At 71.2% G+C, this 114,585-nt stretch carries 102 protein-coding genes and 1 tRNA gene (2 of these 103 only partly in view); 60 read left to right on the forward strand and 43 right to left on the reverse strand.

Translation table 11 applies throughout. The features are described 5' to 3' along the window. Nucleotides 1-547 carry the 3' portion of an aspartate-semialdehyde dehydrogenase gene (locus ACZ7MG_RS17230; RefSeq protein ID WP_471379873.1) on the forward strand. The gene continues 473 nt to the left of window position 1, outside the view, so the window shows 547 of its 1,020 coding nt (coding positions 474-1,020); its start codon lies beyond the left edge, outside the window; the stop codon is at nt 545-547. Between the two features lie 78 nt (nt 548-625). Here the strand turns inward: ACZ7MG_RS17230 and ACZ7MG_RS17235 are convergent, their stop codons facing one another. Next, nucleotides 626-1,132 carry a DUF1203 domain-containing protein gene (locus ACZ7MG_RS17235; protein ID WP_471379871.1) on the reverse strand — a complete coding sequence of 169 codons (507 nt, stop codon included), beginning with the start codon at nt 1,130-1,132 and terminating at the stop codon, nt 626-628. Between the two features lie 112 nt (nt 1,133-1,244). Here ACZ7MG_RS17235 and pepN point away from each other — a divergent pair, with 112 nt between their 5' ends. Continuing rightward, nucleotides 1,245-3,824 carry an aminopeptidase N gene (pepN, locus tag ACZ7MG_RS17240; RefSeq protein WP_471379869.1) on the forward strand — a complete coding sequence of 860 codons (2,580 nt, stop codon included), beginning with the start codon at nt 1,245-1,247 and terminating at the stop codon, nt 3,822-3,824. A gap of 61 nt (nt 3,825-3,885) precedes the next feature. Here the strand turns inward: pepN and ACZ7MG_RS17245 are convergent, their stop codons facing one another. Further along, complete coding sequence (locus ACZ7MG_RS17245) at nt 3,886-4,878, reverse strand: EamA family transporter (RefSeq protein WP_471379868.1); 993 nt, start codon at nt 4,876-4,878, stop codon at nt 3,886-3,888. 151 nt (nt 4,879-5,029) lie between these two features. On the opposite strand from ACZ7MG_RS17245, the gene ACZ7MG_RS17250 reads away from it, so the two are divergent. Then, the gene (locus ACZ7MG_RS17250; RefSeq protein ID WP_471379866.1) at nt 5,030-5,548 is read left to right on the forward strand and encodes a MarR family winged helix-turn-helix transcriptional regulator; all 519 of its coding nucleotides are present in this window, start codon (nt 5,030-5,032) and stop codon (nt 5,546-5,548) included. 160 nt (nt 5,549-5,708) lie between these two features. Here the strand turns inward: ACZ7MG_RS17250 and ACZ7MG_RS17255 are convergent, their stop codons facing one another. The 3 genes from ACZ7MG_RS17255 to ACZ7MG_RS17265 form a co-directional block, all read right to left on the reverse strand. Then, the gene (locus ACZ7MG_RS17255) at nt 5,709-5,975 is read right to left on the reverse strand and encodes a hypothetical protein (protein ID WP_471379865.1); all 267 of its coding nucleotides are present in this window, start codon (nt 5,973-5,975) and stop codon (nt 5,709-5,711) included. A gap of 294 nt (nt 5,976-6,269) precedes the next feature. Then, on the reverse strand, nt 6,270-8,456 hold the full coding sequence (gene malQ, locus ACZ7MG_RS17260; RefSeq protein ID WP_471379863.1) for a 4-alpha-glucanotransferase: 2,187 nt from the start codon (nt 8,454-8,456) through the stop codon (nt 6,270-6,272). Next, the gene (locus ACZ7MG_RS17265; protein ID WP_471379862.1) at nt 8,457-8,693 is read right to left on the reverse strand and encodes a hypothetical protein; all 237 of its coding nucleotides are present in this window, start codon (nt 8,691-8,693) and stop codon (nt 8,457-8,459) included. It abuts the gene before it with no gap. Between the two features lie 189 nt (nt 8,694-8,882). On the opposite strand from ACZ7MG_RS17265, the gene ACZ7MG_RS17270 reads away from it, so the two are divergent. Genes ACZ7MG_RS17270 through ACZ7MG_RS17280 form a run of 3 tightly spaced genes read left to right on the forward strand, consistent with a single transcriptional unit; the run spans nt 8,883 to nt 11,481 of the window. Further along, nucleotides 8,883-9,416 (forward strand): PadR family transcriptional regulator, encoded by a 534-nt coding sequence (locus tag ACZ7MG_RS17270; RefSeq protein WP_471379860.1) that lies wholly within the window; start codon nt 8,883-8,885, stop codon nt 9,414-9,416. Beyond that, nucleotides 9,413-10,126 carry an ABC transporter ATP-binding protein gene (locus ACZ7MG_RS17275; protein WP_471379859.1) on the forward strand — a complete coding sequence of 238 codons (714 nt, stop codon included), beginning with the start codon at nt 9,413-9,415 and terminating at the stop codon, nt 10,124-10,126. The genes ACZ7MG_RS17270 and ACZ7MG_RS17275 overlap by 4 nt, the downstream gene beginning before the upstream one ends. Further along, a complete protein-coding gene (locus ACZ7MG_RS17280; protein WP_471379857.1) occupies nt 10,123-11,481 on the forward strand; it encodes an ABC transporter permease in 1,359 nt (452 codons plus the stop codon). Before ACZ7MG_RS17275 ends, ACZ7MG_RS17280 begins: the two co-directional genes overlap by 4 nt. 134 nt (nt 11,482-11,615) lie before the next feature. Here ACZ7MG_RS17280 and ACZ7MG_RS17285 read toward each other — a convergent pair whose 3' ends face one another. After that, nucleotides 11,616-12,719, reverse strand: coding sequence for a mechanosensitive ion channel family protein (locus ACZ7MG_RS17285; RefSeq protein ID WP_471379856.1), 1,104 nt, complete (start codon nt 12,717-12,719; stop codon nt 11,616-11,618). Between the two features lie 315 nt (nt 12,720-13,034). On the opposite strand from ACZ7MG_RS17285, the gene ACZ7MG_RS17290 reads away from it, so the two are divergent. The 15 genes from ACZ7MG_RS17290 to ACZ7MG_RS17360 all read left to right on the forward strand — a co-directional run bounded on the left by ACZ7MG_RS17290 (nt 13,035) and on the right by ACZ7MG_RS17360 (nt 33,337). Further along, nucleotides 13,035-13,571 carry an HNH endonuclease gene (locus tag ACZ7MG_RS17290; protein ID WP_086753161.1) on the forward strand — a complete coding sequence of 179 codons (537 nt, stop codon included), beginning with the start codon at nt 13,035-13,037 and terminating at the stop codon, nt 13,569-13,571. Nucleotides 13,572-13,769: 198 nt separating this feature from the next. Then, on the forward strand, nt 13,770-14,606 hold the full coding sequence (locus ACZ7MG_RS17295) for a hypothetical protein (protein ID WP_471379854.1): 837 nt from the start codon (nt 13,770-13,772) through the stop codon (nt 14,604-14,606). A 152-nt stretch (nt 14,607-14,758) separates the two neighbouring features. Next, nucleotides 14,759-15,991, forward strand: coding sequence for an ROK family transcriptional regulator (locus tag ACZ7MG_RS17300; protein WP_471379853.1), 1,233 nt, complete (start codon nt 14,759-14,761; stop codon nt 15,989-15,991). Nucleotides 15,992-16,127: 136 nt separating this feature from the next. Next, nucleotides 16,128-17,465 carry an ABC transporter substrate-binding protein gene (locus ACZ7MG_RS17305; RefSeq protein WP_471379851.1) on the forward strand — a complete coding sequence of 446 codons (1,338 nt, stop codon included), beginning with the start codon at nt 16,128-16,130 and terminating at the stop codon, nt 17,463-17,465. Nucleotides 17,466-17,498: 33 nt separating this feature from the next. After that, entirely contained in the window at nt 17,499-18,440 is a 942-nt protein-coding gene (locus ACZ7MG_RS17310) for a carbohydrate ABC transporter permease (protein WP_471379850.1), read from the forward strand. Then, nucleotides 18,440-19,345, forward strand: a complete 906-nt coding sequence (locus ACZ7MG_RS17315) for a carbohydrate ABC transporter permease (RefSeq protein ID WP_471379849.1) — start codon at nt 18,440-18,442, stop codon at nt 19,343-19,345. Before ACZ7MG_RS17310 ends, ACZ7MG_RS17315 begins: the two co-directional genes overlap by 1 nt. Before the next feature lie 7 nt (nt 19,346-19,352). Continuing rightward, nucleotides 19,353-20,618, forward strand: a complete 1,266-nt coding sequence (locus tag ACZ7MG_RS17320) for a 6-phospho-beta-glucosidase (protein ID WP_471379848.1) — start codon at nt 19,353-19,355, stop codon at nt 20,616-20,618. 104 nt (nt 20,619-20,722) lie between these two features. Next, entirely contained in the window at nt 20,723-21,679 is a 957-nt protein-coding gene (locus tag ACZ7MG_RS17325) for an N-acetylglucosamine kinase (RefSeq protein WP_471380536.1), read from the forward strand. A 277-nt stretch (nt 21,680-21,956) separates the two neighbouring features. Further along, nucleotides 21,957-23,432: a hypothetical protein gene (locus ACZ7MG_RS17330; protein ID WP_471379847.1), complete on the forward strand. Its 1,476-nt coding sequence runs from the start codon at nt 21,957-21,959 to the stop codon at nt 23,430-23,432. Nucleotides 23,433-23,467: 35 nt separating this feature from the next. Continuing rightward, nucleotides 23,468-24,505, forward strand: coding sequence for a glutamate ABC transporter substrate-binding protein (locus ACZ7MG_RS17335; RefSeq protein WP_471379845.1), 1,038 nt, complete (start codon nt 23,468-23,470; stop codon nt 24,503-24,505). Between the two features lie 79 nt (nt 24,506-24,584). Further along, complete coding sequence (locus ACZ7MG_RS17340) at nt 24,585-25,910, forward strand: hypothetical protein (protein WP_471379844.1); 1,326 nt, start codon at nt 24,585-24,587, stop codon at nt 25,908-25,910. Next, nucleotides 25,907-28,675, forward strand: a complete 2,769-nt coding sequence (locus tag ACZ7MG_RS17345) for a serine/threonine-protein kinase (RefSeq protein ID WP_471379842.1) — start codon at nt 25,907-25,909, stop codon at nt 28,673-28,675. Before ACZ7MG_RS17340 ends, ACZ7MG_RS17345 begins: the two co-directional genes overlap by 4 nt. After that, nucleotides 28,676-29,995 carry a PP2C family serine/threonine-protein phosphatase gene (locus ACZ7MG_RS17350; protein ID WP_471379840.1) on the forward strand — a complete coding sequence of 440 codons (1,320 nt, stop codon included), beginning with the start codon at nt 28,676-28,678 and terminating at the stop codon, nt 29,993-29,995. Between the two features lie 109 nt (nt 29,996-30,104). Continuing rightward, nucleotides 30,105-31,451: a vWA domain-containing protein gene (locus ACZ7MG_RS17355; protein WP_471379838.1), complete on the forward strand. Its 1,347-nt coding sequence runs from the start codon at nt 30,105-30,107 to the stop codon at nt 31,449-31,451. 71 nt (nt 31,452-31,522) lie between these two features. Next, nucleotides 31,523-33,337, forward strand: coding sequence for an FHA domain-containing protein (locus ACZ7MG_RS17360; protein WP_471379837.1), 1,815 nt, complete (start codon nt 31,523-31,525; stop codon nt 33,335-33,337). Nucleotides 33,338-33,450: 113 nt separating this feature from the next. Here ACZ7MG_RS17360 and ACZ7MG_RS17365 read toward each other — a convergent pair whose 3' ends face one another. Continuing rightward, nucleotides 33,451-34,431: a methyltransferase domain-containing protein gene (locus tag ACZ7MG_RS17365; RefSeq protein ID WP_471379836.1), complete on the reverse strand. Its 981-nt coding sequence runs from the start codon at nt 34,429-34,431 to the stop codon at nt 33,451-33,453. Between the two features lie 111 nt (nt 34,432-34,542). Here ACZ7MG_RS17365 and ACZ7MG_RS17370 point away from each other — a divergent pair, with 111 nt between their 5' ends. After that, entirely contained in the window at nt 34,543-34,956 is a 414-nt protein-coding gene (locus ACZ7MG_RS17370; protein WP_471379834.1) for a globin, read from the forward strand. Between the two features lie 53 nt (nt 34,957-35,009). Here the strand turns inward: ACZ7MG_RS17370 and ACZ7MG_RS17375 are convergent, their stop codons facing one another. The 7 genes from ACZ7MG_RS17375 to ACZ7MG_RS17405 form a co-directional block, all read right to left on the reverse strand. Next, nucleotides 35,010-35,702, reverse strand: coding sequence for a DUF8010 domain-containing protein (locus ACZ7MG_RS17375; RefSeq protein ID WP_471379833.1), 693 nt, complete (start codon nt 35,700-35,702; stop codon nt 35,010-35,012). Then, entirely contained in the window at nt 35,699-36,109 is a 411-nt protein-coding gene (locus ACZ7MG_RS17380; RefSeq protein WP_471379832.1) for an acyl-CoA thioesterase, read from the reverse strand. Before ACZ7MG_RS17380 ends, ACZ7MG_RS17375 begins: the two co-directional genes overlap by 4 nt. 6 nt (nt 36,110-36,115) lie before the next feature. Next, a complete protein-coding gene (gene ettA / locus ACZ7MG_RS17385) occupies nt 36,116-37,780 on the reverse strand; it encodes an energy-dependent translational throttle protein EttA (protein WP_471379830.1) in 1,665 nt (554 codons plus the stop codon). A gap of 254 nt (nt 37,781-38,034) precedes the next feature. Next, entirely contained in the window at nt 38,035-39,468 is a 1,434-nt protein-coding gene (locus ACZ7MG_RS17390; protein WP_471379829.1) for a Cys-Gln thioester bond-forming surface protein, read from the reverse strand. Between the two features lie 262 nt (nt 39,469-39,730). After that, a complete protein-coding gene (locus tag ACZ7MG_RS17395) occupies nt 39,731-40,222 on the reverse strand; it encodes a single-stranded DNA-binding protein (RefSeq protein WP_471379828.1) in 492 nt (163 codons plus the stop codon). 308 nt (nt 40,223-40,530) lie between these two features. Next, the gene (locus tag ACZ7MG_RS17400; RefSeq protein ID WP_471379827.1) at nt 40,531-42,615 is read right to left on the reverse strand and encodes a GTPase; all 2,085 of its coding nucleotides are present in this window, start codon (nt 42,613-42,615) and stop codon (nt 40,531-40,533) included. Further along, nucleotides 42,612-44,282 (reverse strand): dynamin family protein, encoded by a 1,671-nt coding sequence (locus ACZ7MG_RS17405; protein ID WP_471379825.1) that lies wholly within the window; start codon nt 44,280-44,282, stop codon nt 42,612-42,614. Before ACZ7MG_RS17405 ends, ACZ7MG_RS17400 begins: the two co-directional genes overlap by 4 nt. Before the next feature lie 272 nt (nt 44,283-44,554). Here ACZ7MG_RS17405 and ACZ7MG_RS17410 point away from each other — a divergent pair. The 14 genes from ACZ7MG_RS17410 to ACZ7MG_RS17475 all read left to right on the forward strand — a co-directional run bounded on the left by ACZ7MG_RS17410 (nt 44,555) and on the right by ACZ7MG_RS17475 (nt 55,232). Continuing rightward, nucleotides 44,555-44,627 (forward strand) — tRNA-Arg (locus tag ACZ7MG_RS17410). Between the two features lie 762 nt (nt 44,628-45,389). Beyond that, nucleotides 45,390-45,926, forward strand: coding sequence for a hypothetical protein (locus ACZ7MG_RS17415; protein WP_471379823.1), 537 nt, complete (start codon nt 45,390-45,392; stop codon nt 45,924-45,926). After that, on the forward strand, nt 45,923-46,609 hold the full coding sequence (locus ACZ7MG_RS17420; RefSeq protein WP_471379822.1) for a hypothetical protein: 687 nt from the start codon (nt 45,923-45,925) through the stop codon (nt 46,607-46,609). The genes ACZ7MG_RS17415 and ACZ7MG_RS17420 overlap by 4 nt, the downstream gene beginning before the upstream one ends. Before the next feature lie 24 nt (nt 46,610-46,633). Beyond that, the gene (locus tag ACZ7MG_RS17425; protein WP_471379821.1) at nt 46,634-47,803 is read left to right on the forward strand and encodes a Fic family protein; all 1,170 of its coding nucleotides are present in this window, start codon (nt 46,634-46,636) and stop codon (nt 47,801-47,803) included. 137 nt (nt 47,804-47,940) lie between these two features. After that, complete coding sequence (locus tag ACZ7MG_RS17430) at nt 47,941-49,413, forward strand: DUF3375 domain-containing protein (protein WP_471379819.1); 1,473 nt, start codon at nt 47,941-47,943, stop codon at nt 49,411-49,413. Further along, nucleotides 49,410-49,700, forward strand: coding sequence for a DUF4194 domain-containing protein (locus ACZ7MG_RS17435; protein ID WP_471380535.1), 291 nt, complete (start codon nt 49,410-49,412; stop codon nt 49,698-49,700). Before ACZ7MG_RS17430 ends, ACZ7MG_RS17435 begins: the two co-directional genes overlap by 4 nt. Further along, nucleotides 49,613-50,032: a DUF4194 domain-containing protein gene (locus ACZ7MG_RS17440; RefSeq protein WP_471380533.1), complete on the forward strand. Its 420-nt coding sequence runs from the start codon at nt 49,613-49,615 to the stop codon at nt 50,030-50,032. Before ACZ7MG_RS17435 ends, ACZ7MG_RS17440 begins: the two co-directional genes overlap by 88 nt. Further along, complete coding sequence (locus ACZ7MG_RS17445) at nt 50,029-50,394, forward strand: ATP-binding protein (RefSeq protein WP_471379818.1); 366 nt, start codon at nt 50,029-50,031, stop codon at nt 50,392-50,394. Before ACZ7MG_RS17440 ends, ACZ7MG_RS17445 begins: the two co-directional genes overlap by 4 nt. Nucleotides 50,395-50,406: 12 nt before the next feature. After that, a complete protein-coding gene (locus tag ACZ7MG_RS17450) occupies nt 50,407-51,192 on the forward strand; it encodes a hypothetical protein (protein ID WP_471379817.1) in 786 nt (261 codons plus the stop codon). 150 nt (nt 51,193-51,342) lie between these two features. Then, the gene (locus tag ACZ7MG_RS17455) at nt 51,343-51,903 is read left to right on the forward strand and encodes a hypothetical protein (RefSeq protein ID WP_471379816.1); all 561 of its coding nucleotides are present in this window, start codon (nt 51,343-51,345) and stop codon (nt 51,901-51,903) included. A 101-nt stretch (nt 51,904-52,004) separates the two neighbouring features. Next, on the forward strand, nt 52,005-53,081 hold the full coding sequence (locus ACZ7MG_RS17460; protein ID WP_471379815.1) for a hypothetical protein: 1,077 nt from the start codon (nt 52,005-52,007) through the stop codon (nt 53,079-53,081). 994 nt (nt 53,082-54,075) lie between these two features. Further along, complete coding sequence (locus ACZ7MG_RS17465; protein WP_471379814.1) at nt 54,076-54,540, forward strand: hypothetical protein; 465 nt, start codon at nt 54,076-54,078, stop codon at nt 54,538-54,540. A 7-nt stretch (nt 54,541-54,547) separates the two neighbouring features. After that, on the forward strand, nt 54,548-54,793 hold the full coding sequence (locus tag ACZ7MG_RS17470) for a hypothetical protein (protein WP_471379813.1): 246 nt from the start codon (nt 54,548-54,550) through the stop codon (nt 54,791-54,793). A 151-nt stretch (nt 54,794-54,944) separates the two neighbouring features. Further along, entirely contained in the window at nt 54,945-55,232 is a 288-nt protein-coding gene (locus ACZ7MG_RS17475) for a chaplin (RefSeq protein WP_471379811.1), read from the forward strand. A 114-nt stretch (nt 55,233-55,346) separates the two neighbouring features. On the opposite strand, the gene ACZ7MG_RS17480 is transcribed toward ACZ7MG_RS17475, so the two are convergent. The 8 genes from ACZ7MG_RS17480 to chpG all read right to left on the reverse strand — a co-directional run bounded on the left by ACZ7MG_RS17480 (nt 55,347) and on the right by chpG (nt 60,525). Then, complete coding sequence (locus tag ACZ7MG_RS17480) at nt 55,347-56,213, reverse strand: tyrosinase family protein (RefSeq protein ID WP_471379810.1); 867 nt, start codon at nt 56,211-56,213, stop codon at nt 55,347-55,349. Beyond that, nucleotides 56,197-56,655, reverse strand: coding sequence for a tyrosinase family oxidase copper chaperone (locus ACZ7MG_RS17485; RefSeq protein ID WP_471379809.1), 459 nt, complete (start codon nt 56,653-56,655; stop codon nt 56,197-56,199). The genes ACZ7MG_RS17480 and ACZ7MG_RS17485 overlap by 17 nt, the downstream gene beginning before the upstream one ends. Before the next feature lie 91 nt (nt 56,656-56,746). Further along, nucleotides 56,747-57,253 carry a hypothetical protein gene (locus ACZ7MG_RS17490; RefSeq protein ID WP_471379808.1) on the reverse strand — a complete coding sequence of 169 codons (507 nt, stop codon included), beginning with the start codon at nt 57,251-57,253 and terminating at the stop codon, nt 56,747-56,749. Nucleotides 57,254-57,401: 148 nt separating this feature from the next. Then, a complete protein-coding gene (locus ACZ7MG_RS17495; RefSeq protein ID WP_471379807.1) occupies nt 57,402-58,004 on the reverse strand; it encodes a vitamin K epoxide reductase family protein in 603 nt (200 codons plus the stop codon). A 62-nt stretch (nt 58,005-58,066) separates the two neighbouring features. Further along, entirely contained in the window at nt 58,067-58,564 is a 498-nt protein-coding gene (locus ACZ7MG_RS17500; protein ID WP_471379806.1) for a DUF5949 family protein, read from the reverse strand. A 176-nt stretch (nt 58,565-58,740) separates the two neighbouring features. Continuing rightward, complete coding sequence (locus ACZ7MG_RS17505) at nt 58,741-59,031, reverse strand: hypothetical protein (protein ID WP_471379805.1); 291 nt, start codon at nt 59,029-59,031, stop codon at nt 58,741-58,743. A gap of 171 nt (nt 59,032-59,202) precedes the next feature. Beyond that, nucleotides 59,203-60,108, reverse strand: coding sequence for a hypothetical protein (locus ACZ7MG_RS17510; protein WP_471379803.1), 906 nt, complete (start codon nt 60,106-60,108; stop codon nt 59,203-59,205). 177 nt (nt 60,109-60,285) lie between these two features. Beyond that, complete coding sequence (gene chpG / locus ACZ7MG_RS17515; RefSeq protein WP_046708543.1) at nt 60,286-60,525, reverse strand: chaplin ChpG; 240 nt, start codon at nt 60,523-60,525, stop codon at nt 60,286-60,288. Between the two features lie 300 nt (nt 60,526-60,825). Here chpG and ACZ7MG_RS17520 point away from each other — a divergent pair, with 300 nt between their 5' ends. The 9 genes from ACZ7MG_RS17520 (at nt 60,826) to ACZ7MG_RS17560 (ending at nt 71,427) form a co-directional block, all read left to right on the forward strand. Continuing rightward, nucleotides 60,826-61,935, forward strand: a complete 1,110-nt coding sequence (locus tag ACZ7MG_RS17520) for a DUF3344 domain-containing protein (protein WP_471379802.1) — start codon at nt 60,826-60,828, stop codon at nt 61,933-61,935. A 39-nt stretch (nt 61,936-61,974) separates the two neighbouring features. Continuing rightward, on the forward strand, nt 61,975-63,156 hold the full coding sequence (locus ACZ7MG_RS17525; RefSeq protein WP_471379801.1) for a glycosyltransferase: 1,182 nt from the start codon (nt 61,975-61,977) through the stop codon (nt 63,154-63,156). Next, nucleotides 63,153-64,607, forward strand: coding sequence for an exopolysaccharide biosynthesis polyprenyl glycosylphosphotransferase (locus ACZ7MG_RS17530; protein ID WP_471379799.1), 1,455 nt, complete (start codon nt 63,153-63,155; stop codon nt 64,605-64,607). Before ACZ7MG_RS17525 ends, ACZ7MG_RS17530 begins: the two co-directional genes overlap by 4 nt. A gap of 2 nt (nt 64,608-64,609) precedes the next feature. Next, nucleotides 64,610-65,965: an O-antigen ligase family protein gene (locus ACZ7MG_RS17535; protein WP_471379798.1), complete on the forward strand. Its 1,356-nt coding sequence runs from the start codon at nt 64,610-64,612 to the stop codon at nt 65,963-65,965. Further along, nucleotides 65,962-67,689 (forward strand): lipid II flippase MurJ, encoded by a 1,728-nt coding sequence (locus tag ACZ7MG_RS17540; protein ID WP_471379796.1) that lies wholly within the window; start codon nt 65,962-65,964, stop codon nt 67,687-67,689. The genes ACZ7MG_RS17535 and ACZ7MG_RS17540 overlap by 4 nt, the downstream gene beginning before the upstream one ends. Nucleotides 67,690-67,777: 88 nt before the next feature. Beyond that, on the forward strand, nt 67,778-68,470 hold the full coding sequence (locus ACZ7MG_RS17545) for a polysaccharide deacetylase family protein (RefSeq protein ID WP_471380532.1): 693 nt from the start codon (nt 67,778-67,780) through the stop codon (nt 68,468-68,470). A 7-nt stretch (nt 68,471-68,477) separates the two neighbouring features. After that, nucleotides 68,478-69,626, forward strand: coding sequence for a glycosyltransferase (locus ACZ7MG_RS17550; protein WP_471379795.1), 1,149 nt, complete (start codon nt 68,478-68,480; stop codon nt 69,624-69,626). Between the two features lie 20 nt (nt 69,627-69,646). Beyond that, on the forward strand, nt 69,647-70,291 hold the full coding sequence (locus ACZ7MG_RS17555) for a YveK family protein (RefSeq protein WP_471379794.1): 645 nt from the start codon (nt 69,647-69,649) through the stop codon (nt 70,289-70,291). Next, entirely contained in the window at nt 70,288-71,427 is a 1,140-nt protein-coding gene (locus tag ACZ7MG_RS17560; protein ID WP_471379793.1) for a GNAT family N-acetyltransferase, read from the forward strand. Before ACZ7MG_RS17555 ends, ACZ7MG_RS17560 begins: the two co-directional genes overlap by 4 nt. Nucleotides 71,428-71,449: 22 nt before the next feature. On the opposite strand, the gene ACZ7MG_RS17565 is transcribed toward ACZ7MG_RS17560, so the two are convergent. Next, nucleotides 71,450-72,868, reverse strand: a complete 1,419-nt coding sequence (locus ACZ7MG_RS17565) for a glycoside hydrolase family 26 protein (protein WP_471379792.1) — start codon at nt 72,866-72,868, stop codon at nt 71,450-71,452. 197 nt (nt 72,869-73,065) lie between these two features. Between ACZ7MG_RS17565 and ACZ7MG_RS17570 the strand changes: the two genes are divergently transcribed. Both ACZ7MG_RS17570 and ACZ7MG_RS17575 read left to right on the forward strand, forming a co-directional pair. Then, nucleotides 73,066-74,349, forward strand: a complete 1,284-nt coding sequence (locus tag ACZ7MG_RS17570; RefSeq protein ID WP_471379790.1) for a carboxylate--amine ligase — start codon at nt 73,066-73,068, stop codon at nt 74,347-74,349. Continuing rightward, the gene (locus ACZ7MG_RS17575; protein ID WP_471380530.1) at nt 74,349-75,608 is read left to right on the forward strand and encodes an NAD(P)-binding domain-containing protein; all 1,260 of its coding nucleotides are present in this window, start codon (nt 74,349-74,351) and stop codon (nt 75,606-75,608) included. The genes ACZ7MG_RS17570 and ACZ7MG_RS17575 overlap by 1 nt, the downstream gene beginning before the upstream one ends. 48 nt (nt 75,609-75,656) lie before the next feature. On the opposite strand, the gene ACZ7MG_RS17580 is transcribed toward ACZ7MG_RS17575, so the two are convergent. From ACZ7MG_RS17580 to ACZ7MG_RS17590, 3 genes are all read right to left on the reverse strand, one after another. Then, entirely contained in the window at nt 75,657-76,748 is a 1,092-nt protein-coding gene (locus ACZ7MG_RS17580; protein WP_471379789.1) for a chaplin, read from the reverse strand. Nucleotides 76,749-76,858: 110 nt separating this feature from the next. Beyond that, complete coding sequence (locus ACZ7MG_RS17585) at nt 76,859-77,116, reverse strand: chaplin (RefSeq protein WP_471379788.1); 258 nt, start codon at nt 77,114-77,116, stop codon at nt 76,859-76,861. Between the two features lie 260 nt (nt 77,117-77,376). After that, entirely contained in the window at nt 77,377-77,787 is a 411-nt protein-coding gene (locus tag ACZ7MG_RS17590) for a rodlin (protein WP_471379787.1), read from the reverse strand. Between the two features lie 255 nt (nt 77,788-78,042). Here ACZ7MG_RS17590 and ACZ7MG_RS17595 point away from each other — a divergent pair, with 255 nt between their 5' ends. Together ACZ7MG_RS17595 and ACZ7MG_RS17600 are read left to right on the forward strand one after the other, a co-directional pair. Further along, nucleotides 78,043-78,453, forward strand: a complete 411-nt coding sequence (locus tag ACZ7MG_RS17595) for a rodlin (RefSeq protein WP_471379786.1) — start codon at nt 78,043-78,045, stop codon at nt 78,451-78,453. Nucleotides 78,454-78,569: 116 nt separating this feature from the next. After that, the gene (locus ACZ7MG_RS17600; RefSeq protein WP_471379784.1) at nt 78,570-78,974 is read left to right on the forward strand and encodes a rodlin; all 405 of its coding nucleotides are present in this window, start codon (nt 78,570-78,572) and stop codon (nt 78,972-78,974) included. 84 nt (nt 78,975-79,058) lie between these two features. On the opposite strand, the gene ACZ7MG_RS17605 is transcribed toward ACZ7MG_RS17600, so the two are convergent. The 9 genes from ACZ7MG_RS17605 to iolC form a co-directional block, all read right to left on the reverse strand. After that, a complete protein-coding gene (locus ACZ7MG_RS17605; protein WP_471379783.1) occupies nt 79,059-80,984 on the reverse strand; it encodes an AMP-dependent synthetase/ligase in 1,926 nt (641 codons plus the stop codon). A gap of 120 nt (nt 80,985-81,104) precedes the next feature. Beyond that, nucleotides 81,105-82,688, reverse strand: a complete 1,584-nt coding sequence (locus ACZ7MG_RS17610) for a vWA domain-containing protein (protein WP_471379782.1) — start codon at nt 82,686-82,688, stop codon at nt 81,105-81,107. A 169-nt stretch (nt 82,689-82,857) separates the two neighbouring features. After that, nucleotides 82,858-83,754, reverse strand: a complete 897-nt coding sequence (locus tag ACZ7MG_RS17615; protein ID WP_471379780.1) for an ABC transporter permease — start codon at nt 83,752-83,754, stop codon at nt 82,858-82,860. After that, nucleotides 83,751-86,408, reverse strand: coding sequence for an alpha/beta fold hydrolase (locus tag ACZ7MG_RS17620; protein ID WP_471379778.1), 2,658 nt, complete (start codon nt 86,406-86,408; stop codon nt 83,751-83,753). The genes ACZ7MG_RS17615 and ACZ7MG_RS17620 overlap by 4 nt, the downstream gene beginning before the upstream one ends. Nucleotides 86,409-86,700: 292 nt before the next feature. Beyond that, nucleotides 86,701-88,203 (reverse strand): CoA-acylating methylmalonate-semialdehyde dehydrogenase, encoded by a 1,503-nt coding sequence (gene mmsA, locus ACZ7MG_RS17625; RefSeq protein ID WP_471379777.1) that lies wholly within the window; start codon nt 88,201-88,203, stop codon nt 86,701-86,703. A 16-nt stretch (nt 88,204-88,219) separates the two neighbouring features. Beyond that, a complete protein-coding gene (gene iolD / locus ACZ7MG_RS17630) occupies nt 88,220-90,133 on the reverse strand; it encodes a 3D-(3,5/4)-trihydroxycyclohexane-1,2-dione acylhydrolase (decyclizing) (protein ID WP_471379775.1) in 1,914 nt (637 codons plus the stop codon). After that, nucleotides 90,130-90,978 carry a 5-deoxy-glucuronate isomerase gene (gene iolB, locus ACZ7MG_RS17635; RefSeq protein WP_471379774.1) on the reverse strand — a complete coding sequence of 283 codons (849 nt, stop codon included), beginning with the start codon at nt 90,976-90,978 and terminating at the stop codon, nt 90,130-90,132. The genes iolD and iolB overlap by 4 nt, the downstream gene beginning before the upstream one ends. Before the next feature lie 7 nt (nt 90,979-90,985). After that, nucleotides 90,986-91,870 carry a Cgl0159 family (beta/alpha)8-fold protein gene (locus ACZ7MG_RS17640; protein ID WP_471379772.1) on the reverse strand — a complete coding sequence of 295 codons (885 nt, stop codon included), beginning with the start codon at nt 91,868-91,870 and terminating at the stop codon, nt 90,986-90,988. After that, nucleotides 91,867-92,817, reverse strand: a complete 951-nt coding sequence (gene iolC, locus ACZ7MG_RS17645; protein WP_471379771.1) for a 5-dehydro-2-deoxygluconokinase — start codon at nt 92,815-92,817, stop codon at nt 91,867-91,869. Before iolC ends, ACZ7MG_RS17640 begins: the two co-directional genes overlap by 4 nt. A 137-nt stretch (nt 92,818-92,954) precedes the next feature. Here iolC and ACZ7MG_RS17650 point away from each other — a divergent pair, with 137 nt between their 5' ends. Together ACZ7MG_RS17650 and ACZ7MG_RS17655 are read left to right on the forward strand one after the other, a co-directional pair. Then, on the forward strand, nt 92,955-93,872 hold the full coding sequence (locus ACZ7MG_RS17650) for a sugar phosphate isomerase/epimerase family protein (RefSeq protein ID WP_045557631.1): 918 nt from the start codon (nt 92,955-92,957) through the stop codon (nt 93,870-93,872). Between the two features lie 318 nt (nt 93,873-94,190). After that, nucleotides 94,191-94,391: a helix-turn-helix transcriptional regulator gene (locus ACZ7MG_RS17655; RefSeq protein ID WP_471379770.1), complete on the forward strand. Its 201-nt coding sequence runs from the start codon at nt 94,191-94,193 to the stop codon at nt 94,389-94,391. 107 nt (nt 94,392-94,498) lie between these two features. Here ACZ7MG_RS17655 and ACZ7MG_RS17660 read toward each other — a convergent pair whose 3' ends face one another. Together ACZ7MG_RS17660 and ACZ7MG_RS17665 are read right to left on the reverse strand one after the other, a co-directional pair. Next, nucleotides 94,499-95,542 (reverse strand): zinc-dependent alcohol dehydrogenase family protein, encoded by a 1,044-nt coding sequence (locus tag ACZ7MG_RS17660; RefSeq protein WP_471379768.1) that lies wholly within the window; start codon nt 95,540-95,542, stop codon nt 94,499-94,501. Between the two features lie 57 nt (nt 95,543-95,599). Then, complete coding sequence (locus ACZ7MG_RS17665; protein ID WP_471379767.1) at nt 95,600-97,912, reverse strand: MMPL family transporter; 2,313 nt, start codon at nt 97,910-97,912, stop codon at nt 95,600-95,602. Between the two features lie 168 nt (nt 97,913-98,080). Here ACZ7MG_RS17665 and ACZ7MG_RS17670 point away from each other — a divergent pair, with 168 nt between their 5' ends. The 3 genes from ACZ7MG_RS17670 to ACZ7MG_RS17680 all read left to right on the forward strand — a co-directional run bounded on the left by ACZ7MG_RS17670 (nt 98,081) and on the right by ACZ7MG_RS17680 (nt 101,519). Continuing rightward, nucleotides 98,081-98,773, forward strand: coding sequence for a TetR/AcrR family transcriptional regulator (locus ACZ7MG_RS17670; protein WP_471379765.1), 693 nt, complete (start codon nt 98,081-98,083; stop codon nt 98,771-98,773). A gap of 150 nt (nt 98,774-98,923) precedes the next feature. Further along, the gene (locus ACZ7MG_RS17675) at nt 98,924-99,163 is read left to right on the forward strand and encodes a heavy-metal-associated domain-containing protein (protein WP_471379764.1); all 240 of its coding nucleotides are present in this window, start codon (nt 98,924-98,926) and stop codon (nt 99,161-99,163) included. A 34-nt stretch (nt 99,164-99,197) separates the two neighbouring features. Next, nucleotides 99,198-101,519, forward strand: a complete 2,322-nt coding sequence (locus ACZ7MG_RS17680; protein WP_471379763.1) for a heavy metal translocating P-type ATPase — start codon at nt 99,198-99,200, stop codon at nt 101,517-101,519. A 606-nt stretch (nt 101,520-102,125) separates the two neighbouring features. On the opposite strand, the gene ACZ7MG_RS17685 is transcribed toward ACZ7MG_RS17680, so the two are convergent. The 6 genes from ACZ7MG_RS17685 to ACZ7MG_RS17710 all read right to left on the reverse strand — a co-directional run bounded on the left by ACZ7MG_RS17685 (nt 102,126) and on the right by ACZ7MG_RS17710 (nt 107,940). Next, on the reverse strand, nt 102,126-103,415 hold the full coding sequence (locus tag ACZ7MG_RS17685; RefSeq protein WP_471379761.1) for a citrate synthase: 1,290 nt from the start codon (nt 103,413-103,415) through the stop codon (nt 102,126-102,128). Nucleotides 103,416-103,677: 262 nt separating this feature from the next. Continuing rightward, complete coding sequence (recD2, locus tag ACZ7MG_RS17690) at nt 103,678-105,936, reverse strand: SF1B family DNA helicase RecD2 (RefSeq protein ID WP_471379759.1); 2,259 nt, start codon at nt 105,934-105,936, stop codon at nt 103,678-103,680. Nucleotides 105,937-106,022: 86 nt separating this feature from the next. Next, nucleotides 106,023-106,346: a helix-turn-helix domain-containing protein gene (locus tag ACZ7MG_RS17695; protein WP_471379757.1), complete on the reverse strand. Its 324-nt coding sequence runs from the start codon at nt 106,344-106,346 to the stop codon at nt 106,023-106,025. Between the two features lie 62 nt (nt 106,347-106,408). Next, on the reverse strand, nt 106,409-106,852 hold the full coding sequence (locus ACZ7MG_RS17700) for a VOC family protein (protein WP_471379755.1): 444 nt from the start codon (nt 106,850-106,852) through the stop codon (nt 106,409-106,411). A gap of 55 nt (nt 106,853-106,907) precedes the next feature. Continuing rightward, nucleotides 106,908-107,096: a DUF397 domain-containing protein gene (locus ACZ7MG_RS17705; protein WP_471379754.1), complete on the reverse strand. Its 189-nt coding sequence runs from the start codon at nt 107,094-107,096 to the stop codon at nt 106,908-106,910. 7 nt (nt 107,097-107,103) lie between these two features. Further along, entirely contained in the window at nt 107,104-107,940 is an 837-nt protein-coding gene (locus ACZ7MG_RS17710) for a helix-turn-helix domain-containing protein (RefSeq protein ID WP_471379753.1), read from the reverse strand. Nucleotides 107,941-108,113: 173 nt separating this feature from the next. On the opposite strand from ACZ7MG_RS17710, the gene ACZ7MG_RS17715 reads away from it, so the two are divergent. The 6 genes from ACZ7MG_RS17715 to rbsK form a co-directional block, all read left to right on the forward strand. Continuing rightward, entirely contained in the window at nt 108,114-108,518 is a 405-nt protein-coding gene (locus tag ACZ7MG_RS17715) for an ATP-binding protein (protein ID WP_471379751.1), read from the forward strand. 47 nt (nt 108,519-108,565) lie between these two features. Then, nucleotides 108,566-109,093, forward strand: coding sequence for a hypothetical protein (locus ACZ7MG_RS17720; RefSeq protein ID WP_471379750.1), 528 nt, complete (start codon nt 108,566-108,568; stop codon nt 109,091-109,093). A gap of 271 nt (nt 109,094-109,364) precedes the next feature. Further along, entirely contained in the window at nt 109,365-110,402 is a 1,038-nt protein-coding gene (locus tag ACZ7MG_RS17725) for a LacI family DNA-binding transcriptional regulator (RefSeq protein ID WP_471379749.1), read from the forward strand. Beyond that, nucleotides 110,399-111,958, forward strand: a complete 1,560-nt coding sequence (locus ACZ7MG_RS17730) for a sugar ABC transporter ATP-binding protein (RefSeq protein ID WP_471379748.1) — start codon at nt 110,399-110,401, stop codon at nt 111,956-111,958. The genes ACZ7MG_RS17725 and ACZ7MG_RS17730 overlap by 4 nt, the downstream gene beginning before the upstream one ends. Further along, the gene (locus tag ACZ7MG_RS17735) at nt 111,948-113,918 is read left to right on the forward strand and encodes an ABC transporter permease/substrate-binding protein (protein ID WP_471379746.1); all 1,971 of its coding nucleotides are present in this window, start codon (nt 111,948-111,950) and stop codon (nt 113,916-113,918) included. The genes ACZ7MG_RS17730 and ACZ7MG_RS17735 overlap by 11 nt, the downstream gene beginning before the upstream one ends. Nucleotides 113,919-113,947: 29 nt before the next feature. Further along, a protein-coding gene (gene rbsK / locus ACZ7MG_RS17740) for a ribokinase (RefSeq protein ID WP_471379745.1) crosses the window boundary here: on the forward strand, nt 113,948-114,585 show its 5' portion. 268 nt of this gene lie beyond the right edge of the window; the window shows 638 of its 906 coding nt (coding positions 1-638); it begins with the start codon at nt 113,948-113,950; the stop codon falls past the right edge of the window.

The following is a 114,585-nucleotide window of genomic DNA, read 5'->3' on the forward strand; positions in this document are numbered from 1 at the left end:
GGGCGTCGCGGAGCTGCACGGCCAGGTCCAGAAGGTCGTGGGCGACGCGGAGAAGCTGACGCACGACGGCTCGGCGGTCGACTTCCCCGAGCCCGGCGTCTACAAGCGGCCCATCGCCTTCAACGTGATCCCGCTGGCCGGTTCGATCGTCGACGACGGTCTGCACGAGACGGACGAGGAGCAGAAGCTCCGCCACGAGTCCCGCAAGATCCTGGAGATCCCCGGGCTGAAGGTCTCCGGCACCTGTGTCCGCGTCCCGGTCTTCTCCGGGCACTCCCTCCAGGTCAACGCCCGGTTCGCCCGGCCGATCTCGGTGGAGCGGGCGACGGAGCTGCTGGGCGGCGCGCCCGGCGTGGCCCTCTCCGACATCCCGACCCCCCTCCAGGCGGCCGGCCAGGACCCCTCCTTCGTCGGCCGCATCCGCGTCGACGAGACCGTGGACAACGGCCTCGCCCTCTTCGTCTCCAACGACAACCTCCGCAAGGGCGCCGCGCTGAACGCGGTCCAGATCGCGGAGCTGGTGGCGGCGGAGCTGAGCGAGAAGTAGGCGGGCCTCGCCTTCTGACGGGGCGTCACCCCAGGTGGGGTGACGCCCCGTCCGCCTGTGCCGGGGCCTCCGGGACCGTCAGGGGCGCCGCACCTCGTAGAGGAAGCAGCCGTACTCGACGGCCCGCACGTGCACCAGCGCGACCTCGGGGTCCGCGAAGGCCTCGGCGAAGGCGGCGTCGAAGCCCTCGGGTCCGGCGGGCTCCTCGACCAGCCGTCCGCCGAGGATGCGTCCGTCGGCGGAGTAGCGGCGGACCGTCCGGGGCTCGTTGTCGAACGGATGAGTGTCGCCGGTCCGGGCGGGTCCCGGGCATGGCTCGGCGTGGACGAAGACGGGACCCTGCTCGCCGTACGGACCTGGATCGGCTCCCGTCTCCGCCGCCCAGCGGCGCAGGGGCGCGTAGGAGAGCAGGACGATCCGCTCGCCCGGCGCGCCGTGCCGCAGGCAGCAGCGCAGCGGCGCGCCGCCCTCCCCGTCAGTGAACGGCTCGCGTGGTCGCCCCGAGTCGTCCGCGGAGCGGAGTTCCGTCAGCGCCTCCGGGCCGATGGGGCGCGCAGTGTACGTCGTTGCCGTCTGCGTGGTCATGTGCCCAGGCTCGCGTGTGTACGGCCTGTTCACCGGCGGGAAACGGACATCGCGCTCTCCGCCGGTGCCATGGAAGGATGGCGCAACCCACACATACCGAGGAGATGACCGCGTGCCTGGCACAAACCTGACCCGCGACGAGGCTCAGCAGCGGGCGGCGCTGCTCAGCGTCGACTCGTACGAGATCGATCTCGACCTCTCCGGCGCGCAGGAGGGCGGCACCTACCGGTCCGTGACCACGGTGCGCTTCGACGTCGCCGAGACCGGCGCGGCGTCCTTCATCGACCTGGTGGCCCCGGCCGTCCACGAGGTGACCCTCAACGGCGACGCGCTGGACCCGGCGGAGGTCTTCGCGGACTCCCGGATCGCGCTCCCGGGCCTGCTGCAGGGCCGCAACATCCTGCGGGTCGTGGCCGACGCCGCGTACACCAACACCGGTGAGGGCCTGCACCGGTTCGTCGACCCGGTCGACGACCAGGCCTATCTGTACACCCAGTTCGAGGTGCCGGACGCCCGCCGGGTCTTCGCGTCCTTCGAACAGCCGGACCTGAAGGCCACCTTCCAGTTCACGGTGAAGGCGCCGACCGGCTGGACCGTCATCTCCAACTCGCCGACGCCGGAGCCCAAGGACGACGTCTGGGTCTTCGAGCCGACGCCCCGGATCTCCACGTACATCACGGCCCTGATCGTCGGCCCGTACCACTCCGTGCACAGTGTGTACGAGAAGGACGGGCAGAGCGTGCCGCTCGGCATCTATTGCCGGCCGTCCCTCGCCGAACACCTGGACTCCGACGCGATCTTCGAGGTCACCCGGCAGGGCTTCGAGTGGTTCCAGGAGAAGTTCGACTACGCGTACCCGTTCAAGAAGTACGACCAGCTGTTCGTGCCGGAGTTCAACGCGGGCGCGATGGAGAACGCGGGTGCGGTGACCATCCGCGACCAGTACGTGTTCCGCTCGAAGGTGACGGACGCCGCGTACGAGGTCCGCGCCGAGACCATCCTCCACGAGCTGGCCCACATGTGGTTCGGCGACCTGGTGACGATGGAGTGGTGGAACGACCTCTGGCTGAACGAGTCGTTCGCCACCTACACCTCGATCGCCTGCCAGGCCGCCGCGCCCGGCTCGCGCTGGCCGCACTCCTGGACGACGTTCGCCAACTCCATGAAGACCTGGGCGTACCGGCAGGACCAACTGCCGTCCACGCACCCGATCATGGCGGAGATCAACGACCTGGACGACGTCCTCGTCAACTTCGACGGCATCACGTACGCGAAGGGGGCGAGCGTGTTGAAGCAGCTCGTCGCGTACGTCGGCCAGGACGAGTTCTTCCGGGGCGTGCAGGCGTACTTCAAGGCGCACGCGTACGGCAACACGCGCCTGTCCGATCTGCTGGGCGCCCTGGAGCAGACCTCGGGCCGCGACCTCAAGTCCTGGTCGAAGGCGTGGCTGGAGACGGCGGGCATCAACGTCCTGCGCCCGGAGATCGAGACGGACGGGGAGGGCGTCATCACGTCCTTCGCGATCCGCCAGGAGGCCCCGGCGCTGCCCACCGGCGCGAAGGGCGAGCCGACGCTCCGCCCGCACCGCATCGCGGTCGGCCTGTACGAACTGGACGACGACAGCGGCAAGCTGGTCCGTGACGAGCGCGTCGAACTGGACGTGGACGGCGAACTGACCGCCGTACCGCAACTGGTGGGCAGGCGCCGCCCGGCGGTCGTCCTCCTCAACGACGACGACCTCTCCTACGCGAAGGTCCGCCTCGACGAGCAGTCCCTCGCCTTCGTCACCGAGCACCTCGGCGACTTCGAGTCCTCCCTCCCCCGCGCGCTGTGCTGGGCCTCGGCCTGGGACATGACACGTGACGCGGAGCTGGCGACCCGCGACTACCTGTCCCTGGTCCTGTCCGGCATCGGCAAGGAGTCCGACATCGGTGTCGTGCAGTCCCTGCACCGCCAGGTGAAGCTGGCGATCGAGCTGTACGCCGACCCGATGACCCGTGAGGCGCTGCTGACCCGCTGGACGGACGCCACGCTCGCGCATCTGCGCGCGGCCGAGGCCGCCTCCGACCACCAGCTGGCCTGGGCCCGCGCGTTCGCCGCGACCGCCCGCACGCCCGAGCAGCTGGACCTCCTGGAGGCCCTGTTGGAGGGTACGCAGACGATCGAGGGCCTCGCCGTCGACACCGAGCTGCGCTGGTCCTTCGTGCAGCGGCTGGCGGCGGTGGGCCGTTACGACGAGGCGGAGATCGCCGGCGAGTACGAGCGGGACCGGACGGCCGCCGGTGAGCGGCACGCGGCCACGGCCCGTGCCTCCCGCCCGACGGCCGAGGCCAAGGCGGAGGCCTGGACCCAGGTCATCGAGTCGGACAAGCTGCCCAACGCGGTCCAGGAGGCCGTCATCGGCGGCTTCGTCCAGACCGATCAGCGGGAACTCCTCGCCGCGTACACGGACAAGTACTTCGAGGTGGTGAAGGAGATCTGGGAGTCCCGCTCCCACGAGATCGCCCAGCAGATCGCCATCGGTCTCTACCCGACCGTGCAGGTCTCGGCCGACACCCTGCACAAGACCGACACCTGGCTGACCACCGCCGAGCCCAACGCGGCCCTCCGCCGCCTGGTCTCGGAGTCCCGCTCCGGCGTGGAACGCGCCCTGAAGGCCCAGGCGGCGGACGCGGCGGCGTCCACGGCGTAACGAGCTCCGCCGATACGTGGGAGGGGGCGCCCGGTGACTTCACCGGGCGCCCCCTCTTTTGTCAGTCGCGGGCCTTGGCGGAAGCGGCGGGGCCGATGAGCGATGCCCCCGGCCGCCGTGTTCCACCGCCGCGTGGCGCACCCGGTGACCGACCGCTCGACGTCGCCGTACGCGGCTGGAGCTGGCCCAGGACCGTCGCGCCGAAGGCGATGGTCATGCCGAGGAGCTGGAGGGGAGTGAGGGACTGGCCGAGGGCCGCCCAGCCGACCACGGCCGCGGTCAGGGGGGAGAGGGGGCCGAGGAAGGTGACCTGGGTGGCGGAGAGGCGGCCGATACCGCGGAACCAGAGCCAGTAGGAGACGGCGGTGTTGGCGAGGGCGAGATAGAGGTAGCCGCCGATCGCACGGGTGTCCAGGGCCGGGGGCGCCCCCTCGATCAGCAGGGCGAGCGGGGCGATCAGGAGGCCGCCGGCGGTCAGCTGCCAGCCGGTGAGCGCGAGCGGGCCGACACCGGCCGGGCGGCCCCAGCGCTTGGTCAGGACCGTGCCGGTGGACATGGAGGCGGTGGAGGCGAGCGCCGCGAGCAGCCCGACCGGGTCCAGCGCGCCCGCCGCCTTCAGGACGACCAGGCTGACGCCGAGGGCCGCCGCGATGCCGGTGAGCAGGGTGCGTACGGTCGGCCGGTCCCCCAGCAGGACGGTCGCCAGGCCCGCCACGAACAGCGGGCCGACCGAGCCGACGACCGCGGCCATACCGCCCGGCAGCCGGTACGCGGAGAGGAAGAGCAGCGGGAAGAAGGCGCCGATGTTCAGCGCGCCCAGCACCGCGGCCTTCCCCCACCAGATCCCGCTGGGCAGTCTGCGCGAGAGCGCCAGGAGCAGCAGTCCCGCCGGCAGGGCCCGCAACAGGCCCGTGAACAGGGGGCGGTCGGCCGGCAGGAACTCCGTGGTCACGGCGTACGTGGTGCCCCAGGAGATCGGGGCGAGCGCGGTCAGGGCGATGAGGGGCAGACGGCTCGCGGTGGGGGTGGTGTGCGCGGGGGCGTGCGCGGTCATGGGAGGCGTCCTTCGCGGCGGGGAGGGCCAGTCGGTCGGCATGGTCGGTCGAGCAGGGCAAATTACCTTGCTCGCAACTAGCTTAGCGCTAAGCAACTTTCCGTCAAGCCACTTTCTTGCGGCCGACCCATCGGCGTCCGATACTCACCCCATGAACGCGCGCCCCGAGCCCGACCGGCCCCTCCGCGACCCCGTCGACGCGATCGTCGACCAGTGGGCGCTCGCCCGGCCCGACCTCGACACCACCGCGATGGAGGTGTTCGGCCGCGTCAACCGCCTCTCCCGGGCGGTCGGCGACCGGATGGACAAGACGTACGCGCGGTTCGGGATCTCGCGCGGCGAGTTCGACGTGCTGGCGACCCTGCGGCGGTCCGGCGAGCCGTACACGCTCTCGCCCCGTGAGCTCTCCGCCACCCTGATGCTCACCACCGGCGGGATGACCGGCCGCCTCGACAAGCTCGAACGCGCGGACCTGCTCCGCCGCTCCCCCGACCCGCACGACCGCCGCGCCCTCCAGGTCACCCTCACGGACGAGGGCCTGCGCCTGATCGACGACGCCGTCGTCGCGGGGCTCGCCGTCCAGACCGAGGCACTCGCCCACCTCAACGCCGAACAGGCCGGCCAACTGGCCGGCCTGCTGAGACTGCTGGTGATGGGCACGGGCTCGTGAACGCCACGCTGTCGCCCGCCGGGCGCTCGTCCAGTGCCCCGGGGCAAGGCAGTCATCCCCGCCGCGTTCCCGGAACGCGTCGAGGGCACCCCCGGCGCACTGGTGTGCGGAGGGTGCCCTCGATGGAACGTTCGGGTGGGAAGGGGTGGGGCGGAGGCGGTCAGGCCTTCGCGGCCTTCGCCTTGCCCTTCGCCTTCGGCTGACGGTCCGTCGACCCGTCCAGGACCATCACGAGGCCGGCGATCACCGCGAACAGGGCGAGCGGCGCGACGACGAAGAGGCCGAGCGTCTCGATCACGCTGAGGCCCGGGCCCGGGTCGTCGCCGTCGTCGGGCGTCAGCGCGAGCGCGGGGGACGACATGAGCAGCATCATCAGCGTCGTACCGGCAGCCAGGGCGCCGGCGCGCAGGGCGTTCTTCTTGTCCACGCGCTAAAGGTAACGAACGTGGGTGAGCCGCGCGCGGGCGGGGGGCGCCTTGCGGCTTCCGGGGGCGCCTAATAGCTCGGGGGTGCGGGTCGTTTTGGCGGGTGCGGGTGCGTCGTGGTTGCTCGCGCAGTTCCCCGCGCCCCTGAAAAGCAGGGGCTGCGCCCCGTGCTTTTCGATCCCGCCCCCGGTCGCCTTTCAGGGGCGCGGGGGCCTGGTCTTTTCAGGGGCGCGGGGAACTGCGCGAGAAGCCCCACCGGGCCCGCACCCGCCAAAACGACCCGCACCCCCGAGCTACTAGGCGCCCCCACCCACCCCCCGCAGCACATCCACCAACGCGTACAGCCGAGGAGACGCCGCCAGTTCCTCCAGCGTCACGGGGCGACCGGTCGCATCCGCGATCGGGAGCCGCCAGTTCGGATACTGATCCCACGTGCCGGGCAGGTTCTGCGGCCGCCGGTCACCGAGGGCGTCGGGGAGCCAGAGCCCGACCATCCGCGCCGGCGTGCGGAGCAGAAAGCGGTGGAAGGCCTGGATCCGGTCCTCCTCGGAGGTCGTGGAGATGCCCCCACCCGCCCCGTCCAGCAGCCCCAGCCGGGCGAGCAGCGCCAACCACTCCCCCGCGTCGGCCGCCGCCTCCGCCCGTTCCTCGTCCAGCGAACGGGTCAGCAGCCCCAGCCCGTGCCGCAGCTCGACGTGGTCGCAGGTGAGCCGGGAGGCGGTGGGCGGGAGGTCGTGGGTGGTGGCGGTGGCGAGACAGTTCGCGCGCCAGCTCTCGGGCGGGAGGGGCCGGCCCGTGCCCTCCCAGTCGCGTTCGAACCACAGTACGGACGTCCCCAGCACACCCCGCGCGTCCAGCGCCTCGCGGACCCCCGGCTCGACCGTGCCGAGGTCCTCGCCGATCACCAGGGCCCCGGCCCGCGACGCCTCCAGGACCAGGATCGCGAGCATGGCGTCGGCGTCGTAGCGGACGTACGTGCCCTCGGTCGGGGCCTGGCCCTGCGGCACCCACCAGAGGCGGAACAGGCCCATGACATGGTCGATGCGCAGGGCGCCCGCATGGCGCAGGAGGGCGCGCAGGAGGTGGCGGTAGGGGGCGTATCCGGACTCGGCGAGGCGGTCGGGGCGCCAGGGCGGCAGGCCCCAGTCCTGGCCGCGGGAGTTGAAGGCGTCGGGGGGCGCGCCGACGGACATGCCGGCCGCGAAGTACGCCTGCTGCGCCCAGGCGTCGGCGCCGCCGGGGTGGACGCCGACGGCCAGGTCGTGGACGAGCCCGATCGGCATGCCCGCGTCGCGCGCGGAGCGCTGCGCGGTGCCGAGCTGGGCGTCGGTCAGCCAGGCCAGCCGGGTGTGGAAGTCGACGCGGTCCATCAGCTCGCCCCGGGCGCGTGCCGTCTCGGCGGAGCGCGGGTCGCGCAGACCGGCCGGCCAGCGCTGCCAGTCGGAGCCGTAGACCTCGGCGAGCGCGCACCAGGTGGCGTGGTCCTCCAGCGCCTCGCCCTCCTCGGCGAGGAAGTCCCAGTAGGCGGCCCGCCGCCCGGGCCCGAGTTCCACGGCACACACCCGTTCGAGGGCCTCGCGCTTGAGGTCCCAGACCGCGTCCCTGTCGATCAGCTCGCCCTTGTCCAGGACGGCTTCGCGCAGCCGCCCGGCCCTCTCCCGCAGGGCGTCCGGGGTGGCGGCGTACGGGTACTCTTGGATGTCCTCCACGCGCAGATGGACCGGGTCCGGATAGCGGCGGGAGGACGGGCGGTAGGGGGAGGGGTCGGTGGGGGTGCCGGGGACGGCCGCGTGCAACGGGTTGACCTGGACGAATCCGGCGCCGAGGGCGCGGCCGGCCCAGGCGGTCAGCTCGGCGAGGTCGCCGAGGTCGCCCATCCCCCAACTGCGCCGCGAGAGGAGGGAGTAGAGCTGGACGAGGAGGCCGTAGGTGCGGCCGGGCGGGGCGGGCAGCCGGGCCGGGGCCACGACGAGGTGGGTGTCGGCGGTACGGCCGTCGGGGGTGGTGGCGCGCAGGGCGTGCACGCCCGGGGGCAGGTCGTCGAGACCGGAGCGGAATACGCCCTGACCGGTCTCGACAGGCGCGCCGTGCCCGGTCTCGACCCGTGCGCCCTGCTCGATCTCGACCCGTGCGCCGTGCTCGATCTCTATGCGTTCGCCCTGCTCGGTATCGATGCGCAGCCGGGTGCCGTCCGGGAGGGCGGTCAGCGCGGCGGGCGGCTCGCCGTCGGCCCAGCGGACCACGGTCGGCGGCAACAGCCGTGCGTCCAGCTGCCGTTCGCGTGCCGCGAGGGCGGCGGTCACGGCCTCCGGGGTGCTCGCGTCGACGTCCAGCGCGGCGAGGGCGGCCACGACCGCGCCGTCCGAGGCCGCGACCGTACGGTCCGGGGAGGGGCTGTAGGAGGTGGCGACGCCGTGGAGTGCGGCGAGCCGGGCCAGCGGGGTGCCGGGCACCGGGCCCGAACCCCCTGGGTCTTCGTGCATCTAGACCCCCGATGCGGCGCCGTGGGACGTGGGTTCGCTGGTGAGCGGGGCCGCGTCGGTGAGGGGCGGCTCGCTGGTGAGGGGCTCGGCGTCCGGGAGCGGGGGCTCACTGGTCAGGGGGACGTCGGCGCAGGGTCCCTCGGCGCTGAAGACGCAGAAGTGGGGCTCGTGGAGCTCGTACGGCTCCGCGGTGCGTTTGGAGCGGGCCGGGGTCGGAAGGTGGGTCTGTACGGCCACGGGGGCCTCCTGGTCGTCGTACGGCGGTGATGCCGGTGGTGGCGATGGGTGCGGGTCCGGGGTACTCCAGCCCTACCCAGCGGGCGGCGCCGCAGACGTGGGCGGGCGGACATCGTGGCGCGGGTCACTCGGAAGTGACCCCGACTCCGCTATTCACTCAGTACATATACTCAGTGCATACTGGAGCGCATGAGCACCCGTCACATCCTGTTGGGGCTGCTCGCCGGTGGGCCGAGCCATGGCTACGACCTCAAGCGACGGCACGACGAACGCTTTCCGCAGGCCCGCCCGCTGGCCTACGGACAGGTCTACACGACCCTCCAGCGGCTGGTCCGCGACGGGCTGGCCGAGATCGACGGCACCGAGGCGGACAGCGGCCCGGAGCGGACGATGTACCGCTCGACGGCCGAGGGGGCGCGCGAACTGGCCGGGTGGGCCGGGGAGATCACCCCGCCCGCGCCGTTCGTGACCAACGAGATCTTCGCCAAGCTCGTCGTCTCGATCCTGGCCGGCGGCGACCCGGCCGCCTATCTCCGGGCGCAGCGCGCGGCGCACATGGCGCGCATGCGTGAGCTGACCACCGTGAAGACCACCCCGGGCGCCGATCTCGCGACCGTGCTCGCGGCGGACTACGCCCTCAACCATCTCGACGCCGACCTCCGCTGGATGAACACCACGGCGGCCCGGCTGACCACCCTGACCGCGGAGGTCGACGCAGCATGAACGAGAAGAACGCCGGGCCCGCGCCGTTGCTCACGGCCCGCGGACTGGTCAAGGAGCACGGCAGGACCCGGGCGCTGAGGGGCGCGTCGGTGGAACTCCGGGAGGGCGAGATCCTCGCCGTCACGGGGGCCAGCGGCAGCGGGAAGTCCACACTGCTGCACTGTCTGGCGGGCATCGTACGGCCGGACGAGGGCTCGGTGGCGTACGCCGGGAAGCGGCTCGACCAGCTCCCGGAGAGGGACCTCAGCGAGCTGCGCCGGACGGACTTCGGGGTCGTCTTCCAGTTCGGGCAGCTGATACCGGAGCTGACGGCCGTCGACAACGTCGCGCTGCCGCTGCTGCTGGCCGGCACCGACCGCCGGGCCGCGCGGGAGCGGGCCGGTGAGTGGCTGGAGCGGTTTGGTGTACGGGGGCAGGAGGAGCAGCGGCCCGGGGAGATGAGCGGCGGCCAGGCCCAGCGGGTGTCGCTGGCGCGGGCGCTGGTGACCACGCCGAAGGTGGTGTTCGCGGACGAGCCGACGGGGGCGCTGGACTCGCTGGCGAGCGAGCAGGTGATGGCGGCGCTGACGCACGCGGCCCGGGAGTCGCGTACGGCCGTGCTGCTGATCACGCACGACGCTCAGACCGCGGCGTACGCGGACCGCGAGGTCATGCTGCGGGACGGGATCGTGGTGTCCGAGGCCGGCGTGGCGCTGGAGGTGTCCCGGTGAGCAGGCTGACCAATGATCTGCGTCTCGCCCTGCTGCTGACCCGGGGTTCGGACCGGCGGGAGTGGTGGCGGGTGACACTGACGGCGCTCGGGGCGGCCCTGGCCACCGGCCTCGGCATGGCCGCCGCCTCGCTGGCCTCGCTGGAGGGCCAGTACAGCGTGGGGTTCGGCAACGGGCTGCTGAACCAGCCCGGCGAGCGTTCCGGAGTGATCGTCACCCTGCTGCTCCTGCTGGTCCCGGTGCTCGGGCTCCTCGGCCAGTGCGCCCGGGTCGGCGCCGTCCAACGTGACCGGCGGCTGGCGGGGCTGCGGCTGGCCGGGGCGCCGGTGGCCCAGGTGCGGCGGATCGCGGCGCTGGAGACCGGGGTGGCCTGTCTGCTCGGCTCCCTGGTCACCACAGTCTTCTTCGTGCTGCTTCTGCTGAGCGTGTGGACCCCGCCCGCCCTGGCCTGGGCCGGTGTCGCCCTGATGACGTTCGGGGTGCCGGCGCTGGGCGCGGTCGCGAGTGCGCTGGCGCTGCGCCGGGTGGTGGCCTCACCGCTGGGCTGGGTGCGCCGGGTGCGGCCGAGCACGGGGCGCGGGCCCGGGTGGGTGTTCCTGGGCGCGGTGGCCCTGGTGGTCGCCGGGGCGCTGCTGGCCGTCGCGAACACCAACCGCGACATGCCCGACCGTTCGTTCAGTCAGGTGCCGCTGATGCTCGGCGGCGCGCTGCTCGCGGTGGGGGCCGGCGCGGTGCTGCTGTCCGGCGTGGCCTCGAAGCTCACCGGGCGGCTGCTCGCCCGGCGCACCGGGAACCCGGCGGTGCTGATCGCCGCCGAGCGGCTGCGCGACGCCCCGTGGGCGGCGGCCCGCACCCATGCGGCCGTTCTCATGGGGGTCGTGGTCGGCAGCGGATTCATCGGGGTACGGCAGGTGCTGCTCGCGGACATCGCGAGCAAGAAGTACCTGGCCGAGCGGGACGACTTCTACCTCACGGGCCTGAACCTCACCGCCGCCGCCATCCTGGCCGGCTTCGCCATCACCCTGTTCGGGCTGGCGGTCGGCACCGCCGAATCCCACGCCACCCGCCGCCGGGGCCTCGCCGCACAGGTCGCCGCCGGCGTGCCGTACGAGGTGCTGGGGCGCGCCCTGCTGCTGGAGACGGCGCTTCCGCTGGCACCGTCGGTGCTGGTCGCCGGTCTCGGCGGCACCGCGATCGCCGTCACCTACGCCACGGCCTTCGGCGACACCCTGGTCATCCCCTACGGCGCCCTCCTGGTCCCGCTCGCCGTCTACGGCGCCTGCCTCCTGGCGGCGGCCACGACCCTGCCGCTGCTGCGCCGCACGGTCCGCCCGACGGAACTGCGGTACACGTAGGCCGGAAAGGCCCGGCGGCCCAGGAGACACGGGGGTGCTCCTGGGCAGCCGGAGGCGGCGGGAAGCACAGTGGGGGCGCCCGGATCTCTCCGGGCGCCCCCACTGTCACGCACAAGCCGCCGCGCGCCTCCGCGCTACTTCGGCACGCCCGAGGGCGCGATCGGCGTAGCGCGTTCCGACTGGGGCGAGGCCGTGTTGGCGTAGACGGACGGGGCCGACACACCGGCCGCCGGGTCGGCGTCCGGGTTGTCGGCCGCGAGAGCCGGGACGCCGCCGACGATGCGGATGTCGGCGGCGTCGAAGGCCTTCTTGATGCGCCAGCGCAGCTCGCGCTCGACGGTGAGGGCCTTGCCGGGCATGGTCTTGGCGGAGACGCGGACGACCATCGAGTCCAGGAGGACGTCGTCGAGGCCGAGGACCTCGATGGGGCCCCAGAGCAGTTCGTTCCAGGGGTCCTCCTTGCTCATCGCCTCGCCGACCTCCAGGAGGGTGCGGCGGACCTTGTCGAGGTCCTCGTCGTGACGGACGGTGACGTCGACGCCGGCCGTGGCCCAGCCCTGGGAGAGGTTGCCGATGCGCTTGACCTCGCCGTTGCGGACGTACCAGATCTCGCCGTTGTCGCCGCGCAGCTTGGTGACGCGCAGGCCGACCTCGATGACCTCGCCGGAGGCGACGCCCGCGTCGACGGTGTCGCCGACGCCGTACTGGTCCTCCAGGATCATGAAGACGCCGGAGAGGAAGTCCGTGACCAGGTTCCGCGCGCCGAAACCGATGGCGACGCCCGCGACACCGGCGGAGGCCAGCAGCGGGGCGAGGTTGATCTCGAAGGTGGCGAGGACCATCAGGGCGGCGGTGCCCAGGATGAGGAAGGACGCCACCGAGCGCAGCACCGAGCCGATCGCCTGGGAGCGCTGGCGGCGGCGCTCGACGTTGACCAGCAGACCACCCAGGGTGCCGCCCTCGACGCCGGGCACGGACCGGTTCATCCGGTCTATGAGCTTGGTGATCGCCCGCCGGACCACGACTCTCAGCACCGCCGCTATCACCACGATCAGCAGGACGCGGAGACCGATGGCCAGCCAGGTGGACCAGTTCTCCTCCACCCAGCTGGCGGCGTTGGTCGCGCTCTCCTGTGCGTCCTCCAGCGACGGCACGGCGGGCGTCGTCGACGTCTCGGAGGGAGACGGCGACGGCGTGGCGGCGGCCAGGAGGAGGGACAGGGAAGAAACGGACGACACGGCGGGTACCTCCAGGTGCGTTATCTGCCCTCCGGTACGACGGTCAAGATCCATCGGGTCACGGAAAGGTCACCGGACGGGCAGGCCCACCACACTAACGGGGCATTGTGTGGAGGTGGTCGCCATGTTCGAGGGAGACAGGGCGCTCACCAGGGAGTGAAGGGCGCACACGGCGGGGGATGAATCAAGGTGTGGTCGAAAACACTCCCGGCCCGTTACCGGGACATGGTGGCGCTTCCACCAGGCATGAGGGGAGACTGACTACGGATCGTCCACGGCGCGAGCCACGCGCCGCCGGCGTACAAGGAGGCATCCGTGCCGCACGTCCTGGTCCTCAACGCGTCGTACGAGCCGCTCGGTGTCGTACCGCTCCGCCGCGCGCTCGTCCTCGTCCTGGAGAACAAGGCGGTCTCCCTGGAAGAATCCGGCGCCTATCTGCACAGCGCGACCGTCACAGTCCCCGCACCCAGCGTGGTCCGGCTCAAGCGATTCGTCCGGGTTCCCTATCGGGGGCCCGTTCCTCTGACCCGTCGGGCGCTGTTCGCCCGTGACGGGGGCCGGTGCATGTACTGCGGTGGCGTCGCAACCAGCGTCGACCACGTCATCCCGCGCAGCCGCGGGGGCAAGCACGTCTGGGACAACGTCGTCGCGTCGTGCCGCCGTTGCAACCATGTCAAGGCCGACCGCCATCTCGTCGAGATCGGCTGGCGGCTCCGCCACAAACCCGCTCCGCCCACCGGGCTGGCCTGGCGCATCATCGGCACGGGCCATAGGGACCCGCGCTGGCTGCCCTACCTGCAGCCGTTCGGCGCGGACGACGCGTTGGCCCGGATCGACGGCATCTCCGCCTGACGGTCCGGGTTTTTGCATGGCCGGGTGCCTCTCGAAGGGGCACCCGGAACATCCACATCCGGTTGACCTGCGCATTCGTTACCGTCTTCACAGGCACCCCGCGTTCCCCTCGCACATGTGATCGCTTAGTGTCACCCCAACAGCGGGCCCTTGTTCTGGAGCGCAACGCCCAGGGGCCCGCTTCGAATGTGGGGACTCATGCGCAAGCTCGCCATAGGCGCCGCCGTGTCCGGCGCCCTGGCTCTCACCGGCCTGGCCGCGCCCGCCGCGCTGGCCGACTCGCCGGACCTGACCTTCGGCGCCGTCACGGTCAACAACGGCAAGCCGATCGTGGTCGGCACCAAGGCCGCCGTGACCGTGCCGGTCACGTACAGCGTCACGCGGCCGTCGGATCTCGTCATCGACTACAAGAACAACTTCCTGGGCATCGCGCTCTACCGGGGCAGGCTCGCCGAGCCCGACAACGCCATCGAAGGCGCCCCCAAGAAGTCCACCTGCACGACGACGGCGACGACCGACACCACGGTGACCGAGTCCTGCGCGACGACGCTGTCCATCGCTCCCCGGGAGTACCTCTTCGAGGGCGCGGACGCCACCACCTGGAAGGCGGCCGCGGTCTACACCGACGTGGCGGTCGACGAGGACGACTCCGACGACCACATCGGCTTCCACATGGGGACCGACGTCTGGGGCAACCTCGGCACCGCCAAGCTCCAGCGGCTCGCCAAGGCCACCGTCAACGCCACCCCCGAGCCGGCCGTCAAGGGCAGGACCCTGACCGTCAAGGGCACGCTGACCCGCGCGGACTGGAACACCGGCAAGTACGCGGGCTACAAGGGCCAGAAGGCGACCCTCCAGTTCAAGGCCAAGGGTGTCACCGCCTACACGGACGTGAAGACGGTGACCTCGGGCACGGCCGGCGCCCTGTCCACCACCGTGAAGGCGTCGAAGGACGGCTCGTACCGCTACAAGTTCGCGGGCACGTCCACCACCGCGGCCGTGACGTCCGCGGCGGACTACGTCGACGTGAAGTAGCCCCCGGCCTTCGTGGCCGACACCGCCCCCGGGTAACGACTCCGTTGCCCGGGGGCTTTTTTGGTGGCCGGATATTGACGCTCACCTGGTCTAGTCCTATCGTCCTGGCATCCGACAGGAAACTTTCCTAACAGTTGGGCAGGTGGCGGACCATGGCAGGAACCCCCCGCGTACTGCGCGCCATGAACGACCGCGCCGCGCTCGACCTGCTGCTGGAGCACGGGCCGCTCTCCCGGACCCGGCTCGGCAAGCTGACGGGGCTGTCCAAGCCGACCGCCTCCCAGCTCCTGGCCCGCCTCGAAGCCGCCGGACTCGTCATCGCCACGGGCACCGGCACGGACGGCGCCGGCACCGGCACCCCGGGCGCGGGCCGACCCGGCCCCAACGCCCAGCTCTACGCGGTCGACCCGACCGCCGCGTACGCCGCCGGCCTCGACGTCACCCCCGAACGCGTACTGGCCGCCGTCGCCGACATCACCGGCCGCACGGTCGGCGAGCACGCCGTCCCCACCCCCGGACGACGCCCCGCCGAACCCGTCGTACGCCAGGTCACCACCGCCCTCGACGGGGCCGTCAAGGCCGCCGGGCTCGTCCGGTCCGACGTACGCCGGCTGGTGATCGGCACACCCGGCGCCTTCGACCCCAACACCGGACGGCTGCGGTACGCCTCGCATCTGCCCGGCTGGCACTCCCCCGCCCTCCTCGGCGAACTCGCCGCCGCGCTGCCCATGCCGGTGGAGTACGAGAACGACGTGAACCTCGCCGCGCTGGCCGAACAACGGCTGGGCGCGGCCCGGGGCCACGAGGACTTCGTCCTGCTGTGGAACGAGGGCGGTCTCGGCGCGGCCGTGGTCCTGGGCGGCCGGCTGCACCGGGGGTTCACCGGCGGCGCGGGCGAGGTCGGCTTCCTGCCGGTGCCCGGTGTGCCGCTGGTCCGCCAGGTCACCAAGGCGAACAGCGGGGGCTATCAGGAGCTCGCCGGTTCGCAGATCATCCCCCGGCTCGCCCGTGAGCTGGGGATCTCCCCGATCCCGGAGGGGCCCTACGCCGAGGTCGCGGCGGAGCTGGTGGCCCGTGCCGCCGCCGACCCCGACTCCGGGTCCCACCGTCACCTTCTGGCCACGTACGCCACGGGGCTCGCGACCGGTATCGCGTCACTCGTGGCCGTACTCGATCCCGAACTCGTCGTCCTCAGCGGTACGGCGCTGACCGCCGGCGGTGAGCCGCTGCGGGCGCTCGTCGAGGCCGAGCTGGCGGAACTCGCGGCTTCCCGGCCGCGGCTCGTGCTCGGTGACGTACGTGCACACCCTGTGCTGCGGGGCGCGTTGGAGAGTGCGCTCGCGGCGACGCGGGACGAAGTCTTCAACACGTTGACGCTCCGCTGAGTTCGGCCGCGTATCAGGTCGTTCGAAAACTGCCGGCCCGTCGTGGCTGGTCGCGCAGTTCCCCGCGCCCCTGAGGTTTCCCGGGCGCGCCCCCTTCCTCGCAGATCACCCCATACCTCCCTCAGGAGACTCCGCCATGTCCGGAATATCCAAGAAAGCGGCTGTCGCTCTCGCCGCCACCGCCTCGCTGTCCCTGCTCGCCACCGCGTGTACCGGTCAGGCCGACAGCGGTGCCTCCGACGACCCGAACGCGAAGACGACGATCACCTTCTGGCACGGGTGGAGCGCGCCCGGTGAGGTGAAGGCGATCCAGGCGAACGTGGACCGGTTCGAGAAGGAGCACCCGAACATCACGGTGAAGGTCGTCGGGAACATCAACGACGACAAGCTCAACCAGGCGCTGCGGGCGGGCGGTTCGAGCGGGCCCGATGTCGTGTCGTCCTTCACCACCTCCAACATCGGCAAGTTCTGCTCGTCCGGGGCGTTCCTCGACCTGAAGCCGTTCATCGAGAAGTCCGAGCTGGACCTCGACAAGATCATCCCGAAGCCGATGCTGGACTACACCCAGTTCGAGGGCACCCGGTGCGCGCTGCCGCTGCTGGGGGACGCGTACGGGCTGTACTACAACAAGGACGCGTTCGAGAAGGCGGGCGTCAAGGCGCCGCCGAAGACGTGGTCGGAGTTCGCGAAGGTCGCCAAGAAGCTGACCAAGACCAAGGGCGACAGCTACGAGCAGCTGGGGTTCATGCCGAACTACCACGGCTACGAGACGGTCGTGGACCACTACATGTCGCAGTGGGACCACGCCTACTTCAACTCCGAGGGCAAGTCGAACATCTCCGAGGACCCGGCGTTCGCCGAGATGTTCACGTACCAGAAGAACCTGGTGAACTCGCTCGGCGGCTTCACGAAGCTGGAGAAGTACCGGAACACCTTCGGTGACGAGTGGGGCGCCAAGCACCCGTTCCAGACCGGCCAGGTGGCCATGCAGCTGGACGGCGAGTGGCGGCTCGGGATGGCCAAGGAGGCCGGGACCGACTTCGAGATCGGCACCGCGCCAATGCCCGTGGCCGACGACGAGGTGGACGAGTACGGCAAGGGCTTCCTCTCCGGCACGATCATCGGCATCGCCCCGCAGAGCAAGAAGCAGAACGCGGCCTGGGAGCTGGTGAAGTACCTGACGACCGACACCGAGGCCGTCGTCTCCTTCGCCAACGCCATCCACAACGTGCCGTCCACGTTCGCGGCCCTGAAGTCGCCCGACCTGAAGGTGGACGAGGGCTTCCAGACCTTCCTGGACATCGCCCAGAACACGCACTCGAACACCCCGCCGGCCTCCATCAACGGCTCGACGTACCAGACGACGCTGCAGGACTTCGGCTACCAGTACGAGTCCGGGAAGGTGACGGATCTGCAGAAGGGGCTGGAGAAGACCGCCGCGCAGATCGACACCGACATCGCCCAGGCGAAGTAGCGGTACCGGACGATGTCCTCGCACACCCTGCGCGTGTCCAGTGGCACGCTCCGCGCGAAGCGCCGCAGGTCGGCGCTTCGGACGGTGGCCTTCCTGTCACCCTGGCTCATCGGGTTCGCCGTCTTCTTCGCCTACCCGCTGATCTCCACCGTGTACTTCTCCTTCATGAAGTACGACGGCTTCGGTACCCCGGTCTTCCGCGGCCTGGGCAACTGGTCCTACGTCTTCGCCGACTACCCGATGTTCTGGCCGGCCCTGCGCAACACCCTCTGGCTGGTGCTGGTGATGGTGACCTGCCGGGTGGTGTTCGGGCTCGGCGTCGGCCTGCTGATCACCAAGATCAAGACGGGTACGGGTGTCTTCCGCACCCTCTTCTACCTGCCCTACCTGGCCCCGCCGGTCGCCGCGACCCTCGCCTTCGTCTTCCTCCTCAACCCCGGCACCGGACCGGTCAACGCGATCCTGGGCGACCTGGGTCTGCCGACGCCCGGCTGGTTCACCGACCCCACCTGGTCCAAGCCGGCGCTCACCGCGCTCGCGCTGTGGGGCGTGGGCGATCTGATGGTCATCTTCATGGCCGCGCTGCTCGACGTGCCCAAGGAGCAGTACGAGGCAGCCGAGCTGGACGGGGCCTCGGCCTGGCAGCGGTTCCGGTTCGTGACGCTGCCGACGATCTCGCCGATCGTGATGTTCGCCGTGGTCACGGGCGTGATCCAGACCATGCAGTACTACACGCAGCCCCTGGTGGCCGGGAAGGTCGCCTCCGGCATCATCGGCGGCTCCGGCCAGCAGTTCGAGCCCGGCTACCCGGACAAGTCGACGCTGACCCTTCCGCAGCTCGTCTACAACCTCGGCTTCCAGCGCTTCGACTACGGCTCCGCCTGTGTGGTCGCCCTCGTGCTGTTCGCCCTGTCGATGGTGTTCACCGCGCTGCTGATGCGGCGCAAGGGCGGACTGATCGGAGCGGGTGACTGATGACCCACGTACTCGACGCCCCCGACAGGACCGGGACCGTGGCACCGCCCACCGCTCCGGCGAGCGAGCGCACCGCCCGCCGCCGGGCCCTGCTGGAGTGGATCGCCGTCCACTCGCTCGGCGTCGCCGCCGCGCTCTTCTTCACCCTGCCGTTCGTCTTCGTCGTCCTGACCTCGCTGATGAGCGACCAGCAGGCGCTCACCCGCGACCTCGTCCCGGACACCTGGGAGTGGAGCAACTACCGGCAGGTGCTGGACACCCCCGGCTTCCTGACCTGGTGGAAGAACACCCTGATCTACGCGGGCCTGGGCACGGTCCTCACCGTCGTCTCGTCCGTCCCCGTGGCGTACGCGCTCGCCAAGTTCCGCTTCCGCGGCCGTAATCTGGCGCTGATGCTGGTCATCTCGATGATGATGCTGCCGCCGCAGGTCGTCGTGATCCCGATGTACCTGTTCTGGGCCAAGCAGATGGACCTGTCCGGCTCGCTGTGGCCGCTGATCATCCCGATGGCGTTCGGGGACGCGTTCTCCATCTTCCTGCTGCGGCAGTTCCTGACGACCATCCCGAACGAGTACCTGGACGCGGCCCGGGTCGACGGCTGCGGCGAACTGCGCACCCTGCTGCGGGTCGTCCTGCCGATGGCCAAGCCGGGCATCGCGGCCGTCGCCCTGTTCCAGTTCTTCTACGCCTGGAACGACTACTTCGGCCCGCAGATCTACGCCTCCGAGAACCCGGCCGCCTGGACGCTCAGTTACGGCCTGGAGTCCTTCAAGGGCGCGCACCACACCGACTGGAATCTGACCATGGCCGCGACCGTGCTGGTCATGGCCCCCGTGATCCTCGTGTTCTTCTTCGCCCAGAAGGCGTTCGTCGAAGGCGTCACCCTGACCGGAGTAAAGGGTTGATACAGCTATGAAGCTCACCGTGGTCGGCGGAGGCTCGACCTACACACCCGAACTCGTGGACGGGTTCGCCCGGCTCAGGGACACGCTGCCGATCGAGGAGCTGGTGCTCGTCGACCCGGCCGCCGACCGGCTGGAGCTGGTCGGCGGCCTGGCCCGCCGCATCTTCGCCCGTCAGGGGCACCCCGGCCGGATCGTCACCACCGGTGACCTGGACGCGGGCGTCGAGGGCGCCGACGCGGTCCTCCTCCAGCTCCGTATCGGCGGCCAGGCCGCCCGGCAGCAGGACGAGACCTGGCCGCTGGAGTGCGGCTGCGTCGGGCAGGAGACCACCGGCGCGGGCGGCCTGGCGAAGGCGCTGCGCACGGTCCCGGTCGTCCTGGACATCGCCGAACGGGTCCGCCGCACCAACCCGGACGCCTGGATCATCGACTTCACCAACCCGGTGGGGATCGTCACCCGGGCCCTGCTCCGGGCCGGCCACAAGGCGGTCGGCCTGTGCAACGTGGCGATCGGTCTGCAGCGGAAGTTCGCCGCGCACCTGGGCGTGACCCCGGCCGAGGTCCACCTGGACCACGTCGGCCTCAACCACCTCACCTGGGAGACCGGGGTCCGGCTCGGCGGCCCCTCCGGCGCGGACGTCCTGCCGAAGCTGCTGGCCGACCACGGCGACACCATCGCCGCCGACCTGCGACTGCCCCGCCCGGTCCTGGACCGCCTCGGCGTGGTGCCGTCCTACTACCTGCGCTACTACTACGCCCACGACGAGGTCGTACGGGAACTGGGCACCAAGCCGTCCCGGGCCGCCGAAGTGGCCGCGATGGAGCGGCAGTTGCTGGAGATGTACGCCGACCCGGCGCTCGACGAGAAGCCGGCGCTGCTCGCGAAGCGCGGCGGGGCGTTCTACTCGGAGGCGGCCGTCGACCTGGCCGCGTCGCTGCTGGGCGACGGGGGCAGCCCGCACCAGGTGGTCAACACCCTCAACGGCGGCACGCTCCCCTTCCTCCCCGACGACGCGGTGATCGAGGTTCAGGCCGCCGTCGGCCGGCAGGGCGCGGTGCCGCTGCCGGTGGAGGCCGTGGACCCGCTGTACGCGGGCCTGATGGCGAACGTGACCGCGTACGAGGACCTGGCCCTGGACGCGGCCCTGCGCGGCGGCCGGGACCGGGTGTTCCGGGCCCTGCTCTCCCACCCCCTGATCGGCCAGTACGCGTACGCCGAGGCCCTCACCGACCGCCTGCTCGCACACAACCGGGAGCACCTCGCGTGGGCGTGAGCGACGGCGTACGCGGTGGTTTGGCCACAGGGGCTCGCGCCGGTTCGGACGCGGGCGTACGCGGGCGTGACGGCGGGCGCGGGCGTGACGGCGGGCGTGGGAGCGTGCTCGCCGTCGACGCCGGCAACAGCAAGACGGATGTGGCCGTGATCGCGCCGGACGGGGAGGTGCTGGGCGCGGCGCGCGGTGGCGGGTTCCAGCCGCCGACGGTCGGGGTGACCACGGCCGTCGACGGCCTCGCGGAGATCGTGGGGCGGGCCCTCGCCGAGGCCGGGGTCGGCTCCGTCGACCATGTCTCGGCGTGTCTGGCCAACGCCGACTTCCCCGTGGAGGAGGAGCGGCTCGCGGCGGCACTGCGCACGCGCGCGTGGGGCGCGACCGTCGAGGTCCGCAACGACACCTTCGCCATCCTGCGGGCCGGCGTGGCCGAACCCCGGGGCGTGGCGGTGGTGTGCGGGGCCGGCGTGAACTGCGTCGGCATGCGCCCCGACGGCCGCACCGCCCGCTTCCCGGCGCTCGGCCGTATCTCCGGGGACTGGGGCGGCGGTTGGGGCCTCGCCGAGGAGGCGATGTGGCACGCGTCCCGCGCCGAGGACGGCCGGGGCGGGCCCACGGCCCTCGCCGACACGCTGCCCGCCCACTTCGGCCTGGACTCCGTGTACGCCCTGGTCGAGGCCCTGCACCTGGAGCGGATCCCGGCGCTCCGCCGCCATGAACTCACCCCGGTCCTGTTCGCCACGGCGAGCGCCGGCGACCCGGTGGCCCGCGCGCTGGTGGACCGGATGGCCGAGGAGGTGGTGACCATGGCGACGGTGGCCCTGACCCGCCTGGACCTCCTCGGCGAGGAGACCCCCGTCCTCCTCGGCGGCGGTGTCCTCGCCGCCCGTCACCCCCTCCTCGACGCCCGCGTCCGCGAGGCGCTGGCCGCCGCCGCGCCCAAGGCCGTCCCCCGGGTGGTCACGGCCGCCCCGGTGCTGGGCGCGGCGCTGCTCGGCCTCGACCGGGTGAGCGCGCCGCGAGCCGTGCACGCCCGCGTGCGGGCGCACTACGAAGGAGGCTGACCCGGCGCCCGCGCCACCCCTCACCCCTCCCCCTCGAACGCGTTCGAACCCGCAGGGAACCGAACCCGACCGAACCGCGTATTCATGGGCGGGGGGTGGTGCGGGAAGCCTTGTGCTGCGCCGGTACACGACGGGCACGGCACGTACGGACACGATCGGGGAACAAGATCGAGTCAGGGTCTGTGCGTTGTCAGTCCCGGCGGCGATACTTGCGGCCGTGCACCTCTGTCCGTGCGTGCGGGCGGACGTGCCGGACGGATGACCAGGGGGAGGTCAGGTGACATTCACGCCGGAGGGCAGCAAGGCACCGACGGCACCACCCGCGGGCCCGGGCCCCGCCGTGCCGCCACAGGCCGCGCCCGCGTCCAGGCCGCCCCTGCCGCCCCCGGCCCCGGACGGCGGCCCGCCCCGCCGGACGGCGTTCGCGGAGGGCGTCGACCAGCTGCGCGCCGCCGCCACCACCGAGCCGGGCCGGCTGCGCATCATCGGGGCCGTTCTCGCCCTCCTGGTCGTGGCGTTCGGCTCGGTCACCGCCTGGCAGATGAACGACCGCGCGTCCGCCGCCGACGACGTGCTGCACGGCAGCCAGCCCCTCAGCTCCGCCGCGGCCGACATCTACAGTTCCCTCGCCGACGCCAACACCGCGGCCTCCAGCGGCTTCCTCGCGGGCGGGCAGGAGACCGCGGAGTCCCGCGACAAGTACGAGGAGGAGATCAAGGAGGCCGCCGACAACCTGGCGACCGCCGCCTCCGCCTCGGAACCCGGCTCGGAGTCGGAGAAGCTCGTCTCCGAACTGAACGCCCTGCTGCCCGAGTACAAGGGCCTCGTCGAACGCGCCCGCGCCAACAACCGCCTGGGCTACCCGCTGGGCGGCGCCTATCTGCGCTACGCGAACGACAAGATGCAGAACGTCATGCTGCTGAAGGCCAAGAAGGTCTACGACAACGAGAACGCGCGGCTCCGTGACGACTACGCGGACGCCACCTCGTACCCGTGGGCCGCGATCGGTCTCGGCGTCGTCGCCATCGGTGGCCTGGTCTGGGCCCAGCGGCGCAACTACCGGCGCACCAACCGGGTGTTGAACCACGGCCTGGTCGCGGCGACGGCCGCCTCCACGGTCGTCCTGCTGTGGCTGACCGCCGGCCACACCCTGGCCCGCTCGGGGCTGAACGACTCCTACGACAACGGCGTGCGCTCCCTGACCGTGCTGAACGACGCGCGGATCGCCTCCCTCACCGCCCGGGGCAACGAGAACCTGACGTTGATCAGCCGGGGCGCGGAGACCGAGAAGAACGCGAAGGGCGACGTCGTGGACAAGTTCGACCTTCAGTTCGACGCCAATATGGCAGCGCTCAAAAGCCAGTTGGCCGACGCCGAGAACCTCGCCGACGACGTCGGTGGCGAGAAGCCCCTGAAGGCCGCGGGGGCCGGTATGGAGGAGTGGCTCGACCGGCACGGCAACGCCCGCGCCGCCGACGACCAGGGCGACTACCAGTGCGCCCTCGACCAGGTGATCGGCGGCGAGTCCACCCCCGATTGCCGCAATGGTGACAAGCCGACCGGCGAGTGCTTCGAAGAGGTCGACACGAACCTCAAGATCGCGAGCGAGTACGAGAAGAACGAGTTCAGACTGGCGGCACAGGATGGCCGCGACGCGATGCTCGGCCTCCCCGTGGGCGCCGCGGTCCTGGCCGTGCTGGGCGCCGCGGGCGCGGTGCTCGGCATCGGACGCAGGCTCTCGGAGTACCGGTGACGACGGCGGGAGGAGACTCGGTGCAAGGAGGAGCGATGCATGCGGTACGACGTCTGCGGGCCGGTCTCCGGGGCTGGGGCGGCGTGGGCGCGATGGCGGTCCTCTGCGCCCTGACCGTGGTCTTCGCCCTGGTGCTGCCGGTCAAGGGCACCCGCGGCGACGGCACGACGGCCACCGGCGGCCAGGGGGTGGCCCGGGGCACCCAGGCCCGGGCGGACGAGTGCGACACCATGAAGGACCCGGAGAACCAGAGCCTGAGGCCCTCCTCCGACGCGTCCGCCAAGGCGATCGAGCACATCGAGAAGAACGACTACATCACGGTCGGCGTCGACCAGAACAGCTTCCGCTGGGGCTACCGCGATCCGAACAGCACGACCGCGGGTGCCGAGTTGGAGGGCTTCGACATCGACCTGGCGCACCGCATCGCCGAGGAGATTCTCGGCGACCCGAGCAAGGTGCGGTTCAAGGCGATTCCCACCAGCCGGCGCATCCCCGCACTCCAGGAGGGGGAGGTCGACATGGTGGTCCGCACCATGACGATCAGCTGTGACCGTATGAAGGAAGTCGCCTTCTCCCAGCCGTACTTCAAGACCGGCCAGCAGGTCCTCGCCCCCAGGACGTCGACGATCAAGGGCTATGACAAGACCCTGGCGGACAAGAAGATCTGCTCGGCCAGCGGCTCCACCGCCCTGGACACACTGAGCGCCGACCAGGATTCGGGCAAGCTGCCCGCCTCCGCGGACATCAAGTCCGTCAACCCGCCCAATCAACTCGACTGCCTGGTAAGGCTCCAGCTCGGCGAGGTCGACGCCGTGGTCACCGACGGCGCGCTCGCCGCGAGCCAGGCGGCGCAGGATCCGACGGTGAAGCTGACGGGCGAGCCGTTCACCACCGAGTACTACGGCGTGGCGATGAACAAGGACGCGACGGATCTGGTACGCCGGGTCAACCAGGTACTGGTGGACTACCTCAAGGACGGCTGGCAGGACTCGTACGACACCTGGCTGTCCGGGACGCTCGGCGACAACTCGGCGAACTCCCGGCCGCCTTCCCCCCAGCAGTACAGCGACTGACGTACCGGACTGACGTACCGGACTGACGTAGAAGGACCGCTTTCCACTGACGGACACCGACAGCAGCGAGAGGTGATCGATGGGCGTCGCGGGATCCACGGGGCCGGTGATGGACCGGGACGATGTGGACCGTGCGCTCGCGCGGCTCGGCGCGGAGCACGAGGCCATCGAGACCTCGCTGCTCGCCCTGCAGGACCACGCGGGCCGCAGGCTGCTGGAAGGCGCCGAGCTGACCGGCGTCACCAAGGAGCGCTGGACGTCCGCGGACGCGTCGATCACGCTGCTGTGGGCGTACTTCGACGCGTACTCGGACGCGTTGCGCTCCGCCCGGGAGATCCGTTCGCGGCGCCGCTGGTCCAGCCGTGAGGACCTGGTGGAGCTGACGGAGCTGCTGCGCGGCGAGGCCGTCACGGTCGCCGGCTCCGCGACGGCGATGGCGAACGCGCCGACACTGCAGGGCACCAGCCGCCTCAGCGAGCAGTTCTCGCTGGTCACCCTCGTGGACCGGATGAACGACCTGTACGCGTCCTCGCTGGACATGGTCGTGGCCGCCGACGCGGTGTGGTCCGCGCTGCCCGCCCGGATCGATTTACTGGCCGCCGAGCTCCAGCGCACCCGCCAGCTCGCGCACTCCGTGGGCGTACGCCCCGGCGAGCACCCGTCCGGCGACGATCTGGAACGGATCACCCGCACCCTGACCCGGCTGCGTGAGCAGGTCGTCTCCGACCCGCTGGCCTTCTGGGTGCCCGCGCCGGGCAGTTCGGCCCCCGGCGGCGGCCGCCCGGACACCACGACGTACGACCGCGAGGCGCGCGCCCTGGAGGACGTACGGCGGGAGATCGACGCCGTGCTGACGGTCCGCCAGGACGCCGAGTCGCGGCTGGTGAAGCTGCGGGACGTGCTCAGCCGCGCGGACCGTACGCTCGCCGAGGCGCGCAGCGCGCGCGGTGAGGTGCTGGCGAAGATCGCCGCGACCGAGGTGCCCGTGGTGAGCGGCCCGCCGACCGTGCTCCAGGAGCAGTTGGCGCTGGCGGCCGAGTACCGCAGACACGCGCAGTGGCACCGGCTGTCCCCGCTCCTGGAGTCCCTGGAGCAGAAGGCGGACGACGAACTGCTGCGCGCCCGCGAGTCGTTGACGGCGGTCACCGCGCCGCTGGCGGTGCGCGCGGAGCTGCGCGGCCGGCTCGACGCGTACAAGGCGAAGGTCGCCCGGCACGGCTTCGCGGAGGACTCGCTGCTGGTCGAGCGGTACGACGCGGCCCGCCGCATGCTGTGGAGCGCCCCCTGCGACCTGCGCGTCGCCGAGATGGCGGTGCTGCGCTACCAGCAGGCGGTCGCCGAGCTGCTGGGCCAGTCGGTACCCGTGCGGCGGGCACCCCAGGACCGCAGGGAGGAGCAGTCGTGAGCCAGACGGAGGAGAGCCCGGCGGGCGAGGGCCTGACGGGCGAGGGCCTGACGGGCGGAGGGCCCGCAGCAGCGGGCCCCGCAGGAGAAGGCCCCGCGGGCGAGGGCGGGCCCGGCGCGGAGGCGTCGCGGCAGTCGTGTCAGCGGCCCGGCTGCTCGGGCGCTTACGAGGACATGGGCGGCGGCGAGCTGTACTGCGACGAGTGCGGTCTGGCGCCGGTCGTCTCGGCGAGCGGCATGGTCGTCTCCCCGCCCACCGGCATCACCGGGGGCGGCAGGGGCTCGCGCGGCTCCGGTTCCAGCAGTTCACGCTCCTCGCGCACCTCCGGGCGCTCCTCGCAGTCCCGGCGCTCGGTCTCGGGCCGGCTCTCGCGCGCCCTGTCGGGCAGCTCGACGGGCCGCTCGGTGTCGGTACGCAGCTCCGGCAAGACCGCCGGTTCCTCGGGGCGGGCCCGGCTCGGCGTCGGTCTCGTCCAGGTCCCGGACGTACCGCGCCCGGACCCGCGTTCGATGGTGCTGGATACCGCCGAGGTGCCCGAGCGGAAGCGGTTCTGCTCGCGCTCCGACTGCGGGGCGCCGGTCGGACGGGCGCGCGGGGAGCGGCCGGGGCGCACGGAGGGCTTCTGCACCAAGTGCGGCCACCCGTACTCGTTCGTGCCGAAGCTGCACGCGGGCGACATCGTGCGCGGCCAGTACGAGGTGGTGGGCTGTCTCGCGCACGGCGGTCTGGGCTGGATCTATCTGGCCATCGACCGGGCGGTCTCGGACCGCTGGGTGGTCCTGAAGGGCCTGCTGGACACCGGCGACCAGGACGCGATGGCCGCCGCGATCTCCGAGCGGCGCTTCCTCGCCGAGATCGAGCACTCCAACATCGTCCGCATCTACAACTTCGTCGAGCACCTCGACCAGCGCACCGGCTCGCTGGACGGGTACATCGTCATGGAGTACGTCGGCGGCAAGTCGCTGAAGGAGATCGCCAACGGCCGCCGTACGACGGACGGCCGCCGCGATCCGCTCCCGGTCGAGCAGGCGTGCGCGTACGGCATCGAGGCGCTGGAGGCGCTCGGGCATCTGCACAGCCGCAACCTGCTGTACTGCGACTTCAAGGTCGACAACGCGATCCAGACCGAGGACCAGCTCAAGCTGATCGACATGGGCGCGGTGCGCAGGATGGACGACGACGAGTCGGCCATCTACGGCACGGTCGGCTACCAGGCGCCCGAAGTCGCCGACGTGGGGCCCTCGGTGGCCTCCGACCTGTACACGGTCGCCCGGACGCTCGCGGTCCTCACCTTCGACTTCCAGGGCTACACGAACGTCTTCGTGGACTCCCTGCCCGACCCCGACAACATCGAGGTCTTCCGCCAGTACGAGTCCTTCTACCGGCTGCTGGTACGGGCCACCGACCCCGACCCGGCCCGCCGGTTCGCCTCCGCGCAGGAGATGTCGGAGCAGCTGACGGGTGTGCTGCGGGAGGTCGTCTCCCTGCAGACGGGCCGGGCCCGGCCCGCCCTGTCGACGATATTCGGCCCCGAGGTGCGGGTCACCGACACGGAGCTGTTCGCGAAGCTGGACGGGGATGTGTCCCGGCTGGGGGTGCGGCGCGACAAGGTCGGCGGAAAGAACGGTGGTTCGACTTCCGGTTCGCTTTTCGGTTCCCTTGCCGGGAACGGCGGTTCGCCTTCCGGTACGTCTCCGCTGCTGAGCGGTGGCGTGGCCGTCCCCGCGCGGCTCACCCGGGAGCTGGACACCGCCGCCGCGGCCCTCGCACTGCCCGTCCCGCGCGTGGACCCGGGGGACCCGAACGCCGGGTTCCTGGCGGGGCTGATGACCTCCGCGCCGACCGAGCTGATCACGGCGCTGCACGCGGCGCCCAGCGGCTCCCTGGAGCTGCGGCTGCGGGAGCTGCGGGCCCGGCTGGAGATGGCCGAGTTCACCATCGCGCTCGCCACCCTGGACGCCCTGGAGCGGGACCACCCCGACGACTGGCGCGTGGTCTGGTACCGGGGCGTGGCCGCGCTCGCCACCGGCGACCACGAGAACGCCGCGCTGTCCTTCGACGCGATCTACGACGCCTTCCCGGGCGAGCCGGCCCCCAAGCTGGCCCTCGGCCTGTGCGCCGAGGTGCTCGGACAGCTGGACAACGCCGCCGAGTACTACCGCCTGGTGTGGACGACCGACCCCAGCTTCGTCAGCGCCGCGTTCGGGCTCGCCCGGGTCCGCCTGACCGCCGGGGACCGCCACAACGCCGTGCACACCCTGGAGTCCGTACCGGAGGCGTCCATCCACTACACGGCCGCCCGGGTCGCCGCCGTACGGGCCCGGCTCAGACACCGCACGGAGGCGACACCGGGGGCGCCCGCCGTGGGGGCCGGAGCCGGAACCGTGACGTCCGCAACCGTGCCGTCCGGAGCCTCGCCGGACGTGGCGTCCGGAGCCGCGCCGGACGCGCCGTTCCTGGACGATCTGACGGCGGCCGCCGGGCAGGTGGAGGCGCTGGGCGGGTACGGTCTGGACGCGGTGCGCCGTGAGCAGTTGTCCACAGAGGTCCTTGGCTGCGCCCTGGACTGGGTACTCTCCGGTGGCCGGGGTGCCGCACCCTCGGCCGGTGAGCGGATGCTGCTCGGCAGCGCGCTGGACGAGCGCGGCCTCCGCTTCGGACTGGAGCGGTCGTACCGCACACTGGCCCGGCTCGCCCAAGGCGGCGAGGAGAGGATCGACCTGGTGGAACGTGCCAACCGTTACCGCCCCCGGACGTGGGTGTAGTTGATGTCGCAGATGCCCCAGCCGACCGCGCTGACGAAGTGCCCGATCTGCGAGTGGCCCCTCGCTTCGGACGACCGCTTCTGCGGTGCGTGCGGCCATGACCTCTCGGCGGTGCCCGCACCGCCGGAGGACCACCCGACGATCACCATGAACGGCACGGCGGGCGACCCGCCCGACGAGGCCGCGCCCGTGGACTGGCCCGTCGCCTCCGAGCCCAGCACCGACACGCCCCCGCCGGTGGTCCGTCCCACGGACCTCCAGGGCACCGACTCCGGCGGCGGTGAACTGCCCGGTCCGGGGCGGGGCGTACGGTTCGACCGGCCCCGTGAGCCCGACGAGTACCCGCTCGCCGCGCCCCAGCCGCCGGACCCGCGCACCGCCGACCTCGCCACCCCGCCGGCCGGTACGAAGGTGTGCGTGGCCTGCCGCGCGGGCCGGGTCGACCGGGACGGCTACTGCGAGAACTGCGGGCACGCACAGCCCCGCGAACGCGACCACATGGAGCTGGAGTTGGGCGCGGTCGCCGCGGTCAGCGACCGGGGCCTGCGGCACCACCGCAACGAGGACGCGTTCGCGATCTCCTCGACCGCGCTGCCCGACGGCTCCCCCGCCGTCGTCGCGATCGTCTGCGACGGCGTGTCCTCCGCGACCCGCCCCGACGACGCCTCGCTCGCCGCCGCCCGCGCCGCCAACGAGACGGTGCTGGGCGCCCTGCCCCGCGGCACCCACCCCCAACAGGCCATGCACGACGCGATCGTCGCCGCCGCGGGCGCCGTCAACGCCCTGGCGGAGGAGCCGGAGACGGCCCAGGAGCACGCCCCGCACCAGAACGCGCCGGCGTGCACCATCGTCGGCTCGATCGTCACCCCGAGCCTGCTCGTCGTCGGCTGGGTCGGCGACAGCCGCGCCTACTGGGTCCCGGTGGACCGCAGCGCGCCCCCGGCCCGCCTCACCGAGGACGACTCATGGGCGGCACAGATGGTGTCCGCGGGACTGATGAGCGAGGCCGAGGCGTACGCCGACGAGCGCGCCCACGCGATCACCGGCTGGCTCGGCGCGGACGCGTACGAACTGGAGCCGCACACCGCTTCCTTCAAACCGGACCGGCCGGGTGTAGTGGTGGTGTGCACCGACGGACTGTGGAACTACGCGGAGGCCGCCGAGGAGATGGCCGAGGCCGTGCCCCTCGACGCGGCCGGGCGACCGCTGCACTGCGCGCAGGTTCTGGTCGGCCGGGCGCTCGACGGCGGGGGCCACGACAACGTAACAGTGGCGGTCCTGCCGTTCCCGGCCCCTCCTCAGGGGGCAGGATCGGCCTGAGCACCCGGCCCGTGAGGACCGGAGGGGACCGGTCCGGCAGGGGCACGACAGGCATCACCCCACGTGCCGTGGGGCCATCAGTGGGGCTGCTAGGGGGATCTGAGTAGGCATGGCCAATTTCTCGAAGTCGAACGTGCCGCAGTTCTCGGTCGAGGTGTACCAGAACGAGTACCTGCCCGAGGGCGGCCGCGAGGTCAACGCCATCGTGACGGTCAGCGCGACGGGGGGCGGCACCATCGGCAGCGCGGTCGCCGCGCCGCACCTCTACTCGCCCGGCCAGGGCCCGTCCGCCGCCGTGGCGCTCATGGTCGACTGCTCGGGGTCGATGGACTACCCGCCGACCAAGATGCGCAACGCCCGGGACGCCACGGCCGCCGCGATCGACACCCTGCGCGACGGCGTCCACTTCGCGGTGATCGACGGCACCCATGTGGCCCGTGAGGTCTACCCGGGAGGCGGCCGGCTCGCGGTCGCCGACTCCGCCACCCGGGACCAGGCCAAACAGGCGCTGCGCAGACTCAGCGCGGGCGGCGGCACCGCGATCGGCACCTGGCTCAAGCTCGCGGACCGGCTGCTCGCCTCGGCGGACGTCGCCATCCGCCACGGCATCCTGCTCACCGACGGCCGCAACGAGCACGAGTCGCCGGAGGACCTGAAGGCCGCGCTGGACGCCTGTGCCGGACGGTTCACGTGTGACGCGCGTGGAGTGGGCACCGACTGGGAGGTGAAGGAGGTCACGGGGATCGCCTCCGCCCTCCTCGGCACCGCCGACATCGTCGCCGACCCGGCCGCCCTGTCCGCCGACTTCACGCAGATGATGGAGGCGGCCATGGGCAAGGAGGTCGCGGACGTCGCGCTGCGGCTGTGGACCCCGGTCGGCACGCGGATCAAGTTCGTGAAGCAAGTGGCGCCCACGGTCGAGCAGTTGACCGACCGTCGCACGGAGGCCGGGCCCCGCGCGGGCGACTACCCGACCGGCTCGTGGGGCGACGAGTCGCGCGACTACCACGTGTGTGTCGAGGTCCCGGCCGCCGACGTCGGCCAGGAGATGCTGGCCGCCCGCGTCTCCCTCGTCATCCCGCAGCCCGACGGGTCCGTCCAGAACCTCGGCGCCCAGGGTCTGGTGAAGGCGATGTGGACCGACGACATGGTCGCGTCCACGTCGATCAACCCCCAGGTCGCGCACTACACGGGTCAGGCCGAACTGGCACAAGTCATCCAGCAAGGTTTGGATGCCCGTAAATCGGGTGATTTCGACGGAGCAACGGCCAAGCTGGGACGGGCCGTTCAGCTCGCCAGCGCGTCGGGGAACGCGGATACTGCGAAACTGCTTGCGAAGGTGGTGGACGTGGTCGACGCGGCGACAGGTACTGTGCGACTGAAGGCGAAGGTCACGGAGGCCGACGAGATGACTCTCGAAACCCGGTCGACAAAGACTGTTCGTGTAAAGAAGTAGGCAGCCACACCGGCCCGTCGCGGCCACAGGAACCGGCCGCGAGGTCGGAAAGGAGAGGGGGAAGCGCCGACATGCCGACCTGCCCGAACGGACACCAGTCGGGTTCCGACGACTGGTGCGAGGTCTGCGGTCACCGTATGGCCGGTGCCGTGCCCCCGCCGCCACCACCGCCGCCCCCGGGCGCCGGTGCCGTGCCCCCGCCGCCACCACCGCCGCCCCCGGGCGCCGGTTACGGATACCCGCCGCCCGGCTCCCCGCCCCCGCCTCCCGGCCCCGGTGGCCCTGGGGGCCCCGGTGGACGCCCGCACCTCGCCGCCGAGCCGGAGCTCTGCCCGCAGTGCCGCACGCCCCGCGAGGGCGGCGCGCCCTTCTGCGAGGAGTGCCGGTGGAACTTCCTGACCAACACCGCGACGACCTACACCCCGGCCGCGCCCCGACCGTCGGCACCCGGTCCCGGCGGTCCCGGTCAGGGCCCCGGTCCCGGTGGCCCCGGCCCTGGTCCCGGCGCCGGTGGGAACCCCGCGCTCCGGTTCCAGCAGCCGCCCCCGCCGTCCTACGGTGGCGGTGACGGGTACGACTACCAGAGCTCCCGCCCCTCGCAGATGAACCGTCCCGCCGAGCCGATCCCCCCGGGACCGCCCTTCGGCGGCGACCCCTCGGGCCCGGGCGGCCCCGGAGGACCCGGCGGTAACGGCGGCTTCGGCGGCCCTGGCGGCCCCGGCCCCGGAGGCCCAGGTGGCCCCGGTGGACATGGCGGTCAGGGTCCCGGCGGACCCGGCCGTCCTTATGGACCCGGTGGACCCGGCGGCCCGTCGGGTCCGGGAGGTCCCTCCGGGTTCGGCGGCGGGCCTTCGGGTCAGCCCGGTCAGCCCGGTCCGGGGCAGCCCGGCCCGTCCGCGTTCGGCGGCGACCCCTCGCGACCCGGCGGCCCGTCCGGTCCGTCCGGCTTCGGCGGCGACCCCTCGCGGCCCGGCCCCTCGGCCTTCGGCGGCGACCCCGCACGCCCCGGGCCCTCGGGCTTCGGCGGCGACCCCTCGCGCCCCGTTCCGCCACCGCCCGGCCCCACGCCGGGTGGACCTGGCGGCCCCGGTGGACCCGGCGGTCCGGGTGGTCCCGGATTCCCCGGCGGCCCCGGTGGTCAAGGTCCCGGTGGCGGTCAGGGCGGCCCCGGCGGGGCTCCGCAGGCGTTCCAGCAGGCCGGGGCGGGCGCTCCGCCCGGCTTCCCGCAGGAGACCCGGCGACCCCAGCCCGGTGGCCCCGGTCCCGGCCCCGGCGGTCAGGGTCCCGGCGGCGGCCCCTCCTTCGGTGGCGACGACGACTGGGTGATCTCCCCGCCGTCGACCGGCCCCGGCAGTCCGGGCGGTCCCGGTCCCGGCGGACCCGGTGGTCCCGGCGGTGCGGGCGCCCGCCCCGGCGGTTACGGCTACCCGCAGCCCGGTGCCACCCAGGCCCCGCCCGGCCCCGCGTACCCGCAGGCGCCGACGACCTGGAGCGCGACCATCGGCCCTGACCGCGACTACTTCATGGCGATGATGCAGCGCTCGGGCCCCGAGGCGGCGGGCCTGAACCTGCCCGCGTACTCCCCGGAGCAGCGTCGCGCCCTCACCGGCAGCCAGATCACCATCGGGCGCCGCCGCCACTCCACCGGCGACACCCCCGACATCGATCTCTCGGTGCCGCCGGAGGACCCGGGCGTCTCCCACCAGCACGCGGTGCTCGTCCAGCAGCCCGACGGCAGCTGGGCGGTCGTCGACCAGAACTCCACGAACGGCACCACGGTCAACAACTCCGAGGAGCCCATCCAGCCCTTCGTCCCGATCCCCCTCCAGGACGGGGACCGGGTCCACGTGGGCGCGTGGACGACGATCACCATCCGCCGGGGCTGACCCGCCCCGCGACAGCACGACGACTCAGGGCCGGCCGGGCGACTTCGGCCGGCCCTGAGCCGTGCCGCGAGCGCCGGCCGGTCCCCACGCCCCCGTCCCCCACGCCCCGACCGTCACGGCAGGGGCCAGGCGTACGCCCCCTCGGGGTCGTCCAGCCAGGCCCAGGCACGGTCGCCGCGGACCGTGATGCCGTAACGCTCACGGGACGGCATGCCCTCGCGCTGCCACAAGGCGAGCGCCTCGTGCGGGTCGAGGCTGCCCGCCGTCAGGGCCAGCAGGAAGCGGAACAGCTCGTGGTCCCTGGCCCGGTGCGGCAGCCCGCCGAGATGCGGATGCACCACCTCCGGCTCGCTTCCCCCGCGCAGGGGCACGAAGTACGCCGACGTGTGCAGGAAGCGCCCCTCGGCATGCTCGGCGTCCTCGACCCGCAGCCGTACCAGCCCCGTGGCCAGCGGGGTCAGGATGCGCGCGCCGGGGGTGCACTGGGCGAGCCAGGCGCGCGGGATCGAGTGCAGCGTGCAGGTCGCGATGATCCGGTCGTACGGCGCCCGCTCGGGCACTCCGCGCGCCCCGTCCCCGGTGACGACGGTCGGGTGGTACCCGGCGGCGTCCAGATGCCTGCGCGCCGCCTCGGTGATGTCGGCGTCCAGGTCGACGGTGGTGACCAGGTCGTCCCCCAGCCGGTGCGCCAGCAGCGCGGCGTTGTATCCGGTGCCGGCGCCGATCTCCAGCACCCGGTCGCCGTCCGCCACCTCCAGCTCGGCCAGCATCTTCGCCATCAGCGACGGTTGGCTGCTGGAGGAGATCAGCTCCCCGTCCCGCACCCGCGTGGCGAGCGGGGCGTCGGCGTACGCGCCCCGCACCCAGCGCGCACGCCGCCCGGGGTCGCGTTCCTCGCCCCACAGCCGCTCGAAACCGCCCACGCCGCTCACGTAGTAGTACGGCACGAAGAGATGCCGGGGCACGCTCTCGAACGCCTTCCGCCACTCCGGGTCGGCGTCCCACGCCCCGCTCGCCTCGATCTCCCGCACCAGCGCCGACCTCGCCTCGGCGGCGAGGCGTTCCAGATCGTGGTCCACAGCGTGCGAGCCCATACCTCCACTGTGCGGCCGGACGCCCCCGGAGGCGAGCACCCGTCCCCACCGAGCCGGAATCCACCGGTCCTGGTCCTAGGCCTCAAGTCCTCCGTCGCCGCGTCTGAGACCATGGGGAACGTGAATGAGATTCGGCGCGGCACGCTTCAGGAGCAGACCTTCTACGAGCAGGTCGGCGGCGAGGAGACCTTCCGACGCCTCGTGCGCCGTTTCTACGAGGGTGTCGCCGAGGATCCGATCCTGCGGCCCATGTACCCCGAGGAGGACCTGGGCCCGGCCGAGGACCGTTTCGCGCTGTTCCTGATGCAGTACTGGGGCGGCCCCACCACCTACAGCGAGAACCGCGGCCACCCCCGGCTCCGGATGCGCCACGCCCCCTTCGCCGTGGACCGCGCCGCCCACGACGCCTGGCTGAAGCACATGCGCGACGCCGTCGACGAACTGGGCCTCTCCGAGGAACACGAGCACACCCTCTGGAACTACCTCACCTACGCGGCGGCCTCGATGGTGAACACCGCGGGCTGAGGGGCTGAGCGGCCCACGGCTTCGCGGAACCCCCGCCGAGGGCCCGGGAGGACTCAGCGGACGCTGACGCCCAGGGTCCCGAGTCCCGCCCTGCGCACCGCGATCGACCCGTACGGCGTGCGCAGCCGGAGCCACGCGCCCGACGAGAAGAGTCCCGGTGACGATGCCGCCGACGGTCCGGCCGTCCGGGCGGTGCGGAGGAAGCCGAGCGACTGGGCCGCGTGCACGGCCCGCACCGGCAGCGGTGTGTCCCCGACCGTCCGGGACCAGATCTCCCGTCCGATCCGGTCGAGTTCGGCCCGCGTACGCCGCTCGGGCGCCAACTCCTCCGTACGGGACCGGAATTCACGTACCGCCGCCGAGACCATCGCCCGCAGCGCGTCCGGCGCGGGCAGCCCCGCCTCGGGCCGCCATCCGCCGCGCGGGGGCAGCACCCCGGCCCACGGGGGCCCGGTCACCGCCTCCGGCACCAGCGCCGTCCCCGCCGACTCGTCGACGGACTCCAGGAGTTCGCCCGCCGACACGGTCACGTCGAGCGTGACGTCGAGGCCGTTCTCGTACGGCTTCGCCAGGCGCACGGCCCGGATCGCCAGGACCTCGAAGGACGGTGGCCGGCCGAAGACGGCCAGGGCGGTACCGGCCGCCTGGAGGCGCACCGCGGCTCCACGGTCGTAGTGGAGCAGCCGGGAGAGGAAGGCCGCGAGATCCGCCGCCTCCCCCTCGTCGGCGAGGTGGAGCACCGTCATGCGGCGACGGCCTCCGCCTTGTCGTCCCGGTACTCCTCCAGGAACTCCCGCTCGTCGGCGGTGATCCGGCGGGGCCGCTGCGTCGCGAAGTCGAACGGCACTATCACCGTCGAGGCCCGGACGTAGACCTGCTCGGGGTCCTTGACCTCGTAGGTGATCGTGAAGGAGGCCGCTCTTATCTCCGTGACCCACAGTTCGATGTCCACCGGCGTGTGCCGGTGCACCAGCTGCCGCTTGTAGTCGATCTCATGGCGCGCCACCACGGACCCCTGCTGGAAGTCCTTCTCCGGGCGGAACAGGAAGTCGATACGGGCTTCCTCCAGGTAGCGGAGGAAGACCACGTTGTTGACGTGGCCGTACGCGTCCATGTCCGCCCAGCGCAGTGGGCAGCGGTAGATGTGCCGCAAGATCGATCAGCCCCGGGTCAGCTTCTTGTAGGTGGCGCGGTGCGGACGGGTCGCGTCGGCGCCGAGTCGCTCGATCTTGTTCTTCTCGTACGACTCGAAGTTGCCCTCGAACCAGAACCACTTGGACTCGCCCTCGTAGGCGAGGATGTGCGTCGCCACCCGGTCCAGGAACCAGCGGTCGTGGGAGACGACCACGGCGCAGCCGGGGAACTCCAGGAGCGCGTTCTCCAGCGACGACAGGGTCTCGACGTCGAGGTCGTTGGTCGGCTCGTCGAGGAGCAGCAGGTTGCCGCCGAGCTTGAGGGTGAGCGCCAGGTTGAGGCGGTTGCGCTCACCGCCGGAGAGCACGCCGGCCGGCTTCTGCTGGTCCGGGCCCTTGAAGCCGAACGCGGAGACATAGGCGCGGGAGGGCATCTCGACCTGGCCGACGTTGATGTAGTCCAGTTCGTCGGAGACGACGGCCCACAGCGTCTTCTTGGGGTCGATGTTCTCGCGGCTCTGGTCGACGTAGGAGATCTTGACGGTGTCGCCGACCTTGATCGAACCGGCGTCGGGCTCCTCCAGACCCTGGATCATCTTGAAGAGGGTGGTCTTGCCGGCGCCGTTCGGGCCGATGATGCCCACGATGCCGTTGCGCGGGAGCGTGAAGGAGAGGTCGTCGATCAGGACCTTCTCGCCGAAGGCCTTGCTGAGGTTGTTGACCTCGACGACCACGCTGCCCAGACGGGGGCCCGGCGGGATCTGGATCTCCTCGAAGTCCAGCTTCCGCATCTTGTCGGCCTCGGCCGCCATCTCCTCGTAACGGGCCAGTCGCGCCTTGGACTTGGCCTGCCGGCCCTTGGCGTTGGAGCGGACCCACTCCAGCTCTTCCTTGAGCCGCTTGGCGCGCTTGGCGTCCTTCTGGCCCTCGACCTTGAGACGGGTCTGCTTGGTCTCCAGGTACGTGGAGTAGTTGCCCTCGTAGCCGATGGCGCGGCCGCGGTCGAGCTCCAGGATCCAGCCCGCGACGTTGTCGAGGAAGTACCGGTCGTGGGTGACGGCGACGACGGTGCCCGGATACTTCGCGAGGTGCTGCTCCAGCCACTGCACGGACTCGGCGTCCAGGTGGTTGGTGGGCTCGTCGAGGAGCAGCAGGTCGGGGGCCTCGAGCAGCAGCTTGCAGAGCGCGACGCGGCGGCGCTCACCACCGGAGAGGTTGGTGACGGGCCAGTCGCCGGGCGGGCAGCCCAGGGCGTCCATGGCCTGCTCCAGCTGGGTGTCCAGGTCCCACGCGTTGGCGTGGTCCAGGTCTTCCTGGAGCTTGCCCATCTCGTCCATGAGGGCGTCCGAGTAGTCGGTCGCCATCAGCTCCGCGACCTCGTTGAAGCGGTGGAGCTTGCCCATGATCTCGGCGGCGCCGTCCTGCACGTTCTGCAGGACCGTCTTCGACTCGTCCAGCGGCGGCTCCTGGAGGAGCATGCCGACGGTGTAGCCGGGCGACAGGAACGCGTCACCGTTGGAGGGCTGCTCAAGGCCCGCCATGATCTTCAGAACGGTGGACTTACCGGCACCGTTCGGACCGACCACACCGATCTTCGCGCCGGGAAGGAAGCTCAGCGTGACGTCGTCAAGGATGACCTTGTCGCCGTGCGCCTTGCGTGTCTTGCGCATCGTGTAGATGTACTCAGCCAAGAGAAACCGTCCGGCAACTTGAAATCTGGCAGTGGGCAGTACCACCCATCTTGCCGCACGGCCAGCCCTGGACGGAAACCGGATGGTGAAGCCCCTGCCGGAACGACACGACCCCGGCGCCTTGCGGGCGCACCGGGGCCGCGTCGCACGCGTGTGTCACTGCACGGTCACTCACTGTTGAGTTGCCAAGGAGCGCTCCCGCTCGGGGATCACGGGCTCAGCTCGGGGTCACGGCTTCCGCTCGCGGAGAAGGATCACGGGTTCCGCTTGCGGAGGAGGATCATCACCGCGCCGCCGATCACGACCAGCCCGATGGCGACGCCCCCGATCAACGGGGTGGCGCCGGAGCTGCCGGTCTCGGCGAGGTCGGTGTCGGAGGCGGTGGCCGCGTTGCCGCCGACCGTCGCCGGGCTGGGCTCGCTCAGCGTCTGGACGGAGTCCCCGCCCGCACCGGCCGCGGTCTCCGTCCGGCAGTCGAGCACGCCCCGGAACCGCTTCGCGTAGCCGTTCGGCCCCTCGATGGTGAAGTCGTACGCCTGGTCCTCCTGAAGGGGGATCGTCACCGTGCGGGTCTCGCCGGTGTCGATGGTGTAGGTGATCCCCATCAGATCGAAGGTGAAGGGCTCGTCGCCCTGGTTGGCGGCGGTGATGTCCAGGCCGCCCTCGGCGCAGTTCTTCTCGGCGGACAGTGCGGGTATCGCCCCCTTACCGGCCCAGTGCGCGGTCGCCGTCGCGGAGACCGTGGACTCGCTGGAGCCGGCGAGGATCTGGGTCTGGCTGCGGGTCTCGGAGGCGAAGGCACGGCCGACCGGCACGGTCGTGGAGGCCTGCACGGTCAGTTCGGCCGTACCGTCCGCCGCGTCCTCGGGCACCTCGAAGTACAGCTCGCCGCCGTCGACGGCCGAGGTCACGGCCTCGCCGTCCGCGTCGACGACCTTCACGCCGTCCGCCGTCCCGTCCGAGGGCGGGGTCACGGTCACGCCGTCCGCGTTGGTGTGCACCGTGACCGGGCCGAGCCGCTCACCCGGCCGGCCGGAGACCGCGGCCGGGTCGAGGGTCAGGGAGGCGGCCGGCTCCGCCAGGTTCCGCGCGCTCTTCTGCAGGTAGTCCGCGAGCTTCTCCGCCTCCGGGTCCAGGGCCGTCACATCGGCCCCGTCCGAGTACCGCCAGATCGCCACCTGGGTCCCGGTCGCCGCCTCCTGCTCGGTGAGGCCCTTGGTCCCGGCCTTGCCGGCGAGAGCCGCGAGGTCGTTCACCTGCGGGTAGGAGTTCCGCAGGATCCAGCGGATCTTCCCGGCGTCCTTGTTGGCGCCCAGCGAGGTGCCGCTCCAGGGGGTCTCCTGGTACTTGGCGTCCTTCTGCGTCGGGTTCTGGACGTCCACGCAGTAGGTCTGCAGGGTGCCGCCGCCGTCGACGAACATCTCGAACAGCCCTGCGGGAAGCTGCTGTTCCTGCCCGTCGTCGGTCCGGAGCACGGCCGTCCCGTAGGTCTTGAGGCCGCCTATGGTCGCGGTCGCCCCACCGGAGTTCTGCGGCGTCCCGTCGGCGGCGGCCGGGCCCGCGGTGACGATCGCACCCGCGACGGCGAGTCCGGACACGAGTGACACGGCGGCGAGGCGGGCCGCGCCTCGCCTGCGCGCGGCCCACCCGGACCACCCGGAGAACGACGCCGAGAACGAAGAAACCACAGAATTTCCCTTCGAGCAGGACCCGTTGACGTGGGGGGTGTGGTCCCACCAGCAGAATCAGAAGCCCCGTGAGCTATGCCCGGCATCCTAGGGATGCGGCGCACCGCTCTTCCCGGTCGTATCGTCGGACAACCGATCCGAATCGGAATCGTTATCGCTTGCACAGCTCGCGAACAGCCCTTGTCGACAAGTCGATCGAGAGCGCACACGGACTCTTCACGACGCGTCCGCCGACGGAACACGACCCGGTGGCGACCTGAGGTCACGTCACCCCGGCCGGTTCCGGCCGGAGTTCATCAGCCACGACCAGTCCGTTCCCCGGTGGTGGCGCCTCCCAGTTCGGCTCCGGCGGAGACGGGTGCGGGGAGTTGGCCTGAGACTGCGCCGGCACCTCTCCCCTGGACGTCCGCCGGAACGCCGACGTGCCCCGCGACAGATCGTGGCCGATGGCGACCGCGTCGACGTCCGCCGAGACCCGGCTCTGTCCGTCCCGCTGCTCGGAGCGCACCTTCAACCGCCCCTGCACCACCACCGGATCGCCCAGCGCCACGGACGACGCCACGTTCGCGGCGAGGGTGCGCCGCGCCCACACCGTGAAGAAGTTGGTGTGGCCGTCGGTCCACTCGTTCTTCTCCCGGTCCCAGTACCGCGAGGTCACCGCCAGCCGGAACCGGGCCGACGACCCCGTCGACGACTCCCGGCAGACCGGCTGGGTCGCCACGTTCCCCACCACGCACACCATCGTCTCGTTCATCTCGCGAACCCCTCCTTGCGCCCCGGCGCCGACGCCGGCACCGGCCGGACACGCGTACGGGCCCGTCCCGTACGGCTGTCGCGTCCGTCGTGCGGCGGTGCTGTGATCGCCGCGTGTCCAGACTGCCGCCGTCGGGCCGAGCCCGCTGAGCCCTGTGCACTACCCGCCAGTTGTGGAAAACTCCGTCACCCGACGGGGTGAACCACCCGTCCGGAAGCCGCCGATCACCCCATCTCCGCGGCCCCCTGCCCCCTCCCCACGGCCCACTCCCCACGGCCCCCTCGCCACGGCCCCCTCGCCACGGCCCCTCACCCCACCGGCGCCGCCCCCAGCACCCGCCCGTACTGCTCCCGCACCTCCCGGTACCGCAGCAACTCGGCGGCCACCGGGTCCAGCACCCGCGCCCGCCCACACCCGGCCGCCGCCTCCCGCAGCCGCCGTTCCGCCTCGTGGCCGTACCGCCGTGCCGGACCGCGTGCCGCCAGCCGGCACCCCCACTCGACGGCCGGACCGCCGACGATGCCGATCACCATCAACAGCACCGGAACCCCGAGATTCGGCGCCATGAAACCGATGATCTGCCCCAACAGCCACAGCCCGCCGATGACTTGGAGGAGCGTCATGGAGGCCTGCGCGAGAACCGCCCCGGGCCACCAGCCCGGCCGCGGCGGCCGTCCCGTCGGCGTCCCGACCCGCATCGCCAGCTCGTCCAGCGCCTCCGGCAGTCCCTGCGCCCCGCGGACGGCCGCCTCACGCACCGCCTGCGCCCAGGGCGTGGGCAGCCCCGCAGCGGCACGCTCCGACAGCGTCCGTACGGCCTGTTCGACGCGCTGCCGGGCGGTCGCCTCCTCGTCCACGGGCGCCGCCAGGGCGAGCCGCCCGGTCGGGGGTTCGCTCCGGTCCTGGTACCACCGCCACAGCTGCAGCCAGGGCGTCCCGCACGCGCGGCCCGCGTTGCGCAGCCAGGCGCGCTCGGCGGCCTCGCCCGCCGCGGTGGCGCCGACGGCGTCCGCGAGCCGCGCGGCGAACTCGTCCCGGGCCCGCTCGCTCAACCCCGCGCGCCGCTGGTTCGCGTACACCGGCCACAGCCGCGCCGCCGCCGCGTCCAGGTCGGCGCGGACCCGGCGGGCGGGCGCGCCGCGCTCGGCCACGAACTGCTCCAGCGCGTCGCGCAGTTCCCCCACCCCGTCCCCGGTGAGCGCGGACAGCGCGAGCACGGTGGCACCCGGTTCGCCGTGCTCCCCGAGCGCGATCCCGTCCTCGTCGAGCAGCCGCCGCAGATCGTCGAGTACCTGGTGGGCGGCCTCGCCGGGCAGCCGGTCCACCTGGTTGAGGACGACGAACATCACCTCGGCGTGACCGGCGAGGGGCCGCAGATAGCGTTCGTGGAGCATGGCATCGGCGTACTTCTCCGGGTCGACGACCCAGATGACCGCGTCCACCAGCGCCAGGATCCGGTCGACCTGCTCCCGGTGCTGGACCGCCGCCGAGTCGTGGTCAGGCAGATCCACCAGCACGAAGCCGCGCAACTGCGCCTCCGCCTCAGGACTCTGCAACGGCCGCCGCCGCAGCCGCCCCGGAATGCCCAGCCGGTCGATGAGACTCGCCGCGCCGTCGCTCCAACTGCACGCGATGGGCGCGGCCGTGGTGGGCCGGCGTACGCCCGTCTCCGAGATCGCCACCCCCGCGAGCGCGTTGAACAGCGTCGACTTGCCGCTGCCGGTGGCGCCCGCGACGGCGACGACGGTGTGCTGCCCCGAGAGCCTGCGCCGCGCCGCCGCCTCGTCCAGCACCCGCCCGGCCTCCGCCAGCGTCGTGCTGTCCAGCCGCGTACGGGACAGTCCCACCAGCTCCCGCAGCGCGTCCAGCCGCGACCTCAGACGCCCGTCGTACGCGAGCGGCGTGACCGGCTGCGCCGCCGAAGCCCTGGCCTCCCCGGCCGAAACCCGCTCACCGGCTCCCGACTCGCTGACCCGCCGAGCGATGAGCCCGTCGTCCCAGGGATCACCGGCCTCCGTACGAACGGACGCGCCGCCGGACGCACCACCAGACTCAAAACTGTCGTTTCCGTTTCCGCTTCCGCTTCCGCTTCCGCTTCCGCTTCCGGGACGGTCGGGCACGCGCGCGTGGCCGCCGTTCTCGCCCCTCGGGCGCGGCTCGTGGCCGGCACGCTCCGACGCCGTACCGTCACCCCTCTTGTCGACCGCCCTCTCGCCCACCCTGTCGGCCTTCTTCTCACTCTTCTCGTCGTCGATCTGCCTGTCGTCGATCTTGCTGTCGCCGATCTTGCTGTCGTGGTTCTTCTTGTCGTCGCTTTTCCTCTGGTCGCCCATGTGGGGGAAGTCGTCTCCGGTCTGATCCGTGTGGTCAGTGACGGCGGTCACGGCGGTCACCTCTCCTTCTGCAGTACGGACAGGGCGGCGATGAGTTCGGCCTGTGGTTCGGGGTGGACGTCGAGTGCGTCGAGGGGGGCGAGACGGCGGTCCCGCTCGGTGTCGAGGGCCCGGTCGAGGTACTCGGTGAGCAGCCGTCCGCCCCGGTCGCGCAGCCGCAGCGCACCGTGCGCCCCGATCCGCTCGGCGAGGCCCTCCCCCGCGGACCGGGCCCGGCGGCCGCCCAGCAGGGCCGTGGCGCCCAGGGCGGCCACCACCTCCGCGTCCGGCGCGAAGCTCCGGTCGAGGTCGCGCACCTCTTCCTCGGCGTACTCCTCCAGAACGCGCCGCCAGCGCCGTACGGTCATCCCGATCCGGTGTTCGACGCTCTCGCGCGTGGCGTCACGTTCCGTCAGGCCGGCGGCCACGGCGGCCGGTTCGCGACTCCATGCCTCACCGATCCGCTCGTCGGCGGCGGTGACGGCGCACAGCACCACCGCGCCGAGGCTTTCCACTAGGGCGTCGAGCAGTTCACCCGCGGTGCAGTCGAGCGGATAGCTGCGCCACCGCTTGAGGGCGTCGCCCGCGAGCACGGCCCCCGCCTGCAGACGCCCCTTCACGCGCGCGTGCTCGCTGTCGTACGCCGTTTCGACGGCGGCGGTGAGCCGGAGGGCGGTGGAGTACTGCTGGGCCGCGGCGCTCGCCAGTTCGGGCATCCGTGACCGCAGCGAGTCGAGCACCCCGTGCGCGGTACGGGCGACGGCCTCGTGCCGGGCCCCCGGGTCGGTCGCCTGCTGGACGAGCCAGGTCCGCAGCGGTGCGACGGCCGTGCCCGGCAGCAGCCCGCCGCCCCAGGCGGACTCGGGCAGTTCGGGCACGGTGAACCGGGGTACGTCGCCGAGCCCGGCCTTGGTCAGCAGTGCGCCGTACTGCCGGGAGACCTCGGACACCACCTGGTGGGGCACCCGGTCGAGGACAGTCACCAGGGTCGCCCGGTGTTCCTTCGCGGACCGCAGCAGATGCCACGGCACGGCGTCGGCGTAGCGGGAGGCCGTGGTGACCATCACCCAGATGTCGGCGGCACAGATGAGTTCGGCGGCGAGTACGCGGTTGTCGGCGTCCAGGGAGTCGATGTCGGGTGCGTCGAGGAGGGCGAGACCGGGCGGAAGGCTGTCCGCGGTCTCGATGCGCAGGACGCGCTCGCCGCCCTTGCCGCCGTCACCCTCCGGCGGGAACGAATCGTCGCCCGCGTCCCGGCCGGGCTCCCGCTGGGGCGTCCACGCGCGCGTGAGGTTGGGCAGTACGCGCATGCCGCTGAACCAGTGATGGTCCTCGGGATGGCAGATCAGTACGGGCGTACGGGTCGTCGGCCGAAGTACGCCGGCCTCGCTGACCTTCTGCCCCACCAGGGAGTTGACGAGGGTGGACTTGCCGGCTCCGGTCGACCCCCCGACAACGGCCAGCAACGGCGCTTCGGGTTGTCGCAGCCGGGGCACCAAGTAGTCGTCTAGTTGTGCGAGCAGTTCGTCGCGGTTGGCACGCGCGCGGGGGGCCCCTGCCAGGGGCAGCGGGAAGCGCGCGGCGGCGACACGGTCGCGCAGGGCGGAGAGCGCGTCGAGCAGCTGAGGCCGTACGTCCAAGGTCACCACATGCGAAGAATGCCCAATTTTGTGGACATTCTGAAGCATATAAGTTACGTCTGCGCGCCGACAGCACACTCGGGACAGAGGGGGCGAGAGGGGCGCAGGCATAACGAGTGCACAACACCCGAGGCCCGAGGCGCCAAAAGAGGTGCACGATTCGTACCTGCCTGCGATTATCAGGACCGCTTCACCGAACCTCCACATTGAGCCACGGAGGCGAAGCAACAGGGACAAGGACTCGGGAGCCCTATCCTTGTCCCCGGCAACGTCACGGATCAGCCCACACCCGGGCACCACGACAGAGGCCACCACACCCGGCCCCCGTAGCTCAGTGGATAGAGCAGGCGCCTTCTAAGCGCTTGGCCGCAGGTTCGAGTCCTGCCGGGGGCGCACGTTTACGCAGGTCAAAAGCGGTTTTAGCTCTTCGCAAGATCACTCGCGGAGGGCTTTTTCATTGCCCGAGAGGGGAATTTGCCCCGTTTTGCACTCCGCTAGGGACTCGCCGTCCCACATGCGTCCCCCAGTCGGGGCATCAAACCCACGATCAACCGCCACTAGCGAGAGAGTATTCGCTGGTCAGGACTGTACTGATGGGCCATCAGGCTAAAACAGGGCAGGCGCCAAAGCGGCGCCTGCCCTGTTTCTCACTCCTGACTCGAACTGCCCCACGCCAGTCCGCGCACCACCACACGCAAGTACATTCAGGCCCCAAGGTGAGCCGCCCGATGCGGATGCGCCCGTTGGGCTACGTGAGGGGTGGAGAGCCGTGGTCAGAGCTTGAACGGTCCGTGGGGGCCAGTTCGGGAAGCGCGAAGAACAGGCGCTTGACGGGGGGTGGTGATCGCCGGATGGAAGGCCGGTGCGCTTCGAGCGTGAGGCGCGCCACCGGGACGGGGCCGCCGCCAGCGCCAAGCGCGCCGGTGGCCGGCCGCTGGCCGGAGACGTCCGTCACCCTCAACTTCGGCGACGGCGCCAACGACTCCGGCGGCCGGGGCGATCCTCGCCCTGGACATGGACCACGGCCGCCGGATCCGCGGCTGGTGACAGAGGGGCACATGCACGAGACCCGGCAGGGCGCCGGGCCCCTGCCTGACACCCAGCACGGCGAAGCGGCTTCGCCGACGCACGACCGCCCCCGCCACGCCCACTCACATGAGACCGGAGGTCAGAGTGAACGCAATCGAAATGCGCGAAATGGAAGACCTGATCAGGAACCTCATCAGGTCCGCCGGGCTCGACTGGCTGCTCGACGAGCTGGACGCGGCCATCGCTACGGGCGTTGCGGAGGAGAAGCTCCTTCAGCGTCGCCGCGGCACGTCCACCGAGGAATACGAAGCGCTCGCTGTCGCGGAGGTGGGCACGGACACCTTCCACAGGTCCCTCAAGCGCGGGGCGTCCGTGGTGGTCACCACCCGCCCCATGAGCGCCCAGGAGCGTACGGAGCTGCACCTCGACGCACTGCGCCGGCTGATCCTGGAGCTGCCTGAGATCGAGGTGGAAACCCTCAAGATCATGAACGCCGCGAGTGATCAGCACCGCACACCCGTGCGCAGCGTGCGGTTCGTTCCCGACGAGGAGCTCACCGGGCGCCGGGACCAGACCCATGAAATCGCCGCCCGCCTGCCCGAAGACACCCGAGCTCACCTGCAGAGCCTCTTCAACGAGGCGCGCGAGGAGATCAGCCGATGAGCGCCGTCAACAGATTGCTCCAGGAGATACAAAACCTGCTCGCTGGCCCCGGGATCTCCTACACTTCCGCGTCCCAGCCCTGGGACGTCTACGAGGGGTACCTCTTCTCTCTCGCATCCTCCACCGCAAGCAGCCTGGGAGCTTCCGTCCGCTACAGGGACGTCCACGGCAACGTCGTCAGCAGTCTGGTGTTCCGCACCAGCCCCGGCCAGCTCTACAGCACCACGCACCCGTACACCCACGCCGTGGTGGAGTTCGATCGCGCTCCGGCCCTGGAGGTGCACCTCGGCGTTCAGGTCCAAGGGAATTCCGGCGTGCTGCACGAGTGCGACGTCCTGATCCTGCCCGCCGACGAGGCAGCGCTCTCGCGGCAGATCCGCATGGCTCCGCGGGGCAACAAGTGCCTCCTGGCCATCGAATGCAAGCACTACACCGCCAGCCAGGTCGGCATCGGCCACGCCCGCAACTTCGAGGGACTGCACAGCGACCTGAGGACAGCCCGGAACCTGTTCGTCTCCAACACGGGAGCGCCGAGCGTGGTCAAGTACCTTTCCGCCCGCAAGCGCGGCTACGAGAGGGAGGTCGTGCCGGCCAACGTCAACACCGTCGGCTATACGCGCGGCCAGATCCGCGAAGCGTTCAAGATCTTCCTCAGCAAGAACGCTCCGTCCACGGTGATCTGATCGGCACCGCTCATACTTGACTCCATGACACAATTATCATGTCATGGGGACATGCTGTACGCGACCCCTTCCCTGGACGCCGATGACCGGCGGGCCCTCGACGAGATCGAGAGTATGCGCCGCGCCCTGCGCCACATGCTCCGGGCCACCCCTCGCTGGACACGCCAGCTACGCCGCAACCTCACCGCCCGTGCGATTGCCGGGTCGAACACCATCGAGGGCTACGCCGCGACGGTCGACGACGTGGAAGCCCTCATGTCCGGCGAGGAGCCCCTGGAGACCGGAGAAAGGACGCGTGCCGAGCTGGAGGGCTACCAGCGCGGCATGACCTACATCCAGGCCCTCGCCGACGCCGGTGACGATTTCCGGTACGACACCGGCCTGCTCAACGGCCTCCACTTCATGCTGCAGGGCCACCACCTCGACAAGCGCCCCGGTCGCTGGCGCGACGGCCATGTCTACGTCACCAGTCCCGACGACCCTCTGGTCCCGGCCTACACCGCACCGGACCAGGCGGACGTTCCCGCTCTGATGTCGGAGTTCATCGACTGGCTCAACGAGGGAGACCTCGACGCCCCCGTCCATGTCCGCGCTTCCATGGCCCACCTCAACCTCGTCAAGATCCACCCGTGGAAGGACGGAAACGGGCGCATGTCGCGAGCCCTGTCCACTCTGGTGTTCTCCCGCGAGGCACTTATGCCACCCGAGTTCTCCTCCATCGAAGAGTGGCTCGGCCGGGGACAGAACACGTATGCCTATTACCAGGTCCTGGAGGATGTGGGCGGCCCGCATTGGAGTCCGGAGCGGGACACTCGCCCCTGGATCCGTTTCTGCCTGACCGCCCACCACCGCCAGGCTCAGCAGGCTCAGCGGCGCTTCGATGTGATGTCCCGCGCCTGGACCCGCCTGGTCGAAGGTGTCGAAGCGGTCGGCTTGGACGAGCGGGTCGTCTATGCCCTGCTGCCCGCGTTCTCGGACGCGAAGGTCCGCCGCACCGTCTACCAGCAGGACGCCGACCTCAGCGACCAACAAGCCATCCGCGACATCCGGGAACTCGTCGCCCGCGGCTGGCTCGTCCCGCACGGCAAGGCCCGCGCCCGCTACTACGCCCCAGGCCCCCTGATGGACCCGGTCCGGGAAGAGATCCGCCAGTCCATGGAGCCATACGCAGATCCCTACCGTCGCCAGCACTGAACTGACCCACTCCCCCTCCCCATCGGTGAACCCGCTGGTCAGCGACGTTTGCAGCTGCATTGTCAGTGGGGCCTTCTACTGTGCATTCGTGGGTATTGGACGCCCCGGGCACACCATGGGCATCTGAGGGTGGGGACATGGAGCACGACGATGTAGTGCGGCTGCGCAAGCACCACCCAGCATGGCGGCTGCTGCGGGCGGAAAACGCGGCGCTCATCCTGAGCTTCCTCGACAGGGTCTTCGTCGAGCAGGGAATCCGTTCGATCTCCGGTGTGGAGTTGGCCGACCGGCTGGATGATGAGCTGTACGCGCTGAACGAACGGCTAGGGGAGCAGACCTTCCCCAAGTCCGCGAAGGCGTACCTGGACGACTGGTCGGCCACGCAGGCGGGCTGGCTGCGCAAGTACTATCCGCCGGATTCGGACGAGCCGCACTACGACGCGACGCCTGCCGTGGAGAAGGCCGTCGCCTGGGTCCGCTCGCTGGAGGCCCGTTCCTTCATCGGCACGGCGTCGCGGCTCAACACCGTGTTCGAGCTCCTGCGGCAGATGAAGTTCGGGTCCGAGAGTGATCCGGAAGCACGGCTCGAGGAGCTGAAACGGCAGCGCCTGGAGCTCGACGAGGAGATCGCTCGTGTCGAGCACGGCGAGGTGTCGGTACTCAACCGAGCAGGGCTGAGGGACCGGTACCAACAGGTGACAGCGACCGCTCACGAGCTGCTGGCCGACTTCCGTGAGGTCGAGGCGAACTTCCGGGACCTGGACCGGGATCTGCGCCAGCGCATCGCTGTGTGGGACGGGGCCAAAGGTGAACTGCTCGACGATGTCCTGGGCAGCCGGGAGAGCATCGCGGAGTCGGATCAGGGCCGCAGCTTCCAGGCGTTCTACGACTTCCTGCTCTCCTACCGACGGCAGGAAGAACTGAAGCAGTTGCTGGCCGAGGTCGAGGCCATGGACGCGATCGGTGAACCCGATCCACGGATGCGGCGCATGCCCCATGCCTGGCTGGATGCCGCCGAACGCACACAGGCGACGGTGCGGCAGCTGTCCGAGCAGCTGCGCCGGTTCCTGGACGACCGCGTCTGGTCAGAGGACCGCCGCGTCATGGAGTTGATGAGCGGCATCGAGGCGCGCGCTGCCACCCTGCGGGACATGCCCGTGGACCTGGTCACGGAGATCGACGCCATGGCACCGACGTTCACGCTGCCGATGGAACGCCCGCTCTACACGCCGGTTGCCCGGACCCCGATCGACAGCTCCGACATCCAGGCAGGTGACGAGGAGTTCGCCGCCTCCGCCCTTTACGAGGCCGTCTACGTAGACCCTGCCCGACTGGCTGCCACCGTGGAACGGTCCCTGGAAGATCAGGATCAGGTCTCGCTGTCGGAGCTTGTGCGCGCGGCCCCGCTGGAGCAGGGGCTCGCCGAACTCGTCGCCTATCTCGCGCTGTCCAGCGATGCCTTCGCCGTCGTTTTCGACGACGTCCGCACCGAGAACATCACGTGGACCGACCCGGACGGGATCGAACACACCGCCCACGCTCCGGTGACCACATTCGTCCGGACATCGGGCAGCGTCACCCTGGCACATGCAGGATCGGAGGAACCGTGACCACCCCACCCGCCCCGAAATCCGGGCAGACCCACAATCTGTCGCTGCCGGTGAACCAGCTGCTCAAGGGGCCGGTCTTCCGCGACCAGCACGAGCGTGCCTGGGAAGCGCTCCTGCATCTGCGTGCCCGCGTGCAGGACCACGTCGACGTCATGGGTCTGAGCGTTGTGGTCGACGAGACCGAGGGGGGTACGCGTTCCTGCGGTCGAAGCCCGACGACGAGCATGACGACCCCCGTTCGGCTCCCCCACGCCTCATGCACCGTCGCTCCCTCTCCTACCCTGTGAGTCTCCTGATCGTGTTGTTGCGCAAACGGCTCGCGGAGTTCGACGCGGGATCCGGCGACACACGTCTGATGATCACCTGGGACGAGATCGTCGAGATGATTCGCATGTTCCTGCCCGCCGGCAGCAACGAGGCACGGCTGGTGGATCAGATCGACACTCACATCAGCAAGGTCGTCGAGCTGCAGTTCCTGCGCCGGTCCAAACAGCAGGAGCAGCTGTACGAGGTGCAACGCATCATCAAGGCGTACGTCGACGGGCAATGGCTCGCCGACTTCGAACAGAACCTGGCCCGATACACAGCCGCCCTGACCTCCACGGAGCCCACGCAGTGATCCCCACGCAAACCGACCCCCTCGGCAGCACCAGCTCCCCGGTGCCCCACCTTCCCGGGTTCCGGCTCGACCGCCTGGAGGTCTACAACTGGGGCACGTTCAACCGTCGGGTGTGGACCTTCACGGTCGGCGGTGCCAACGCCCTGCTGACAGGTGACATCGGCTCCGGCAAATCGACGCTCGTCGACGCCATCACTACCCTGTTCATGCCGGCCAACCGCATCGCCTACAACCGGGCCGCCGGCGCCGAGACCCGCGAGCGGAACCTGCGCTCCTACGTACTCGGACACTACAAATCCGAACGCAACGAGACCACGGGCTCGACCCGCTCCGTGGCCCTGCGCAAGCCCGGCAACTACTAGGTGATCCTTGCGGTGTTCACCAACCCCGGATACGACGCGACGGTCCCCCTGGCCCAGGTCTTCTGGATGGCCGATGCCAACGCCACCCAGCCCGAGCGCCTGTTCCTCACCACAGACCGCGCCCTCTCCGTCACCGAGGACTTCGCCGACTTCGGCACCGACGTACGCGCGCTGAAGAAGCGACTGACCGCCAGCGGCGTGAGGGTGCACCCGTCCTTCCCCGCCTACAGCAAAGACTTCCGCCGCCGGATGGGCATCGAATCCGAGCAGGCCCTGGATCTCTTCCACCAGACCGTGTCCATGAAGTCGGTGGGCAGCCTGGACGAGTTCGTCCGCACCCACATGCTCGAACCGTTCGACGCCGCCGCACTCACCGACACCATCGTGTCCCACTTCGACGCGCTGACCAGCACCTACGACGCTGTCCAGCGAGCCCGCGCGCAGATCGAAGCCCTCACGCCACTACTCGCCGACTGCGACCAGCACGACGAACTCGGGCGGCGTATCGACGAGGCCGCCGCCCAGCAGTCGGCCTTGCCGTACTTCTTCGCCCACCGCACCTCCGCCCTTCTGGAGCGGAACGTGCAACGCTCGAAAAGTCCCTGCTGGACAAGCGACGTGAGGAACGCGAGGCCAAGGAGCGCACAACCGACCTCCGGGAGCAACAGAAATCCCTGGAGCTGCGGCGAGCGGGGCTCGGCGGCGAGCGGCTGGGCGAACTCGAACGGCAGATCGTGGAAGGAGCCCGGCTGCGCGACGCCCGTCGTGGCAGAGCCGACGAGTACGCGCAGCTTCTAGGACAGGCCGGCCTCGACCCCGTGTACAGCGCCGAACTCTTCAGCGTGCGGCTTGCCGAGATCGCGTCCGCCAAAAACGCCACTCATACCGCACAGCAGCAGAGCCAGGACGAACTCGCCGACATCGCGGTGGAGTCGGACCGTCTACGACGTGAGGCGGACGAGCTCAACTCCGAGCTGGTCAGTCTCTTCCCGCCGGGGCAACATCCCCAGGAAACAGCTCGATCTGCGGTCCCGCCTGTGCCAGGAGCTCAGGATCGACGAGGCCAAACTGCCGTTCGCCGGCGAACTGATCCAGGTACGCGAGGACGAGCAGGAATGGGCCGGTGCCGCCGAGCGGCTGTTGCACGGCTTCGCCCTGTCCATGCTCGTTCCCGTCAACCGGTACTCCGCCGTGTCCGACTGGATCAACGACCACCACCTCCGCGCCCGCCTGGTGTACTTCCGTGTCCCCGACTCCTCGCCGGCCAGGCGCCCCGCGCACACCACAGCGCCCCTGCTGTCAGCCAAGCTCGAGGTCAAGTCCGACTCCCCGTTCGCTCACTGGCTTCTTCGCGAGTTGGACGGCCGGGCCGGATATGAGTGCGCCGAAACCATGGCGGACTTCAAGCGCGCTGATCTGGCCATCACCCGGCAGGGGTTGATAAAAAGGGCACGGGGCCGTCACGAAAAGAACGACCAACAGCAGGTAGCCGGTACCAAGAAGACCTGACGGCCACCCAGGCCAAGCAGATCACCCGAGGTGGCACGCTGGCGCAGCTCCAGCAGACCACGGACTACGCCGACATCGACTGGCAGGGTGCCGTCAACCGGTTGGGTCAGCTGGAGGTGGAGAAGCGACTCCTTGAGAAGACTTCAGCGGAGCTGGAGGATCTCTCCCAACGCATCGACACCTGTGCCAAAGAGATCGAGGAGGCAGAAAAGGCACGGGACGCCGCGGTCAGTTCTATCGGCCGTCTGGACAGGGATGTGGAGGACACCACTCGCCGACTGAGCATCGCACGCAGCCTGCTGGACTCGCCCGCGTCCAGCACAGCCGTTGCGTATTTCCCCTCGCTGGAAGAGCGTCTCGCGCAAGGCCGTCTGTCCTACGCCACCGTGGACGCATGCGTCACCGCCGAGAAGCGCCTGGGGGACGACCTCAGTGCGGCGAAGGAGCGCTGGGCACAGCGGCAGAACCGTCTCGGCCAGTCCATCGCGTCCCGCATGGGCGCCTTCCGCCGCGATCACCAGATCGAGACCAACGAACTGGACGACTCGGTCGCCTCTGCGCGCGGATATCGAGCACTCCACCAGCGCCTCGTCGCCGACGACTTGCCCCGCTTCCAGAAGCAGTTCAAGACCTACCTGGAAACCAACGTCATCCGTGACATCGCCGGCTTTCACGCGCAGTTGGCCGGACAAGCCGAGCAGATCCACGACCGAGTGACCGTGATCAACAACTCGCTGGCCGACATCGACTACAACCCCGGCCGCTACATCACGCTCAAGACGGATCGGACACCCAACATCGAGGTCCGTGGCTTCATCACGGAACTACGCGCCTGCACCGACGGCGTCGTGTCAGAGGACCACTCTGACATCTACACGGAAGAGAAATTCCACCAAGTACGGCGCCTGATCGAACGCTTCAAAGGGCGCGAAGGACACACAGACGCCGACCGGACTTGGACCAAGCGCGTGACCGACGTCCGTAACTGGTTCGTCTTCAGCGCCAGTGAACGGCGCCGCGAGGACGATGTCGACCGTCAGGCAACGTACCCAGCACCAGCAGCACGTTCTACACCACGAGCGGATCGGTCCAAGCGTCCATGGCCGGTGTGTGCCGTCGCACCCAACCGAGTACCGCGACGTTGTCCTCCGGCGCCCCTCCACGGCGGTTGGTGTTGAAAGCACAATCGCTCAGCGCCGTACGGACGCGGCGAGCGGGGACACCGGGCGGATCCCGGTCCATCAACGCGGTGGTGACGCCATCAATGTGCGCGCAGTGCTCCTCCGGTGATTCGCCGAAACTCGCGGCCACTGAGCGTCCGCAAACTGCACAGCGAAGTCAAACCACCCAACCGAAGAAGCTCTCGGCTCGTGCAGCTCCGGCAAGCCAGTCGAAACGTTGAACGGCTCGCCAGCGTGCGTCGCGGTCACCAGCTCCGCTCGGAAACCGTCGGCCAGCGCGAACGTCTGAAACGACTTGCGATGCCGTTTCCCGGCGACGGACCAGCGCACCCCATAGGACTCGCGAAGCCGCCCGGACCCTCTCTCGATCTGCCAGACCCTGACGTCGAAGGTGGTGTCCATCGTCCGCACCTCGATCCGGCCCTGCCTACGGTGCCCGCCTCACGAGGGCCGACGCTTCCGGGCTACTACGAGCTCTATCTCCATGATCCCACCAGCAGCGGGCGTCACTGGAGTCCCACTCGCCGACGCCTCACCCCGGCCCCGATCAGTCAGCGTGACCGAGCAAGATCGTCCCACATACGCCCCCCAAACAGCTGACGATGCGTCACCACACCACAAAAGCGCAGGTCAGATGTATGGAGGCGCAGTTAGACTGAGTGCCTTAAAGCGCTTGGCCGCAGGTTCGAGTCCTGCCGGGGGCGCCCACTCCCCACCCTCCCTCGGGAGGGCTTTTTTCTGTCCCGCCGACACCGCGCCCCCGTCGCCCCGCTCCCACGAAGGAGCAGAAGTCACCTACGGCAACCGCCAGACGCGGAGCGCGACCACCTCGGGTGCCGATCCGACACCGTCGACTCGCGATCATTTCGCCGGTCATCGCATGAGTGTCACGATCACACTTGACAGTGAACCTATCAAAATCCAGCAACCGGCAGCAGGAAAGCCGAGTTGTCCCCGGTGTTCATCAGGAGATCACCAAAAGGGGACCATCTTGGCCTCGCACTACTTCGCGCGCCTCGTCACTGCCCTGGCCACCGCTGGTGCACTCGTTCTCATCACTCCGACCGGGGCGCACGCCACCGCGATCGGCTCAACTCCCGTGCGCACTTTCGAATACAGCATGGGAGGCGTGACCATGAAGGTTCCGACGGGGTGCATGTTCACGCACATCATCCGAGGCGGTGGAAGGAAGATCACCTACCAGAACGCGGGCGTGGATTGCGCCTTCGTGGCCGCGCTGAGCAGCGGGTTCTGCAACTGGCGCATCGACTTCACCTACGCCGACGTCAACAATCGCACCTATCGCGCCTCGCGCGGCAGGACACACAGAGAATGCAAGATCGACCCGATGAGGAACAACTCTCCCCAGACCCTGCCTCGTTATGGGAAGGCGTGTGCCCACCTCCACGTCAACGGAGTCCGGCGCGTGAGTCAGTGCCACCACATCACGAAGTGAGTCACCCATGGTCGAGCAGCAAAACGGGGGGAACTCCGAGCGGTTTCCAGAGGCCCGGCGCCGTCAGATCGAGATCGCCTCTTTCCTTGCGGGAGTGATCGTCACACTCGCCTTCTTCGCTTTCTTTCCGGGGCTGCCTCATGTCATCGACTGGGGAGCCATCCTCCTGTCCCTGCTCATGGGCGGGCTGGCCCAGTGGGGATGCCGGACCTGGCTGACCAGGGCAGGCAGGAAGCAGGCCGGGAGCAGGTGATCGTGAAGCGGGGCGCGGCTGACGCCTTCACAAGAGTGTTCGGAAAGGGTGATCCCCCGATGAACGCCGTGACCCCCGGTGCGCGGGCGCGTTGAAGGGGCGTGCGGCCTTGAAGAGGGGGTCGTGCTCACCGATCAAGAAGGAGAACGTGATGTCTCGCATCGCGAAGGCAGCCGTCGTCACGCTCGGCACGTCCGCTGTCGTGCTCGGCGGCGCCGGCCTGGCCTCGGCGGACGCGGGCGCCGAGGGCAAGGCCGTCGGCTCCCCGGGTGTCCTGTCGGGCAACGTCGTCCAGGTGCCCGTCAACATCCCGGTCAACGTGTGCGGGAACACGATCAACGTTGTCGGCCTGCTCAACCCGGCCTTCGGCAACGTCTGTGTCAACAAGAGCGACGACAGCCACAAGGGCAACCCCGGCCCGTCCGGCTACGGCCACTGACGGGGCCGACACCCCGAGCGACACGGCACGACGAGAAGCCCCCGACGGTCCGCCGTCGGGGGCTTCTCGTCGCCCGGCCCGGGAGTCACCGGGCTCCACAAGCACCGCCGCCGCTCACGCGTACCGGTACACGCTCCCGATCTCCTCCAGCGCCCCCGGAGTCACGTTCCAGGGCGGCATCCGCTCGTCGCGCGCGACGACCCGCCCGCGCTGCGCGTCGCCCCGCCCCGGCGGCTTGGCCGGCAGATAGCGCGCGCCCCGGTGACGCCGCTGCCACAGCGTCCACTGAAGGTCGATGAAGGCGTGGTGCAGCCAGAAGACGGGGTCGTTGACGGACGCGCCGCCGACCATGTGCCCGCCGACCCACCGGTGGACACGGTTGTGGTTGAGCCACGAGCCGTTGCCGGTCCCCTGCCCCCACCCTTCGAGCCGGTTGCGGAAGCCCCCGCGTGTGACCGAGTTCCAGGGGGCCTTGTCGTAGACCGGCTCGGCGAGCGCCGCGTCCAGGTCGCGGGCGGTGGGCAGGTCTACGGGGTTGCGGGGGTAACCGAAGTCCCGGGTGAGGTACTCGGTGTCCGTGATTCCCTCCGTGATCGTCCACCGGCCGGTCCCGTACGCGAAGGGGCCGGTCATCACCCGGTGGTCGGAGCGCCGCCCGTTGCCGCCGAGCAGGTCCACCGTCCAGGGCGCCGACGTCGTCGTACGGTCCCGCGTCCAGTCCCAGTACGGGACGGTCACCGAGTCGTCGAGCCGGCGCAGCGCCTTCTCCAGCTCCAGCACGAACCGGCGGTGCCAGGGCAGGAAGGAGGGCGCCATGTGGGCCGTACGCAGGCCGCCGTCGCCGTCGGAGACGTAGTGGTCGATGTGCATGCGCACGAACTCGTCGTACTCGCCGCGCTGTTTGAGCCCCAGCAGCGCGGCGACGAAGCGCTTGCGCTCCGCGCGCGTGAGCGTGCTGACGTCCTTACGGATGTAGGCCATGGCCGAGCACCCCCTCCGCCATGTCCAGTACACGCAGGCGCTGGGTGGTGCCCAGCTCGTCGACGGCGGCGCGGGTCGCCTCCAGGGCCGTCGGGTACGAGCGGTAGTGGTCGATCATGCTCAGATACGTGCCGTCCGCGCGGCGCATGAGATGCAGCGGGCGCCCGTCGACGGTGACGTCCCACTCCCCCGGGCCGGGCGTCCGGGCGCCCAGATAGGCCGCCTGGCCCGCGTCGGCCTTGGCGCCCCGGATACGGCGGCCCCGGTACGTCTCGTCGAAGTCGCTCTCCTCGGACCGCGCCGACCGGCGGGGCCACGCGGCGGCGACGACCGGGGCCACGGCCAGGGCGACGGCCGACACGCCCAGGGCGCGCAGCACGCCCCGGCGTGTTCTGCTCCGGCCGGGGTCGGGGTCCACCGTCACTCTGCTGACGAACAACACTCTCTCCTCGTCGTGTTCAGTAGCGGTGACCCCCCGACGGCCGGACCCGGGCGCGCACGGCTCCGGGCCTCGCCTTCGTGTCGCCGCGGGCTCAGACGAGCCCGAGGTTCGCGGTCGGCGCCGTCCGCAGCAGCGGGGTGAGGACGGCCGCCTGGGGGTCCTGGATGCTGGGCAGGCCCAGCGCGTCGGGGTTGGGCGCGGTGAGCGGGGTCTCCACGTGCAGCCCGGGGGTCAGGGTGCGCAGGTCGGCGGCGGGGGCGTCGACGCCGAGCCGCTCGAAGCCCTCCCCGACGACCCGGGGCAGCGGGGTCTCGGCCTGCAGCCCCGGCAGCGCGGCGCCGAGCGGCACCTGCGGCAGGGTGCTCGCGGGCAGCAGCCGTCCCTCGGCGTACGTCGGTCCCTGGGGGGCGCCCGGCATGAGCAGCGGCAACTCCCCCGCCAGCCTGGGCGCCTTCACGTTCAGGGAGTGCTCCACCCCTTCGAGCGGCAGGGGGACGGGGACCGTCTCGGCCGCGGCAGCGGGGGCGGCGGAGGCACCCACCGCGGCCACCACACCGGTGACGACGGCGGCAAGGGTTCCTCGTGTGGTCGGCTTCATCTCGGTACGGTCCCTTTCAGAAATGCGCGGGCAGGAATGAGCGGATCCGGGCTCGGCGTCCGTACCGGGTGAACGATCCGGGGATCTCCCCCAGCTCAAGATTCGCCCGACTGCCGCAATATTCCGAATAGTCCGAGAGACGTATTGGTCAGCTTGTCCAGAAGTCCCACCAGCGGGTCAGGATGAGCATGCCGATCACTCCCAGGTGCACCACCGGAAAGACCCAGGTGAATTCGGCGAGGAAGCTTCTCAGCCCGGCCGGCGCGGGCAGGAATGCGTGGCGGACGTTGAACGAGGTCAGGTACCAGAAGAGGACGATCGTGGCGATCCAGGCCAGACAGCACCACAGGCAGAGCGAGTTGATCCGGTAGAGCGACTCGAACTGCAGCCAGGTCACGAAGCCGACCCCGAAGAGTGCGCCCGCCTCGAAGGTGAGCCAGTACCAGCGCGGGAAGGCCGCCCCGGCCAGCAGGCTCGCGCCGACGCAGATGACGATGCCGTAGGCCACCAGACCGAGCATGGGGTTGGGGAACCCGAAGGCGGAGGCCTGGTCGCTCTTCATGATGTTGCCGCAGGAGACGACCGGGTTGAGGCTGCACCCCGGGGTGAAGTTCGGGTCCTCCAGCAGCTTGAACTTGTCGAGCGTGATGACCCAGGAGGCGAGCAGCCCGGCCGCGCCGCTGATCAGCAGCAGCACCGCGAAGGCACGACCACCGCCGACCGCGCCCACCGACCGCCCCGCGGAACCCATTCCGCCCACCGACCGCCCCGCGGAACCCGCTCCGCCCACCGACCGCCCTGCCGGGGCGGCCATCAGCCGCGCAGGCTGCGGGCCGGCAGGAGGACGTGCGCCGCGCTGGTCAGCGTCTCGGTGTCGCCCGCGAACGCGGCGAGCGCCTCGGGCTCGACCGGCATCCCGGGGCGGGCCTCGGGCCAGGGGCGGGTCGCGAAGAGCAGGTAGGCGAAGCCGCGTGCGCCGACGGCGGTGAGCCACTCCGGCGGAGCCGGGCACTGGGCGTTGAGCTGCGGCATCGTGACGACGGCCTGGCCGGCCTCGACGAGGAGGGTGACCGGCAGGCTGGGATGGGCGGCGCCGTCCACGACCTTCTCGCCGATGGACAGGCCGAGGCTCGTCAGCAGATCCGTCACGGCGGCCGTGGAGCCCTCCGGGCCGCTCCGACCGTCGCCCAGGGTGTAGGCGAGCAGATAGGGCATGTCCCCGTCGGGGGCCTCGCCGCTCCACGCCATGACGACGAGCGTGCCGAGATCGGCGGGGCGGAAAGGGCGGGTTTCAGCGGAAGTTGAGGTCACCGCGGAACCCTATCCACGCCCGCCAAACGACCCGGCCGCCTTTTCACTCGACCGGGCGACACACGACGACCGACCACACGAACGAGGGACACGCCTCGAACAACGGGGTGTTCACGCCCACGGGGCCGGTTCCGCGCCTTCGCGGAACCGGCCCCGTGGGACGGGGAAAGGGATCGTCAGCCCTGGAGGGGCAGACCGCCGAGAAGCCGGCTGGCGCCGCCCGGGGAGTTGAGGGCCTTGGTCGCGCCGCTCACCGTGTGGAGCACGGAGTCCTTGTTCTCCGTGTCGAGCGCGTTCGACTGCTGCTGCAGCGGCGCGGGCGCGATGGGCCCCTTGAAGAGCGTGTTCACCGCGCCGTTGAGGCTGGTGGGCGTGACGTCCGACGCGTCGTAGGCAAAAGCCGGCGCGGCGGCACCGACGACGGCCATGGACCCTGCGACGACAGCGGCGGCCTTCAGCGACTTCATCGTGTTCCTCTCCTCGGATACTGGAAGCACTGCGCCGTGTCCAACGAGCCCTCGCGCCGACGGAAACCCCGTACCGGACATGTCATATCTGACGCCGAACGACAGGTCATACGAACGAACAGCCGCCTGACCGGCCCCGGCGACGGCCGGCCCGACGGCTCTCCTCGGTTCCTACCGCACGGGCGGCACGGCCTGCGGCTGGACGGGCAGCTCGGCCGTGGGCGGCGTCACGGGCAGGCCCGACGGCGACTGCACGGCCGGCAGGTCGGCCGGGACGGGCAGGCCGCTGCCCAGGAGGATGGCCGCGACAAGCTTGACCAGGCTGTTCACCACACCGGTGACGGCGGGCAGCACCTGGGCGGGGTCACCGGAGGTCACCGCCTTGAGCAGGGCGTCGACCGCGGCCAGCAGCGCGGTCAGCGCGTCGGACACGAGGTCCGCCGGGACTCTGCCGACCAGGGCCACCGGACCGCGGTCGTACGCCGGCAGCGTGACGGCCGTCTGCGCGTCGGCCGGGGCGGACGGAGCGGACGGGGCGGACGGCGCAGACGGGGCGGACGGGGCGGACGGGACCGAAGGAGCCACCGGGACCGAGGGGGCCGCCGGGAGCATCGGCGTGGTCGCGGCGGGCGGAGCGCTGGGCACGGCGGGCGCGGCAGGCACGGCGGGTACCGCGGGCACGGCCGGCGCCGCCGGATCCACCGGCAGGGCGACCACCGGCGGAACCACGGGCGCGGCAGGAGCCTCCGGCGCGGCCGGCGCCGCCGCCTTCGCCTCGGCGATGGCGGCGCGCACTGCGTCGCCGAGTTCCGCGGCCTTCTCGGCGGAGAGCTGGCCGTTGTCCGCCTTGAGCACGGCGTCGAGCAGATCGGTCACCGGCGTCAGTACGCCACCGAGGTCACCGAGGCCCTTGAGCTGGGTCACGAGCGCGTCCGCGCCGGGGACGGGCGCCGCCGACCGGGCGCGCTCACGCCCCGTCTCGACGTCGGCGGCCAGGGCGGCCGGGGCGGTGACGCCGAGCAGGAGCGTGGCGCAGAGAGCGGGGATCGCGAGACGCCGTGCGGGCAGAGCACGCATGGGTGTTCCTTCCATCGGTTCGAGGGATCGTTCCTTCACCGTGAAATCGGTGATCGCCGCCTGCAACCGAGGGACCCCATTCGGGGCAACACGAACCGGCCGCCCTCCCCGTGGGGAGGACGGCCGGTTCGTGATTTAACGCGCGAACGTCAGTGCGGGGACGTCAGTCCTCGAACGTCAGTCGTTGAAGCACTTGTTGCCGAACGAGGGGTTCAGCAGACCGATGACGTTGATGGTGTTCCCGCACACGTTGACCGGCACGTGGACCGGAACCTGCACGACGTTGCCCGACAGCACGCCCGGGGAGTGAGCGGCGAAGCCCTTCGCCTCGCTGTCGGCGGTGGCGACGCCGGCGGTGCCCGCCACGGCCGCGGCAGCAACGGAGGTCAGGGCCAGGCCCTTCGCGATACGCGACATGGAGAGGTGCTCCTTGGAGTTGATGCAAAAAACACTCGGGCGGGGATGCCCGGCGCGGGGAACAACGCGCGGCGGGCACCGGGGGTTGTGCCTCCAAAGGAGTGATCTCCGAAAACGCCTGCTTCACCGATCCGACACAGTTGGCGCGTTCCGCAGATAAGTACGCATAGCGGGCTAGAGTTGCGCACCTCCCCAGGCCGCCGCGGTCTTTATCAGATCCGCAGGATTTCGGCCTTTCGACGGTCCGCGACATTCCCCCGACAAGCCCCCGAACGAGCTCCCGAAAGGGCACCGCCGGTCATGCGCATTCACCCGGGTCCTCTGCTGCGTCGCGCCATGGTGGGCTGCTGCGCCCTCGCCGCCCTCTGGGGGCCCGGCGCCGCCGCGACGGCCGCGCCCCCCGCTCCCTCGCCCGAGGCCGAGCGCCTCGCCTTCACCGAGCGCTACCGGGCCCTGCGGCACGGCGGCATCGTCCGCGCCGCCAACTCCTCCATCACCTGCCGTACGACGGTGGCGTCGTGCGCCGACGCGCGCGCGGGGCGTACCGGCGCGAACCCGGCGCGCACCGCCGTCAACGACGACTTCGACATGTTCTACATCGACGTCGACCAGGACCCGAACACCTACAACTCCAGCCGGGGCGAGGTCCGGCTGCCGCCGGGCGCGCGGGTGTCGTACGCCCGGCTGTACTGGGGCGGGAACCTGCGGGTGGGTGAGCAGAAGCCGCCGAAGGACAACGGGCGGGTGCTGATCGCGGAGCCCGGCGGCGCGTACAAGGAGGTGCTCGCGGACTCGGTGGTGGGGCACCGGGTGGCGCGCGGCGCGGACGCCTTCCAGGCCTCGGCGGACGTCACGGAGCTGGTGCGGTCGAGCGGTTCGGGGCTCTACACGGTGGCGCAGGTGAACGTGGCCATGGGCCGTTCGGCGGCCGGGGCGTGGGGCGGCTGGACGCTGGCGGTGGCGTACGAGAACCCGGCGGAGCCGCTGCGGCACCTGGTGATCGGGGACGGGTTCGACGCGCTCACGGCCGACGGGGAACAGCTGATCCGGCTGCGGGACACGGCCTTCCCCACGGGCGCGCGGGGCACCGTGGGCCTGGTCGCCTACAACGGGGACCGCGGGCGCACCGGTGATTCGCTCACCGTTTCGACGGGTGAAGGTGAAGCCGGCGCCCTGGAGGACGCGGCCAACCCCCATGACGACGTACTCAACTCGACGATCAGCCAGCCAGGGGTGGTTGTCGCGGGGCGTACGCCCGCGTACGCGAACACCCTCGGATACGACTCGGACGTTCTCGAACTGGACGATGAAATCCGCCATGGGGGTGACCAGTTGGCCTTCCGGCTCGTTTCGCAGCGGGACGCGGCTTGGGTCGGGGCGCTCTTCGTCGCCGTCGACGCCAAGCCGTGACGCGCGCCGCCCGGCGCCGCCCTTGAGCGAGGAACCCGCATGCATCTGTCACCATCCGACCCTCCGTCGCGGGTCCTGCATCTCACGCAGCCGGTCGACGGCGGCGTGGCCCGCGTCGTGACGGACCTGGTGCGGGCCCAGCTCGCCGAGGGCCTGCGCGTCGCGGTGGCCTGCCCCGACGGTCCGCTCGCCCCGGGGCTGCGGGCGCTCGGCGCGGACGTGCGCCCCTGGGCGGCCACCCGGTCGCCGGGGCCCGCGCTCCTGTCCGAGGTGCGCCGGCTGCGGCGGATCCTCGACGACGTACGGCCCGATCTGGTGCACGCGCACAGCGCGAAGGCCGGGCTGGCGGGCCGACTCGCCGTACGGGGGCGCGTGCCGACCGTGTTCCAGCCGCACGCCTGGTCCTTCGAGGCGGTGGAGGGCGCGATGGCGGCGCTGGCGCTCGGTTGGGAGCGAAAGGGGGCGCGTTGGGCCTCCCGGGTGGTGTGCGTCAGTGAGGCGGAGCGGATCACCGGGGAGCGGGCCGGGGTACGGGCGCGCTGGACGGTGATCCCGAACGGCGTCGACGCCGGGCGCTTCCACCCCGCCGCCGTGGACGCCGTGCGCGCCGGGATCCCCCTGCTCGAAGGGGTCGATCCGGCCGCGCCGCTGGTGGTGTGCGTGGGGCGGCTGTGCCGGCAGAAGGGGCAGGACGTGCTGCTCACCGCGTGGGACGCGGTGCTGCGGCGGGTGCCCGGGGCGCGGCTGGTGCTGGTCGGGGACGGGCCGGCAGCCGAGCGGCTGCGGGCGGCGGCGCCCGAGGGGGTGCTGTTCGCCGGAGGTGTCGCGGACGCGGTGCCCTGGTACCAGGCGGCCGATCTGGTGGTTCTGCCGTCGCGGTGGGAGGGCATGGCGCTGGCGCCGCTGGAAGCCATGGCGTGCGGGCGGCCGGTCGTGCTCACCGAGGTGGACGGGGCCCGCGAGAGTCTGCCGCCGGGACAGGAGCCCGTGCCCGTCGAGGACCCGGCCGCGCTCGCCGCGGCCGTCGCCCGTCTGCTGCTCGATCCGCTGCGGCGCGAGTCGCTCGGCCACGAGGGCCGCCATCACGTACTGACCACGCACGACGTACGGCACACGAACGAGGCCGTCGCGGGCCTGTACCGCGAACTGCTCGGCGGGGCGGGCGGCCGGCGCGGGAAAGCCACCGAGGCCACCGAGTACAGGGAGTCGATCCACACGTGACCGCGGAACGTACGGAGAGCACCGTCTCCTCCCCCGGCGGACAGCAACGCGAGTTCGGCGGCTCGTCCGTCTCGGTGGTTCCGGCGCGCGAGACCGTCGGCGGCCTGGTCCCGCGGGCCGGGCGGCGGCCCGTCGCCCGGCCTCCCTCGGGGCTGCCGCTGCTCGCCGTGGACGGCGGCGCGGCCCTGCTCGCGGTGCTGGCGCTCACCGGCGACACGACCCCCGGACGCCCGCTGATGGCCGCCCTCCTGGCCCTGACCGTGGCGTGGCTGAACACCCGCGCGCGCCTCTACCGGCCGCCCGCCGTGCCCGCCGCGCTCGACGAACTGCCCGCGGTCTGCGGGCGGATCGTGCTCGGCTGGTGCGTGCTCGCCGCCGGGGTGGCCACGCACTCCCCCGATCACGCGCTCACCGCCCATGAACTGGCCCTCGGCTGCGCCCTGCAGTCGGCGGCGGCCTGTGCCGGGCGGGGCTCGGTGCACTGGAACCGCCGCCGGGCGCTCGTCCGGCGCCCCGGCGCGGCCCTGGTGGTGGGCCCGGCGGCGACCGCGCAGCGCGTGGCCGCCGCGTTCCTGCGCCACCCGGGGTGCGGCATCCGGCCCGTCGGCGTGGTCGCCGACCAGGCGGCCGGAACCGAGGGCCTGCCCGTGCTGACCACCCCGGAGGAGGTACGGCGGGCGGCCGTCCAGAACGGCGTCCAGGCCGTCCTCGTCGTCGGCTCCCGCACCGAACGCGCTCCGCTGCTGCGGACGTTGGAGGACGGCGGCTGCGCGCTGTGGGAGGTGGACCCCGAGTCGCCCTCGTACGACCGGGACGGCTCGACCGAGCTGCTCGCCGGGTTCGCCTGCCGTCGCCTGGTACTGACGAGGACGCATGAGGCGTTCGGCAAGCGGCTGTTGGACGTGGCGGTGTCCGGGGCGCTGCTGCTGCTGGTGAGTCCGCTGCTGCTGGTGTGCGCGGTCGTCCTGCGGCTGAGCGACGGGCCGGGGGTGGTGTTCCGGCAGGAGCGGATCGGGCGGGACGGGCTGCCGTTCACCCTGCTGAAGTTCCGTACCCACCGCCCCGCCGACGACCACGAGGCGGCGACCCGGTGGAGCGTGGCGAACGAGCAGGAGATGGGCTGGTTCTGCCGCTTCCTGCGACGCAGTTCGCTGGACGAGCTGCTCCAGCTGTGGAACGTGCTGCGCGGCGACATGAGCCTGGTCGGCCCGCGCCCCGAACGGCCCTACTTCGTGGCCAAGTTCGGCCAGACGTACCCGGGTTACGCGGCCCGGCACCGGATGCGGACCGGCATCACCGGACTGGCCCAGGTCACCGGGTTGCGCGGGGACACCTCCATCGAGGACCGGGCCCGCTTCGACAACGCGTACATCGACAACTGGTCGCTGTGGCAGGACCTCTGCATTCTGGTGCGCACGGCCGCCGCGCTCGTCCGTCCCACGGGGAGCTGACCGTGACGTCTCCGCGCGCCGCGGCGCCCCTTCGCTCCGCCCTGCCCGTCCTGCCCGTGGTCGCCGTGGTCGCCGCGCTCGCGCTGCCGATCACCCAGGGCGCCGAGGGCGGCGCGACCCCGGCCGACGCCGTCTCCGGGCTGCTGGTGCTGTGGTGCGCCGTACGGCTGCTGCGGGACCGGCGGCGCCCCCTGACCCGTACGGCCGCGGTGGTCCTCGGGCTGCCGGTGTGCGGGCTCGCGCTGGCGGCGGCCGGGGCGGGCGACCCCGGGGAGGGGATCGCCGGGCTGGGCCGGTACCTCCAGATCTTCGTACTGGTGCCGATGGCGGTGCTGCTCTGTGTCCGGAGCCGGTCGGACTTCCGGGTGGTGGCCTGGTCGTTCGTGGGGCTCGCGCTGTGGCAGGGCGCGGTCGGCGTGCACCAGTACGCCACCGGGACGGGCGCTTCGTACGCCGGTGAGGACATCCGGGCCGTGGGGACCTTCGGGGCCGGGGACGTCATGGGGATGGCGACCGTGGTGTCGTTCGGGCTGGTGTGCGCGGTGGGTCTCGCGCTGGCGCCCGCGACGGCGCGGCAGCGGGTGTGGGCGGTGGTCTGCTCGGTGCTGCTCGTGCTGCCGCTCGCGGTGTCGTTCAGCCGGGGCGCGTGGATCGCCACGGCCGTGGCGTGCGGGCTCCAGGTGGTGCTGGCCGGGCTGCGGCGGGCGGTGGTGGTCTTCGCGGGCGTCGCCGCCGTGGGTGTGGTCCTGGTCGGCGGGCTCGGGATCGGGTCCTCGATGATCCAGGACCGGATCAGCAGCATCACCCAGGTCGCCGACGCGCCGGACCAGTCGGTCACCGACCGGTACACGATGTGGGCCGCGGCCGGCGGTATGTGGCGCGAACAGCCGCTGACCGGCGTCGGGTTGAAGGGCTTCCCCGAGCACCGCGACGGTCACGCCTCGCTGGCGCTCTCCTCCGGCAGCGACATCGCCGGCGCGGGCACGGCCTACCAGAAGCAGCCGCTGCTCTCGCCGCACAACATGTATCTGCTGGTCCTGAGCGAGCAGGGACTGATCGGCCTGCTGACGCTCGGCGGGAGCTGGCTGGCGCTGGCGGTGTGCGGGGCGCGGGGGCTCGCGCGGGTCCGGCGCGAACCCGGTGCCGCCGGGCTCGACTGCGGGATCGTCGCCTGCGGGCTGATCGCCTGGATCCTGGTCGACTTCATGTACGCGGACATCGGCGGCCCGACGACCGCGCTGACGGCCGTCTGCTTCGGGCTGGTGGCGTGGTGGGCACTGGCCGACCGGACCGCCACGGGCGCCGCTCCGGTCGGGGCCGCCGCGGCCCGCGTACCGGAGGGGGCCGGGGCGCGATGACCATGACGCCTCCCGAGACACCTCCCGAAACACCTCCCCAGACGCCTTCGCAGCCGCCGCCCGTGTCCCCGGCGGGCTCCCCCGAGCCCGACCCGGTGGTGCCCGGCGCGCGGGCCGCCGACGATCTCTCGGAGGTCGCGCCGCCCACGGGACGGTTCCTCGCGAAGGCGACGCTCGTCACGGCGGCGCTCACGGCGGCGGCGGCGCTGCTGGGGCTCGGCCGGGACCAGGCGCTGTCGTATCTGTTCGGGGCCGGCAGCGAGACGGACGCCTTCCTGGTGGCCTGGACGGTCCCCGAGTTCGCGGCGACGCTGCTGATCGAGGACGGCATGGCGTTCGTGCTGGTGCCCGCGTTCAGCGTGGCCGTGGCCCGCCGGGCCCGGGGCGGCGCGGGCGACCCGGTCCGCGCCCTGGTCGCCTCTACGCTGCCCCGACTGACGCTGGCTTTCGTGGCCGCCGCCCTGCTGCTGATCGTCGGCGCGCCCTATCTCGTCGAGGCGCTCGCCCCCGGGCTCCCCAACCCTCAACTGGCCGTCGACTGCACCCGTTTGACCGGCACCTGTGTCCTCACCTTCGGCCTCGCCGGCTACTGCAGCGCGGCCCTGCGCGCCCACCGCCGGTTCATGGCCCCCGCGGCGATCTACGTGGCGTACAACGTCGGGATCATCACGGCGATGTTCCTGCTCGGCGGGCGCTGGGGGGTGCGGGCGGCGGCCGTGGGCGTCGCGGTGGGCGGCGTCCTGATGATCCTCACCCAACTGCCCGCGCTGCTGCGGCAGTTGCGTCGCAAGGAGCGGACACCCCAGGGTCCGGGAGCCCTACCGGAGGCCGAGAGCGAAGCCGGCGGTGACGGCGCCCGTCCCGTCGAACTCACCCTCATCACCACGGTCCTGCTCTTCGCGCTCTGCCGTCAGTCCCAGGTCCTCATCGAGCGCTTCCTCGGCTCGACACTCCCCGCCGGCGCCATCTCGCATCTCAACTACGCGCAGAAGGTGGCCCAGATCCCGATGACGTTCTCGCTGATGCTGTGCACCGTCACCCTCCCGGTGGTGGCGCAGGCGATGGCGGAGGGCGACACCGAGCGGGCCCGCAGCCGGGTGGAGAAGGACCTCGCGCTGGTGTCGTGCATCGTGCTGCTCGGCGCGGCGGCCATCTTCGCGTGCGGGCCGCAGATGATCGAACTGCTCTTCCAGCGCGGCGCGTTCACCGCGCGGGACACCGCCGCCACCGCCGCCGTGATGCGTGTGTACGCCCTCGGTCTGCTCGGCCACGCACTGGTCAGCGCGCTCGTCCGGTCGTACTTCTCGGCCGGCCGGCCCACCTGGTACCCGCTGGCCGCGATGGCCGCCGGGATCGTCGCGACCTCGTGGATCGGCGCGGCCACCGTCGGCTCCTGGGGTGTCCTCGGCATCGCCGCCGCCAACGCCGTCGGCATCACCCTGACCGCCCTGCTCCTGCTGTACGGGATGGGCGGCCGGGCGGTGCCGATCCGGGTCCGGCAGGTGGTGACCGAGATGAGCAGGCCGGTCCGGGCGGCCGTGGCCGCGGGCGTGGTGGGGATGTACTGCGCCGACCGGATCGACTCGCCCGTCCTCGGTCTCACCGCCGGCGGCGCGGCCGTCGCCTTCGTCTTCGTCCTGCTGGCCTCGGCCATGGGCGCCGCCGGCGTCACCCCCGCACTCCGTTCCGTCACACGAAGGCTGTCGAATGTCCGTATCCGCTGACCGCCCGTCCGTCCCCGCCGGCCGCAGACCCTCGGCCCCCGGCCGCGGACCGGCCGGGTCCGCCACCGCCACCCCCCTGTGGGTGGCCATGTACCACTCGGTGGGCGACTGCTCCGACGACCCGTACCGCGTCACCGTCTCGCCCGACCGCCTCGACGCCCAGCTGGGCTGGCTGCGGCGACGGGGCCTGCGCGGGGTGGGCATGGCCGAGCTGCTCGCCGCCCGCGCCCGGGGCGAGGGCCGGGACCTGGTGGGACTGACCTTCGACGACGGGTACGCCGACTTCGTCGAGCGCGCGCTGCCGCTGCTGCGCGCGCACGACTGCGGGGCCACGCTCTTCGTGCTGCCGGGCCGGCTCGGCGGCGAGAACGCCTGGGACCCGCTGGGCCCGCGCAAGCCGCTCCTCGACGAGGAGGGCATCCGGACGGCCGCCGGGACCGAGGGCATCGAGATCGGCTCGCACGGGCTGACCCATGTCGACCTCACGAAGGCGGACGACGAGACCCTGCGCGCCGAGACCGCCGACAGCCGGGCCCTGCTGTCGAAGCTGGTCGACGCTCCGGTCCAGGGCTTCTGCTACCCGTACGGCACCCTCGACCAGCGGGCCGCCGACGCCGTACGGGACGCCGGCTACTCGTACGCCTGTGCCATCGACCCGGGTCCGCTGAACGGCCCGTACGCGCTGCCCCGGGTGCACATCGGCGAGGAGGACACGGCCCTGCGGCTGCTGCTGAAGCGGAAGCTGCACCGGCTGCGCCGGCGGCCCGTCGAGGGGGTCTGAGACCGACGTGAAGGCACTGCACATCATCACCGGCCTCGGTGTCGGCGGCGCGGAGCAGCAACTGCGGCTGCTGCTGCGGCATCTGCCGGTCGACTGCGACGTGGTGACGCTGACCAACCCGGGTCCGGTCGCCGACGGGCTCACCGCCGACGGCGTCCGGGTCACCCACCTCGGCATGGGCGGCAACCGCGACCTCGCCGCGCTCCCCCGGCTGGTGCGGCTGATCCGCAAGGGCGGCTACGACCTCGTCCACACCCATCTCTACCGGGCCTGCGTCTACGGCCGGATCGCCGCCCGGCTGGCGGGGGTCCGCGCGGTGGTCGCCACCGAACACTCGCTCGGCGACTCCCAGATGGAGGGCAGGAGGCTCTCCGCCGGAGTGCGCGCCCTGTATCTCGCCAGTGAGCGCCTGGGCCGGTCCACGGTCGCCGTCTCGCCGACCGTCGCCGACCGGCTGAAGCGCTGGGGCGTGCCGGACCCCCGGATCGAGGTCGTCCCCAACGGCATCGACCTCGACGGTTTCCGCTTCGACGCGGACCTGCGCGACCTGACCCGGCGGCGGCTCGGGCTGCCGGAGGACGCGTACGTCGTCGGGGGCGTCGGACGGCTCGCGGCGAGCAAGCGGTTCGACGTGCTGATCCGCGCGCTTGGTCAACTCCCGCAGGACTGCTGGGTGTTGATCGTCGGTGGCGGCCCGGAGGAGAGCGTGCTGCGGCGGGCCGCCCAGCGGGCCGGGGTCGCCGATCGGGTGCTGCTCACCGGGGAGCGCCCGGCCGCGGGCGCCCCCGGCGCGGATCTGCCCTCCCTGATGAACGCCATGGACGTGCTCGCCTCGCCCAGCGCCGAGGAGGCCTTCGGGCTCGCGGTGGTGGAGGCGATGGCGTCCGGGCTGCCCGTGCTCTATGTCTCCTGCCCGGCGATCGAGGACCTGCCCCCGGACGCGACCGCCGGCGCGCGGCGGGTCCAGGGGGGCGCGGAGTCGTTCGTACGCGCCCTGCTGGACCTCCGCGCGCAGGGCCCGCGCTCCCGTGGCGTCCCCGCCGCCGCCCAGCACTACTGCATCACCCGCAGCGCCGCCCAGCTCATGGACGTGTACGCGGCCGCCGTCTCCAGCACGCCCTCGCCAACCCCGTCCCTGGGAGTGAGTTCCGCATGACCGACCGTACGCCTGAACGTATGACCGACAGCCCCGACCGTGGGCCCGCCTCCCTCGCCCGCTCCAGGTCCCTGCCCCCCTGGTCCCTGCTGGCCGCCGGTGCGCTGCTCGGCGGGCTGGCCGGGGGCGCGTACGGCGTGGTGAAGGCGCCCGTCTACACCGCCACCAGCTATGTCGTCGCCGTGCCCGGGGAAGGGTCGGACTCGCAGTCGGCGCTGGGCTTCGCGCAGGCGTACGGGCGGGTGGCGACACAGGTCGCGGTGCTCGGGGACGCCCAGGTGTGGGCGGGGGTGCCGATCTCGACGCTGCGCAGGAGCGTGCAGACGGCGACCTCGCCGGACGCGCCGATGGTGGCCGTGTCCGCCACCTCCTCACGGCCGGACCTCGCCGCCGACATGGCCAACGCCGTCTCCCGGGCGCTGACCCGGCACGCCAACGACTCCGTCGGGTCGACGCGCGTCGAGTTGCAGGAGTTCGCCCGTGCGACCAGGCCGACCGAGGCGTCCTCGGCGTCGTCGACGGTGACCGGGCTGGTGGGCACCGCCGCCGGCGGGCTGCTCGGCGGACTCGCGCTGCTGGTCCGGCCCCGACGCTCCCCGGAGACCCCGCCGGCCGCCTCCGTACCGGGCCCCGCGCTCGCCGCCGACGCCCGCGGACAGCTGTGACCAGCACGCTGGACACGGGGGCGAGCACCACCCTGCGCGCCGAACTCTGCACCGACGAGGGCGAGTTCGGCGAGCTGGCCGAGGCCTGGGACCGGCTGTACCGGCGGTGCGGCGCGGCCACCCCGTTCCAGAACCACGCCTGGCTGCACTCCTGGTGGCTGTCGTACGGCACCCCCGGCAGGCTGCGGCTGGTCGTGGTCCGGGACGGCGCCGAGCTGCGCGCGGTCGCCCCGCTGATGCTCGTGCGGCGGCCGCTGCCCGCGCTCGTCCCGCTCGGCTGCCCGATCTCCGACTTCGCGGATGTGATCGTCGACGACGAGTACGCCGAGCAGGCGTCGGCCGCGCTCGCCGAGGGGCTGTCGGCCGCCGCCCGGACCGCGCTGATCGACTTCCGCGAGGTACGGCCGGGCGCCGCCGTCGAACGGATTTACGACCGCTGGTCGGGGCCGCGCCGCAAGGTGGCCGACTCGGTCTGTCTGGAGCTGCCCGCCCAGCCCATGGCCGAACTGCTCAAGCGGCTGCCCAACTCCCGGGCCCAGCGGGTGCGCGCCAAGCTCCGCAAGCTCGGTGACCTGGGCATCGAGCCGCGTGCGGTGCGCCCCGAGGAGGTGGACGCGGCGCTGCGGACCATGCTGGAGCTGCACCGGCTCCAGTGGCAGGACCGCAAGGTGACGACCGAGCACATGCGGCCCCGTTTCTCCGAGCACCTGACCCGCTCGGTCGGGCCGATGGTGCGCTCCGGGGATGCCGTGGTGACCGAGTTCCGGCTGGGCGGCGACGTCCTGGCCGTCGACGTCACCCTGCTCTCGCGGCGGCTCGCGGGCGGCTACCTCTACGGCGCCCACCCCCGGCTGCGCGAGCGCAAGGCGGACGTCGCCACCATGCTGCTCGACGCCTGCGCCGGGCACGTCGGCTCCGGCGCCCACCAGGTGCTGAGCCTGCTGCGGGGCGCCGAGCCGTACAAGCTGCGCTGGCGCCCGGACACCGTCGTGAACCAGCGGCTGCTGCTCGCCCGCCGCCGTACCGCCCCGATCCTGTCGGCGGTCGTCTGTGACGCGGCGGCCCGCTGCCGGGGCAAGGAACTGGTCCGCCGGTGGCGAGCCCGGAAGGAACGCGATGCCGGCGGCGGGCAGTGAACGGCCCGCCGCCGGCTCCGGCTCACCGGTAGCGCGCCCACCAGTCCGTACGGATGCAGAGCTTCCCGCCGATCCAGTACTCCACCCAGTCGCCCAGTTCCAGCGGCGAGCAGTTCGGCGGACGTACGGGCGTGGTGGGAACCGGCTTGGGCGTGGGGGTCGGCGTCGGGGTGGGCGTGGGAGTGGGTACCGGCTTCGGGGTCGCGGCCGTGTCGCGGCCGAAGAGCATCGACCGGTACACCTGCGCCGCCTTCGGGTTGCTCGCGCACTGCCAGACACCGTGCGGGCAGTAGTCCGTGAGCGTGTTGTAGAGCGGCTTGTGCTCGTCCATCCAGGCGAGCATGCGTCGCATGTACTCCGGGTTGTCACCGTTGCGGAAGAGTCCCCATTCCGCATAGGAGATGGGCTTCTTGTGCTCCTTCGCGAAATCGACGTGCGCCTGCAGGCCGTACGGTTCCTTCACCTGTTCGTCGAAGGTGATGCCGCGCGGCTGGTCGTAGGAGTCCATGCCGATGATGTCGACCGTGTCGTCGCCCGGATAGCACTGGGTCCAGGGAATGGCGTCCCGGCCCCTGTTCGGGGTCCAGTCGAACTTGAATTTCTGGCCCGGCACCGCGCGCATCGTGGTGACGATCCTGTTCCAGTACTTCTTCCAGTTCTCCGGGTCGGGCCCGCAGCGATGGGTGTACGTGATGCCGTTCATCTCCCAGCCGAGCACGATCACCGTGTCCGGGATCTTCAACTCGACCAGCCGCTCGGCGAGTCGGCGGTAGTGGCGGTCGAACTCACCGGCGGCGGCGCGGCGCAGCAGCGCGCGGACCTCGGTGTCGGAGACGCCCTCCTCGTTGCGCTCCATCATGGGCACGTTGAGGACGAACATCCGGTCGTCCTCGTCGCGCCGCCACTCCGCCCAGGAGTCCAGGAAGCCGGGCAGGCCCTCGATGTTGGACCAGCGGTCGCCCGGCAGGTAGGTGTGCGCCACCCGCAGGTCGGAGCCGCCCAGCCAGTCGCTCAGCTCGGCGATCCGGGCGACGCCACGGGGTCCGTAGTGCAGATAGGCGCCGATGGCAGGCAACTCCTCGGGAGCCTTCGGGGTCTGCGAGGGAGTGGCCGGCACGGGCGAGGTGCCCGGCGGCGGGACCGACGCGCTCGGTGCGGCCGGTGCGCTCGGTGCCGTCGGTACGGCGGGTACGGGCGTCTGGGCGACCGGAGCCGGGGTCACGGCGGCGGGCGCCGGGGGAACCGTGGGGGTGGCCGCCGGGACGGCCGGTGCCGCGGGGACGGCGGGTGCCGGTGGGTCGGTCACCCGGGTCACCACCGCGCCCACGGCGTACACCGGGACCGACGCGAGGGCGAACGTCGTGACCACGCCGGCCGCGACGAGCGCCAGCCGTCTGTTGCGGGGCCTCCTGTGCCGGGCCCGCCGCTGCTGTGGAGCCATGTCCGCTCCCCTCTCCGCTTTCTTCACTTCACTGCTTTCCGCCGCCGATTTCCACCTACTGACAATCAGTCATACGAATATGAATTCCGCCAACTGGGGCTCCGGCCTTCGGGTGCCCGAATCGCCCGCACGGGTGACCCGACGTCAAAGAAATGTGCGAGGACCCTGTCGAAATGAACGCGTCAATGAACGTGTCGATGAATGAGTCGCCGCTCGACACCCGCGTTCCGGCCGTTCTGCTGCGGACGGACCGCAATCCCTTCCACCACGGAACCCTGGGAGCCGTACGGTCCTTGGGCCGCGCCGGGGTGGAGGTGCATCTGGTCGCCGACTGCGCGGGAAGTCCCGTCCGCAGCTCGCGGTTCCTCCACGCGACGCACACCCCGCCGCGTCTCGGCGCCCGGCACGAGGAGTTCGCCGCCGTGCTGCGCCGGGTGGCGGCCCGGGTGGGCCGTCGGGCCGTCCTGGTCGCGCTGGACGACGCGAGCGCCGTGGCCGTCGGCCGGCTGCGCGCGGAGCTGACGGAGGATTACCTGCTCCCGGACGGCCCCGAGGCCCTCGCCGAGCAGGTGGCCGACAAGGCCGAACTGGCCGCGCTGTGCGGGCGCCTGGGCCTCCCGCACCCGGCGACGGCACTCCCCGACAGTCCGGCCGAGGCGGCGGCAGCAGCGCGCGAGCTGGGTCTGCCGGTGGTCGCCAAGTGGAGCCGCCCCTGGCTGCTGCCCGCCGACGCGGGCCTGCGCAGCACGACGGTGGTGCGCTCCGCCGGGGAGGCGGCGGCCCTGTACCGACGCTCGGCACAGGCGGGCAGCCGGCTGCTGCTGCAGGCGTTCCTGCCGCCGGGGCTCGACCGGGACTGGTTCTTCCACGGGTACGCCGACCGCGCCGGGGTCGTGCGCGCCGGCGGCCCCGGCCGCAAGCTGGGCGCCTGGCCGCCCGGCGCGGGCCTGACCACCGTGGGCCGCTGGACCCCGAACCCCGAGGTCCAGGCCCTCGCCGAGCGGCTGGCCGGGGCACTCGCCTACCGGGGCGTGTTCGACCTCGACTTCCGCCGCGAGGGCCGCACCGGCGCGTACCACCTGCTCGACTTCAACCCGCGCCCCGGCGCGCAGTTCCGGCTGTTCACGGACACGGCCGGCATCGACGTCGTGCGCGCCCTGCACCTGGATCTGACCGGCCGCCGGATCCCGGACGGGACGCCCGTGCCGGGCCGGACCTTCGTCGTGGAGAACTACGCGCCGCTCACCGCGCTGCGCCCGCCACCCCCGCCGTACGCGCCGTCCCGGCCGGGCGCGCGCGAACTGGCCTGGTACGCGCGGGACGACCGCGCCCCCGGCCTCGCCCTGTGGTCCCTGTGGCCCCGCCACGCGCTCGGCCGACTGCTGACACCCCGCACACCCCCTCCCGCCCAGCACGACCGGGCCGCCGGCGAGCACCGGTCCGCGCACCGCGCCGAGAACGAGAAAGCGAGCCGCCCGTGATGTACGACCTGCTGGTGGTCGGCGCCGGCCCGTACGGCCTGTCCATCGCGGCCCACGCCGCCGCGGCCGGGCTCAGCCTGCGCGTCCTCGGCCGTCCGATGGCGTCCTGGCGCGACCACATGCCGCCCGGCATGTTCCTCAAGTCCGAGCCGTGGGCCTCCAACCTCTCCGATCCCGAGGGACGTTGGCGGCTGGACGCGTACTGCGCGGAACAGGGCGTCGAGGCCCGCCACGGCCGCCCCGTCCCGATCGGCACCTTCGCCGCGTACGGCCTGTGGTTCGCCCACCACGCCCTCCCCCCGGTCGACGAACGGACGGTGACGCGCCTTCAGCGTCGCTGCGGGGCCTTCGAGGCGATCCTGAACGACGGTGAGCTGGTCCGCGCCCGCACGGTGGCCCTGGCCGTCGGCGTGCTCCCGTTCGTCGAAGTACCCGCCGTACTGCGCGAGTTGAGCCCATCCCGGGTCTCCCACAGCAGCCATCACCCCACCCTCGACCGCTTCCGGGGCAAGGACGTCACGGTCGTCGGCGGCGGCCAGGCGGCCCTGGAGACGGCCGCGCTCCTCGCCGAACAGGGCACGCGCGTCCGGGTGCTGGCCCGCTCCCCCGCCCTCCGCTGGAACGACGTCCCGCCCCCGCTGGAACGCCCCCTGTGGGACCTGGCCCGCTCCCCGCACAGCGGCCTGGGCTGCGGCTGGCGCAACTGGTTCTACGCGGAACGGCCCGGTTGGTACCGCCGACTGCCCGAGACGAGCCGGGTCCGGGTAGCTGCCGGGGCACTGGGCCCCGCGGGCGCCTGGTGGGTCCGCGACCGCGTCGAACGGGCTGTCGAGGTACGGCTCGGCCAGGAGGTCGCGGTGGCGTACGAGTCGGGCGGTGCCGTGCGTCTGGAGACGGTGGGCCGGGACGGCGGGCTGACCTCGCTGGACACCGAGCACGTCATCGCCGCCACGGGGTTCCGGGCCACCTGCGACCGGCTGGACCTGCTGGCGCGTGACGTCCGCGCGGACCTGGTGCCGCTCGCCGACGGCTCGCCCTCGGTCGGCCGGGACTTCGAGTCCTCGGTCCCCGGTCTGTTCCTCGCGGGCCTCACCACCGCTTCCGGCTTCGGCCCCGCGATGCGCTTCGTGTACGGCGCGTCGTTCACGGCGCCCACCCTCGTACGAGGGGTACGCCGACGGCTGCGCTCGGGGGTGCCCGGTGGGCGGATCCCGGTGCCGGGGGCGCGGGCCGACCTGGCCTCCACCGCCGGGTCGTGACGGGCCCGGGTGCCGGAGGCTCACCGCGCCTCCGGCACCCGGAGCGGCTCAACGACCGGACGCGGCCCGGCCCCGCCGGTACAGGATGGCCCCGCCCGCGATCAGCGCGAGGCTGCCGGCCCCGGCGGCGATCAGCGCCTCACGGTCACTGCCGGTCTCGGGGAGCGTGGGCGGCTTGGTGGGCGGGCTGGTCGGCGGCTGGGACGAGTGCGGGGGCTTCGTCGGCGGGTTCGTGGGCGGCTCGGTCTCGTGCGGGGGCTTGGTGGGCGGGGCCGTCGGCGGCTTGGTCTCGTGCGGCGGCTTCGTCGGGGGCTTCGTGGGGTGCGCGGTCTCCGTGGGCGGCTTGGTCTCGTGCGGGGGCTTCGTCGGCGGGTTCGTCGGAGGCTTCGTCGGCGGCTTCGTGGGCTGCGGGGGCTTGGTGGGCGGAGTCGTCGGCGGTTTGGTCTCGTGCGGAGGCTTCGTGGGCGGGGTCGTCGTCGGCGGGTGATCGCCGTAGCCGCCCTCAGCCTCCTCGTCGTCCGGCTGGTCGCCGTAATCGCCCGAAGAGTCGTCGTGGCCACCCTGCGTGCCGTCGTCGTGGCCGCCCTGCGTGCCGTCGTCGTTCCCGTAGCCGCCGTCGTCCCAGGGGTCCGTGTACTCCGCGGGCTCGTCGTCTGCCTGATGCCCCTGGTCCGCCTGGTCCGCCTGGTCCCCTTGGTACGTGCCGTGTCCCGCGTACTCCTCGTACTCCTCGTAGTCCTCGTAGTCCTCGTACTCCTTGTACGCCGACTCCCAGGGCTCCTCGGGCTCCGGGTCCGCGGCCGGGGCCGCGTAGCGGGGCTCGGCCACCGGAGCGGGCTGCCGCTCGGGGGCGGCCTGGCTCTCCGGGGCGCTCCGGGTGTTCTCCGGGGCGTGGTCACCGGTGTTGGCGCAGGCGTTGCCGATGGACGGGTTGCCTGCCGCGGCGACGTCTACGGTGTTGCCGCAGAGGTTCACCGGGACGGTGACCGGCACCTCGACCGCGTTGCCCGACGCGACGCCGGGCGAGTTCGAGGCGGCGCCGTGCGCGCCCGTGTCCGCGAGCGCCGACGTGCCGTAGAGGGACAGCAGGCCCGTCGTCGCGGCGGCCACGACCATTCTCTTGCGCAGGGTCTGTCGCATCTCGTTCTCTTCCTGCTCGAAGAAGTGGGAAAAGCCGGCCTTGGCGCCGCTGAGGACAATCCAAGGCCGGCTTGGGCACAGCCGAGCGGCTGGTGCGAGGCGTTACGACGTCAGTCGTTGACGCAGATGTTGCCGGCTGCCGGGTTGAGCAGACCGATGACGTTGATGGTGTTACCGCACACGTTGATCGGGATGTGGATGGGAACCTGCACCACGTTGCCCGAGAGGACACCCGGGGAACCGATGGCGGCACCCTTGGCCTCCGCGTCGGCGAAGGCCGGAGTGGCCATTCCCATGGCCATGATCACGCCGGCGACGACAGCAGCGCTCTTCTTGAGCTTCACAACATTTCCCTTCTCCGCGGTCATGCCTCAATTGACGGCCGAAACCGAGCGAGCACAGCATGAACGGCTCGCATCATGACCTGCAGCCTGCGAAACGAGGAATACACACCGGAAGAAACTCAGGAACATGAGGAGCGGGGTAATTCACTCGATCGCCCCGGGAATTATCGGACAGTCGAATCTTCGGCCACTCGAATGGCCGCACAGAAGACAGCGGAAGGGCTCGGACCGCCCGCACGCACCGCGCGGACGGCCCGAGCCGTTTCCCGACTGCCGGCTCTGGATCAGCCGTGGCCGCCGCCGTTGCCGTTGTCCGACAGGATCGGGATGTCCGACAGGATGTGCGACAGCGGCTCGTCACCCTTGGCCTGGGTGGAGTTCTCCGTGCACTGCTGGTTCTGCGGCGCGGAGAGGACCGGGACGTCCTGGAGCAGGGAGACTCCGATGAGCCCGATGCCACCGAGGTTGCCCTTGACCGGCAGGCCGACACAGGGCTTGTTGAGCGACCCCTGCACCAGCGACAGCTGCGGGCTCATGTCGCCCTTGGTCACGGAGTTGCCGAACGCCTGGCTGGCACCGTTGCCGCTGAAAGAGGTGGTCCCACCGTCGTCGGCGAGCGCCTGGGGCGCGGCGGCGGCCGCGAGGCCGGTGATGGAAGCGGCGACCGTGACCGCGGCCATTGCCTTCTTGAACATTTCGCGTTCCTTTCCTGGCGGAACCCGCGGGTCCCTGACTCTGGCAGCAACTGCGGCACACCCGTACCGGTTTCGGAGCATCACCCGTTCGGCCCGCTCGCACCGGCGAATTCCAGCGGATCGAAAAAGCTCCGCGCGCCCCGCCCTCACTCCCCCGCATGGGCCGACGGAGTGAATCAGAGCAACCGGGGAGTCCGGGGGAAGTTGTCCATGGCGCTCCGGTGGAAACGGGGTTTTTCCAGAAGGGAACCGCAAGTGATCAAGAAGTTCATGGCCGTGACCACGATCGCCGCCTCCGTCGTCGGAGCCTCGACCGCCGCCGCGCCCCAGGCACTCGCCGACGACGGCGGCACCACGACCTTCAGCGGGAACGACGCCCATCAGGTGTACGGCAACTCGGCCACGTACGGGAACATGAGCCCGCAGATGGCGCTGATCCAGGGCTCGTTCAACAAGCCCTGCATCGGTCTGCCGGCGAAGCTCAACCTCGGTGGCCTCGGGCTTCTCGGCGTCTCCCTGCTCCAGGACGTCCCGATCCTGTCGGCGCCGCAGAACCAGCAGTGCACCGAGAACTCCACCCAGGCCAAGGGCGACGAGCCGCTGTCGCACCTGCTGTCCGACATCCCGATCCTCTCGGACAACGGCAACGGCAAGGACGCGAAGTAGCACCCCGATAAGCCTCCTAATGCGCCAATGGGGGCAAACTCCGCAACCGTTGGCCGGACGCTCTGTTGATCAGGGCGCAACTCCGCAACGGAGTCCGCTTTCCGAAGGGATCCAACATGAACAAGCTGTGGGCCACCGCGGCTGTTGCCGCTTCCATTGCCGGCCTCGGTGCCGCCACCGCGCCCCAGGCGGTCGCGGATGACGGTGGGACCACGTCCTTCAGCGGCAACGGTGCCAGCCAGGCGTTCGGCAACTCCGTGACCAAGGGCGACATGAGCCCGCAGCTCTCGCTGGTCCAGGGGTCGCTCAACAAGCCCTGCATCGGTCTGCCGGCGAAGCTCAACCTCGGCGGCATCGGGCTCATCGGAGTCTCCGCTCTGCAGGACGTCCCGATCCTGTCGGCGCCGCAGAACCAGCAGTGCACCGAGAACTCCACCCAGGCCAAGGGCGACGAGCCGCTGTCGCACATCCTGTCGGACATCCCGATCCTCTCGGACAACGGCAACGGCAAGAAGGACTGACGCCGCCACCGGACAGACGGAAGCGGGTCGCCGAGTTCGTCGGCGGCCCGCTTTCGTGTGTCCGGACGGAGGTCGGCCCCCGGCTCACTTCTTGGCGTAGAGCGATTCGATCGCCGCCGCGTACGCCGCCGTCACCGCGTGGCGTTTGATCTTCATGGAGGGGGTGAGGAGGCCGTTCTCCTCGTTGAACTCGCCTTCTATCAGCTTGAATTCGCGGATGGACTCGGCGCGGGAGACGGCCTGGTTGGCGTAGTCGACGGCCTGTTGGACGTCGGCGCGCATCCGGGGGTCGGTGACGATCTCGGAGAGCGGGGTGTCCGGGGACATGCCGCGGACGTGCAGCCAGTGGGTGACGTCCTCGGGGTCGAGGGTGATGAGGGCGGCGACGAAGGGGCGGTTGTCGCCGACGACGATGCACTGGCCGACCGGGGGGCGGCTGCGCAGCCGGTCCTCCAGGACGGCCGGGGACACGTTCTTGCCGCCGGAGGTGACGAGGATGTCCTTCTTGCGGCCGGTGATGGTGAGGTAGCCGTCCTCGTCGAGCGCGCCGAGGTCACCGGTGGCGAACCAGTCGTCGGTGAGCGCGGCGTCGGTGGCGGACGGGTTGTTCCAGTAGGTGCCGAAGACGATGCCGCCCTTGATGAGGACCTCCCCGTCGTCGGCGATGCGGATCGCGGTGCCGGGGACGGGCCGGCCGACGGTGCCGGGGCGGGGCTGCAGGGGCGGCACGATGGTGGCGGCCGCGGTCGTCTCGGTGAGGCCGTAGCCCTCGTAGACGATGATCCCGGCGGCGTAGAAGAAGAGGTTGAGGTCGCGGTCGAGCGGGGAGCCGCCGCTGATGGCGTAGCGCATCCGGCCGCCGAGCTCCTTGCGGACGCGGCGGTAGACCAGCAGGTCGTACAGGGCCCAGGCGGCGTACAGGCCGGGGGTCGGGCCGGGGCCCTGGTCCAGGAATTTGGCGAGGGACGCGCGGGCGAAGCGGACGCCGAGGCGGTGGGCGCGGTCGAAGGAGGCGCCGCGGCCGAGGCGTTCGGCGGTGGCGCGGCCGGTGGCGTGGATCCGCTCGAAGAGGTACGGGACGCCGACCAGGAAGGTGGGGCGGAACTTCTTGAGCGCGGGCCGCAGTTCGTCGGGCTTGATGCTCGGGCAGTGGCCGATCTCGATGCGGGCCATGAGGCAGGCGATCTGGATCGTGCGGCCGAGGATGTGGGCGAGGGGGAGGAAGAGGAGGGTGGAGGCGGCCTGGCCGGTGACCGCCTCGAAGACCGGGTGGAGCAGTTCGACCGTGTTGGCGGCCTCGGCGTGGAGGTTGGCGTGGGTGAGGACGCAGCCTTTGGGGCGGCCGGTGGTGCCGGAGGTGTAGCAGATGGTCGCGGCCGTCTCGGGGGTGAGGGCGGCGCGGCGCTTGGTGACCTCGTCGTCGGGGACGCCCCGGCCCAGATCGGCGAGGTGGGCGAGGGCCTCCCGGTCGATCTGCCAGACGTGCGGGGGCCGGGAGTGGCCGGCGGTGGCGGTGGCGACGGCCTCCGCGTTGCCGGCGGTCTCCACGACGACGAAGCGGGAGCCGGAGTCGCGGACGATCCACTCGATCTGGTCGGGCGAGGAGGTGGCGTAGACGGGGACGGACTGGCCGCCGGCCGCCCAGACGGCGAAGTCGAGGACCGTCCACTCGTAGCGGGTGCGGGACATGATCGCGACCCGGCCGCCCGGTTCGAGTCCGGCGGCGATCAACCCCTTGGCGGTGGCCGTGACTTCGCGGGCGAAGGCGGTCGCGGTCACCGGCTGGTAGGTGCCGTGGCGGTCGGCGCGGCGCAGGACGACGGCGTCGGGGGCCGCGGTGGCGTTGATGAAGGGCAGGTCGGCGATGCTGCCGCCGGTCGGGCGGGGGGCGAGGGCGGGGGTGCGGGCCTCGCGGACCACACCGTGCTCGTCCCTGACGATCTCGACCTGGACGCGGTCGGTCAGGCCGCCGCGCCGCTTCGCCTGGTTCAAGTCCTTGCGTACGCCCATCACCGCTCCCCGAGGCCCCCGACCGCTTCATTACTGACGAGTCAACTTACCGGTGCGTAAGGAATTTTCAATGGTTTCGGACGACTCCGGGGAACGGGGGAGGCGTGCGCCCGGAGCGCGCTAAGTCAGCATGGCGTCCGCCCTCCTGATCGCCTCGGCCAGGTCGTACAGGTCCTTGTCCTCGCGGTCCCGTGCCAAGTCGTCGGCCCGAAGGCCCAGTTGGCGCAGGGTGGGGCGGGCCGGGAGGTCGATCCAGTAGCCGCTCTGCTGCCGGAGGGAGTCGGCGAAGTAGGCGGCGACGGCGGCGACCCGGAGGCCGTACGGCGACGCGGACCACAGGTCGCCGTGGAGGGCGGAGGCCTCCAGGCCGGTGGACTCCTCGTGCGGGGTGCGGGTGTCGGGGTCGAGCCAGCGGACGGTGGCGGTGGCGAGGTGGCCGCCTTCGGCGCCTTCCTTGGTGCGGACGACGTAGAGGGCGGTGACGGTGTGGCCGGGGCCGACCTCGCCGCCGTCCACACGGTCGTCGCGGAAGTCCTCGTCGGCGACCTGCCGGTTGTCGTAGCCGATCAGCCGGAACTGCTCGACCGTCGCCGGGTCGAAGGCGACCTGGGCCTTGGCGTCGCGGGCGGTGAGGTCGACATGGCGCGGGAGTTCCTCGCAGAAGACCTCCTCGGCCTCCTCCTCGGTGGAGACGTAGGTGGTGTGGCCGTCGCCCCGGTCGGCGAGCTGTTCCATGAGCGCGTCGCCGTAGTCGCTGCCGACGCCCACGCCGAAGAGAGTGATGCCGTGCTCGCGGCGTTCGCTCGCGATGCGTTCGAGGATGGAATCGGCGTCGGTGGAGCCGGTGTTGGCGAGGGCGTCGGAGAGGAGGACGACCCGGTTGGTCGCGCCCTCGCGCAGGCCGTCGACGGCCGTCTCGTAGCCGGTCTCGACGCCCGCCGCGAGGTTGGTGGAGTCGGTGGGCTCCAGGCGGTCGACGGCCTCGCGGATCTCGCCGCGGCTGTCGTCGAGGCGGGTCATCGGCAGGACGGTCTCGGCCTCGTCGCTGAAGGTGACGATGGCGACCGAGTCGTCGTCGCGCAGCCGGTCCGTCATGGTGCGCAGGGCGTCCTGGGCGAGGTCGAGGCGGCCCGGTTCGGACATGGAGCCGGAGACGTCGATGACGAAGGTGAGGGCGGCGGGCGGGCGCCTGCTGTCGCTCTCGGCGGTGCGGGTGGCGAGGCCGACGCGGACCAGGGACCAGTTCTCGTCGCGGGTGCGGGCGCCGTCGACGGTGACCGAGAAGCCGTCGCCGTCCGGGCGTTCGTAGTCCTGGCGGAAGCTGTTGACGAACTCCTCCGGGCGGACCGTGGCCGGGTCGGGCAGGCTGCCGTCGGCCAGGGTGCGGCGGGCGTAGCCGTAGGAGGCGGTGTCGACGTCGAGGGCGAAGGTGGAGAGGTGGTCCGGGGAGGGGGCGAAGTCGTCGGAGCCCTCGGTCGGTTGCTCGCCGCGCTGTTCGCCGGTGCCGGTGCCCTCGGGCATGGGGGCCGGGAAGCCGTCCGCCTTGCCGCCGCTCCCTCCCCGGTCGTACGAGGAGGAGTTACCCCCGTCACCGCTGTTGCCGCAGCCGGTGAGGAGCAGTGTGCCGGCGGTGCCCAGGGCGAGGAGCGTGGTGCCCAGCCGCCGTCGTGTCGTCGTCCGACCGGTCCTGCGATACGTGTGCATCCGGGCCCCCTAGCCACGTCAGCTGTCGCCCTTTCGCGGGTTTTCGCGGGCGACTGTTGTGACTGTGACGGCGGAGGGGGCCCGGATGTGCGCCACGGGGTGTTGCGGATGCGTCTCGAAGCGGCCACGGCGGGGGCCCGTCGAGACCGGTGGGTGATCTTCCGTTGACCTAGGAGACGACGTCCTTGCGGCGGAAACCGCGGAAGGCCAGGGCGAACAGGACGAGCGCGTACGTTACCGAAATCGAGACGCCCTGGATCATGTCCGTGTACTCGGGCTGCGGGCGGACGACGTCCAGCCAGGCGTACTGCCAGTGCGTGGGCAGGAAGTCGCGCCAGTCGCCGAGGGCGGTCACCTCGTCGAGGACGCTGCCGACGATGGTGAGGCCGACGGCGCCGCCGACCGCGCCGAGCGGGGCGTCGGTCCTCGTGGAGAGCCAGAACGCCAGGGCGGCGGTGACCAGTTGGGACACGAAGATGTACCCGACGGTGATCACCAGGGCCTGGGCGGCGGCACCCGTGGCGATCTCGCCGCCGGTCGGCAGCACCAGCGGACCCCAGCCGTAGGCGAGCGTGCCGACGATCAGCGCGACGACCGGCAGCAGCACCAGCGCCGCGAGGCTGAGGGTGAGGCCGACGACGAGCTTGGACCACAGCAGCCGGGCGCGCGGGACGGGCGCGGCGAGGAGGTAGCGCAGGGAGGACCAGCTGGCCTCCGAGGCGACCGTGTCGCCGCAGAACAGCGCGACGGGGATGACGAGCAGGAAGCCCGCGGCGGCGAACAGGTTCACCGCGGCGAAGTTCGCGCCGGACGCCGTGGCGGTGTCCATCAGGTTGGCCCGGTTGTTGCCCTCGCCGGGGGTGCCGCCGACCTGGAAGGCGATCAGCAGCACCAGCGGCAGGGCGAACAGGATGCCGAACATGACCATCGTGCGGCGGCGCTTCAGCTGGCGGACCAGCTCGACCCCGAGGGGCAGGGTGCGGCCCGCGCGGTAGCCGTCGGCGACCTCGACCGGCTTGTGGTGTCCGGGTTCCGCGTGCTCCGCACGCTCGGCCAGCGTGCTCATGCGTGCTCTCCGATCAGGGTGAGGAAGGCGTCTTCGAGGCGGCGGTGCGGGCCGACGGACTCCACGGGGACCTCCAGCCGGACGAGTTCGGCGACCAGGCGCCGGGCACTGCCGTCGGCGTCGAGGCGGACCACCAGGCCGTCGTCGGTGCGGACGGCCGAGTCGATGCCGGGCAGGGCGGCGATCTTCTCGACGATCGGCTCGTCCAGGGGCTCGGCCGTGCCGACCAGGAGCGTGTCGCCGGAACCGACGATCGCGCTCACGGGGCCCGCCTGGACGAGCTGTCCCTTGTCCATGACGACCAGATGCGTACAGGTCTGCTCGACCTCCGCCAGCAGATGGCTGGAGACGATGACCGTGCGGCCGGCGGCCGCGTACCGGATCATGACCTCGCGCATCTCGCGGATCTGTGGCGGGTCGAGTCCGTTGGTCGGCTCGTCGAGGATCAGCAGGTCGGGCAGGCCGAGCATGGCCTGGGCGATGGCCAGGCGCTGGCGCATGCCCTGCGAGTAGGTGCGGACCGCGCGGGCCAGGGCGTCGCCGAGACCGGCGATCTCCAGGGCCTCGTCGAGGTGCGCGTCCCCGGCCGGGCGGCCGGTGGCGGCCCAGTACAGCTCCAGGTTCTCGCGGCCGGACAGGTGCGGGAGGAAGCCCGCGCCCTCGACGAAGGCGCCGACCCGGGAGAGGACCGGGGCGCCCGGCACGATTGCGTGGCCGAAGACCCGGATCTGGCCGCCGTCCGGCTGGATGAGGCCCATCAGCATGCGCAGGGTCGTCGTCTTGCCCGCGCCGTTCGGCCCGAGCAGGCCGAGGACCTGGCCCTTCTCGACGCGGAAGGAGAGGTCGCGGACGCTGTAGCGGTCGCCGTTCTTGTACTTCTTGCTCAGGTCGGTGATCTCCAGCGGGACCTCGGCGAGCGCGGGGTCCGGGGCCGGGGTGACGATCCGGCGGCGGCCGGTGACCAGCAGGACCGCGGCGATCACGGCGCCGGCGATCGGCAGGTACCAGACCCAGGCGGGCAGCACGTCCGTACGGTCGGCCCGGCCCAGCGGGGTCGGCACCTCCAGGTCGCCCTTGAGGGAGACGGTGTACGTCGCCGGTGTCGTCGGGGAGGCGTAGCCGAGGTCGGTGGAGGCGAGGACCAGACGGAGGCTGTGGCCGTCGTCGAGTTCGTGGTCGATGGCCGGGAGAGTGAGCGTCACGTCCTTGCCGGCCTTGGCGCCCTCGACGCGGAGGGGTTCGACGAGCTGGGACGGGAGGACCTGGGACCTGCCGTCCGGGCCGACGTCGTACACCTTGGCGAAGAGGACGGCGTCCTCGCTGGTCGACTTCACATGGACCGTCGCCGTGGGCGAGCCGGTGATCTGGAGGTCGTCGGCGACGGGCTTCGACTGGAACGCGGCGAACTGGCCGGGGAAGTCCAGGGAGATGCTGACGCCGAGCGAGGAGAGCTGGGCGAGGCCGCCGCCGGCGCCGAGGCCGGGGAGGGCGGAGATGCCGGGCGGGTTGGCGCCGGCCGGGTTCTCGAAGCTCTGCTCACGGCCGGCGAGGGCGATCTTCGTGGGGTCGCTCTCCAGGCCGGGGTAGGTGTCGTCGGTGGTGCCGGCGAGCCGGGGTTCGCCGTCGCCGGAGCCGGCGCCGAGGGTGCGGGTGACGCGGAACGCGGAGCCGGTGTCGGCGCCCTTGTCGTCCTTGAGGTAGCGGTCGAACCAGGCGGTGGTCCGAGCCTGGACCCGGCTCGTCTCCATGTCGCCGCCGTCGTGGCCGCCGGAGATCCAGTCCACGTCCACGGGCGCGCCGTTGGCCTTGATCGCCTTGGCGGCGGCGTCGGCCTGGCCGAGCGGGAAGAGGGAGTCGGTCTGGCCCTGCATCAGCAGGGTGGGCACCTTGATGCGGTCGCCGACGGCCTCGGGGCTGCGCTCGTCGAGGAGCTTCACGGCCTCCGCGTCGGGCTCACCGGACTCGGCGACCCGCTGGTACATCTCGCACAGCTGGGTCTCGAACTTCTCGCAGCCGCCGCCGGTGTTGACGAAGAGACCGGCCCAGAGCTTCTTGAACACGCCGTTCGGGAACAGGGCGTCCGCCAGGTTCCAGTACGTGATCGCGGGCGCGATGGCGTCCACGCGGTCGTCGTACCCGGCGGCCAGCAGCGAGATCGCGCCGCCGTACGAGGCGCCGGCGAGGCCGATGCGGGGGTCGCCCTTCTTGTCGAGCCGCACCTCGGGGCGGTCGGCGAGCCAGTCGATCAGCTTCGAGACGTCGGCGACCTCGCCCTTCGGGTCGTTCAGCCCGATCTTGCCGGTCGAGTCGCCGAAGCCGCGGGCGGACCAGGTGAGGACCGCGTAGCCGTCGCGGGCGAGGGACTCGGCCTGGGAGCGGACGTCGTCCTTGCTGCCGCCGAAGCCGTGGCCGAGCATGACGGCCGGGCGGCGGCCGTCACCGCCGGAGGTGAAGTACGAGGTGTCGATGCGCACGCCCTCGGCCGTGGTCATGGCCTGGTCGGTGCGGGTCACCGGCGCCGCTTCGTCCGAGGCGGTGGCCGTCCAGGTGCCCGCGCCGGCGAGCACGACGACGGCGGCCGCGGCGGCGATGACCCGCCTCGGCCGCCGTCGCAGCGCTCCGCGCAGGCGCGGCCCGGTCAGTCGAAGATCCATGCGTCAACGGTACGGGGGTGTGGTGGGGGGTCTCGGCCCTCTCAGGGGGGAGGGGTGGGGTATCCCACAGTCGTACGGGGGGAATTCGGTATACAGCGGGTGCGGTACGTCTTTGGCTGACAGCAACCTGATAAGTCGCCCCCGCCGCCCCTACCCGTCCCATCCCCCAGGGGCTGCGCCCCTTCGACCCCCTTTCGCGCTCCGCGCGAGGGTGCGTTGTCGGGTGCTGGTTCGGTGGGGGTTCTCGCGCAGTTCCCCGCGCCCCTAAAAGCAGGGGCGCGGGGGGGGCTAGTCAGTGGTTGCGCGGGAAGCCCAGGTCCACGGCCGACGGGCCGTCGGCCGGGTCGGGCCAGCGGGTGGTGACGACCTTGCCTCGGGTGTAGAAGTGGGTGCCGTCGTTGCCGTAGATGTGGTGGTCGCCGAAGAGGGAGTCCTTCCAGCCGCCGAAGCTGTGGTAGCCGACGGGGACCGGGATCGGGACGTTGACGCCGACCATGCCGGCCTCGACCTCCAGCTGGAAGCGGCGGGCGGCGCCGCCGTCGCGGGTGAAGATCGCGGTGCCGTTGCCGAACGGCGAGGCGTTGATGAGGGCGATGCCCTCGTCGTAGGTGTCGACGCGCAGGACGGTCAGCACCGGGCCGAAGATCTCGTCCTGGTACGCCTTCGCCGTGGTCGGGACCTTGTCCAGCAGCGAGATGCCGATCCAGTGGCCGTCCTCGAAGCCGTCGACCGTGAAGCCGGTGCCGTCGAGGACGACCTCGCAGCCCTCGGCCGCCGCGCCCTCGACGTACGACGCCACCTTGTCGCGGTGGACGGCCGTGATCAGCGGGCCCATCTCGGAGGTGGGGTCGTTGCCGGGGCCGATCTTGATCTTCTCGGCGCGCTCGCGGATCTTCTCGACCAGCTCGTCGCCGATCGCGCCCACGGCCACGACCGCGGAGATCGCCATGCAGCGCTCGCCCGCCGAGCCGTAGGCGGCGGAGACGGCGGCGTCGGCCGCCGCGTCCAGGTCGGCGTCCGGGAGGACCAGCATGTGGTTCTTGGCGCCGCCGAGGGCCTGGACGCGCTTGTGGTTGGCGGAGGCCGTGGTGTGGATGTAGCGGGCGATCGGGGTGGAGCCGACGAAGGAGATCGCCTTGACGTCCGGGTGCTCCAGGAGGGCGTCGACGGCCACCTTGTCGCCGTGGACGACGTTGAAGACGCCGTCGGGGAGGCCGGCCTCGGAGAGGAGTTCGGCGATCTTGATGGAGGCCGAGGGGTCCTTCTCGGACGGCTTCAGCACGAAGGTGTTGCCGGTCGCGATGGCGATCGGGAACATCCACATCGGGACCATCGCCGGGAAGTTGAACGGCGTGATGCCCGCGACGACGCCCAGCGGCTGGCGGATCGAGGAGACGTCCACGCGGCTGGCGACCTGCGTCGACAGCTCGCCCTTCAGCTGCACATTGATGCCGCAGGCCAGGTCGACGATCTCCAGGCCGCGCGCGACCTCGCCGAGCGCGTCCGAGTGCACCTTGCCGTGCTCGGCGGTGATCAGCTCCGCGATCGCGTCACGGTTGGCGTCCAGCAGCGCGCGGAAGCGGAACAGGATCTCCGTGCGCTTGGCCAGCGAGGACTGGCCCCAGGTGGCGAAGGCCTCCTTGGCGGTGCGGACCGCCGCGTCGACCTCGTCGACGGTCGCGAAGGCGACCTTGGTGGTGACCGCGCCGGTCGCCGGGTCCGTGACCGGCCCGAACGTACCCGACGCGCCTTCGACGGTCTTGCCGCCGATCCAGTGGTTGACGATCTTCGTCATGCCCAGATACTCCTTCTCACAGATGGCGGCGTCGGGTTGAGACGTGCCGGTCGTACTCCTCGCGTGCCTTGACCGCCGACGCGCGGGTCGCGGTCTCGGCCACAGGTACATCCCACCAGGCCTGCGCGGGAGGCGGGCCAGACACTGTGTCGGCCGTTTGGGTCTCCACGTAGACACAAGTGGGAGTGTCGGCCGCCCGTGCCTCGGCGAGGGCGGCGCGCAGGTCGCGGACGGTCTTGGCGCGCAGCACGCGCATACCGAGACTGGCCGCGTTGGCGGCGAGATCCACGGGCAGCGGGGCGCCCGTGAACGTGCCGGCGTCGGGGTCGCGGTAGCGGTAGGCGGTGCCGAACCGCTCGCCGCCGACCGACTCCGAGAGGCCGCCGATGGAGGCGTACCCGTGGTTCTGCACCAGCAGCACCTTGATCGGGACGTTCTCCTGGACGGCGGTCACGATCTCGGTCGGCATCATCAGATACGTGCCGTCGCCGACCAGCGCCCACACCGGGCGCCCGGGGGCGGCCAGCCGGACACCGATCGCGGCCGGGATCTCGTACCCCATGCAGGAGTAGCCGTACTCCAGGTGGTACTGGTCCCGTGACCGCGTCCGCCACAGTTTGTGCAGGTCACCGGGGAGGGAACCGGCCGCGTTGATCAGGATGTCGGACTCGTCGGCGATCTCGTCGAGGAGGCCGAGGACCTGGGCCTGGGTGGGCCGGGTGTCCGGTTCGTCGGCCTCGTAGCAGGCGTCGACGCGGTGCTCCCAGCGCTGCTTGTCCTCCGCGTACTCGGCGACGTACGCGTCCGCGACGCGGTGTCCGTGCAGCGCCAGCGCCTCGGTGAGCGCTTCGAGGCCGGCCCGCGCGTCCGCGATCAGTGGCAGCGCGGAGAGCTTGTGGCCGTCGTACGCGGCGATGTTGAGGTTGAGGAAGCGGACTCCGTCGGCGGCGAACAGAGTGTTCGAGGCCGTGGTGAAGTCGGTGTACCGGGTGCCGACGCCGATCACCAGGTCGGCGGTGCGGGCCAGTTCGTTGGCGGTCGCGGTGCCGGTGTGGCCGATGCCGCCCACGTCCTGGGCGTGGTCGAAGCGGAGGGAGCCCTTGCCTGCCTGGGTGGAGGCGACCGGGATGCCGGTGGCGTCGGCGAGTTCGGCGAGCGCCTCCTCCGCGCGGGCGTGGTGGACACCGCCGCCGGCGACGATCAGCGGGCGGCGGGCCTCGCGGATCGCGGTGACGGCGGCGGCCAGTTCGGCGACGTCGGCCGCCGGGCGGCGCACGTTCCAGGTCCGCTCGGCGAAGAACTCCTCCGGCCAGTCGTACGCCTCCGCCTGCACGTCCTGCGGGAGGGCGAGGGTGACCGCGCCCGTCTCGACGGGGTCGGTGAGGACCCGCATCGCCTGCAGCGCGGCCGGGATCAGCGCCTCGGGGCGGGTGACCCGGTCGAAGTACCTCGACACCGGGCGCAGCGTGTCGTTGACGCTGATGTCGCCCGCGTACGGCACTTCGAGCTGTTGGAGGACCGGGTCGGCCGGGCGGGTGGCGAAGATGTCGCCGGGCAGGAGCAGCACCGGGAGGTGGTTGATGGTGGCGAGGGCGGCGCCGGTGACGAGGTTGGTGGCGCCGGGGCCGATGGACGTCGTCACCGCGTGCGTCGACAGCCGGTTCGACTGGCGGGCGTAGCCGACGGCCGCGTGCACCATCGACTGCTCGTTGCGGCCCTGGAGGTACGGCATGTCGTCGGCGTACTCGACCAGCGCCTGGCCGAGGCCTGCGACGTTGCCGTGGCCGAAGATGCCCCAGGTGGCGCCGATCAGCCGCCGCCGCTCGCCGTCGCGTTCGGTGTACTGGGCGGAGAGGAAGCGGACCAGCGCCTGGGCGACGGTCAGCCGGATCGTGGTGGTGGCCGGGCTGGTGTTCGAGGCCGGGCTCATCGGTACCCCTCCGTGTGGTCGGGGTGGAAGCAGATCTGCCACTTCCGCTCGGGGCCGGGGCCCGCCATGACGTTCAGGTAGTACATGCTGTGGCCGGGCTGCGCGATGGACGGGCCGTGCCAGCCGTCGGGAACGAGCACCGCGTCACCGGAACGGACCTCGGCGAGCACCTCGGAGCCGCCCTCGCGGGAGGCGGAGACGCGCTGGTAGCCGAAGCCGTTCGGGCCGTCGATCTCGAAGTAGTAGATCTCCTCGAGTTCGGTCTCCTCGCCGGGGCGGTTCTCGTCGTGCTTGTGCGGCGGGTACGAGGACCAGTTGCCGCCGGGGGTGATGACCTCGACGGTGATCAGCTTGTCGCACTCGAAGGCGTCGGCGGAGGCGAAGTTGCGGACCTGGCGGGCGCAGCTGCCGCTGCCCCGGTCCTCGACGGGGACCTCCGGCGCGGGGCCGTAACGAGCGGGGAGTCGTCGCTCGCACTTCGCTCCTGCCAAAGCGAAGCGGCCTCCCGCGCCGGAGGCGATCTGTACCCGGGCGTCACGGGGCGCGTACACGAAGTCGGAGACTCCGGCGAACACGCTCTCCCTGCCCAGGATCTGGAACTCCGTGATGCCGCCACCGTCTGAATTGCCCGGTTCCTCCGACACCTGAACCGTACAACCGCCGTTGAGGGACAGCACGATCCACTCACTGTCCCCAGTCGTGAACGTATGCGTCCCGTCCGGCCCCAACTCCACGATCCTGAGGCTGCTGTGGGTCCAGCCGGCCCGCTTCGGATCGATGTCGACGGTGTACCGGGCGTTCGCGGTGGCGCCCTTGGGTACGTACAGCTCGGTCTTCTGTGTCATGCGGCCCTCACAACAGTCCTACGGCGGTGTCCACGGCGGCGGTCACGTCGTCGTCCGCCGGGTAGAGCAACGAGCGGCCGACCACCAGGCCCTGCACGGTGGGCAGTTGCAGCGCGCCCCGCCACTTCTCGTACGCGCCCTCCTGGTCCTCGCCGACATCGCCGCCGAGCAGGACGGCGGGCAGCGTGGAGGTCTCCATGACGCGGGCCATGTCGTCGGGGTTCTCGGTGACGGGCACCTTCAGCCAGGTGTACGCCGAACTGCCGCCGAGCCCGGCCGCTATGGCGATCGACCTGGTGACCGCGTCGGCGCTCAGATCGTTCTTGACCTTGCCGGTGGCCGGGTCGCGGCGGCTGATGAACGGCTCGACGAACACGGGCAGTCGGCGCTCGGCCATGGCGTCCACGGCGCGGGCGGTGGACTCCAGGGTGGTGAGGGAGCCCGGGTCGTCGTAGTCGACGCGCAGCAGGAGCTTGCCGGCGTCGAAGCCGAGGCGCTCCATGTCCTCGGGGCGGTGGCCGGTGAAACGGTCGTCCAGTTCGAAGCTGGCGCCCGCGAGGCCGCCCCGGTTCATCGAGCCCATGACGACCTTGCCGTCCAGGGCGCCGAGCAGGAGCAGGTCGTCCAGGATGTCGGCGGTCGCGAGGACGCCGTCCACGCCGGGGCGGGACAGCGCCAGGCACAGTCGTTCGAGGAGGTCGGCGCGGTTCGCCATGGCGAGCTTGCGGTCGCCGACGGAGAGGGCGCCACGGGCCGGGTGGTCGGCGGCGACGATCATCAGCCGGCCGGAGTCGCCGATCAGCGGGCGCCGGGTGCGGCGGGCGGCGGCCTCGGCGATGGCCTCGGGGTGGTGGACCCGGGTGCGGACGAGGGCGGAGACGTCGACGCTCACAACACCTCACCCGCCGCGATCGCCGCTTCGATCTCGTCCACGGTGGGCATCGCGGAGGAGCATTCCAGTCGGGAGGCGACGATGGCGCCGGCCGCGTTGGCGTGCCGCATGATCTTCTCCAGGTCCCAGCCTTCGAGCAGGCCGTGGCAGAGGGAGCCGCCGAAGGCGTCACCGGCGCCGAGGCCGTTGAGGACGTTGACGGGCAGCGGCGGGACCTCGGCGGACTCGCCCTTGCTGTTGACGGCGAGGACACCCTTCGGGCCCTGCTTGACGACCGCGAGTTCGACCCCGGCGTCGAGCAGCGCGCGGGCGGCGGCCCGCGGCTCGCGGACCCCGGTGGCGACCTCGACCTCGTCGAGGTTGCCGACCGCGACGGTGGTGTGCCGCAGGGCCTCCTCGTAGAACGGGCGGGCCTCGGCCGGGTCGGTCCAGAACATGGGGCGCCAGTCGAGGTCGAAGACCGTCGTATCGGCCTTGGCCCGGTGGGCGAGGGCGGCCAGTGTCGCCGTACGGCTGGGCTCCTCGCTCAGGCCCGTGCCGGTCACCCAGAAGATCCGGGTCCCGGCGATGGCGTCGAGGTCCAGCTCGTGGGCGTCGATCTCCAGGTCGGGGGCCTTGGGGCGGCGGTAGAAGTAGAGCGGGAAGTCGTCCGGCGGGAAGACCTCGCAGAAGGTCACGGGCGTCGGCAGGCCGGGGACCGGGGTGACCCAGCGGTCGTCCACGCCGAAGTCGCGCAGTGCCTGGTGGAGGTAGTCGCCGAAGGGGTCCGCGCCGGTGCGGGTGATGACGGCGGTGGAGCGGCCGAGGCGGGACGCGGCCACCGCGACGTTGGTGGCCGATCCGCCGAGGAACTTCCCGAAGGACGTCACCTGCGGCAGCGGGACCCCCGTCTGCAACGGGTAGAGGTCCACACCGATCCGCCCCATGGTGATCAGGTCGTACGCCATCGAGTTCCCTTCATGCGCCGGGTCCGTCCGCCGGTTGCGTCAAGGTCTAGCTCCGCCGGAGCGACCCTGTCAATACTTTGTCCAGACATTCGGACTACCTATTGACACCCTCCGCTTCGAGGCTGAAGCTGACTCCCATGACGTCGTTGTCACCTCAGTCCTCACTTTCGCGCATCCGGGTCGGCTCGGCGCCCGACTCCTGGGGCGTCTGGTTCCCCGACGACCCCCAGCAGGTCCCCTGGCAGCGGTTCCTCGACGAGGTCGCCGCTTCCGGCTACGAGTGGATCGAGCTGGGCCCGTACGGCTATCTGCCGACCGACCCGGCGGTCCTCGCCGAGGAGACCGCCAAGCGCGGCCTGAAAGTGTCGGCCGGCACCGTGTTCACCGGTCTGCACCACGGCCCGGACGTCTGGGAGAAGACCTGGGCGCACGTGGCCGACAACGCGGTCCTCGCGCAGGCCATGGGCGCCAAGCACCTCGTCGTCATCCCGTCGTTCTGGCGGGACGACAAGACGGGCAAGGTGCTGGAGCCGAGCGAGCTGACCGTCGAGCAGTGGCGGCACCTCACCCAGCTCACCGAGCGGCTCGGGCGGGAGGTGCGGGAGAAGTACGGCCTCCAGATCGTCGTCCACCCGCACGCCGACACCCACATCGACAGCGAGGAGAACGTCGTCCGCTTCCTGGACGGCACGGACTCCTCGGTGGTCTCGCTCTGCCTCGACACCGGGCACTACGCGTACTGCGGCGGCGACAGCGTCAAGCTGATCGAGACGTACGGGGAGCGGATCGGGTATCTGCACCTCAAGCAGGTCGACCCCGAGATCCTGGCGGACGTGCGGGCGAACGAGGTCCCGTTCGGGCCGGCCGTCGCCCGGGGTGTGATGTGCGAGCCGCCGAAGGGTGTGCCGGAGCTGGGGCCGGTGCTGGCCGCCGCGGCGAAGCTGGATGTGGATCTGTTCGCGATCGTGGAGCAGGACATGTATCCGTGCGAGCCGGACGCTCCGCTGCCGATCGCTCAGCGGACGCGGGCGTTCTTGAGGTCTTGCGGCGCGTAGCCGCTCCGCTGGTGGGCGGGCGCCGAAAAGCGCCGGGGAACTGCTGGCCGTCGGCGGGCCGCGAGTGATTCGTGGCTGGTCGCGCAGTTCCCCGCGCCCCCTTCGGGGCGCCCATGCGTCACTCTTGTCACAAAGAACCCCTTTCTGTCACGGGTGTCACGTGTGCGCGGGTCTTCCGTCACACGTGGTCCACGGGGCCTTCCGGTGGTCACCGGGGGTCGTTGAGCGGGCACAGGCTTCTGAATCGCCAGCGCAGTGCCCGGCTCCCCCGACGGTCTTCCCGGCCGCCGCCGTGGTGCGCGCAGGGAGGTGCCACTGATGACCGACCGACGCCTCTGGTCGTACAAGGACATCGCGGCGCACATCCGTGTGCAGCCCGACACCGTCCGCTCGTACCGCAAACACGGGCTGCTGCCCGCGCCCGACCATGTGGAGGGCGGCAAGCCCTTCTGGTACGCCGACACCATCCGCTCCTGGGTCGCCTCCAGACCGGGCAACCGGACGCGCAAGGCCGACTGAGTCCTGTCCTGTCTTGTTCCGTCCCGTGAGTTTTTTTCCGTCCCGCCGTCTCGTCCCCGGGTCCTCCGTCGCGGAGGGGCCGGGGACGAGTTGTTTTCCGGGGTGGGTCAGCTCCAGGGTTCGATGACGGTTACGCCGCTTCCGGGGGCCGTGCCCATCGCCGCTAGGGCGGTGGGGGTCGCGTCCAGGGGGATCGTCGCGGTGACCAGGAGGTCGGGGCGGAGGACGCCCGCGCGGACCAGCTCCAGCATCCGGGGGTAGGCGTGGGCCGCCATGCCGTGGCTGCCCAGGAGTTCGAGCTCCAGGGCGATCGCGCGGGCCATGGGGACGGGGGTGGTGCCGGTCTGGGAGGGCAGCAGGCCCACCTGGATGTGACGGCCCCTGCGGCGCAGACCGTTGACGGAGGCCGCGCAGGTGACCGGGGAGCCGAGGGCGTCGAGGGAGAGGTGGGCGCCGCCGCCGGTGAGGTCGCGGACGGCTTCGGCCGTGTCCGCCACCGCTGACGCGTCCACGCATTCCGCCGCGCCGAACTTCCGGGCCAGGTCCAGCGCCTGGGGCGAGACGTCGACGGCGATCACACGGGCTCCGGACGCCGCCGCGATCATCACGGCGGAGAGGCCCACGCCGCCGCAACCGTGGACGGCGACCCACTCCCCCGCCGCGACACGTCCCTGCGCGACCACCGCGCGGAACGCCGTGGCGAAGCGGCAGCCGAGCGAGGCCGCCGTGCCGTACGACAGCTCGTCGGGCAACGCCACCAGGTTCATGTCGGCGTGGTCCAGGGCGACGTACTGGGCGAACGAGCCCCAGTGGGTGAAGCCCGGCTGTGTCTGCCGCTCGCACACCTGCTGGTCACCGGTCGCGCAGGCGGGGCAGGTGCCGCAGGCGCAGACGAAGGGAACGGTGACCCGGTCGCCGGGGTGCCAGGCGGTCACCGCGGCGCCGGTCTCCTCTACGACTCCGGCCAGTTCGTGGCCCGGGACGTGGGGGAGGGTGATGTCGGGGTCGTGGCCCTGCCAGGCGTGCCAGTCGCTGCGGCACAGGCCGGTCGCCTCGACGCGGACGACGACGCCGTGGGGGGCGGGGGTGGGCGGGGCAAGATCCTTCACCGTGGCCGGCTCTCCGAACTGTTCGAACACCACCGCGCGCATGTGTCGCCCTCCGCTCATCGGCCTACGGCCTACCGACAGTCTTCTTCGGAGCGAACGCTAGCCAGAGATCTCCACCTTGTCGTCGTCGCGTTGCTTGCCCGGGGCAGGCAGGTCAGGTGTGGCGGTCGCGGCGTCCGTCGTCCTCGCCGCGGGCGCCGACTCCGCCTCGCTCAGTCCGAACCTCTCGTGGAACCTCCTCAGCGGTGCCGGGGCCCACCACGTCGCCCGGCCCGACAGGCGCATGACCGCCGGCACCAGGAGGCTGCGGATGACCATGGCGTCCATGAGGACGGCGAGGGCTATGCCCAGGCCGAGCATCTTGGTGTTGGTGACGCGGGACGTGCCTATGGCGATCATGACGACCGCGAGGATGACGGCGGCGGCGGTGATGAGGCCGCCGGTGCGCTGGAGGCCGAAGCGGACGGAGGCCGTGTGGTCGCCGGTGTGGTCGTACTCCTCCTTGATGCGGGAGAGCAGGAAGACGCCGTAGTCCATGGAGAGACCGAAGGCCACGCAGAACATCAGGACCGGGAGGGTGGTCTCGATGGAACCGGGGGTGGTGAACGCGAGGAGTCCGGAGAGGTGGCCCTCCTGGAAGACCCAGACCAGCGCGCCGAACATCGCCGTGAGGCTGAGCGCGTTCAGGAGGACCGCCTGGAGTGGGATCAGGACGCTGCCGGTGAGGAGGAAGACCAGGATGAGGGTGACGATCGCTATGAAGGCGAGCGCCCAGGGGAGGCCTTCGGCTATCGCTGACTTCGTGTCGACCAGGACCGCCGCCGTGCCCGTCACCGAGGTGTCGAAGGGGGTGTCCAGCGCCCGGATGTCGTCCACCAGCCCTTGCGCGCCCTCGTCGACCGCCTCGCCCTTCGGCTGCACCGTGAAGTAGGCCCAGTCGTCCTTGACCAGGGGACCCTCCACGCGGAGCACCTCGGGGAGGTCGGCGAGCCGCTCCTTGTAGGCGGCGTACTCCGTCTTCGTCGCCTCTCCTTCCGCCAGGACCTCCAGGCCGCCCCCGGGGGTGCCCGGGAAGCCCTCGCGGAGGTGCTGTTGGACGACATGGGACTCGGCGGTGGAGGGGAGCTGGCGGTCGTCGGCCGTGCCGAACTTCACGCCCAGGAAGGGGAGGCCGAGGAGGATCAGACCGGCGGTGGTGGCGATGGCGAAGTAGGGCGCGCGGCGCATGACGAGGGCTGCCATACGACCCCAGGCCGCACCCTCCTCCACGACCCCCGCGCTCTTCTCCGCGGCCGCCACGCTCTTCTCCGCGGCCGGGGAGTCGGGCCCGGCCGCCTTCGTCCCGCGGCGGCGCCTGAACAGCTTGCGCAGGTCCCAGGCGTTGACGCGGTCGCCGAGGAGGACCAGGGCTGCGGGGAGGAGGATCAGGGCGGCTGCCGCGGCGAGCAGGACCACCGCTATGCCCGCGTAGGCGAAGGACTTCAGAAAGTACTGCGGGAAGACCATCATCGCGGCCAGGGAGACGGCGACCGTGAGGGCGGAGAAGAGGACCGTGCGGCCGGCCGTGCGCAGGGTGGTGGCGACGGCCGTCAAGGAGTCGGCGCCGGTGGACAGTTCCTCGCGGAAGCGGCGCACGATGAACAGGGCGTAGTCGATCGCGAGGCCCAGGCCCATGGCCGTGGTGAGGTTCAGGGCGAAGACCGAGACGTCGGTGACCTCGGTGAGGCCGCGCAGGATCGCGTTGGTGCCGAGGATCGCGACGATGCCCACCCCGAGCGGCAGCAGGGCGGCGACCGCGCTGCCGAAGACCATGACCAGCAGGACGAGGGTCACCGGTAGGGCGATCATCTCGGCCCGCAGCAGGTCCTCCTGGATGATCGTCTGCATCTCGTGCCGCACCGCGAGGATGCCGCCGACCTTGACTTCCACGGGGCCGTGCGTGCCACGGAACTCGGGAGCGATCCGGTCCAGCGTCTTGTTCACCGCGCTCTCGTCGCCGGTGAGGCGCGCCGCTATCAGCGCCTCCCGGCCGTCCTCCGCCCGCAGGGCCGGGGCACCCGTCTGCCAGTAGGAGCCGACGCCGGTGACGCCCTTCTCCGCGGCGAGCCGCTCGGTCAGCTTCTTCGCCTCGGCGGCGACCGCCGGGTCGTCGACCGAGGCCCCGCCCGCGTTGACCAGGAGCAGGAAGTTCGGGTTGGAGTCCGGGAACTCGCGCTCCAGGGCCTTCGTCGCGTACGTGGACTGGGCGGCCGGGTCCTCCCAGCCGCCGCTGCCGAGGCGGTCGGCGACATCGCTGCCCGCGACGACCGCGAGGGCGGTGAGCACCAGGGCGACGAGGAGGGAGAGCCGGGGACGTGCGGTCACGAACCGGGTCCAGCCTCCCGGTCGGGGTGGCCGGTTGACTTCGGTCATGGTGCGGTGTCCCCTTCACTCTGATCACGGTTCATCCGTGCTGTGCGCAGCCGGGCAGCGCGGACCACCGAGCCATACACTGGCAAACACGAGAGATCGCTCGCGTTTCAAGAATGCGAGCGTCTACTCGTGTTTGTCAATCACGTCCGGAAAGCTGGGGATAACCGCGTGCCCACCCACCAGGAGAAGGAACAGCAGGAGGAGCAGGGGAGGGAGCAGCCGCGCCGCCGCCAGGCCCGCGGCGAGCGCCGTATCGCCCAACTCCTCGAAGCCGCGGCCTCCGTGTTCTGCTCGACCGGGTACGCCGCCGCCAGCACCAACGCGATCGCCCGCGAGGCCGGGGTCTCACCGGGCACGCTGTACCAGTTCTTCCCGAACAAGGAAGCGATCGCGATCGAGCTGAGCGGGCGGCTCATGCACGAGATGCGCGACACGTACGGCGAGGCGCTCGCCCCGGTTGATCCGGCCACCCCGCTGGAGGAGGCCGTCGGGGCCGCCGTCGACCGCTTCCTCGACTTCAACTGCCGGCACCCGGTGATGTTCACGCTGATGCACGGTCCGGACATCCCCGGGCGGATCGCCGAGCAGCACGACGCCCTGCACACGGCCCTGCTCGCGCGGATCGAGGCGCTGCTCACGCCGTTCCTGCCGGACACCCCGGCCGCCGACGTCACCCGTACCGCCCAGGTCTGCGTGGCCATGTACAAGGCCGGCCTGGAACTGGTGCTGGGCCGGGAGGGCGCCGAGCGCGACGCGTACGTCCAGGAGCTGAAGAACGTCCTGCTGCGCTACCTGCAGCCCCTGGTGGGCGGCCACCTCCCCGCCACCTCGCCGGACTCCTCGCGGACCCCGGCCCCCTGACCCCGCCGCCCCACCACTCCCGCCCCACCTCTCTTTGATTCATACCCCTAGGGGGTATAAAGTGGATGCCCTGAAGGGTTACCCGAGACCCTTACGGCCCGAGCACGCCCCAAGCGCGCCCGGAGCACGCCCCCGACGAGGAGTAACGACATGACCGCCGAGACCGACACCCAGGGTTCCGTCACCGCCGTCTACAAGGTGAGCGGGATGAGCTGCGGCCACTGCGAAGGCGCCGTCTCCGGCGAGATCACGCAGCTCGCCGGGGTCTCCTCCGTGAAGGCCGTCGCCTCCACCGGCGAGGTCACCGTGGTCTCGGCCGCCCCGCTCGACGAGGAGGCCGTGCGCGCCGCCGTCGACGAGGCGGGCTTCGAGCTGGTCGGCAAGATCTGAGACCCGGCACAGCCACGGACGTACGGGCACGGACATGACGAGCACCACCGCAGCGCCCCCCATAAGCGGCCCCGTCCACGAGGTCGAGCTGACCATCGGCGGGATGACCTGCGCCTCCTGCGCGGCCCGCGTCGAGAAGAAGCTCAACCGCCTGGACGGGGTCACCGCCTCGGTGAACTACGCGACGGAGAAGGCGAAGGTCACCTACCCCGCCGGGGTGGAGGTCGCCGACCTGATCGCCACCGTGGTGAAGACGGGCTACACGGCCGAGGAGCCACCGCCCCCGGCTCCGCCGGAGACCGAGCACACGGAGTCCGCGGAGGAGGACCCGGAACTCGCCTCCCTGCGGCAGCGGCTCACCGTCTCGGCGCTGCTCGCGGCCCCCGTGATCCTCATGTCCATGATCCCCGCCCTGCAGTTCGACAACTGGCAGTGGCTCTCGCTGACGCTGAGCGCGCCGGTCGTCGCGTGGGGCGGGCTGCCCTTCCACCGGGCCGCGTTCACCAACCTCCGGCACGGCGCGGCCACCATGGACACCCTCGTCTCCGTCGGCACGCTCGCCGCGTTCGGCTGGTCCCTGTGGGCCCTCTTCGCGGGCCACGCGGGGATGCCGGGCATGCGGCACGGCTTCGAGTTCACCGTCTCCCGTACGGCCGGAGGTACGGCCGCGGGTGCGGCGGGGCCGTCGACGATCTATCTCGAAGTGGCCGCCGGGGTCGTCGCGTTCATCCTCCTCGGCCGCTATCTGGAGGCCCGCTCCAAGCGTCGCGCGGGCGCCGCGCTCAAGGCGCTGCTGCACCTGGGCGCCAAGGACGTCGCGGTGCTCCGGCAGGGGCGGGAGACGCGGATCCCGGTCGCCGAGCTGGCCGTCGGGGACCGTTTCGTCGTACGGCCCGGGGAGCGGATCGCCACCGACGGCACCGTCGTCGAGGGGTCCTCCGCCGTCGACGCGTCCATGCTGACCGGTGAGTCCGTACCGGTGGACGTGACGGTCGGGGACGCCGTCACGGGCGCGACCGTCAACGCCGCCGGGGGCCGGCTCGTCGTCGAGGCGACCCGGATCGGCGCGGACACCCAGCTGGCCCGGATGGCCCGGCTGGTGGAGGACGCGCAGAACGGCAAGGCCCAGGCGCAGCGGCTCGCGGACCGGATCTCGGCCGTGTTCGTGCCGTCCGTCATCCTGATCGCGGTCGCCACCTTCGGTGTCTGGCTCGGCCTCACGGACGACGCCACCGCCGCCTTCACGGCGGCCGTCGCCGTGCTGATCATCGCCTGTCCGTGCGCGCTGGGCCTTGCCACCCCGACCGCCCTGATGGTCGGCACCGGCCGCGGCGCCCAGCTCGGCATCCTCATCAGGGGCCCCGAGGTCCTGGAGTCCACCCGCCGGATCGACACCGTCGTCCTGGACAAGACCGGCACCGTCACCACCGGCCGGATGACGCTCCGGCACGTGCGCGTGGCCGAAGACGTCCACGAAGGGGGCGTACGCGAGGAGGAGACGGGCGAGGCGGCGAGCGAGGAGGACGTCCTGCGTCTCGCGGGCGCCGTCGAGCACGCCTCCGAACATCCGGTGGGCCGGGCGATCGCGGCCGGCGCCGAGGAGCGGGTGGGCGCGCTGCCGCCCGTGGAGCACTTCGAGAACGTGCCCGGGAAGGGCGTACGCGGCCGTGTGGAGGGCCACGACGTCGAGGTGGGCCGGATCCTCGACGGCCCGCTCCCCGAGGCCCTGCGGAGCGCCAAGGAGGCCGCCGAGGACGCGGGACACACGGCGGTCGTGGTCGTCCGCGACGGTGTGGCACTCGGTGTCGTCACGGTCGCCGACGCGGTCAAGGAGAGCAGCGCCGAGGCCGTACGGCGGCTGCGGGCGCTCGGCCTCACCCCGATGCTGCTGACGGGGGACAACGCGCGCGTGGCCCGTTCCGTGGCCGCGGCGGTCGGTATCGACCCGGAGCAGGTCGTCGCCGAGGTGCTTCCCGAGGACAAGGTCGACGTCGTACGGCGGCTCCAGGGCGAGGGCCGTACGGTCGCGATGGTCGGCGACGGGGTCAACGACGCGGCGGCGCTGGCGGCGGCCGACCTGGGGATCGCGCTGGGCACGGGGACGGACGCGGCGATCGAGGCGGGCGATCTGACGCTGGTGCGCGGGGACCTGCGGGTGGCCGCCGACGCGATCCGGCTGTCGCGGCGGACGCTGTCCACGATCAAGGGCAATCTGGCGTGGGCCTTCGGGTACAACCTGGCCGCGTTGCCGCTGGCCGCGGCCGGACTGCTCAACCCGATGATCGCTGGGGCGGCTATGGCCTTTTCGTCCGTTTTCGTGGTAACGAACAGCTTGCGACTCAGGACATTTTCATGACTGGCGGGCAAAAGTCCCTCTAGAGTCCGGAAGCAGCCTCACATAAGCTCTTCACAAGGCTCGCGCATCATCCTTACGCTGGGGTCTCGATCACCGAATCGGGTCTCTTACGTATCTTCAGGACATATGGCAAGAGACGCAGATCACAGTGATGTGAACGTAACCATCGAAGGGGTTCGTGAGTCTAAGTTGGCGATGTCAGAAGCGTCTTGGGGGGCGTGACTGACATCTGGGGATGTCTTGGGGGACGTTCCCGGAATTGCGTTGCCGGGGCACGTGCACCGGGGAGCTTTGAGCGGCCCTCCCGTACGTACGCGTCCCGGCAGACCGCACACCGACGCAGCGGAACAGACACATACAGGTAGGACGAGTTTTGCTCGTTTAGCTCAGCGATTCAGGCGCTGTGCCCACCAGACGCCCGGCCGGATCCCGTGGGGGGAATCCGCACCGGGACATGGGAAGGCGCCCTGCTCGCCGGCCCGTGGGGGGACCAGCGTTGCAGGGCGCCTTCTCGCTATTTTTTGAGGCTCGGTTCGCCGTCCCGACACAGGAGCGCCCCTTCGGCTCACTCGCCGGAGGGGCGCTCCCTTGCTACAAGTACTGCGCTCAGCGGGACTCGACCGGGACGAAGTCGCGCTCGACGACGCCCGTGTAGATCTGGCGCGGGCGGCCGATGCGGGAGCCGGGCTCCTTGATCATCTCGTGCCACTGGGCGATCCAGCCCGGGAGGCGGCCGAGGGCGAAGAGGACCGTGAACATCTCGGTCGGGAAGCCCATGGCGCGGTAGATCAGACCCGTGTAGAAGTCCACGTTCGGGTAGAGGTTGCGCGAGACGAAGTAGTCGTCGGAGAGCGCGTGCTCCTCCAGCTTCAGCGCGATGTCCAGCAGCTCGTCGGACTTGCCGAGGGCCGAGAGGACGTCGTGCGCGGCGGCCTTGATGATCTTGGCGCGCGGGTCGAAGGACTTGTACACCCGGTGGCCGAAGCCCATCAGGCGGACGCCGTCCTCCTTGTTCTTCACCTTGCGGATGAAGGAGTCGACGTCGCCGCCGTTGGCCTGGATGCCCTCCAGCATCTCCAGGACGGACTGGTTGGCGCCGCCGTGCAGCGGGCCCCAGAGCGCGGAGATACCGGCGGAGATCGAGGCGAACATGTTCGCCTGCGAGGAGCCGACCAGGCGGACCGTGGAGGTCGAGCAGTTCTGCTCGTGGTCCGCGTGCAGGATGAGCAGCTTGTCGAGCGCGGAGACGACGACCGGGTCGAGGTCGTACTCCTGCGCCGGGACCGAGAAGGTCATGCGCAGGAAGTTCTCGACGTAACCGAGGTCGTTGCGCGGGTAGACGAACGGGTGACCGATCGACTTCTTGTACGCGTACGCCGCGATCGTCGGCAGCTTGGCGAGCAGGCGGATCGTGGAGAGGTTGCGCTGCCGCTCGTCGAACGGGTTGTGGCTGTCCTGGTAGAACGTCGACAGGGCGCTGACCACGGAGGACAGCATCGCCATCGGGTGCGCGTCCCGGGGGAAGCCCCGGTAGAAGTTCTTGACGTCCTCGTGCAGCAGGGTGTGCTGCGTGATCTCGTTCTGGAACGTGGAGAGCTCGTCGACCGTCGGAAGCTCACCGTTGATGAGCAGGTACGCCACCTCGAGGAAGGTGGAGCGCTCGGCCAGCTGCTCGATCGGGTAGCCGCGGTAGCGCAGGATGCCCTGCTCACCGTCGAGATACGTGACGGCGGATTTATAGGCGGCGGTGTTCCCGTAACCGCTGTCCAGGGTGACCAGACCGGTCTGGGCCCGGAGCTTCCCGATGTCGAAGCCCTTGTCGCCGACGGTGCTGTCGATCACCGGGTAGGTGTACTCGCCGTCGCCGTACCGCAGTACTACAGAGTTGTCGCTCACGTCATCCCTCACCGACGTAGTGCCTCTTCTTCGAGGTGCCCTGACTGTCTCTACCATCCCCCAGTTGGCGCAGGAGAGTGCACTCGGGGTCGACCATCGGGCCTATCGGCGGCACTGAGTGCCGCCAACTTGTTCATCCTGCCCCCTCCGTCCAGCATCTGGAAGGGCTGTGTGACCTTTACGACTCGTTTGATCGATCAAATTTCACTCACGGGGCGACGGACCTACACGAGAGGTCCGCACCGGGCCCGCCGAGAGGTACTCACAGTGGCCGCGGTGCGAGCCGGAAGTCGAGGGCCGTGCACCGCCGGCCCGCCGAGACCGTGCGGACCGCCTGGCCGATCGCCTTGCGGGAGCCGACGAGGACGACCAGCTTCTTCGCCCTGGTCACGGCCGTGTAGAGCAGATTGCGCTGGAGCATCATCCAGGCTCCGGTGGTGACCGGGATCACCACGGCCGGGTACTCGCTGCCCTGGGAGCGGTGGATCGTCACCGCGTAGGCGTGGGCCAGCTCGTCCAGTTCGTCGAACTCGTACGGCACCTCCTCGTCCTCGTCCGTCAGGACGGTCAGCCGCTGGTCGACCGGGTCGAGGGCGGTGACGACGCCGACGGTGCCGTTGAAGACGCCGTTCTCGCCCTTCTCGTAATTGTTGCGAATCTGGGTGACCTTGTCGCCGACGCGGAAGACCCGGCCGCCGAACCGCTTCTCGGGCAGGTCGGGGCGGGCGGGGGTGATGGCCTGCTGGAGCAGCCCGTTGAGGTTGCCGGCGCCCGCGGGGCCCCGGTGCATGGGCGCCAGGACCTGGACGTCCCGGCGTGGGTCGAGCCCGAACTTGGCCGGAATACGTCGGGCCGCGACGTCCACGGTGAGCCGTCCGGCCTCCTCCGTCTCGTCCTCGACGAAGAGGAAGAAGTCCTTCATGCCGTCGGTGACCGGGTGCTGCCCGGAGTTGATGCGGTGCGCGTTGGTCACCACGCCGGACTGCTGGGCCTGGCGGAAGACCTTGGTGAGGCGGACGGCGGGGATGGGGCTGCCGTCGGCGAGGAGGTCGCGGAGGACTTCGCCGGCGCCGACGCTGGGGAGTTGGTCGACGTCGCCGACGAAGAGGAGGTGGGCGCCCGGCGGGACCGCCTTCACCAGCTTGTTGGCGAGGAGGAGGTCCAGCATGGAGGCCTCGTCCACGACCACCAGGTCGGCGTCCAGCGGGCGGTCCTTGTCGTACGCCGCGTCGCCGCCGGGCTTCAGCTCCAGCAGGCGGTGGACGGTGGAGGCCTCGGCGCCGGTCAGTTCGGCGAGGCGCTTGGCGGCGCGGCCGGTGGGGGCGGCCAGCACGACCTTCGCCTTCTTCGCGCGGGCCAGTTCGACGATCGAGCGGACCGTGAAGGACTTGCCGCAGCCGGGGCCGCCGGTGAGCACGGCCACCTTCTCGGTCAGCGCGAGGCGTACGGCCGCCTCCTGCTCCGGCGCCAGCTCCGCGCCCGTACGCCCCCTCAGCCAGGCCAGCGCCTTGTCCCAGGCCACGTCGTGGAAGCCGGGCATCCGGTCCTCGTCGGTGCGCAGGAGGCGCAGCAGCTGGGCGGAGAGGGAGAGTTCGGCGCGGTGGAAGGGGACGAGGTAGATCGCGGTGACCGGGTCTCCCCCGTCCTGGCCCGGCACCTTCTCGCGTACGACGCCGGGGTCGCCGGAGTCCTCGTCGGGCAGGGCGAGTTCGGCGAGGCATTCGATGACCAGGCCGGTGTCGACCTGAAGGAGTTTGACCGCGTCGGCGATCAGCCGCTCCTCCGGGAGGTAGCAGTTGCCCTGGTCGGTGGCCTGCGAAAGGGCGTACTGGAGGCCCGCCTTGACGCGCTCGGGGCTGTCGTGCGGGATGCCGACGGACTGGGCGATCTTGTCGGCGGTGAGGAAGCCGATGCCCCAGACGTCGGCGGCGAGGCGGTACGGCTGGTTCTTCACGACGCCGATCGAGGCGTCGCCGTACTTCTTGTAGATGCGGACGGCGATGGACGTGGACACCTCCACCGTCTGGAGAAAGAGCATGACCTCCTTGATTGCCTTCTGTTCCTCCCAGGCGTCGGCGATCTTCTTGGTGCGCTTGGGGCCGAGGCCGGGGACCTCGATGAGGCGCTTCGGCTCCTCCTCGATGATCTGGAGGGTGTCCAGGCCGAAGTGCTGCGTGATGCGGTCGGCGAAGATCGGGCCGATGCCCTTGACGAGCCCCGAGCCGAGGTAGCGGCGGATGCCCTGCACTGTGGCCGGGAGGACGGTGGTGTAGTTCTCCACGGTGAACTGCTTGCCGTACTGGGGGTGTGAGCCCCAGCGGCCCTCCATGCGCAGGGACTCGCCGACCTGCGCGCCCAGCAGCGCGCCGACGACGGTGAGGAGGTCGCCGCCGCCCCGGCCGGTGTCCACGCGCGCGACGGTGTAGCCGTTGTCCTCATTGGCGTACGTGATGCGTTCGAGCACGCCTTCCAGTACGGCCAGCCGTTGTTCGGCCGTGGGGTTCCCCGCGTGCTTGGACATGATCCGACGGTACCGTCAGGGTCTGACGGTCGGCGTGGGTGGCGCGGGGCCGACGCTGCTGCGGCACCTGGCCGGAACCGGTGGGCCTAACCGACCTTGCGCAGTTCCCCGTCGCCGAAAACCGCCACCATGACGAGATTCCCCCCCAGGGCCTCGACGTACCTCGCCACGACATCCGTGCCGGAGACCTGGCCGCTCTCGATCTGCGAGACCCTTCCCTTGGTCACGCCCATGCGCTCGGCCACCTGGGCCTGGGTGATCCCGCGTTCCTGGCGCATGTCGGCCAACCGCCAGGCACGGGCCTCGGCGAGCATGCGCTGTGTGCCTTCGATGAACGCGTCCCTGCCGCCGGCCAGTTCCTCCGCCCGCTGCCGATGTCCGCTCGCCGACCATGTGACGTGTCCGCTCACTTCTCCGACCCCTTCTTCTCGTACGAGGCCGGGTCAGCCTCTGCCATCACCCCGGGGGGCGTTCACTTCCCGGCGGGCTGCTTAAGAGTTTCGAGGAAGGGGGCGACGGCGGTGCGGGGGCGATGGGCCCGAACGTCCACAGGGCGTCCGTCGGGGTCGCGAGCCGTCATCGTCCACTGGGTGGGCAGTGTCTCGATCTGTCCGACGGGCCATCCGGCGTCCAGGATCTGCTCGCGGACCTCACACAGTTGCCGGTGGGTTCCCACTCGCAGTCCCCATCCGGCGTTGCCCAGGGGGTCAAGATCAGTGGTGGGGGCGGTGGCGGTCTCGACGATCATCAGGTGGTCGTCCCCGCCGACGTCGACGACCGCGATGCGCGGATCAGAAGAAGTTGCGGCGCGCTCGAACGCGAGCACTGCTCCGAGCAACTCCGTGTAGTACTTCACCAGCCGGTCGAGGTCGGTCGTGGACAGCGTCAGATGGTTGATCCCGCGGAGAACAGACATGATCGGCCAACTGTAGTACGGCCGCCGCACGGCGCCCAGGTCGAGCGGAGAGCCTCTACATACCCCTTGTCGACTTCTTGAGGGCGCCGATGAAGGCGGTGAAGGCGGGGGTGGGGAAGGTGAGGGTGGCTCGGGTCGGGGTTTTGGAGTCTCGGATGGTTATGCGGGTGGGGGTGGTGGATATTTCGACGCACTCGTTGCCGTCGCCGGGGCCCGAGTAGGACGACTTCTGCCAGTAGTCCATGGGGTCCTCACAGCTCCTTCGCCAGCCCGTGGATGAACTCACGCGACCGTGCGGGGTCGAGTGATGCGTCCTCCACTTTACGAAAGCTCGTTCGGTAGGTGGTGAGTTGAGCGTCGGAATCGATGAAGGCCGAGCCGTGCAGAGCGTCGCGGACAACCGTGTCCAGCTTGGGCAAGGGGCCGCCGACGTACGCCATCGTGCTGGCGGCACTGGCAAAGCCGTCCAGATCGAAGGGGATGACGCGCAAGGTGATGTGATCCGCCTCGGAGAGCTCGACGAGCCGGGTCAGCTGGGCTCTTGATGTGCCGCGATCACCGACCCTGATCCGGAGGGCCGCCTCGTGGATCACCGCCTCGTACGGGATGGTGAACCGCTGGCGCGCCTTTCGGTGCTGGATGCGCAACTCGATCTCTTCGCCGGCGAGTTCCGGCAGCCTGGACGAGAACACGGCACGCGAGTAGTCCTCGGTCTGCAACAGGCCCGGCACGTAGAGGATTGCCACGTGGCGCTGGAAGAGGGCGTGATGCTCCAGCTCGGAGAGATCCAGGAATGGCGTGGGCAGCAAGCCCCGGTACTCCTCCCACCAGCCCCGTTCGCGATCGGTGGCCATGGCCACCAAGGCATCCACGAACGCTCCGTCCGTACAGGCGTAGTGGGCGGCGAGGCGGCGCAGCCGCTGCTCACTCACCCCCGCGAGCGCGGACTCGATGTGAGTGATCTGTGCCGGACTCACACCCAGCAACGACGCCGCCTGGCGGGAAGTCAGGCCTGCCGCTTCACGCAGCCTGCGCAGCTCCGTCGCCAGACGCGACTGACGCGCAGTTGGCTCACGCCTCAATGACATCTCCTCTTCCTCTGGGCCAGGTTACGCGATCGGGTTGCTGAATCTATAGATTTAGATCTACCGTCAGTGATGCAACGGACACGCTACGGAAGTGCACCGAGCCGTCCTGCCGTGACGGCCCGGCAATGCCACCGTGCGCCAAATCCCCCCTCATCCAGCGGAGTTGACGACCCATGTCCGAAACCTGGGACTACACCCTCCAGATCCCCAACGACCCCAGAGCCGTGCCCATCTGTCGTCGCACCCTGCGGCTGATCCTCACCATGCACGGGCTCATCGGTCTCGTGGACACCGCGGAGTTGCTCGCGACCGAGCTGGTCTCCAATGCCGTACGGCACACGAAGGGGACCGCCGCGCTCCGGGTGCGGCGGTCGGCGGAGGGCGTGGTGTGGATCGGGGCTTGGGACGCCGATCCCGAACCACCGGAGCCGCCACGGCCGTTGGAGGGGGTGGGAACGGAGGAGGGCGGGCGGGGGCTGGGGCTCGTCGTGGCCTGTACGGACTATTGGGGGTGGATGCCGTCCGCCCGGTTCGGCGAGCGGGGCAAGTATGTGTGGTGCGAGCTGGCGGCGGCGTAGCGGCGTCGGCGCGGCCTCGGCAGGCCCCGCTGATAATCTGCGCCGCCGTGACGAATGACAACAGCAATGCCGACGGCGTGGGCGTCGCCCCCGAGTTCCGCGCACATGTCGAGGCAGCGGCGCTGGGCGCTCCGTATCGGGTCCGCCGGACGGAACGCGGGTTCGATCTGGTCGTGGACATAGATACCCCGCAGTGGCAGGAGCTGCTGATCCGCAGCCGGATCACGAGGGTGCACACGTACCGCGTCGCACTGCGCCCGGAGAAGAAGGTCTTCACGATGACCGACCTCACGCACGAGGTCGTGGTCGCGGCGGGCATGGGCGGGGTGCGACTGAGCAAGGCGGCCCAGGTGGGCCGGAGCGTGTCGTTCAGTTCGCACCGGTCCCTGAACGGCTCCGAGGAGTACACCTTCTCGTCCGCCGAGGGCCACCGTCTGATCCGCGGGGCGGCCGGGGAACTGGGCTGGCGGGAGGCGCAGCCGCTCAGTGTGAAGGTCGGCGTGGGTGTCGGCATCCTCGGCGCCATCGGCGCCCTCGCCGCACTGATCACCCTCGCCGTCATCAAGGTGTTCTGAACCGTCGAACGGCGAGGAGGCGAGGACGCCCCGGGCCCTGACATCCCGGCTCGGACAGGCCCTGAAGCGCGGTCGGCTCCTCGGTCAGCCCGTTGGCCGGCGTGCCCCCGTCTCGTAGGACAGACCGGCCCTCTCTGACATGCGGACAGCGGGAGCCTTCGGGTCACGATTGAATTTCGGCCACTGTCACCCCCTTGCCTCAGCCCCATGGAATCGATTCCAATCGGTTGTGTAATCGATTCCATGGGTTCCACGAGGAGGTGGAGCGGCGATGGCCGGCATCAAGGATGTCGCGGTCGAGGCGGGGGTGTCGGCTGCCACGGTGTCGCGGGTGTTGAATGATCATCCGTCGGTCAGTGCGGAGGCTCGGGCCCGAGTGATGGCCGCCGTCAAGAGGCTCGGGTATCGGCCGAACGCCGTGGCGCGGTCGTTGCGGACGGATCAGACGCACACGCTCGGGCTCGTCATCAGTGACGTGATGAATCCGTACTTCACCGAGCTGGCGCGGTCCGTCGAGGAAGAGGCGCGGGCGCTCGGGTACAGCGTGATCATCGGGAACGCCGACGAGCGGCCCGAGCTGCAGGATCACCATGTCCGGAATCTGCTCGACCGGAGGGTCGACGGGGTGCTCGTCTCGCCGACCGACGGTGGGTCGCCCCTGATGCTGGACGCCGCTCGCGCCGGGACGCCGATGGTGTTCGTGGACCGGTGGATCCCGGGCGTTGAGGTGCCTGTCGTGCGCGCGGACGGGCGGGCGGCCGTGCGGGATCTCGTCGCTCATCTGTACGGGCTCGGGCGTCGGCGGCTCGCGATCATCGCCGGGCCGGCCGCCACCACTACCGGTCGGGAGCGGGTCGAGGCCTTTCGGGAGGCGCTCGCCGAGCACGGGCTGCCGCTGCCGGACGACTACATAGGGCAGGGCGACTTCCAGGCCGACAGCGGGCGGCGGGTCACCGAGCGGTTCCTCGATCTCGTCGAGCCGCCCGAGATCGTCTTCGCCGCCGACAACCTGATGGCGCTGGGCGCGCTGGACGCCGTACGCGCGCGTGGGCTGCGGATTCCGGAGGACGTCGGGCTGGCCGCCTTCGACGACATCCCGTGGTTCGTGCACACCGATCCGCCGATCACGGCCGTCGCGCAGCCGACGGGTGAGCTGGGGCGGGCCGCCGTACGCGCGCTCGTCGACCGTATCGAGGGACGGCCTCCGCAGTCCGTCACCCTTCCCGCACGTCTCGTCGTACGCCTGTCGTGCGGCGAGGAGCACGCACCGAACAACCAGACAGAGCAACAGGACAGGAGCGCGCCGTGAGTGATCCGGACGAGTTGCTGCGCATCGAGGGCATACGCAAGACCTTTCCCGGTGTGGTCGCGCTGGACGGCGTCGACTTCGATCTGCGCCGGGGCGAGGTGCATGTCCTGCTCGGTGAGAACGGCGCGGGCAAGAGCACGCTGATCAAGATGCTCTCCGGTGCCTACACCCCCGACGCCGGGCGGATCCTGGCCGGTGGGGAGGAAGTGCGCATTCATGGGGCGCAGGACTCCGAGCGGCTCGGGATCGCCACCATCTACCAGGAGTTCAATCTCGTTCCCGATCTGAGCGTCGCCGAGAACATCTTCCTGGGGCGGCAGCCGCGTCGCTTCGGGATGATCGACCGGAAGCGGATGGAGGCCGAGGCCGCCGAGCTGCTGGAGCGGGTGGGGGTGTCGGTTTCGCCACGCGCGCGTGTGCGTGAGCTTGGGATCGCCCGGCTTCAGATGGTCGAGATCGCCAAGGCGTTGAGCCTCGACGCGCGTGTGCTGATCATGGACGAGCCGACTGCCGTGCTGACCACCGAGGAGGTCGAGAAGCTCTTCTCGATCGTGCGGCGGCTGCGTGCGGACGGGGTGGGCGTCGTCTTCATCACCCATCATCTGGAGGAGATCGCCGCTCTCGGGGACCGGGTGACCGTCATCCGCGACGGGAAGAGTGTCGGGCAGGTGCCCGCCGCCACGCCCCAGGACGAGCTGGTACGGCTCATGGTGGGGCGGTCCATCGAGCAGCAGTACCCCAGGGAGCAGACGGACGCGGGCGAGGCGTTGCTCGTCGTCGAGGGGCTCACCCGGGACGGGGTGTTCCACGACGTGAGTTTCGCGGTGCGGGCCGGTGAGGTCGTCGGCATCGCGGGGCTCGTGGGGGCCGGGCGTACGGAGGTCGTGCGGGCGGTGTTCGGCGCCGACCGGTACGACAAGGGGGCCGTGCGGGTCGGGGGTTCCGCCGTTCCGAAGGACGACGTCAACGCGGCGATGACCGCCGGGATCGGGCTGGTGCCCGAGGACCGCAAGGGGCAGGGGCTGCTGCTGGACGCGTCCGTGGAGGAGAACCTCGGGCTGGTGACCCTGCGGGGCGCCACCAAGGGCGGGTTCGTCGACCTGAAGGGGCAGCGGGCGAACGCGGCCCGGGTCGCCGAGCGGCTCGGGGTCCGGATGGCCGGGCTGCACCAGCACGTCCGTACCCTCTCCGGCGGCAACCAGCAGAAGGTCGTCATCGGCAAGTGGCTGCTGGCGAACACCAAGGTGCTGATCCTCGACGAGCCGACGCGCGGGATCGACGTCGGCGCCAAGGTCGAGATCTACGAGCTGATCAACGAGCTGACGGCCGCCGGAGCCGCCGTACTGATGATCTCCAGTGACCTGCCCGAGGTGCTCGGTATGAGCGACCGGGTGCTGGTCATGGCCCAGGGGCGGATCGCGGGCGAACTCGCCGCCGCCGAGGCCACGCAGGACGCCGTGATGGCGCTCGCCGTCTCCCACCCCACCCTCCCCGTGACTGCACTTCCCGTGACTGAACTTCCCGTGACTGAAACGGAGGCCTCCGATGGCCGCTGACACGCTCAAGAGCACGACGGGCGCGAGTGGCGCCTCGGGGGCATCGGGAGCCTCGGGGCTTCGCCGGCTCCTGCTCGACAACGGCGCGCTGACCGCGCTCATCGCCCTCGTCATCGCGATGTCCGTGCTGTCCGGCGACTTCCTGACGGCCGACAACCTGCTCAACATCGGCGTCCAGGCCGCCGTGACCGCGATCCTCGCGTTCGGTGTGACCTTCGTGATCGTCTCGGCGGGCATCGACCTGTCGGTGGGCTCGGTGGCGGCCCTGTCGGCCACCGTCCTCGCCTGGAGCGCCACGTCGGAGGGCGTACCGGTCTGGATAGCCGTGATCCTCGCGATCGGCACCGGTATCGCGTGCGGTCTCGTCAACGGTTTTCTGATCTCGTACGGGAAGCTGCCGCCGTTCATCGCGACGCTCGCCATGCTGTCGGTGGGCCGCGGTCTGTCGCTGGTGATCTCGCAGGGCAGCCCGATCGCGTTCCCGGAGTCGGTGTCGCACCTCGGGGACAACCTGGGCGGCTGGCTGCCGGTGCCGGTCCTGGTGATGATCGTCCTGGGCGTCGTCACGGCCGTGATCCTCGGGCGTACGTACATCGGGCGTGCCATGTACGCGATCGGTGGCAACGAGGAGGCGGCCCGGCTGTCCGGGCTGCGGGTCAAGCGGCAGAAGCTGGCGATCTACGCGCTGTCGGGGCTGTTCGCCGCCGCCGCGGGCATCGTGCTCGCCTCCCGGCTCTCCTCCGCGCAGCCGCAGGCCGCCCAGGGTTACGAGCTGGACGCGATCGCCGCAGTCGTCATCGGCGGTGCCTCGCTGGCCGGTGGGACGGGCAAAGCGTCGGGGACGCTGATCGGCGCGCTGATCCTGGCGGTGCTCAGGAACGGCCTCAACCTCCTGTCCGTGTCCGCGTTCTGGCAGCAGGTCGTCATCGGTGTCGTCATCGCGCTGGCCGTGCTGCTCGACACCGTGCGGCGCAAGGCGGGGGCGACGCCGGTTCCGGCGGGGGCCGGTGGCTCCGGGGACCGGAAGAAGCAGGCGCTGACGTATGTGCTGGCCGCGGTGGTCGCGGCGGCGGTCGTGGGCGCGACCTCCTTCCTGCACACCGGGTCGTCGGCGGCGAAGAGCGAGAAGATCGGGCTGTCGCTGTCGACGCTCAACAACCCCTTCTTCGTGCAGATCCGGGCCGGTGCCCAGGACGAGGCGAAGAAGCTCGGCGTGGACCTGTCGGTCACCGACGCGCAGAACGACGCCTCGCAGCAGGCCAACCAGTTGCAGAACTTCACCAGCGAAGGCCTCGGCACGATCATCGTGAACCCGGTGGACTCCGACGCGGTGACCCCGGCGGCGAAGGCCGTCAACAAGGCGGACATCCCGCTGGTGGCCGTCGACCGCGCGGTCAACGGCGCGAACACGGCCGCGCTGGTCGCCTCCGACAACGTCAGCGGCGGCAAGCTCGCCGCCAAGTCGCTCGCCGAGAAGCTGGGCGGCAAGGGCGAGATCGTCATCCTCCAGGGGCAGGCGGGCACCTCCGCCAGCCGGGAGCGCGGCGCGGGCTTCGCCGAGGGTCTGAAGGCCTACCCGGGCATCAAGGTCCTCGCCAAGCAGCCCGCCGACTGGGACCGCACCAAGGGTCTCGACGTGATGACGAACCTGCTCCAGGCCAACCCCGACGTCGACGGCGTCTTCGCCGAGAACGACGAGATGGCGCTCGGCGCGATCAAGGCGCTCGGCTCCAAGGCCGGAAAGTCCGTCCAGGTCATCGGTTTCGACGGAACGGCGGACGGCCTCAAGGCCGTCGAGGCGGGCACGCTGTACGCGTCGGTCGCGCAGCAGCCGGCCGAACTCGGCAGGATCGCGGTCCGCAACGCGGTCAAGGCCGCCGAGGGCGAGAAGGTCGAGAAGTCGGTGATGGTGCCGGTGAAGGTGGTCACGTCCGAGAACGTGGCCGAGTTCAGCGGCTGACGTCACCGTTCCGGCAGAAGGGACCATTCATGTACGACTACGACCTCCTGGTCGTGGGATCGGCCAACGCCGACCTGGTGATCGGTGTCGAGCGGCGGCCGGGCGCCGGGGAGACCGTGCTCGGCTCCGACCTGGCCGTGCACCCGGGCGGCAAGGGCGCCAACCAGGCGGTGGCGGCGGCCCGGCTCGGGGCGCGTACGGCACTGCTGGCACGGGTCGGCGACGACGGCAACGGGCGGCTGCTGCTCGACTCGCAGCGGGCGGCCGGGGTCGACACGGCCGGGGTGCTCGTCGGCGGGGCGCCCACCGGGGTCGCGCTGATCACGGTGGACCCGTCGGGCGACAACAGCATCGTGGTGTCGCCCGGCGCCAACGGGAAACTGACCCCCGAGGACGTGCGCGCGGCGGAGCCGCTGCTGCGGGCGTCCCGGGTGGTCTCGGCGCAGCTGGAGATCCCGTTGGAGACCGTGGTCGAGGTCGTACGGCGGCTGCCGGAGGGCACGCGGTTCGTGCTGAACCCGTCGCCGCCGCGGGAGTTGCCCGCGGAGGTGCTGGCCGCGTGTGATCCGCTGATCGTCAACGAGCACGAGGCGCGGATCATCGTCGGGGGTGATCCGGCGGATTCACCTTCGCCGGAGGAGTGGGCGCGGGCGCTGCTGGCGCTGGG

It is taken from the genome of Streptomyces sp. NPDC107538, assembly GCF_055657445.1.

Coding starts and splice junctions, on each gene's coding strand:
- ACZ7MG_RS17590 (WP_471379787.1), bottom strand. CDS start 77,787: ATGTTCAAGAAGGCAATGGCCGCGGTCACGGTCGCCGCTTCCATCACC.
- ACZ7MG_RS17700 (WP_471379755.1), bottom strand. CDS start 106,852: ATGTCTGTTCTCCGCGGGATCAACCATCTGACGCTGTCCACGACCGAC.
- iolD (WP_471379775.1), bottom strand. CDS start 90,133: ATGAGCCCGGCCTCGAACACCAGCCCGGCCACCACCACGATCCGGCTG.
- ACZ7MG_RS17620 (WP_471379778.1), bottom strand. CDS start 86,408: ATGGATCTTCGACTGACCGGGCCGCGCCTGCGCGGAGCGCTGCGACGG.
- ACZ7MG_RS17415 (WP_471379823.1), top strand. CDS start 45,390: ATGAGACCGGAGGTCAGAGTGAACGCAATCGAAATGCGCGAAATGGAA.
- ACZ7MG_RS17555 (WP_471379794.1), top strand. CDS start 69,647: ATGACCGACAGCCCCGACCGTGGGCCCGCCTCCCTCGCCCGCTCCAGG.
- ACZ7MG_RS17710 (WP_471379753.1), bottom strand. CDS start 107,940: ATGTCATTGAGGCGTGAGCCAACTGCGCGTCAGTCGCGTCTGGCGACG.
- ACZ7MG_RS17610 (WP_471379782.1), bottom strand. CDS start 82,688: ATGCACACGTATCGCAGGACCGGTCGGACGACGACACGACGGCGGCTG.
- ACZ7MG_RS17725 (WP_471379749.1), top strand. CDS start 109,365: ATGGCCGGCATCAAGGATGTCGCGGTCGAGGCGGGGGTGTCGGCTGCC.
- ACZ7MG_RS17300 (WP_471379853.1), top strand. CDS start 14,759: ATGGCAGGAACCCCCCGCGTACTGCGCGCCATGAACGACCGCGCCGCG.
- ACZ7MG_RS17365 (WP_471379836.1), bottom strand. CDS start 34,431: ATGGGCTCGCACGCTGTGGACCACGATCTGGAACGCCTCGCCGCCGAG.
- ACZ7MG_RS17470 (WP_471379813.1), top strand. CDS start 54,548: ATGGTCGAGCAGCAAAACGGGGGGAACTCCGAGCGGTTTCCAGAGGCC.
- ACZ7MG_RS17295 (WP_471379854.1), top strand. CDS start 13,770: ATGCGCAAGCTCGCCATAGGCGCCGCCGTGTCCGGCGCCCTGGCTCTC.
- ACZ7MG_RS17655 (WP_471379770.1), top strand. CDS start 94,191: ATGACCGACCGACGCCTCTGGTCGTACAAGGACATCGCGGCGCACATC.
- ACZ7MG_RS17420 (WP_471379822.1), top strand. CDS start 45,923: ATGAGCGCCGTCAACAGATTGCTCCAGGAGATACAAAACCTGCTCGCT.
- ACZ7MG_RS17520 (WP_471379802.1), top strand. CDS start 60,826: ATGCGCATTCACCCGGGTCCTCTGCTGCGTCGCGCCATGGTGGGCTGC.
- ACZ7MG_RS17335 (WP_471379845.1), top strand. CDS start 23,468: ATGCATGCGGTACGACGTCTGCGGGCCGGTCTCCGGGGCTGGGGCGGC.
- ACZ7MG_RS17340 (WP_471379844.1), top strand. CDS start 24,585: ATGGGCGTCGCGGGATCCACGGGGCCGGTGATGGACCGGGACGATGTG.
- ACZ7MG_RS17370 (WP_471379834.1), top strand. CDS start 34,543: ATGGGGAACGTGAATGAGATTCGGCGCGGCACGCTTCAGGAGCAGACC.
- chpG (WP_046708543.1), bottom strand. CDS start 60,525: ATGTCGCGTATCGCGAAGGGCCTGGCCCTGACCTCCGTTGCTGCCGCG.
- ACZ7MG_RS17615 (WP_471379780.1), bottom strand. CDS start 83,754: ATGAGCACGCTGGCCGAGCGTGCGGAGCACGCGGAACCCGGACACCAC.
- ACZ7MG_RS17600 (WP_471379784.1), top strand. CDS start 78,570: ATGAACAAGCTGTGGGCCACCGCGGCTGTTGCCGCTTCCATTGCCGGC.
- ACZ7MG_RS17360 (WP_471379837.1), top strand. CDS start 31,523: ATGCCGACCTGCCCGAACGGACACCAGTCGGGTTCCGACGACTGGTGC.
- mmsA (WP_471379777.1), bottom strand. CDS start 88,203: ATGACGAAGATCGTCAACCACTGGATCGGCGGCAAGACCGTCGAAGGC.
- ACZ7MG_RS17540 (WP_471379796.1), top strand. CDS start 65,962: ATGACCATGACGCCTCCCGAGACACCTCCCGAAACACCTCCCCAGACG.
- ACZ7MG_RS17580 (WP_471379789.1), bottom strand. CDS start 76,748: ATGCGACAGACCCTGCGCAAGAGAATGGTCGTGGCCGCCGCGACGACG.
- ACZ7MG_RS17650 (WP_045557631.1), top strand. CDS start 92,955: ATGACGTCGTTGTCACCTCAGTCCTCACTTTCGCGCATCCGGGTCGGC.
- ACZ7MG_RS17305 (WP_471379851.1), top strand. CDS start 16,128: ATGTCCGGAATATCCAAGAAAGCGGCTGTCGCTCTCGCCGCCACCGCC.
- ACZ7MG_RS17585 (WP_471379788.1), bottom strand. CDS start 77,116: ATGACCGCGGAGAAGGGAAATGTTGTGAAGCTCAAGAAGAGCGCTGCT.
- ACZ7MG_RS17510 (WP_471379803.1), bottom strand. CDS start 60,108: ATGCGTGCTCTGCCCGCACGGCGTCTCGCGATCCCCGCTCTCTGCGCC.
- ACZ7MG_RS17250 (WP_471379866.1), top strand. CDS start 5,030: ATGAACGCGCGCCCCGAGCCCGACCGGCCCCTCCGCGACCCCGTCGAC.
- ACZ7MG_RS17680 (WP_471379763.1), top strand. CDS start 99,198: ATGACGAGCACCACCGCAGCGCCCCCCATAAGCGGCCCCGTCCACGAG.
- ACZ7MG_RS17245 (WP_471379868.1), bottom strand. CDS start 4,878: ATGACCGCGCACGCCCCCGCGCACACCACCCCCACCGCGAGCCGTCTG.
- ACZ7MG_RS17490 (WP_471379808.1), bottom strand. CDS start 57,253: ATGAAGCCGACCACACGAGGAACCCTTGCCGCCGTCGTCACCGGTGTG.
- malQ (WP_471379863.1), bottom strand. CDS start 8,456: ATGCACGAAGACCCAGGGGGTTCGGGCCCGGTGCCCGGCACCCCGCTG.
- ACZ7MG_RS17475 (WP_471379811.1), top strand. CDS start 54,945: ATGTCTCGCATCGCGAAGGCAGCCGTCGTCACGCTCGGCACGTCCGCT.
- ACZ7MG_RS17715 (WP_471379751.1), top strand. CDS start 108,114: ATGTCCGAAACCTGGGACTACACCCTCCAGATCCCCAACGACCCCAGA.
- ACZ7MG_RS17735 (WP_471379746.1), top strand. CDS start 111,948: ATGGCCGCTGACACGCTCAAGAGCACGACGGGCGCGAGTGGCGCCTCG.
- ACZ7MG_RS17355 (WP_471379838.1), top strand. CDS start 30,105: ATGGCCAATTTCTCGAAGTCGAACGTGCCGCAGTTCTCGGTCGAGGTG.
- ACZ7MG_RS17235 (WP_471379871.1), bottom strand. CDS start 1,132: ATGACCACGCAGACGGCAACGACGTACACTGCGCGCCCCATCGGCCCG.
- recD2 (WP_471379759.1), bottom strand. CDS start 105,936: ATGTCCAAGCACGCGGGGAACCCCACGGCCGAACAACGGCTGGCCGTA.
- ACZ7MG_RS17315 (WP_471379849.1), top strand. CDS start 18,440: ATGACCCACGTACTCGACGCCCCCGACAGGACCGGGACCGTGGCACCG.
- ACZ7MG_RS17270 (WP_471379860.1), top strand. CDS start 8,883: ATGAGCACCCGTCACATCCTGTTGGGGCTGCTCGCCGGTGGGCCGAGC.
- ACZ7MG_RS17605 (WP_471379783.1), bottom strand. CDS start 80,984: ATGGGCGTACGCAAGGACTTGAACCAGGCGAAGCGGCGCGGCGGCCTG.
- iolC (WP_471379771.1), bottom strand. CDS start 92,817: ATGGCGTACGACCTGATCACCATGGGGCGGATCGGTGTGGACCTCTAC.
- ACZ7MG_RS17660 (WP_471379768.1), bottom strand. CDS start 95,542: ATGCGCGCGGTGGTGTTCGAACAGTTCGGAGAGCCGGCCACGGTGAAG.
- ACZ7MG_RS17430 (WP_471379819.1), top strand. CDS start 47,941: ATGGAGCACGACGATGTAGTGCGGCTGCGCAAGCACCACCCAGCATGG.
- ACZ7MG_RS17705 (WP_471379754.1), bottom strand. CDS start 107,096: ATGGACTACTGGCAGAAGTCGTCCTACTCGGGCCCCGGCGACGGCAAC.
- ACZ7MG_RS17375 (WP_471379833.1), bottom strand. CDS start 35,702: ATGACGGTGCTCCACCTCGCCGACGAGGGGGAGGCGGCGGATCTCGCG.
- ACZ7MG_RS17665 (WP_471379767.1), bottom strand. CDS start 97,912: ATGACCGAAGTCAACCGGCCACCCCGACCGGGAGGCTGGACCCGGTTC.
- iolB (WP_471379774.1), bottom strand. CDS start 90,978: ATGACACAGAAGACCGAGCTGTACGTACCCAAGGGCGCCACCGCGAAC.
- ACZ7MG_RS17495 (WP_471379807.1), bottom strand. CDS start 58,004: ATGGGTTCCGCGGGGCGGTCGGTGGGCGCGGTCGGCGGTGGTCGTGCC.
- ACZ7MG_RS17565 (WP_471379792.1), bottom strand. CDS start 72,868: ATGGCTCCACAGCAGCGGCGGGCCCGGCACAGGAGGCCCCGCAACAGA.
- ACZ7MG_RS17320 (WP_471379848.1), top strand. CDS start 19,353: ATGAAGCTCACCGTGGTCGGCGGAGGCTCGACCTACACACCCGAACTC.
- ACZ7MG_RS17395 (WP_471379828.1), bottom strand. CDS start 40,222: ATGAACGAGACGATGGTGTGCGTGGTGGGGAACGTGGCGACCCAGCCG.
- ACZ7MG_RS17480 (WP_471379810.1), bottom strand. CDS start 56,213: ATGGCCTACATCCGTAAGGACGTCAGCACGCTCACGCGCGCGGAGCGC.
- ACZ7MG_RS17405 (WP_471379825.1), bottom strand. CDS start 44,282: ATGCTTCAGAATGTCCACAAAATTGGGCATTCTTCGCATGTGGTGACC.
- ACZ7MG_RS17425 (WP_471379821.1), top strand. CDS start 46,634: ATGACACAATTATCATGTCATGGGGACATGCTGTACGCGACCCCTTCC.
- ACZ7MG_RS17525 (WP_471379801.1), top strand. CDS start 61,975: ATGCATCTGTCACCATCCGACCCTCCGTCGCGGGTCCTGCATCTCACG.
- ACZ7MG_RS17505 (WP_471379805.1), bottom strand. CDS start 59,031: ATGAAGTCGCTGAAGGCCGCCGCTGTCGTCGCAGGGTCCATGGCCGTC.
- ACZ7MG_RS17570 (WP_471379790.1), top strand. CDS start 73,066: ATGAATGAGTCGCCGCTCGACACCCGCGTTCCGGCCGTTCTGCTGCGG.
- ACZ7MG_RS17575 (WP_471380530.1), top strand. CDS start 74,349: ATGTACGACCTGCTGGTGGTCGGCGCCGGCCCGTACGGCCTGTCCATC.
- ACZ7MG_RS17675 (WP_471379764.1), top strand. CDS start 98,924: ATGACCGCCGAGACCGACACCCAGGGTTCCGTCACCGCCGTCTACAAG.
- ACZ7MG_RS17545 (WP_471380532.1), top strand. CDS start 67,778: ATGTACCACTCGGTGGGCGACTGCTCCGACGACCCGTACCGCGTCACC.
- ACZ7MG_RS17275 (WP_471379859.1), top strand. CDS start 9,413: ATGAACGAGAAGAACGCCGGGCCCGCGCCGTTGCTCACGGCCCGCGGA.